This is a genomic window from Streptomyces sp. NPDC055243 (assembly GCF_044544025.1).
Classification (GTDB): Bacteria; Actinomycetota; Actinomycetes; order Streptomycetales; family Streptomycetaceae; genus Streptomyces.
The window spans coordinates 175,932-286,916 of sequence record NZ_JBITWR010000009.1 but is presented as its reverse complement, the minus strand read 5'-3'; the positions used below and the strand labels follow the sequence as shown (position 1 = coordinate 286,916).

General features: G+C 70.5%; 109 protein-coding genes, 2 tRNA genes, 1 pseudogene and 1 riboswitch (2 of these 113 running past the window's edge). Of the genes and pseudogenes, 57 read left to right on the top strand and 55 right to left on the bottom strand.

Annotated elements, in window-relative coordinates:
* A protein-coding gene (locus ACIGXX_RS26570) for a DUF4440 domain-containing protein (protein WP_351163827.1) crosses the window boundary here: on the top strand, window positions 1–99 show its 3' end. 330 nt of this gene lie to the left of the window's left edge; only the last 99 of its 429 coding nucleotides appear in the window; the start codon falls outside the window, past its left edge; its stop codon occupies window positions 97–99.
* A 92-nt stretch (window positions 100–191) separates the two neighbouring features.
* On the opposite strand, the gene ACIGXX_RS26565 is transcribed toward ACIGXX_RS26570, so the two are convergent.
* Entirely contained in the window at window positions 192–995 is an 804-nt protein-coding gene (locus ACIGXX_RS26565) for a nuclease-related domain-containing protein (protein WP_351163825.1), read from the bottom strand.
* Between the two features lie 230 nt (window positions 996–1,225).
* Here ACIGXX_RS26565 and ACIGXX_RS26560 point away from each other — a divergent pair, with 230 nt between their 5' ends.
* From ACIGXX_RS26560 to ACIGXX_RS26530, 7 genes are all read left to right on the top strand, one after another.
* Window positions 1,226–1,510, top strand: a complete 285-nt coding sequence (locus ACIGXX_RS26560; RefSeq protein ID WP_351163822.1) for a hypothetical protein — start codon at window positions 1,226–1,228, stop codon at window positions 1,508–1,510.
* 33 nt (window positions 1,511–1,543) lie between these two features.
* A complete protein-coding gene (locus tag ACIGXX_RS26555) occupies window positions 1,544–2,200 on the top strand; it encodes a class F sortase (RefSeq protein ID WP_399979315.1) in 657 nt (218 codons plus the stop codon).
* Window positions 2,201–2,281: 81 nt separating this feature from the next.
* Window positions 2,282–3,040: a hypothetical protein gene (locus tag ACIGXX_RS26550; RefSeq protein WP_351163817.1), complete on the top strand. Its 759-nt coding sequence runs from the start codon at window positions 2,282–2,284 to the stop codon at window positions 3,038–3,040.
* A complete protein-coding gene (locus ACIGXX_RS26545) occupies window positions 3,037–4,338 on the top strand; it encodes a HAMP domain-containing sensor histidine kinase (RefSeq protein ID WP_361464276.1) in 1,302 nt (433 codons plus the stop codon). Before ACIGXX_RS26550 ends, ACIGXX_RS26545 begins: the two co-directional genes overlap by 4 nt.
* Window positions 4,339–4,467: 129 nt before the next feature.
* Window positions 4,468–4,857 carry an SH3 domain-containing protein gene (locus ACIGXX_RS26540; protein WP_351163813.1) on the top strand — a complete coding sequence of 130 codons (390 nt, stop codon included), beginning with the start codon at window positions 4,468–4,470 and terminating at the stop codon, window positions 4,855–4,857.
* 63 nt (window positions 4,858–4,920) lie between these two features.
* A complete protein-coding gene (locus tag ACIGXX_RS26535) occupies window positions 4,921–6,312 on the top strand; it encodes an FtsW/RodA/SpoVE family cell cycle protein (protein WP_351163810.1) in 1,392 nt (463 codons plus the stop codon).
* The gene (locus ACIGXX_RS26530; protein WP_351163808.1) at window positions 6,309–7,769 is read left to right on the top strand and encodes a penicillin-binding transpeptidase domain-containing protein; all 1,461 of its coding nucleotides are present in this window, start codon (window positions 6,309–6,311) and stop codon (window positions 7,767–7,769) included. The genes ACIGXX_RS26535 and ACIGXX_RS26530 overlap by 4 nt, the downstream gene beginning before the upstream one ends.
* Before the next feature lie 105 nt (window positions 7,770–7,874).
* Here ACIGXX_RS26530 and ACIGXX_RS26525 read toward each other — a convergent pair whose 3' ends face one another.
* Window positions 7,875–8,987: a ferritin-like domain-containing protein gene (locus ACIGXX_RS26525; protein ID WP_366461218.1), complete on the bottom strand. Its 1,113-nt coding sequence runs from the start codon at window positions 8,985–8,987 to the stop codon at window positions 7,875–7,877.
* A 240-nt stretch (window positions 8,988–9,227) separates the two neighbouring features.
* Between ACIGXX_RS26525 and ACIGXX_RS26520 the strand changes: the two genes are divergently transcribed.
* From ACIGXX_RS26520 to ACIGXX_RS26505, 4 genes are all read left to right on the top strand, one after another.
* Window positions 9,228–10,166, top strand: a complete 939-nt coding sequence (locus tag ACIGXX_RS26520) for a diiron oxygenase (protein ID WP_351163804.1) — start codon at window positions 9,228–9,230, stop codon at window positions 10,164–10,166.
* A gap of 59 nt (window positions 10,167–10,225) precedes the next feature.
* Window positions 10,226–10,954 (top strand): TetR/AcrR family transcriptional regulator, encoded by a 729-nt coding sequence (locus ACIGXX_RS26515; RefSeq protein ID WP_249587782.1) that lies wholly within the window; start codon window positions 10,226–10,228, stop codon window positions 10,952–10,954.
* 33 nt (window positions 10,955–10,987) lie between these two features.
* Window positions 10,988–11,266 (top strand): hypothetical protein, encoded by a 279-nt coding sequence (locus ACIGXX_RS26510; protein ID WP_351163802.1) that lies wholly within the window; start codon window positions 10,988–10,990, stop codon window positions 11,264–11,266.
* A 152-nt stretch (window positions 11,267–11,418) separates the two neighbouring features.
* Complete coding sequence (locus ACIGXX_RS26505) at window positions 11,419–12,579, top strand: C40 family peptidase (RefSeq protein WP_351163800.1); 1,161 nt, start codon at window positions 11,419–11,421, stop codon at window positions 12,577–12,579.
* A gap of 28 nt (window positions 12,580–12,607) precedes the next feature.
* Here ACIGXX_RS26505 and ACIGXX_RS26500 read toward each other — a convergent pair whose 3' ends face one another.
* Entirely contained in the window at window positions 12,608–13,480 is an 873-nt protein-coding gene (locus ACIGXX_RS26500) for a hypothetical protein (RefSeq protein WP_351163797.1), read from the bottom strand.
* Between the two features lie 266 nt (window positions 13,481–13,746).
* On the opposite strand from ACIGXX_RS26500, the gene ACIGXX_RS26495 reads away from it, so the two are divergent.
* Entirely contained in the window at window positions 13,747–14,598 is an 852-nt protein-coding gene (locus ACIGXX_RS26495; protein WP_351163795.1) for a hypothetical protein, read from the top strand.
* Between the two features lie 10 nt (window positions 14,599–14,608).
* Here the strand turns inward: ACIGXX_RS26495 and ACIGXX_RS26490 are convergent, their stop codons facing one another.
* The 5 genes from ACIGXX_RS26490 to ACIGXX_RS26470 are packed head-to-tail and all read right to left on the bottom strand — an operon-like array spanning window position 14,609 to window position 20,373.
* On the bottom strand, window positions 14,609–15,844 hold the full coding sequence (locus ACIGXX_RS26490; protein WP_399979304.1) for a styrene monooxygenase/indole monooxygenase family protein: 1,236 nt from the start codon (window positions 15,842–15,844) through the stop codon (window positions 14,609–14,611).
* Window positions 15,845–15,883: 39 nt separating this feature from the next.
* A complete protein-coding gene (locus ACIGXX_RS26485; protein WP_399979302.1) occupies window positions 15,884–16,513 on the bottom strand; it encodes a GTP-binding protein in 630 nt (209 codons plus the stop codon).
* Complete coding sequence (locus tag ACIGXX_RS26480; protein ID WP_351163789.1) at window positions 16,494–16,898, bottom strand: DUF742 domain-containing protein; 405 nt, start codon at window positions 16,896–16,898, stop codon at window positions 16,494–16,496. Before ACIGXX_RS26480 ends, ACIGXX_RS26485 begins: the two co-directional genes overlap by 20 nt.
* Complete coding sequence (locus ACIGXX_RS26475; RefSeq protein ID WP_361464291.1) at window positions 16,895–17,428, bottom strand: roadblock/LC7 domain-containing protein; 534 nt, start codon at window positions 17,426–17,428, stop codon at window positions 16,895–16,897. The genes ACIGXX_RS26480 and ACIGXX_RS26475 overlap by 4 nt, the downstream gene beginning before the upstream one ends.
* An 8-nt stretch (window positions 17,429–17,436) precedes the next feature.
* Window positions 17,437–20,373 carry a nitrate- and nitrite sensing domain-containing protein gene (locus ACIGXX_RS26470; protein ID WP_399979492.1) on the bottom strand — a complete coding sequence of 979 codons (2,937 nt, stop codon included), beginning with the start codon at window positions 20,371–20,373 and terminating at the stop codon, window positions 17,437–17,439.
* Window positions 20,374–20,750: 377 nt separating this feature from the next.
* On the opposite strand from ACIGXX_RS26470, the gene ACIGXX_RS26465 reads away from it, so the two are divergent.
* Window positions 20,751–21,596, top strand: a complete 846-nt coding sequence (locus ACIGXX_RS26465; protein ID WP_399979298.1) for a protein phosphatase 2C domain-containing protein — start codon at window positions 20,751–20,753, stop codon at window positions 21,594–21,596.
* 91 nt (window positions 21,597–21,687) lie between these two features.
* On the opposite strand, the gene ACIGXX_RS26460 is transcribed toward ACIGXX_RS26465, so the two are convergent.
* On the bottom strand, window positions 21,688–22,191 hold the full coding sequence (locus ACIGXX_RS26460) for a MarR family transcriptional regulator (protein ID WP_361464296.1): 504 nt from the start codon (window positions 22,189–22,191) through the stop codon (window positions 21,688–21,690).
* 277 nt (window positions 22,192–22,468) lie between these two features.
* Here ACIGXX_RS26460 and ACIGXX_RS26455 point away from each other — a divergent pair, with 277 nt between their 5' ends.
* Entirely contained in the window at window positions 22,469–23,311 is an 843-nt protein-coding gene (locus ACIGXX_RS26455; RefSeq protein WP_351163783.1) for a lysozyme, read from the top strand.
* A 71-nt stretch (window positions 23,312–23,382) separates the two neighbouring features.
* Here the strand turns inward: ACIGXX_RS26455 and lon are convergent, their stop codons facing one another.
* Window positions 23,383–25,797, bottom strand: a complete 2,415-nt coding sequence (gene lon / locus ACIGXX_RS26450; protein ID WP_399979294.1) for an endopeptidase La — start codon at window positions 25,795–25,797, stop codon at window positions 23,383–23,385.
* A gap of 89 nt (window positions 25,798–25,886) precedes the next feature.
* The gene (locus ACIGXX_RS26445; RefSeq protein ID WP_399979291.1) at window positions 25,887–26,693 is read right to left on the bottom strand and encodes a rhomboid-like protein; all 807 of its coding nucleotides are present in this window, start codon (window positions 26,691–26,693) and stop codon (window positions 25,887–25,889) included.
* Window positions 26,694–26,862: 169 nt separating this feature from the next.
* Between ACIGXX_RS26445 and ACIGXX_RS26440 the strand changes: the two genes are divergently transcribed.
* The 5 genes from ACIGXX_RS26440 (at window position 26,863) to ACIGXX_RS26420 (ending at window position 33,839) form a co-directional block, all read left to right on the top strand.
* A complete protein-coding gene (locus ACIGXX_RS26440; protein ID WP_351163776.1) occupies window positions 26,863–27,567 on the top strand; it encodes a spermidine synthase in 705 nt (234 codons plus the stop codon).
* A 65-nt stretch (window positions 27,568–27,632) separates the two neighbouring features.
* Complete coding sequence (locus ACIGXX_RS26435; protein ID WP_135330435.1) at window positions 27,633–28,373, top strand: response regulator transcription factor; 741 nt, start codon at window positions 27,633–27,635, stop codon at window positions 28,371–28,373.
* A 13-nt stretch (window positions 28,374–28,386) separates the two neighbouring features.
* A complete protein-coding gene (locus ACIGXX_RS26430) occupies window positions 28,387–29,472 on the top strand; it encodes a HAMP domain-containing sensor histidine kinase (RefSeq protein WP_351163773.1) in 1,086 nt (361 codons plus the stop codon).
* 259 nt (window positions 29,473–29,731) lie between these two features.
* A complete protein-coding gene (locus ACIGXX_RS26425; protein WP_361464301.1) occupies window positions 29,732–33,526 on the top strand; it encodes a multifunctional oxoglutarate decarboxylase/oxoglutarate dehydrogenase thiamine pyrophosphate-binding subunit/dihydrolipoyllysine-residue succinyltransferase subunit in 3,795 nt (1,264 codons plus the stop codon).
* Window positions 33,527–33,656: 130 nt separating this feature from the next.
* Window positions 33,657–33,839: a DUF6104 family protein gene (locus ACIGXX_RS26420; protein WP_003961784.1), complete on the top strand. Its 183-nt coding sequence runs from the start codon at window positions 33,657–33,659 to the stop codon at window positions 33,837–33,839.
* Window positions 33,840–33,981: 142 nt separating this feature from the next.
* Here the strand turns inward: ACIGXX_RS26420 and ACIGXX_RS26415 are convergent, their stop codons facing one another.
* On the bottom strand, window positions 33,982–34,818 hold the full coding sequence (locus ACIGXX_RS26415; protein WP_399979285.1) for a hypothetical protein: 837 nt from the start codon (window positions 34,816–34,818) through the stop codon (window positions 33,982–33,984).
* 196 nt (window positions 34,819–35,014) lie between these two features.
* Between ACIGXX_RS26415 and ACIGXX_RS26410 the strand changes: the two genes are divergently transcribed.
* The gene (locus tag ACIGXX_RS26410) at window positions 35,015–35,968 is read left to right on the top strand and encodes a DUF4097 family beta strand repeat-containing protein (RefSeq protein ID WP_399979281.1); all 954 of its coding nucleotides are present in this window, start codon (window positions 35,015–35,017) and stop codon (window positions 35,966–35,968) included.
* 1 nt (window position 35,969) lies between these two features.
* Window positions 35,970–37,043, top strand: coding sequence for a helix-turn-helix transcriptional regulator (locus ACIGXX_RS26405; protein WP_351163762.1), 1,074 nt, complete (start codon window positions 35,970–35,972; stop codon window positions 37,041–37,043).
* A 114-nt stretch (window positions 37,044–37,157) separates the two neighbouring features.
* Here ACIGXX_RS26405 and ACIGXX_RS26400 read toward each other — a convergent pair whose 3' ends face one another.
* The 4 genes from ACIGXX_RS26400 to ACIGXX_RS26385 form a co-directional block, all read right to left on the bottom strand.
* A complete protein-coding gene (locus ACIGXX_RS26400; RefSeq protein ID WP_399979278.1) occupies window positions 37,158–37,736 on the bottom strand; it encodes a Clp protease N-terminal domain-containing protein in 579 nt (192 codons plus the stop codon).
* On the bottom strand, window positions 37,736–37,945 hold the full coding sequence (locus ACIGXX_RS26395) for a helix-turn-helix domain-containing protein (protein ID WP_190081985.1): 210 nt from the start codon (window positions 37,943–37,945) through the stop codon (window positions 37,736–37,738). The genes ACIGXX_RS26400 and ACIGXX_RS26395 overlap by 1 nt, the downstream gene beginning before the upstream one ends.
* Window positions 37,946–38,030: 85 nt before the next feature.
* A complete protein-coding gene (locus ACIGXX_RS26390; protein ID WP_351163758.1) occupies window positions 38,031–38,996 on the bottom strand; it encodes a zinc-binding dehydrogenase in 966 nt (321 codons plus the stop codon).
* 219 nt (window positions 38,997–39,215) lie between these two features.
* The gene (locus tag ACIGXX_RS26385; protein WP_351163755.1) at window positions 39,216–40,439 is read right to left on the bottom strand and encodes an NADP-dependent malic enzyme; all 1,224 of its coding nucleotides are present in this window, start codon (window positions 40,437–40,439) and stop codon (window positions 39,216–39,218) included.
* A gap of 539 nt (window positions 40,440–40,978) precedes the next feature.
* Between ACIGXX_RS26385 and ACIGXX_RS26380 the strand changes: the two genes are divergently transcribed.
* From ACIGXX_RS26380 to ACIGXX_RS26370, 3 genes are read left to right on the top strand one after another with little or no spacing between them, the layout of a single operon-like run.
* On the top strand, window positions 40,979–41,941 hold the full coding sequence (locus ACIGXX_RS26380; protein WP_351163753.1) for an ABC transporter substrate-binding protein: 963 nt from the start codon (window positions 40,979–40,981) through the stop codon (window positions 41,939–41,941).
* A gap of 35 nt (window positions 41,942–41,976) precedes the next feature.
* Window positions 41,977–42,915: an amino acid ABC transporter permease gene (locus ACIGXX_RS26375; protein ID WP_361464310.1), complete on the top strand. Its 939-nt coding sequence runs from the start codon at window positions 41,977–41,979 to the stop codon at window positions 42,913–42,915.
* Entirely contained in the window at window positions 42,912–43,673 is a 762-nt protein-coding gene (locus ACIGXX_RS26370) for an amino acid ABC transporter ATP-binding protein (RefSeq protein ID WP_351163749.1), read from the top strand. Before ACIGXX_RS26375 ends, ACIGXX_RS26370 begins: the two co-directional genes overlap by 4 nt.
* A gap of 74 nt (window positions 43,674–43,747) precedes the next feature.
* Here the strand turns inward: ACIGXX_RS26370 and ACIGXX_RS26365 are convergent, their stop codons facing one another.
* Window positions 43,748–44,509, bottom strand: a complete 762-nt coding sequence (locus ACIGXX_RS26365) for a class I SAM-dependent methyltransferase (protein ID WP_399979271.1) — start codon at window positions 44,507–44,509, stop codon at window positions 43,748–43,750.
* 104 nt (window positions 44,510–44,613) lie between these two features.
* Between ACIGXX_RS26365 and ACIGXX_RS26360 the strand changes: the two genes are divergently transcribed.
* Window positions 44,614–45,243, top strand: coding sequence for a CGNR zinc finger domain-containing protein (locus ACIGXX_RS26360; protein WP_351163744.1), 630 nt, complete (start codon window positions 44,614–44,616; stop codon window positions 45,241–45,243).
* Here ACIGXX_RS26360 and sodX read toward each other — a convergent pair.
* The gene (sodX, locus tag ACIGXX_RS26355) at window positions 45,147–45,587 is read right to left on the bottom strand and encodes a nickel-type superoxide dismutase maturation protease (protein WP_366461227.1); all 441 of its coding nucleotides are present in this window, start codon (window positions 45,585–45,587) and stop codon (window positions 45,147–45,149) included. The genes ACIGXX_RS26360 and sodX overlap by 97 nt on opposite strands.
* 144 nt (window positions 45,588–45,731) lie before the next feature.
* Here sodX and sodN point away from each other — a divergent pair, with 144 nt between their 5' ends.
* Window positions 45,732–46,127, top strand: a complete 396-nt coding sequence (gene sodN / locus ACIGXX_RS26350; RefSeq protein WP_160507177.1) for a superoxide dismutase, Ni — start codon at window positions 45,732–45,734, stop codon at window positions 46,125–46,127.
* 90 nt (window positions 46,128–46,217) lie between these two features.
* Here sodN and ACIGXX_RS26345 read toward each other — a convergent pair whose 3' ends face one another.
* Both ACIGXX_RS26345 and ACIGXX_RS26340 read right to left on the bottom strand, forming a co-directional pair.
* Window positions 46,218–46,511, bottom strand: a complete 294-nt coding sequence (locus ACIGXX_RS26345) for a DUF3303 family protein (protein ID WP_361464532.1) — start codon at window positions 46,509–46,511, stop codon at window positions 46,218–46,220.
* Window positions 46,512–46,736: 225 nt separating this feature from the next.
* Window positions 46,737–46,826: pseudogene (locus ACIGXX_RS26340) on the bottom strand (LysE family translocator); the annotation flags it as partial.
* Between the two features lie 197 nt (window positions 46,827–47,023).
* Here ACIGXX_RS26340 and ACIGXX_RS26335 point away from each other — a divergent pair.
* Entirely contained in the window at window positions 47,024–49,051 is a 2,028-nt protein-coding gene (locus ACIGXX_RS26335; RefSeq protein WP_399979265.1) for a GTP-binding protein, read from the top strand.
* Window positions 49,052–49,130: 79 nt separating this feature from the next.
* On the opposite strand, the gene ACIGXX_RS26330 is transcribed toward ACIGXX_RS26335, so the two are convergent.
* Window positions 49,131–50,069 carry a sigma-70 family RNA polymerase sigma factor gene (locus ACIGXX_RS26330; RefSeq protein WP_399979262.1) on the bottom strand — a complete coding sequence of 313 codons (939 nt, stop codon included), beginning with the start codon at window positions 50,067–50,069 and terminating at the stop codon, window positions 49,131–49,133.
* Between the two features lie 122 nt (window positions 50,070–50,191).
* Between ACIGXX_RS26330 and ACIGXX_RS26325 the strand changes: the two genes are divergently transcribed.
* Window positions 50,192–50,659: a pyridoxamine 5'-phosphate oxidase family protein gene (locus ACIGXX_RS26325; RefSeq protein WP_351163734.1), complete on the top strand. Its 468-nt coding sequence runs from the start codon at window positions 50,192–50,194 to the stop codon at window positions 50,657–50,659.
* A 32-nt stretch (window positions 50,660–50,691) separates the two neighbouring features.
* Here ACIGXX_RS26325 and ACIGXX_RS26320 read toward each other — a convergent pair whose 3' ends face one another.
* The 9 genes from ACIGXX_RS26320 to ACIGXX_RS26280 all read right to left on the bottom strand — a co-directional run bounded on the left by ACIGXX_RS26320 (window position 50,692) and on the right by ACIGXX_RS26280 (window position 58,653).
* Window positions 50,692–51,768, bottom strand: coding sequence for an HAD-IA family hydrolase (locus ACIGXX_RS26320; RefSeq protein ID WP_351163732.1), 1,077 nt, complete (start codon window positions 51,766–51,768; stop codon window positions 50,692–50,694).
* Between the two features lie 79 nt (window positions 51,769–51,847).
* Window positions 51,848–52,657: a hypothetical protein gene (locus ACIGXX_RS26315; protein ID WP_399979258.1), complete on the bottom strand. Its 810-nt coding sequence runs from the start codon at window positions 52,655–52,657 to the stop codon at window positions 51,848–51,850.
* Between the two features lie 178 nt (window positions 52,658–52,835).
* A complete protein-coding gene (locus ACIGXX_RS26310; protein WP_399979255.1) occupies window positions 52,836–53,444 on the bottom strand; it encodes a nucleotidyltransferase domain-containing protein in 609 nt (202 codons plus the stop codon).
* A 5-nt stretch (window positions 53,445–53,449) separates the two neighbouring features.
* Complete coding sequence (locus ACIGXX_RS26305; RefSeq protein ID WP_399979252.1) at window positions 53,450–53,815, bottom strand: GntR family transcriptional regulator; 366 nt, start codon at window positions 53,813–53,815, stop codon at window positions 53,450–53,452.
* Between the two features lie 85 nt (window positions 53,816–53,900).
* Window positions 53,901–54,173, bottom strand: coding sequence for a hypothetical protein (locus tag ACIGXX_RS26300; RefSeq protein WP_399979249.1), 273 nt, complete (start codon window positions 54,171–54,173; stop codon window positions 53,901–53,903).
* A gap of 156 nt (window positions 54,174–54,329) precedes the next feature.
* Window positions 54,330–55,106, bottom strand: a complete 777-nt coding sequence (locus tag ACIGXX_RS26295; RefSeq protein ID WP_399979246.1) for an ANTAR domain-containing protein — start codon at window positions 55,104–55,106, stop codon at window positions 54,330–54,332.
* A gap of 55 nt (window positions 55,107–55,161) precedes the next feature.
* Window positions 55,162–55,791: a GNAT family N-acetyltransferase gene (locus tag ACIGXX_RS26290; protein WP_366461232.1), complete on the bottom strand. Its 630-nt coding sequence runs from the start codon at window positions 55,789–55,791 to the stop codon at window positions 55,162–55,164.
* 291 nt (window positions 55,792–56,082) lie between these two features.
* Complete coding sequence (locus tag ACIGXX_RS26285; RefSeq protein ID WP_399979241.1) at window positions 56,083–57,150, bottom strand: family 2 encapsulin nanocompartment cargo protein polyprenyl transferase; 1,068 nt, start codon at window positions 57,148–57,150, stop codon at window positions 56,083–56,085.
* A gap of 96 nt (window positions 57,151–57,246) precedes the next feature.
* Complete coding sequence (locus ACIGXX_RS26280) at window positions 57,247–58,653, bottom strand: family 2B encapsulin nanocompartment shell protein (RefSeq protein ID WP_351163715.1); 1,407 nt, start codon at window positions 58,651–58,653, stop codon at window positions 57,247–57,249.
* Window positions 58,654–58,897: 244 nt separating this feature from the next.
* Here ACIGXX_RS26280 and ACIGXX_RS26275 point away from each other — a divergent pair, with 244 nt between their 5' ends.
* The 3 genes from ACIGXX_RS26275 to ACIGXX_RS26265 all read left to right on the top strand — a co-directional run bounded on the left by ACIGXX_RS26275 (window position 58,898) and on the right by ACIGXX_RS26265 (window position 60,943).
* The gene (locus ACIGXX_RS26275; protein ID WP_351163713.1) at window positions 58,898–59,146 is read left to right on the top strand and encodes a hypothetical protein; all 249 of its coding nucleotides are present in this window, start codon (window positions 58,898–58,900) and stop codon (window positions 59,144–59,146) included.
* A gap of 137 nt (window positions 59,147–59,283) precedes the next feature.
* Window positions 59,284–59,874: an N-acetylmuramoyl-L-alanine amidase gene (locus ACIGXX_RS26270; protein WP_351163711.1), complete on the top strand. Its 591-nt coding sequence runs from the start codon at window positions 59,284–59,286 to the stop codon at window positions 59,872–59,874.
* A 130-nt stretch (window positions 59,875–60,004) separates the two neighbouring features.
* Complete coding sequence (locus tag ACIGXX_RS26265; RefSeq protein WP_361464326.1) at window positions 60,005–60,943, top strand: pyridoxal-phosphate dependent enzyme; 939 nt, start codon at window positions 60,005–60,007, stop codon at window positions 60,941–60,943.
* Here ACIGXX_RS26265 and ACIGXX_RS26260 read toward each other — a convergent pair.
* Window positions 60,922–62,520, bottom strand: coding sequence for a Na+/H+ antiporter (locus ACIGXX_RS26260; RefSeq protein ID WP_361464328.1), 1,599 nt, complete (start codon window positions 62,518–62,520; stop codon window positions 60,922–60,924). The genes ACIGXX_RS26265 and ACIGXX_RS26260 overlap by 22 nt on opposite strands.
* Before the next feature lie 46 nt (window positions 62,521–62,566).
* Between ACIGXX_RS26260 and ACIGXX_RS26255 the strand changes: the two genes are divergently transcribed.
* The 3 genes from ACIGXX_RS26255 (at window position 62,567) to ACIGXX_RS26245 (ending at window position 64,549) form a co-directional block, all read left to right on the top strand.
* Window positions 62,567–62,827, top strand: a complete 261-nt coding sequence (locus ACIGXX_RS26255) for a UBP-type zinc finger domain-containing protein (RefSeq protein ID WP_351163704.1) — start codon at window positions 62,567–62,569, stop codon at window positions 62,825–62,827.
* Window positions 62,828–63,074: 247 nt separating this feature from the next.
* Window positions 63,075–63,488 carry an anti-sigma regulatory factor gene (locus ACIGXX_RS26250; RefSeq protein WP_030780840.1) on the top strand — a complete coding sequence of 138 codons (414 nt, stop codon included), beginning with the start codon at window positions 63,075–63,077 and terminating at the stop codon, window positions 63,486–63,488.
* Window positions 63,485–64,549 carry an RNA polymerase sigma factor SigF gene (locus tag ACIGXX_RS26245; protein WP_351163701.1) on the top strand — a complete coding sequence of 355 codons (1,065 nt, stop codon included), beginning with the start codon at window positions 63,485–63,487 and terminating at the stop codon, window positions 64,547–64,549. The genes ACIGXX_RS26250 and ACIGXX_RS26245 overlap by 4 nt, the downstream gene beginning before the upstream one ends.
* A 57-nt stretch (window positions 64,550–64,606) precedes the next feature.
* Here the strand turns inward: ACIGXX_RS26245 and ACIGXX_RS26240 are convergent, their stop codons facing one another.
* Window positions 64,607–65,059: a hypothetical protein gene (locus ACIGXX_RS26240; RefSeq protein ID WP_351163698.1), complete on the bottom strand. Its 453-nt coding sequence runs from the start codon at window positions 65,057–65,059 to the stop codon at window positions 64,607–64,609.
* A 92-nt stretch (window positions 65,060–65,151) separates the two neighbouring features.
* On the opposite strand from ACIGXX_RS26240, the gene ACIGXX_RS26235 reads away from it, so the two are divergent.
* Together ACIGXX_RS26235 and ACIGXX_RS26230 are read left to right on the top strand one after the other, a co-directional pair.
* Window positions 65,152–66,120 (top strand): diacylglycerol kinase family protein, encoded by a 969-nt coding sequence (locus ACIGXX_RS26235; protein ID WP_361464334.1) that lies wholly within the window; start codon window positions 65,152–65,154, stop codon window positions 66,118–66,120.
* A gap of 318 nt (window positions 66,121–66,438) precedes the next feature.
* Window positions 66,439–66,696 (top strand): WhiB family transcriptional regulator, encoded by a 258-nt coding sequence (locus ACIGXX_RS26230; protein ID WP_016639615.1) that lies wholly within the window; start codon window positions 66,439–66,441, stop codon window positions 66,694–66,696.
* Between the two features lie 193 nt (window positions 66,697–66,889).
* Here ACIGXX_RS26230 and ACIGXX_RS26225 read toward each other — a convergent pair whose 3' ends face one another.
* The gene (locus tag ACIGXX_RS26225) at window positions 66,890–68,356 is read right to left on the bottom strand and encodes a PAS domain-containing sensor histidine kinase (protein WP_361464533.1); all 1,467 of its coding nucleotides are present in this window, start codon (window positions 68,354–68,356) and stop codon (window positions 66,890–66,892) included.
* A 325-nt stretch (window positions 68,357–68,681) separates the two neighbouring features.
* Window positions 68,682–69,278, bottom strand: a complete 597-nt coding sequence (locus ACIGXX_RS26220; RefSeq protein WP_366461236.1) for a TetR/AcrR family transcriptional regulator — start codon at window positions 69,276–69,278, stop codon at window positions 68,682–68,684.
* 92 nt (window positions 69,279–69,370) lie between these two features.
* On the opposite strand from ACIGXX_RS26220, the gene ACIGXX_RS26215 reads away from it, so the two are divergent.
* The gene (locus tag ACIGXX_RS26215) at window positions 69,371–70,117 is read left to right on the top strand and encodes an SDR family oxidoreductase (protein ID WP_351163692.1); all 747 of its coding nucleotides are present in this window, start codon (window positions 69,371–69,373) and stop codon (window positions 70,115–70,117) included.
* A gap of 253 nt (window positions 70,118–70,370) precedes the next feature.
* Window positions 70,371–71,156, top strand: a complete 786-nt coding sequence (gene nagB, locus ACIGXX_RS26210; RefSeq protein WP_351163690.1) for a glucosamine-6-phosphate deaminase — start codon at window positions 70,371–70,373, stop codon at window positions 71,154–71,156.
* 160 nt (window positions 71,157–71,316) lie between these two features.
* Here nagB and ACIGXX_RS26205 read toward each other — a convergent pair whose 3' ends face one another.
* The 4 genes from ACIGXX_RS26205 to ACIGXX_RS26190 all read right to left on the bottom strand — a co-directional run bounded on the left by ACIGXX_RS26205 (window position 71,317) and on the right by ACIGXX_RS26190 (window position 76,025).
* Window positions 71,317–72,810, bottom strand: coding sequence for a glycoside hydrolase family 3 protein (locus ACIGXX_RS26205; RefSeq protein WP_399979230.1), 1,494 nt, complete (start codon window positions 72,808–72,810; stop codon window positions 71,317–71,319).
* Window positions 72,811–72,817: 7 nt separating this feature from the next.
* Complete coding sequence (locus tag ACIGXX_RS26200; RefSeq protein ID WP_351164024.1) at window positions 72,818–73,624, bottom strand: carbohydrate ABC transporter permease; 807 nt, start codon at window positions 73,622–73,624, stop codon at window positions 72,818–72,820.
* A gap of 38 nt (window positions 73,625–73,662) precedes the next feature.
* A complete protein-coding gene (locus ACIGXX_RS26195; RefSeq protein ID WP_351163686.1) occupies window positions 73,663–74,643 on the bottom strand; it encodes a sugar ABC transporter permease in 981 nt (326 codons plus the stop codon).
* Between the two features lie 107 nt (window positions 74,644–74,750).
* Window positions 74,751–76,025 (bottom strand): extracellular solute-binding protein, encoded by a 1,275-nt coding sequence (locus ACIGXX_RS26190; RefSeq protein ID WP_351163683.1) that lies wholly within the window; start codon window positions 76,023–76,025, stop codon window positions 74,751–74,753.
* Between the two features lie 286 nt (window positions 76,026–76,311).
* Here ACIGXX_RS26190 and ACIGXX_RS26185 point away from each other — a divergent pair, with 286 nt between their 5' ends.
* From ACIGXX_RS26185 to mctP, 5 genes are all read left to right on the top strand, one after another.
* A complete protein-coding gene (locus ACIGXX_RS26185) occupies window positions 76,312–77,109 on the top strand; it encodes a GntR family transcriptional regulator (protein ID WP_351163681.1) in 798 nt (265 codons plus the stop codon).
* 101 nt (window positions 77,110–77,210) lie between these two features.
* Complete coding sequence (locus ACIGXX_RS26180) at window positions 77,211–79,364, top strand: carbon starvation CstA family protein (protein WP_361464339.1); 2,154 nt, start codon at window positions 77,211–77,213, stop codon at window positions 79,362–79,364.
* Window positions 79,361–79,558 (top strand): YbdD/YjiX family protein, encoded by a 198-nt coding sequence (locus ACIGXX_RS26175; RefSeq protein WP_160507150.1) that lies wholly within the window; start codon window positions 79,361–79,363, stop codon window positions 79,556–79,558. The genes ACIGXX_RS26180 and ACIGXX_RS26175 overlap by 4 nt, the downstream gene beginning before the upstream one ends.
* A gap of 153 nt (window positions 79,559–79,711) precedes the next feature.
* Window positions 79,712–79,981 (top strand): DUF3311 domain-containing protein, encoded by a 270-nt coding sequence (locus ACIGXX_RS26170; protein WP_344530106.1) that lies wholly within the window; start codon window positions 79,712–79,714, stop codon window positions 79,979–79,981.
* Window positions 79,978–81,627 carry a monocarboxylate uptake permease MctP gene (gene mctP, locus ACIGXX_RS26165; RefSeq protein WP_361464341.1) on the top strand — a complete coding sequence of 550 codons (1,650 nt, stop codon included), beginning with the start codon at window positions 79,978–79,980 and terminating at the stop codon, window positions 81,625–81,627. Before ACIGXX_RS26170 ends, mctP begins: the two co-directional genes overlap by 4 nt.
* Before the next feature lie 84 nt (window positions 81,628–81,711).
* On the opposite strand, the gene ACIGXX_RS26160 is transcribed toward mctP, so the two are convergent.
* Complete coding sequence (locus tag ACIGXX_RS26160) at window positions 81,712–82,419, bottom strand: hypothetical protein (RefSeq protein ID WP_399979221.1); 708 nt, start codon at window positions 82,417–82,419, stop codon at window positions 81,712–81,714.
* A gap of 124 nt (window positions 82,420–82,543) precedes the next feature.
* Window positions 82,544–82,621: riboswitch (cobalamin riboswitch) on the top strand.
* 158 nt (window positions 82,622–82,779) lie between these two features.
* On the opposite strand from ACIGXX_RS26160, the gene ACIGXX_RS26155 reads away from it, so the two are divergent.
* From ACIGXX_RS26155 to ACIGXX_RS26145, 3 genes are all read left to right on the top strand, one after another.
* Window positions 82,780–85,203, top strand: coding sequence for a ribonucleoside-diphosphate reductase subunit alpha (locus ACIGXX_RS26155; protein WP_399979218.1), 2,424 nt, complete (start codon window positions 82,780–82,782; stop codon window positions 85,201–85,203).
* Window positions 85,203–86,225, top strand: coding sequence for a ribonucleotide-diphosphate reductase subunit beta (locus tag ACIGXX_RS26150; protein ID WP_351163668.1), 1,023 nt, complete (start codon window positions 85,203–85,205; stop codon window positions 86,223–86,225). Before ACIGXX_RS26155 ends, ACIGXX_RS26150 begins: the two co-directional genes overlap by 1 nt.
* Window positions 86,226–86,459: 234 nt before the next feature.
* Entirely contained in the window at window positions 86,460–87,461 is a 1,002-nt protein-coding gene (locus tag ACIGXX_RS26145) for a helix-turn-helix domain-containing protein (protein ID WP_361464347.1), read from the top strand.
* On the opposite strand, the gene ACIGXX_RS26140 is transcribed toward ACIGXX_RS26145, so the two are convergent.
* The 10 genes from ACIGXX_RS26140 to ACIGXX_RS26095 form a co-directional block, all read right to left on the bottom strand.
* Window positions 87,415–88,761 (bottom strand): cytochrome P450, encoded by a 1,347-nt coding sequence (locus ACIGXX_RS26140; protein WP_351163663.1) that lies wholly within the window; start codon window positions 88,759–88,761, stop codon window positions 87,415–87,417. The genes ACIGXX_RS26145 and ACIGXX_RS26140 overlap by 47 nt on opposite strands.
* On the bottom strand, window positions 88,758–89,879 hold the full coding sequence (gene cyc1 / locus ACIGXX_RS26135) for an epi-isozizaene synthase (protein ID WP_351163661.1): 1,122 nt from the start codon (window positions 89,877–89,879) through the stop codon (window positions 88,758–88,760). The genes ACIGXX_RS26140 and cyc1 overlap by 4 nt, the downstream gene beginning before the upstream one ends.
* 296 nt (window positions 89,880–90,175) lie before the next feature.
* Window positions 90,176–90,826 carry a peptide deformylase gene (gene def / locus ACIGXX_RS26130; RefSeq protein WP_351163659.1) on the bottom strand — a complete coding sequence of 217 codons (651 nt, stop codon included), beginning with the start codon at window positions 90,824–90,826 and terminating at the stop codon, window positions 90,176–90,178.
* Between the two features lie 64 nt (window positions 90,827–90,890).
* Window positions 90,891–91,871 carry a hypothetical protein gene (locus ACIGXX_RS26125; protein WP_351163657.1) on the bottom strand — a complete coding sequence of 327 codons (981 nt, stop codon included), beginning with the start codon at window positions 91,869–91,871 and terminating at the stop codon, window positions 90,891–90,893.
* A 102-nt stretch (window positions 91,872–91,973) separates the two neighbouring features.
* Entirely contained in the window at window positions 91,974–93,233 is a 1,260-nt protein-coding gene (locus ACIGXX_RS26120) for an HD-GYP domain-containing protein (protein WP_383820787.1), read from the bottom strand.
* Window positions 93,230–94,579, bottom strand: a complete 1,350-nt coding sequence (locus ACIGXX_RS26115) for an HD-GYP domain-containing protein (protein ID WP_399979210.1) — start codon at window positions 94,577–94,579, stop codon at window positions 93,230–93,232. The genes ACIGXX_RS26120 and ACIGXX_RS26115 overlap by 4 nt, the downstream gene beginning before the upstream one ends.
* Before the next feature lie 198 nt (window positions 94,580–94,777).
* Window positions 94,778–95,122: a mycothiol system anti-sigma-R factor gene (gene rsrA, locus ACIGXX_RS26110; RefSeq protein ID WP_351163653.1), complete on the bottom strand. Its 345-nt coding sequence runs from the start codon at window positions 95,120–95,122 to the stop codon at window positions 94,778–94,780.
* Complete coding sequence (locus tag ACIGXX_RS26105; RefSeq protein WP_351163651.1) at window positions 95,119–95,799, bottom strand: sigma-70 family RNA polymerase sigma factor; 681 nt, start codon at window positions 95,797–95,799, stop codon at window positions 95,119–95,121. The genes rsrA and ACIGXX_RS26105 overlap by 4 nt, the downstream gene beginning before the upstream one ends.
* Before the next feature lie 221 nt (window positions 95,800–96,020).
* The gene (locus tag ACIGXX_RS26100) at window positions 96,021–96,686 is read right to left on the bottom strand and encodes an alpha/beta family hydrolase (protein WP_351163648.1); all 666 of its coding nucleotides are present in this window, start codon (window positions 96,684–96,686) and stop codon (window positions 96,021–96,023) included.
* 1 nt (window position 96,687) lies between these two features.
* Window positions 96,688–97,503: an SOS response-associated peptidase gene (locus ACIGXX_RS26095; RefSeq protein ID WP_351163646.1), complete on the bottom strand. Its 816-nt coding sequence runs from the start codon at window positions 97,501–97,503 to the stop codon at window positions 96,688–96,690.
* 61 nt (window positions 97,504–97,564) lie between these two features.
* On the opposite strand from ACIGXX_RS26095, the gene ACIGXX_RS26090 reads away from it, so the two are divergent.
* The 4 genes from ACIGXX_RS26090 to ACIGXX_RS26075 all read left to right on the top strand — a co-directional run bounded on the left by ACIGXX_RS26090 (window position 97,565) and on the right by ACIGXX_RS26075 (window position 101,107).
* Window positions 97,565–98,287, top strand: coding sequence for a M50 family metallopeptidase (locus ACIGXX_RS26090; protein ID WP_361464353.1), 723 nt, complete (start codon window positions 97,565–97,567; stop codon window positions 98,285–98,287).
* Between the two features lie 43 nt (window positions 98,288–98,330).
* Window positions 98,331–99,647: a 3-phosphoshikimate 1-carboxyvinyltransferase gene (gene aroA, locus ACIGXX_RS26085; protein ID WP_366461243.1), complete on the top strand. Its 1,317-nt coding sequence runs from the start codon at window positions 98,331–98,333 to the stop codon at window positions 99,645–99,647.
* A 17-nt stretch (window positions 99,648–99,664) separates the two neighbouring features.
* Complete coding sequence (gene rsgA, locus ACIGXX_RS26080) at window positions 99,665–100,672, top strand: ribosome small subunit-dependent GTPase A (RefSeq protein ID WP_361464356.1); 1,008 nt, start codon at window positions 99,665–99,667, stop codon at window positions 100,670–100,672.
* Window positions 100,673–100,783: 111 nt separating this feature from the next.
* Window positions 100,784–101,107, top strand: coding sequence for a multidrug efflux SMR transporter (locus tag ACIGXX_RS26075; RefSeq protein WP_160507132.1), 324 nt, complete (start codon window positions 100,784–100,786; stop codon window positions 101,105–101,107).
* Between the two features lie 18 nt (window positions 101,108–101,125).
* Here the strand turns inward: ACIGXX_RS26075 and ACIGXX_RS26070 are convergent, their stop codons facing one another.
* Window positions 101,126–101,731, bottom strand: a complete 606-nt coding sequence (locus ACIGXX_RS26070) for a TetR/AcrR family transcriptional regulator (RefSeq protein WP_351163637.1) — start codon at window positions 101,729–101,731, stop codon at window positions 101,126–101,128.
* A gap of 162 nt (window positions 101,732–101,893) precedes the next feature.
* Between ACIGXX_RS26070 and hisN the strand changes: the two genes are divergently transcribed.
* Together hisN and ACIGXX_RS26060 are read left to right on the top strand one after the other, a co-directional pair.
* Window positions 101,894–102,694 (top strand): histidinol-phosphatase, encoded by an 801-nt coding sequence (gene hisN / locus ACIGXX_RS26065; protein ID WP_351163635.1) that lies wholly within the window; start codon window positions 101,894–101,896, stop codon window positions 102,692–102,694.
* Window positions 102,695–102,840: 146 nt separating this feature from the next.
* Window positions 102,841–103,242, top strand: a complete 402-nt coding sequence (locus ACIGXX_RS26060; RefSeq protein WP_351163633.1) for a CBS domain-containing protein — start codon at window positions 102,841–102,843, stop codon at window positions 103,240–103,242.
* Window positions 103,243–103,326: 84 nt separating this feature from the next.
* On the opposite strand, the gene ACIGXX_RS26055 is transcribed toward ACIGXX_RS26060, so the two are convergent.
* Window positions 103,327–104,796, bottom strand: a complete 1,470-nt coding sequence (locus ACIGXX_RS26055) for a catalase (protein WP_351163631.1) — start codon at window positions 104,794–104,796, stop codon at window positions 103,327–103,329.
* A gap of 151 nt (window positions 104,797–104,947) precedes the next feature.
* Here ACIGXX_RS26055 and ACIGXX_RS26050 point away from each other — a divergent pair, with 151 nt between their 5' ends.
* The 4 genes from ACIGXX_RS26050 (at window position 104,948) to ACIGXX_RS26035 (ending at window position 108,358) form a co-directional block, all read left to right on the top strand.
* On the top strand, window positions 104,948–105,364 hold the full coding sequence (locus ACIGXX_RS26050; protein ID WP_351163629.1) for a Fur family transcriptional regulator: 417 nt from the start codon (window positions 104,948–104,950) through the stop codon (window positions 105,362–105,364).
* Between the two features lie 170 nt (window positions 105,365–105,534).
* Entirely contained in the window at window positions 105,535–106,320 is a 786-nt protein-coding gene (locus ACIGXX_RS26045; RefSeq protein WP_399979199.1) for an ABC transporter ATP-binding protein, read from the top strand.
* Window positions 106,317–107,192 carry an ABC transporter permease gene (locus tag ACIGXX_RS26040; protein ID WP_351163624.1) on the top strand — a complete coding sequence of 292 codons (876 nt, stop codon included), beginning with the start codon at window positions 106,317–106,319 and terminating at the stop codon, window positions 107,190–107,192. The genes ACIGXX_RS26045 and ACIGXX_RS26040 overlap by 4 nt, the downstream gene beginning before the upstream one ends.
* 26 nt (window positions 107,193–107,218) lie before the next feature.
* Entirely contained in the window at window positions 107,219–108,358 is a 1,140-nt protein-coding gene (locus ACIGXX_RS26035) for an ABC transporter substrate-binding protein (protein WP_351164020.1), read from the top strand.
* Between the two features lie 60 nt (window positions 108,359–108,418).
* Here ACIGXX_RS26035 and ACIGXX_RS26030 read toward each other — a convergent pair.
* The 4 genes from ACIGXX_RS26030 to ACIGXX_RS26015 form a co-directional block, all read right to left on the bottom strand.
* Window positions 108,419–108,492 (bottom strand) — tRNA-Met (locus ACIGXX_RS26030).
* 132 nt (window positions 108,493–108,624) lie between these two features.
* Window positions 108,625–110,445, bottom strand: coding sequence for a tetratricopeptide repeat protein (locus ACIGXX_RS26025; protein ID WP_366461245.1), 1,821 nt, complete (start codon window positions 110,443–110,445; stop codon window positions 108,625–108,627).
* Between the two features lie 220 nt (window positions 110,446–110,665).
* Window positions 110,666–110,739: transfer RNA gene (locus ACIGXX_RS26020), tRNA-Met, on the bottom strand.
* 50 nt (window positions 110,740–110,789) lie between these two features.
* Window positions 110,790–110,985, bottom strand: the final stretch of a protein-coding gene (locus tag ACIGXX_RS26015; RefSeq protein WP_351164019.1) for a UPF0182 family protein. It continues 2,726 nt past the right edge of the window; 196 of the gene's 2,922 nt are visible here — the last part of the coding sequence; its start codon lies beyond the right edge, outside the window; its stop codon occupies window positions 110,790–110,792.

Here is a 110,985-nt window from a genome sequence, read left to right as displayed (position 1 = left end):
GAGACGCAGCAGCTGCGGTACGCCGACATCCTGGTGAGGCGGGGCGGGGCCTGGGCCTTCCAGACCATGATCCAGGGCGGCTGGGGCGACAACCTCTGACGGACGACAGCCCCTGACGGGCGGCGACCTCTGATGGGCGACGGCCTCTGATGGGCGGCGACCTCTGACCGGCTCAGGCCCCCGGAGGGGCACTAGACCCGCAGCCACGTGTGCCGGTCGCGCGCCATCGCGTGCAGCGCCTCCACATCGGCCGGTTTCAGTACGCCGCCGATGCCCGCCAGGGCCGACACCGCCGCGTCGCGCACGATCCGCACCTCGCGCGGCGGGGCGGTCACGTCGAGGTCCACCGCCCCGGACAGGGCGAGGACCGGGCGGATCTCGGCCGTCAGCGCGAAGGACGCCCGGTCGGCGGCGGCGCGGATCTCCCTCAGGAGTGGACGCGGGTCCGCGCGGCCGACCGCGACCATCGGGTCGGCGACGCGGACCCGCTGCTTGCGGGCGGCGAGCGTGTACACGCTGAACAGGCCGCCGGGGCCGATCAGGAGGTGGTGGATGCGGGCGCCGCCCGGCAGCGGCACCGAGTGCAGGGTGTGCCAGCCGCCGCCCTCCAGGCCGTCGAGCACATCGCCGATGGCCTGCTCGGCGGCGAGCGCCCGCTGCCGGGGGTCGGCGCGCAGCCTGCGGGCGGGCGCCGGGTCGCGGTCCAGGGCGATCAGGAGTGCCTCGCCCGGGCGGTTCGGGGCCAGGTCGTCGTCCGGGTGCAGGGCGAGGCGGGCCAGCTCGGCGGGGGTGGGGACGGATGGGGGGCCGACCGAGAAACCGCCGGTCAAGAAGGGGGCAAGGGCACGCAGGACGGCTTCTCTGTGATCCTCGCTGAGCAGGTTCACGCGGGACGCGTCCCTCTCGTACCACGCGACGTTCCTGCCGTCCGCGAGGCAGACGTACAACCGCTCTTGCCCGTGCCGCCAGGCCGGTATGACGCGCAGTCCGCTCATTGCACCATCACCCCACCGACCATGGGAGCAGCAAGGACATGCCTACGGCAAGAACCTGGGCGGCCCGGAAGGAAGTTGAGCGGGGGAAGTTGAGCCACTCGTAACAGCACCGCCCCCGCGGTTATGGCCCGCTGTTACCTGGCCGACGAATTGCCGCAATGGCGGACATATACCTTCGGTGGTGCCCTTTCGCTCTCCCCAGCGATCAGCCGCCAGCCGTAAGGACCGCCGTGAGCACCCGTCGCCGCCACTCCCTCCTCCGTGCCGCCGCCGTGACCACCGTCGCCGGCGGCGCACTCCTCATGCCGGCCGTGGCCGCCGTCGCGGACTCACCGGCGCACGCCGCGGACACGAGGACGGTCGCGCCGGCCGCGCCCGAGGGCGGCGTCAAGGCCGGCACCGAGGGGTTCCACGGCGGCGACCCAGTGTTCATCGCCGCCGGCGGGGCCATGGCGGCGGCCGGTGCGGCCGGTCTCGGGTACGCGATGCTGCGCCGCGGCCGCACCGACGCCTGAGCCCCCTCCCCCACGCACCCCGCAGGAGCCGCTGTGAGCACCCCCACCGAAGAGACCCCCGCACCCGCCCCCGCCCCCGCCAAGCACCGCCACACCGCCCGCATCGCGGCCGCCGCCACCCTGACCGCAGCCCTCGGTATCGGCCTGATCGCCTGCGGCCAGGGCTCCGGCACCCCGGCGCCCGACGTCAAGGTCGACAACGCCGTGGCCGCGCCCGCCGCCCGGACCCACGCCCCGCTGGAGAAGTCCCGCCCCACGGGCCTGCGGATACCGGCGGCCGGTGTCGACGCCACGTCGATGCTCGACCTCGGTGTGGGCGCGGACGGCGCGCTCGACGTGCCGCCGGTGGACAAGGCGGAGGAGCCCGGGTGGTGGACCGGAGGTGTCACCCCGGGCGAGAAGGGGGCGGCCGTCCTGGTGGCGCACTACGACACCGCGCGGGGGCCCGCGCTGATGAAGAACGTGGCGAAGGTGAGAATGGGGGACGAGATCGAGGTGCCGCGAGCGGACGGAAGTACCGCGACGTTCAAGGTGCGCGAGATAGAGCAGGTGGACAAAAAGAACTTCCCCACCCATAAGGTGTATGGGGCGACCGACCGGCCCGAGCTGCGCCTGCTGACCTGTGGTGGGCCCATCAAGGACGGTCACCGCACCGACAACATCATTCTCTACGCCGACCTCGCGCCGTAGCCGGACCCCGCGGCGCCGCAACCGAACCTCGCGCCGCGACCGAGCCGCCCCCGGGCCGCTCCTCCGGCAGGCAGGAGTGCCGTGCACCGCAGCCGTCTCGCGCTCGCCGCGGGCCTCGCCCTGTCCGCGGCCCTGCTGGCCGCGGGCTGCGGCGACCCCGGCGACCTGCGCGGCGCGGGAGCGACGCCCACCGCGGAGGCGCCCACCCGGCTCTGGCCGAAGCTGCCGCCTCCGTCGGCGCCCGCCGAGGACTACGGAACGATAGAGAGCGTGCAGGTCAAGGGCGTGGACGTGCCGGACGGCAATCTCCGCAAGGTCGATCCGGTCACCGTCGCCAAGGCGGACTTCGACAAGAACCCGGGGATGTACAGCCGTTCGGACGAGGTCTACAAGCAGACGGTCCAGCGGCTCGCCTCGTGCGACACGAGCCACGCGGGCGACGACGAGTGCCCCGTCCTCGACGCCTACTACCGCGATCTCACCGGCGACGGCAAGGACGACCTCATCATCGGCATCCGGCTGCCCCGGGGGCACGCCGAGAATCTGGACATCCGCGCCTACGCCGTGGAGAAGCGGAAGCTGACGCAGATCATGGAGATGGGGGACGCGGTGCTCGGCGTCGAGCTCGCCGGTCATGAGGTGATCGTCCGCGCCGTCTCCGGCATGCCGGGCTACGAGTACCGCACCGTGTGGTCCTGGGACGCCCACCAGAAGACCATGCTGCCGACGACCGACGAGATCGTGCGCTCCCCGAACGCGCCGTCGAAGAAGCCCAAGCGCAAGCCCGAGCCTGCCGCCAGCGCCCGTCCCCCGGCCGCCTCCCCCGGCGAAAGCCCATGAGCCACCGGCTGCCGCGCGGGCCGCGGCTTCCCGCCTGGACGGCGACGCTGACCTGGAAGGCAGCGGTCTTCATCACCGTCATGTGCTGCGCGCTGGCCGCGCTGCTGGGCGCGCTCGTCCACGTCTCGGTGACCAACCAGACCGTGGGCCAGGCCCGCGACCACGCGCTGACCCGGCTCGACGACGCCACCGAGGCGTTCGAGGCGGGCGACGACCTCGGTCCCGGCGCGGGGGTCGACCCGGCAGGCCTTCCCGAGCGGCTGCGGGAGCTCGCGGCGGGCGGTGAGCGCGGGACGATGGTCGCCGCGCGGGACTCCCGGCCGACGATGTGGGCCGCGGGGCCCGCCAAGGACGGGCGGGCCATCGCCGTCCAGGTCGACTACGCCCAGGGCGCCCGCACCATCGACGGACTCGACCGGGCGATCCTCGGCTCGTCCGTCCTCGCGATCGGGGCGACGCTCCTGGTCGGGGCGTTCGCCGTGACACGCGTGACGCGGCGCCTGCACCAGACGGCGACGGTGGCGCGCCGGATCAGCGCGGGCGACCTCGACGCGCGCGTGAACGACCCGCGCACCCGCGAGCCCTCGCGCCGCCAGGACGAGGTGGCGGCGGTCTCCGGCGCCCTCGACACGATGGCGTCCTCGCTGCAGGGCAAGCTCCAGAGCGAGCAGCGGTTCACCGCGGACGTGGCGCACGAGCTGCGCACACCGCTGACCGGCCTGCACGCTGCGGCCGAGCTGCTGCCGCCGGGGCGGCCCACGGAGCTGGTGCGCGACCGCGTGTCCGCGCTGCGCACCCTCACCGAGGACCTCCTGGAGATCTCCCGGCTCGACGCGAAGAGCGAGCGCGTCGACCTGGACGACCACCATCTCGCCCCACTGGCCGAGCGTGCCGCGCGGGGTTCGGGGGCCGGTGCCGAGGTGGTCGTCGTACGCGACGTCTGCGTGGTGACCGACCGGCGGCGCCTGGAGCGGGTGCTCGGGAACCTCGTCGCCAACGCGGACAAGCACGGGCGGCAGCCCATCGTGCTCACCGTCGACGGGCCCGTGGTCTCGGTGCGCGACCACGGCGACGGATACCCGGACTACCTGGTGGAACACGGGCCGCAGCGGTTCCGCACGGAGGGCACGACCCGGGGGCACGGGCTCGGCCTGACGATCGCGCTGGGCCAGACGGCGGTGCTCGGCGCGCGGCTCACGTTCACGAACGCACCGGACGGCGGGGCGGTGGCGACGCTGACGCTGCCCTACGAGGAGACCGCGGGCAGCGGTGCCAGAGGCTCCGACGGGACGCTCTGAGGGGCGGTTTGACGCCGCGTGACCTTTTGCGCGCGCAGCGTGCCGATTTTACTGTGAATCGCGGCCTATGACCCGTTTCCCAGGGGCCTACGGACCGCTTCACATCCGCCCTTCCCCAGAGGAGGCCCCATGTCCCTTCGGCCCACCGCGACCAGGACCCGGCTCGGCATACTCGCCGCCGGCGGCGCGCTCGCAGCCCTCACCGTCACCGGCCCCGCCTTCGCGGCCGACGACGCCACCGGCCACCAAAGCGTCCGCGCAGACGACGCCAACAACCACCCCCGCGTCTACAAGGGCCGCGTCACCGCCAGGCACGGACTGCTGCTGCGCACCGCCCCCCACCGGGGCAGCAAGGTGATCCGCAGCGTGCCGTACGGCAAGGTCGTCTCCATCTACTGCAAGACGACCGGCGACCACGTGAGCGGCAACAACCGCTGGTACCTGCTCACCAACGGCACCTGGGCATGGGGTGCCGCGCACTACATCGCCAACATCGGGCCCGCACCGCGCTGGTGCTGACGCACCACAAGCACACGGTGACATAAACGGACATTGGGGCCTATCGCTTGCTACGTTCCGGGCATGACCGGAACAGCAGCGGCGCCCCCGTCCGTCCCCGCTGTTCGCGTACCCCGGCGCCGTGGCACCGAAGTCGCCCTGATCGTCGTGGCCGTCCTGCTCTCGGTCTACGGCTACTGCGACGTCGGCCTCGCCAAGAACGGCACCGTCCCGCCCGGCGCCGCAGGTTACGGCGCCGGGCTCGGCGTGCTCGCGCTCCTGGCCCATCTCGCGGTCCGCTTCCGCGCGCCGTACGCCGATCCGCTGCTCCTGCCGATCGCCGTGCTCCTCAACGGCCTGGGCCTGGTCCTGATCTACCGGCTCGACCTGGAGACCCCCGGGGACGCGGCGGCGCCCACGCAACTCGTCTGGTCCACCGTCGGCGTGGCGCTCTTCATCGGCTTCGTGGTCTTCCTGCGCGACCACCGGGTCCTCCAGCGGTACGCGTACATCTGTGTCGTCTCCGCGCTCGTCCTGATGATCGTGCCGATCTTCTTCCCCGCCGTGAACGGCGCCCGGATCTGGATCAGGGTCGGCGGATTCTCCATCCAGCCCGGCGAGTTCGCGAAGATCCTGCTCGCGATCTTCTTCGCCAGCTATCTGGCCGCCAACCGCAACGCCCTCGCCTACACCGGCCGTACGGTCTGGAGGCTGACGAAGCTCCAGCTGCCGACCGGGCGCGTGCTCGGGCCGATCGTCGCGATCTGGCTCCTGAGCGTGGGGGTCCTCGTCCTCGAACGGGACCTCGGCACCTCGCTGCTCTTCTTCGGGCTCTTCGTGATCCTGCTGTACGTCGCCACGGGACGCACCGGCTGGATCGCGGTCGGCCTGGTGCTCGCCGGGTTCGGCGCGTTCGTGGTGGGCTCGCTGGAACCCCACGTGCACAGCCGCGTCGAGGACTGGCTGCACCCCTTCGCCTCGATCGACGCGGGCGAGGGACCCAACCAACTGGCGCAGTCCCTCTTCGCGTTCGCGGCAGGCGGCATGCTCGGCACGGGCCTGGGGCTCGGGCACTCCATCCTCATCGGCTTCGCCGCCAAGTCCGACTTCATCCTGGCGACGGCGGGCGAGGAGCTGGGCCTCGCGGGACTCGCCGCGATCTTCCTGCTCTACGCGCTCCTGGTGGAGCGCGGCTACCGGGCGGGGCTCGCCCTGCGGGACTCCTTCGGGCGGCTGCTCGCGGTCGGGCTCGCCTCGATCGTCGCGCTCCAGGTGTTCGTGATCGCGGGCGGGGTGAGCGGGCTCATCCCGCTGACCGGCATGGCGATGCCGTTCCTCGCGCAGGGCGGCTCGTCGGTCGTCACCAACTGGATCATCGTGGCGCTCCTGATCCGGCTCAGCGACTCGGCCCGCGACCAGCCCGTCGGCCCGGGCGGACAGGTCGGCCCGGTCGGCGCCCTGAAGGAGGACGCGTGACGCGGTACATCCGGCATGCCGCCGCGTTCTGCGCGCTGCTCCTGATCGCCCTGCTCGTGAACGCGACCCGCGTCCAGGTCGTCCAGTCCGAGCACTTCGAGGACAACCCCGCCAACCGCCGCCAGGCCATCGCCCGGTTCGGCCAGCCGCGCGGCGACATCATGGTCGACGGCCGCGCGGTCACCGGGTCCAAGGACACCGGGGAGCAGCTCCGCTATGAACGGACGTACAAGAACGGCCCGTTGTACGCCCCCGTGACCGGCTACGCCTCGCAGGTCTACGGCACGACCCTCCTGGAGAACGCCGAGGACGACATCCTCTCCGGCACCGACCCGATGCTCGCCCCGCTCCCCCTGTGGAACGACATCAGCCGCGCCCAGAACCCCGGCGGCCAGGTGCGGACCACCATCAAGGCGGCGGCGCAGCAGGCCGCGTACGCCGGGCTCGGCGGCAAGAAGGGGGCGGTCGCCGCGATCGAGCCGTCGACGGGCAAGATCCTCGCCCTGGTCAGCACGCCTTCGTACGATCCCGAGCGGCTCTCCGGCACCAGTGCGGCGGTGGCGCGGTCCTGGGCTTCCCTGAACGGCAGCTCCGACAAGCCGATGCTGAACCGGGCGATCCGCCAGACGTACCCGCCCGGCTCCACGTTCAAGGTGGTGACCGCCGCGGCGGCCCTGGACGCCGGTACGGTCACGGACCTGGACGCCGCCACCAAGTCGCCCAATCCGTACACGCTGCCCGGCACGAGCACGCAGCTGACGAACGAGGTCGAGGGCTGTACGAACGCGCCCCTGCGCTACGCCTTCGAGTGGTCCTGCAACACGGTCTTCGCCAAGCTGGGCGCGGACACCGGCCTGAGCGACATGCTGGGCACGGCACGGAACTTCGGCTTCAACGACAGCGGCCTGAAGATTCCGGCATCGGTGGCGGCGAGCAACTTCGACACCTCGATGGACGACGCGCAGCTGGCGCTCTCCGCCATCGGCCAGTACGACACGAGGGCGACGCCGCTGCAGATGGCGATGGTCTCGGCCGCGGTGGCCAACGGCGGCCAGGTCGAGTCCCCTTACCTGGTGGACGAGACCACGACGGACGACGGCGACGTGGTGGCGAACACCGGCCCCCAGACCCTCCACCAGGCGATGAACCCGGCCACGGCGATGCAGCTGCGGGAGCTGATGACCGACGTGGTCGAGGAGGGCACCGGCGGCAACGCGGCGATCCCCGGCGTGACGGTGGGCGGCAAGACGGGCACGGCCCAGCACGGCATCGACAACTCCGGCACGCCGTACGCCTGGTTCATCTCCTGGGCCCAGAAGTCCGGCGACGCGCAGCCGTCGGTGGCGGTGGCGGTGGTGGTCGAGGACGCGGCGGCGGACCGCGGGGACATCAGCGGCGGCGGGAGCGCGGCGCCGGTCGCGAAGGCGGTGATGGAGGCGGTGCTGGACGGGTCGTAGAACACTGCCTCCACCCGTGCGTCAGAGGTTCGGAGCGTCAGGGGTCCGGGGCCGTCAGGGGTCCGGGGCCGTCAGGGGTCCGGGGCCGTCAGGGGTCCGGGGCCGTCAGGGGTTCGGGGCGCCCCCGGAAGCGATCATGTCCTCGACCTCCCCGACCCGCTCGCCCTCCTCCGCCGCGAACCGCTCCGCGTCCAGCTTCTCGGCGATCTCCTCGTCCTGCGCCATCAGCTGGTCGAGGTTGGCGTTGCCCATGTCGAACACGCCCATGTCCACGTACGCCTGCTGGAGCCGCTTGCCCCACAGGCCGATGTCCTTGACGCACGGCACGATGCGGCTGAAGAGCAGCTGCCGGAAAAGGGCGAGGAACTCGGAGTTCTCGCTGCACTCCTCGGCCTCGGCCTTCGGAATGCCGAAGTTCTCCAGGACCTCGACGCCGCGCAGCCGGTCGCGCATCAAATAGCAGCCCTCGATGACGAATTCCTCGCGCTCGCGCAGTTCCGCGTCGGAGAGCTGCTTGTAGTAGTCGCGCAGGGCCATGCGGCCGAAGGCCACGTGCCGGGCCTCGTCCTGCATGACGTAGGCGAGGATCTGCTTCGGCAGGGGCTTGTCCGTCGTGTCGCGGATCATGCCGAAGGCGGCCAGGGCCAACCCCTCGATCAGGACCTGCATGCCCAGGTAGGGCATGTCCCAGCGGGAGTCGCGCAGGGTGTCGCCGAGCAGCGACCGGAGGTTGTCGTTGATCGGGTAGAGCATGCCGATCTTGTCGTGCAGGAAGCGGCCGTAGACCTCCGCGTGCCGTGCCTCGTCCATGGTCTGGGTCGCGGAGTAGAACTTCGCGTCCAGGTCGGGGACGGACTCCACGATGCGCGCCGCGCACACCATCGCGCCCTGCTCGCCGTGCAGGAACTGGCTGAACTGCCAGGAGGCGTAGTGCTTGCGCAGCTCGCCCTTGTCCCGGTCGGTCATCTTGGCCCAGTGGCGGGTGCCGTAGAGCGACATGGACTCGTCGGGGGTGCCCAGGGGGTCGTGCGGGTCGACCTCCAGGCCCCAGTCGATGCGCTTGGCACCGTCCCACTGCTTGTCCTTGCCCTTCTGGTAGAGGGCGAGGAGCCGGGCGCGGCCCTCGTCGTACTCCCAGCTGAAGCGGGCCGCGCCGGTCGCCGGTATCTGCCAGGTGGTCTCGTCCGGGGCGTGTGTGTACAGCTCGTGCGTCGACACTGACGGCTCCTAAGAAGTGGCCTCGGTCTCTCCGTAATCCCTCGTGAATCCCCCGTGCGGCTTTCGACTGCCTTCGACTGCCCTGTACCAGTTGGTGGTTGGCACGTGGTAGTTGGCAGGCTCACACGTTCGTAGACGCGGGGTCAACAAGTCGTGCGCAAGGGATTGACGCCCTTGCTGACAGGCAGTCTCATAAGTCGTGACCGCCGGTAACTCTGACGACGAGGCAGGGGCAGAGTCATGACGACCATCACGGAGGACGCGGCGATCGAAGGGCTGCGGGACGCGCTGGGACTGCTCAAGGACCGGGAACAGGTGGCCGAGCGGCTGCTCGACTCCTCCGCCAAGCACTCCTTCGACCCCGACAAGGAGCTGGACTGGGAGGCGCCCTTCGAGGCGGGCAAGTGGTTCTGGCCCCCGGAACTGGTGTCCCTGTACGGCACGCCGATGTGGCGGCGGATGAGCGAGGAGCAGCGCATCGCGCTCTCCCAGCACGAGGCGGCGGCGCTCGCATCCCTCGGGATCTGGTTCGAACTGATCCTGATGCAGCTGCTCGTGCGGCACATCTACGACAAGCCGGCCACGAGCGCCCATGTGCGGTACGCCCTGACGGAGATCGAGGACGAGTGCCGGCACTCGAAGATGTTCGCGCGCCTGATCCAGCGCGGGGACACGCCGTACTACCCGGTCAGCACCGTGCACCGGAACCTCGGCCGGCTCTTCAAGACCATCTCGACGACGCCCGGTTCGTTCACGGCGACGCTGCTCGGCGAGGAGATCCTCGACTGGATGCAGCGCCTGACGTTCCCGGACGAGCGCGTCCAGACCCTCGTGCGCGGTGTCACGCGCATCCACGTCGTGGAGGAGGCCCGCCATGTGCGGTACGCCCGTGAGGAGCTGCGCCGCCAGATGGTGACCGCGCCGCGCTGGTCCCAGGAGTTCACCCGGCTCACCTCGGGCGAGTTCGCCCGCGTCTTCTCCATCGCCTTCATCAACCCCGACGTCTACACGAACGTGGGCCTGGACAAGCGCGCGGCCATGGCCCAGGTCAAGGCGAGCCCCCACCGCCGCGAGATCATGCAGACCGGGGCCAAGCGCCTGACGGACTTCCTGGACGACATCGGGGTGCTGCGCGGCGCCGGACGGCGGCTGTGGAAGAGCTCGGGACTGCTGGCGTAGCGAAGAGGGTACGCAGGGTTCCGGGGCGCCTGTTCGAAAGGACGGTTACGCTGCGGGGCATGACCTCGCCTGCTCCCACCCGCGCGTACCGGCGCCTCAGTGTCGAAGAGCGGCAGCGGCAGCTCAAAGAGGCCGCCCTGTCCCTCTTCGCGGTGCGCGCACCCGACGAGGTCTCCCTCGACGACGTCGCGGAGGCGGCCGGAGTCTCCCGGCCGCTCGTCTACCGCTACTTCCCGGGCGGCAAGCAGCAGTTGTACGAGGCCGCGCTGCGCTCCGCGGCCGACGAGCTGGAGCAGTGCTTCGCCGAGCCGCCCGAGGGCCCGCTCACCCAGCGCCTGGCGAACGCGCTCGACCGCTACCTCGCCTTCGTCGACCAGCACGACGCGGGGTTCAGCGCGCTGCTCCAGGGCGGCAGCGTCGTGGAGACCTCGCGGACGACCGCCATCGTGGACGAGGTGCGCAGGACGGCCGCCGAGCACATACTCGCGCACCTGGAGGTCGTGGGAGCCAGGGGCCCGCGGCTGCGGATGACCGTGCGGATGTGGATCACCTCCGTCGAGGCGGCGTCCCTGATCTGGCTGGACGAGGAGAAGCAGCCGCCGCTCGACGAGCTGCGGGACTGGCTCGTCGAGCAGTTCATGGCGGTCCTCGTGGCCTCGGCGGGCCGCGACCCGCAGACCGCGGAGGCGGTTCGGGGCGCCCTTGCCCTGGAGACGGCCGACGGACCCGCGGGCTCGCTCGCCCGGCGGGTGCTGCCCGTGGTGAGCGACGCGGCGCACCTGCTGTGACGCGTGGCCCCCGCCTGCTGTGACACTGGCCGGGTGAAGAGCGAAGACACCCCCTTCGTGGGTGGCCCCCTGGACGGCCGCGTCCTGCCCATCCTGCTCGGCCCGACCGGCCACCCCCCGAAGGTCTACCGGGTCCCGGTGCCGGACGAGGCGGGCGGCCCGCCGACCGTGCTGGTGTACCGCCGGGCGGCCAGGGCGGGCGGGAAGCGGCTCGGGCTGCACCAGGGCTGGACGTACGAGTACGACGCCGAGGGCGACCAGGCCAAGCCCGGACTGAAGTGGCCGTGGTCGAAGCCGGACGCACCGGGCTGAGCGGCCGCCCGGGGCAAGCGCGCCGCGCCGTGGAGCCCTGGACGAGTGACCGCATTGCGCCAACCCGCGCACCTTCGGGAGGCGGGCGCCGCCGGGGCGGCCGATGCTCGCGGTGCGGGGCGGAGCCGCCGCCGCGCACCGGAGGTGATGGCATGTCAGGCAGGCTGCTGCGGTGGGTCGGTACGGGAGCGGCGGTCGGGGCGCTGCTGGCGACGGCTTCTCCGGCGGTCGCCGTGCCGGGCCCCGACGGCACCGGGCAGCGCCCGGTCTCCGAGCTCCTGACCGACCTTCAGGAGCTGTACCGGAAGGCCGAGGAGTCGACGGAGACGTACAACGCGACCGCCGAGAAGCTCAGGGACCAGCGCGCCGAGGTCACCCGCCTGAACGGCAGCCTGGCCCGCGCGCGGACGTCGGTGCACGACAGCCGCGGCGCGGCGGGCCGCTTCGCCCGCCAGCAGTACCAGGGCACCACGGAGATCTCCCCCTACGTACGCCTCCTGCTCGCCCGCAACCCACAGCAGGCCATCGACCAGGGGCATGTGATCGGGCGGGTGGCGGCTGAGCGGGCCGCGACGGTGGACCGCCTGGTGGGCGGCGAGAAGAAGGCATCGGCGCTGGCGGCCGACGCAAGGACCGCCCTGGAGACCCAGGTCGCGCTCGCCGCCCGGCAGAAGACGGCGCGGGACACGGTCCGGGATCAGCTGAAGGAGGTGGAGGAACTGCTCGCCTCGCTGAGCTCGGAGCAACTGGAGGAGCTGGCGCGGGCCGAGGAGGAGGGGATGGCCGCGGCGCAGAAGAAGTTCCTCGCCTCGGGCTCCCTGAGCGGCTCCCCCGGGTCGGCAGCGCCCTCCCGGCCACCCTCGCGCCGGGGGGACGAGGCGCTGGACTACGCGGTGCGGCAGATCGGGAAGCCGTACAAGTGGGGCGCGGAGGGGCCGTCCTCCTTCGACTGCTCGGGGCTCACCTCGAAGGCGTGGGCGGCGGCAGGGAAGACGATCCCGCGCACTTCGCAGGAGCAGTGGGCGCAGCTGCGGCGAGTGTCCCTGCGCAAGCTGCGGCCGGGCGACCTGATCGTGTACTTCCCCAAGGCCACGCACGTCGCGCTGTACCTGGGCGACGGCATGGTGATCCAGGCCCCGCGCCCCGGCTCCCGCGTCAAGGTCTCCCCCATCGCGGCGAACCCCCTGCTGGGAGCCGTGCGCCCCGACCCATCGGCCAAGGCGATGAAGGGCTACACCCCTCCGAAGCTGCCGCGCGGGGCGACGAAGGGCGGCGACACGGGCTACAGCAGGGCAGGCGCGCCGCCCGCGTAAGGGGTCGGCTCCCCCACTGGGCCATCGACTAGGTCATCGACGGGATGGAGCCGGCCAGCGGAGGCAGGTCGTCGTAGAGCCGCAGGTCGCTGGAGTCGTCCAGGTAGGGCAGGAAGTCGCTCTGCGGGAGAACCCTGCCCGCCGCGCCGAAGATCGCCGTGCCGCGCTCGCGCACCGCCGGATCCGCGCCCGCCCTCGCCACCCAGGTGGCCGGATCGGGGCCGAGGAGCTCCCGCAGCTCCGCGGATTCGGCGAGCAACGCGGCGAGCAGCGTGGACTGGTCGCCACCGCCGGGTCTGGGCCGCCCGTCAGGGCCCGCGAGGACCCCGTGCGCGCTGAAGTAGATGTACGCGCCTCCGAGCCGCTCCCCGGAAGGCATCGTCATGTCGAACTCGTCGCCGGGCAGTATCGCTCGCCGGTAGTCGGGGAACTCGGTGTCGTCGACAGCCTTCAGCTGGGCGGCGTCGAGCCAGGTCACCACGAGCGTGCCCCGCGCGGACCGGTCGATGTACGGGGTGGCCGCGACATAGCCGGCCGGACTGATGTGTCCCGAGCAACCGATGCCCACGCCCCGGACCCGTACCGGAACCATCGGGACCGTCGCCGGGATGCCGAGACGGGTGAGCTTGTAGCTGACCTGGCCGGGGGAGGCGTTGGAGCCCACCGCGATGACCGGGTGGCGACGCCCCGCGCTCGCCTGGCCGAGATCGAGCAGTGTCTCGTCCAGGCGCCGCCCCCGGGACACGTACCAGTCGCCGAGCCGCAGGCGCCGCACATCCAGCGACAGCAGCTCGTCGCCGGAGAGCAGGGCGGGCTCGGCGGCCGGGCGACCGGGGTACGTGAGGGGGCGCTTGGCCGGAACCTCGTCCAGGCCCAGCGCTTTGAGGCTTCGGTCCTTCACGGCCAACACCCTTCAGGATCGGATCGTGCGGCGGACACAGCCTTCCACACCGGGTCTACCCGCCCGGGGACGACGGGCCACCAGGCACCCAGGGGTTGACTGGATCGGCTACCGGGAAAGAACCCTCTCCATCACGCCAACAAGCTTTCAGGGAGCTGGAGTTGAGACCCTCGCCGCGGCTGGTCCAGCGCCCCTCGGCGCATCCCCGGCATCGGACATCGGTTCGCTGGTGGATCGCCGGGCGGACGGTCCATGCCCTGATGCTCATGGCGCTGGGTGCACTGGCCGGCCTCGCCGTAGCCATAGCGGTGGCCTGGACGCTCACCGAGGAGTCGGCACGGGGGCTCGGTGAGCGGTTCGGCGACGTGGAGGGGCTGCTCGACATCGCCCTCGCGGCGCTGCGGGCCTGCGTCGGCACGGACAGCCTCAACCCCGAGCCGGGCAGCCTCTCGCACGCGCTCCTTGCCACCTTCGCCTCGGTGACCGGGGCGCTGGTACCGGCGGTGCTCCTGGGGATCGTCCTGGTCAAGATGTTCGCGCTACGCCCGTTCGTCTGGCGTCGGCGGGCCAGCATTTCGCCGGGGCGCACCGCCGACTTCCCGGTGGCGGCGGAGCACGACCCCGAAGACGCGGTGATCGCGGTGCGCTTCTACAACCACTTCGACAACCTCTCAGTGGTCGATCTGCGAGCCCGTGCGCATCTGCGCTACCTGGAGAACTCCCCGTACGGCGACAGCCGGGTCATCTACAAGAAGTGGCTCCAGGTCCTGGACGAGAAGGGCGAGCGGGCCGACGAGCGGGCCTGGCTCGCGGTGGAGCGCGGGGCCCCCTTCACGGTCTGGATTCCCGTCGACGCCCCGCTCACCGCACTGCCTCTCGTGCAGATCCAGGGCAAGGACCTGTCGGCGGCGACCGGAGTGAAACTCCTGGTCCGGCTGACCGCCCGAACGGTGGGCCTGGGAACCGAAGTCGCCGACGAACACTGGTTCGACGTGTCCGCCGGCTCGGACGACTTCGAGCTCGGCCGCTTCGTGCCCCTGCGCGCGGACCCGGACACCGACGTCTGGACCTGGGAGGGCTGGGCCCGGTTCGATGAACTCCTGGCCGAGGGCGGCTGACGGATGACCGTCAGGCGCCGGAAAGGGAGCCCAGGTACGCGCCCGTCTTCTCGGGGTCGTAGAAGAAGTTCTCGAAGTCCGACGGGTCGTTGAAGCCGTTCGCGAAGCGGTCTGCGGCCGGCTGGAGCTGGCCTGCCGCGCCGATCAGGTTCAGGACGTGCTCCGGCGGCGGCGACAGCATCGCGTTCGTCCACTTGGTGACGTGCTGGGCCGTCTCCCAGTACCGGTCGAACGTCGTCTGCATCCAGTCCGCGTCGAACGGCTTGTCGCCGTGCTCGATGATCGAGCCGAGGTACGACGCCGCGCACTTGGAGGCCGAGTTGGAGCCCTGGCCCGTGATCGGGTCGTTCGCCACGACCACGTCGGCGACGCCCAGGACCAGGCCGCCGCCCGGCAGTTGCCCGATCGGCTTGCGCACGGTCGGTGCGTAGCGGCCCGACAGGGTGCCGCCCGCATCCGTCAGCTCGACCTTCGTCGCGCGCGCGTACTCCCACGGCGTGAACTTCTCCAGGAGTTCGAGCGTCAGCGCCAGGTGCTCCGAGGGGTCCTTGACCCCCTGGAAGACGTCCAGCGGGCCGCCGGGCACGCCCTCCCAGAACAGGATGTCGGCGCGCCCGGAGGTCGTGAGGGTCGGCATGACGAAGAGCTCGCCGACGCCCGGCACCAGGTTGCAGCGCACCGCGTCGAACTCGGGGTGCTCGGGCCGCGGGCCCATCCCGTGGACGTACGCGACGGCCAGGGCGCGCTGCGGTGCGTCGTAGGGAGAGCGCGAGGCGTCGCGCTCGAACATCGAGACGAGCTCGCCCTTGCCCGCGGAGATGAGCACCAGGTCGTACGTGCGCGAGAAGTAGTCGAGGTCCGAGACCGCCGCGCCGTGGATGACCAGCTGGCCGCCCCGCTGCGCGAACGTCTCCATCCAGCCCGCCATCTTCACGCGCTGGTCGACGGACTGGGCGAAGCCGTCCAGCTTGCCGACCCAGTCGATGGCGCGGGACGAGTCGGGCCCGGCGACCGAGACGCCCAGACCCTCGATCTTGGGGGCCTGGGACTCCCAGAAGTTCACCTTCAGGTCCCGCTCGTGCTGGAGCGCCGTGTGGAACATGCACTGCGTGGACATCACGCGGCCGGACCGGACCTCGTCCGCCGTGCGGTTGGACATCAGGGTGACCTCGTACCCCTGCGACTGGAGTCCGAGAGCGATCTGGAGCCCGGCCTGACCGGCTCCGACGACGAGTATCTTCCGCATGCGGCTGCTTCTCCTACGGGGTACTGAAAGCTGAGAAAGCTATTCGGGGGTTGCTGCGAGGGCGTGGCCGACCAGCGACAGCAGGGACTCGATCACCGAGATCCGCTGCCGCGCGTCCATGATCAGCACCGGTATGTGCGGCGGGATCGTCAGCGCGTCGCGGACGTCCGCGGGCTCGAACTCCTCGGTGCCGTCGAAGTGGTTGACGGCCACGATGTACGGCAGACCGCAGCTCTCGAAGTAGTCGAGCGCGGGGAAGCAGTCGGGGAGCCTGCGGGTGTCGGCGAGGACGACGGCGCCGATCGCGCCGCGCACCAGGTCGTCCCACATGAACCAGAAGCGCTGCTGCCCCGGCGTGCCGAAGAGGTAGAGCACGAGGTCGTCGTCGAGCGTGATCCGGCCGAAGTCCATGGCGACCGTGGTCGTGGTCTTGTCCGGGGTCGACGTGAGGTCGTCCGTGGCCTCGCTCGCCCGCGTCATCAGCGCCTCCGTCTGGAGGGGCGTGATCTCGGAGACCGCGGTGACCAGGGTCGTCTTGCCGACGCCGAAGCCGCCCGCCACCACGATCTTCGTCGCGATCGGGGCCCGGGTGCGGTCCGTCTGCCAGGCTTGGAGGTTCTCGTCCGGGTCGGGCCCCGGATGGCGGAGTTCAGAGACGGCGGAGTCCACTCAGCACCCTTTCGAGCAGTGCGCGGTCCGGCTGTCCCGGGCCGTGGCCCGTTCCGTACACGCGGATCTTTCCCTGGTCTGCGAGGTCGCTCAGCAGGACGCGGACCACACCGAGCGGCATCTTCAGGAGCGCGGAGATCTCCGCGACCGTACGCATACGGCGGCAGATCTCGACGATGGCCCGCATCTCCGGCATGACACGGGTGGAGAGGTTGCCCTGCGGCAGTTCGAGGCGCTCCTCGGGGGCCTCGAGCGCGGCCACGAACGTCTCGACGAGCAGGACGTGGCCGAAGCGGGTGCGCCCGCCGGTGAGCGAGTACGGGCGCACGCGTGCGGGTTTGCGGTCGCCACCCCGCTGGGGCAGTTTGCCGGGCTTACTGCTCATCGGACGCTCTCCATCGACTGGCGCAGTTCACTGCGGAGTTCGGGGGTGAGGACATGCCCGGCGCGTCCGACGAAGAGCGCCATGTGGTACGCGACGACGCTCATGTCGCAGTCCGGGGTCGCGTGCACGCCGAGCAGCGAGCCGTCGCTGATCGACATCACGAAGAGGCTGCCCTCCTCCATGGCCACGACGGTCTGCTTGACCGCGCCCGCGTCCATCAGCTTGCCCGCGCCGATGCAGAGGGAGCCGAGGCCGGACACGATGGTGGCGAGGTCCGCGCTGGAGCCCTTGGGGCCCGAACTGTTGTCGACCGCCTGCTCGTTGTTGCGTGCGGGGTCGGAGGAGAGCAGGAGCAGCCCGTCGGAGGAGACCACCGCGACCGAGAGCAGCCCTGGCACCTCCTCGACGAGGTTCGTCAGCAGCCAGTGCAGGTTGCGTGCTTCGCTGCTCAGTCCGAACGCGGCGGACGTGCCTCCGGCGGTGGAGCTGCCGGTGGACTTACTGCCGGCGGAAGAACTGGGCGAGCGCATGGGCGCAGTCAACTACTTGCCTCCTCGACTGTGTCCCCCATGTTTTTGGTCTCTTCGGTACGTTCGGTCAGCTCGGCCTCCACGTCGCGACGACCGCTGATGGCTCCCTGGTGGAAGCCCCCGAGCCGCTTGCGCAGCGCTTCGGCGTCCACGGAGCCGCTGCGCGCCCTGGGCACGGTGGGCTCGGGCGCGGTGATCTTGGGCGTGCGCTTGGGGAGGCCCTTGTCGGTGACGCGCTCCCACTTGGCGGCGGGGGCGGCTTCGGGCTCCGGGGCGGGCTCGGGGTCGGCTTCCGGCGCCTTCGGGGCTTCCGGGGCTGCCTGGGCTTCCGGGGCCGGCGGAGGGACGAGCTCCATGGTCGTCTCGGGCGAGGCTTCGGGCTCGGGCTCGGGCCGGGGCTCGGCGGCCTCGGGCGCAGGCTCAAGCTCGGGCTCGGCGGCCTCCGGCTCGGGCTTGGGCTCGGCCTCGGGCTCCGCCTCGCGTACGGCCTGCTCCGCGGCGGCGATCAGCGGATCCGCCCCGGCCGTCACGACGGCGTTCCCCGCCGAACGCCCCGGCAGCACGTTGGAGTTCGCCTCGGCTTCCGAGCCGGGCAGATGCACCGCGGGAGCGGCCCCGGCGACCGGGACACCCACCGGCGGCGCCCCCACCGCGGGCGCCGCGGCGAGGATCGCCTTCGGCAGGACCACGACCGCCGCGACGCCGCCCTGCTTCTGCTCGCGCAGCCGGACCCGCGCCCCGTGCCGCGCGGCGAGCCGGGCCACGACATAGAGGCCGAGCCCCAGGCCGTCGCCGCTCTCCTGGTCGTACGCGTCGTCGGGACGGAAGTCCGCGAGGCGGGAGTTGAGCTCCTCCAGGCGGTCCTCGGTCACCCCTATGCCCTCGTCCTGCACGGAGAGCATGACCTCGCCGCTCTCCAGGAGCCATCCGGAGACCTCGACGGAGGCGTCCGGCGGCGAGAACGAGGTCGCGTTCTCCAGGAGTTCGGCGAGCAGGTGGCTGATGTCGTCCGCGGCGAAGCCCGCGACGTGCGCGTGCGGCGGCAGCGTGGCGATGCGCACGCGCTCGTACCGCTCGATCTCGCTGACGGCGGCGCGCGCGACGTCGACCAGCGGGACCGGGCCCGGGTGCTGATGCCCGTGCTCGGCGCCCGCGAGGACCAGGAGGTTCTCGCTGTGGCGGCGCATGACCGTGGCGAAGTGGTCGAGCTTGAAGAGCGTGGCGAGGCGGTCCGGGTCCTGCTCGCGGTCCTCGAGGTTCTCGATGACGGCCAGCTGCCGCTCGACCAGGCCGAGGGTGCGCAGCGCCAGATTGACGAACGTGCCGTGGATGGACTGGCGCACCCGCTCCAGGTGGGCGGAGGCCTCGGCCAGTTCGGCGCGCAGGGTCTCGCGCTCGTCGGCCATGGACTGGCGCTGCCCGATGAGGTGCTTGCGGTCCGCTTCGAGCGTGGTGAGGCGCTCGGTGAGGCCGGCCGCGTGCTCGTGCAGCGCGTTGACGGACCGTACGACCTGGGCGAACTCGTCGTCGCGGCCCGTGAAGCGGATCGGCTCCTGGGGCGCGGGCTCGGTGGCCAGGCGGGCCGAGCCGATGCGCAGGACGGCGAGCGGGCGGGTCAGGCTGCGGGCCATCCCCATGGTGACGCCCACCGCGACGAGCAGGATGACGCCGACGAGCGCGACGCGGATCTCCAGGGCCGTCACGTCGTCGTCGCGCAGCGCGGCGAGGTCCTTGGTGCGCTGCACCGTGAGCGCGGACTCGGCGCCGCGCATCATCTCGATGCGGGCGGAGAGCGCGGCGTCGAGCTTCTTGCGGTCGTAGTCCAGCTCGGCGGTGGAGAGCGCGGGCTGGTCGGTGAGGCGCGTGAGGTACTTCTCGGCCGTCGTCACCTCGTGGCCCGTGACCGTCGAGTCGTACGTCGTGCGGGCGCGGTCCGTGGCCGCGTCCCGGAAGTCGGCGAGGGCCGCCTGCTCCCGGACGTGGGCCTGCTGGCCCGCGGCGCTGAGGCCGTCGCGGCGCCTGCTGTCGGCGGAGGACTCGTCGACGACCGTGGTGGGCAGGCCGGTGACGGGGTCGACGGCGGTGCTCGTCTCGGTGGAGCGCGGGACGGCGAGGCTGGCCAGGAGCAGGCCGCGGGCGCTCGCGGCCTGCTCGACGGCGTGGTCGAGGTCGGCGAGGGCGTAGCCGCCGGAGCCCGCGCGCGGCGGGGTCTTCTCGGCGAGTTCGCGGGTGAGGCCGTGCAGCTCGGTGATGACGTTCGAGTACGCCGTGTGGGCTTCCAGAGCGGTGCTCTTGCCGGTGAGCGCCGCTCTGCGCACGGCGCCGATGTCGGCGAGGTCCCCCCGCAGGCCGGCCGGCGCGTCGGCCGTGCGCAGCTCCTCGATCTGGCGGTCGACGCGGGCGCTGCGGCTCTCGGAGAGCCCCTTGCCCTGCGGGCGGCCCGCCGCGATGAACGAGGTGACCTCGTCGCGCTCGTCGGCCAGCGAGTGGCCGAGGGACACGGCGTCCTGGGTGCGCTCGGCGAGGGTCACCAGGCGCTGCGCGTCGCTCAGTTGCCCGGATGCGGCGACGACGGCGGGCGCTCCGGCCCCGGCGATCGCAGCGGCCACCACGGCGACGGCGACGATCAGCCGATTGCGCACGCGTGCGGTGGGCTTGGAGTTGACCGACTTCACGGGCTTCGAGGGATTCGAGGGGCCTGCGTCGGCGGGCTTCGCGGCAGGCTGCTCGGCGGAGTTCCCCGCAGTGCTCCCCGCGGAGTTCCCCGTGGGATTCGAGCCGTCAGGAGCCGTCACGCCGGGGGCGGTGTGCTGCTCTCCCGCCGCGTGCTGCTCCCCCGCCGCGTTCGCTCCCGCTGTGGGCTCGGGCGAGCGCTCTGTAGGGGTGGTCGCGCCCGGCGTGGCCCCTTCAGGAGCCGTCTGCTTGCCCTTGCGCCCAGGCCGCATCTTCTGCACCGGTGCTCGCATTCTTGTTTTTCGTCTGCCCATGGGCCCGGGTGACGATCCGTCAACACACGCGCCCCCCGGTACGGCTCCTGACCCTTCCAGTGCCGATGGGTGGCAGTCGTGCATCACATGCCTGGCCACCCGAAGGAGTGAACATCGGCGGGGAGTTGGCGAGCAAGTCCCGACCGGGACCGAAAGTCCCGGCCACGGTGCGCCGGTTGGACGTCGACCGCAGGCTTTGGCAGGATGCGCCGCCACACGCCGTCGGAAGCGATCATTCCGACTGAAATCCGGCTTCTGACCTGCTGGTCCGGGCCAACCCCCGGTCGCCTGCCGTCTCCGGACGACCTTGTGAAGGCCTCGTGCAGACTGACTGAATGCGTATCGAACTCGCCATCGAGCCCGGAGACCCCGCACGCCCCAACGAGGACTATGCCGCGGTGACGCTTCCCGCGGCCGGACAGGGCGGATCGCTGATCCTCCTGGACGGGGTGACTCCACCTGCCGGAGACGACGGTTGTCTGCATTCCGTCCCTTGGTTCACGGCGCGACTCGGGGGCGCGCTGGGGGAACTGTCCGTTTCACGACGGGATATGACGCTCTCAGAGATCCTCGCGGCGGCGATCGTGCGCACCGCGGAGGCCCATTGTCAAACCTGTGACCTTTCTCACCCGCGTACGCCTCAGGCCACCGTGGTTCTGGTGCGTTGGGACGACGAGCAGGTCGAGCACCTCGTCCTCTCCGACTCCGCCCTCCTGGTGGCGGGCGAGGACGGCCGGGTCACTCCGGTGCTCGACGAGCGCCTCGCACAGCTGCCGCCGAGGATCCGCGCGATGCGTGACGCGGTGCGCGCGCTGCCGCGCGGTTCGGCCGAACGCGAGGTCGCGGGCCAGGCGTACGGCGCCGCGGTCGAGGCCCTGCGCAACGCGGAGGACGGCTTCTTCACGGCGGCCGCCGATCCGTCGGCGGCGGCGCGGGCGGTCACCGGCACGTGGCCGCGCGCCGAGGTGACGGCGGTGGCGGCCCTGACGGACGGGGTCGGCCGCTGGGTCGAGACGTTCCGCGCGGGCGACTGGACGGAGTGCTTCGAGCTGCTGCGGAAGGACGGGCCGCAGCGCCTGGTGGACCGGGTGCGGGAGTTGGAGCGCGCGGACCCGGAGGGCACGGCGTTCCCGCGGGGCAAGCGGCATGACGACGCGGCTGTCGTCTACGCGGAGTTGTGACGGCCCTGAGGCGCCCTGGGGACTCCGGCTCTCAGCACTCCGGCCGTCAAGGCTCCATCCCTCAGGGCTCCGGCTCTCAGCACTCCGGCCCTCAGGACTCCGGCGACTCGTTCAGCTGGTGCAGCAGGCGGGCCAGTTCCGCCACCTCCGCCCGGTCCCAGCCGGACAGCTTCCGTACGTACTGCTCCCTGCGTCCCGTACGGACCTCGCGGAAGCGGCGCCCGCCCTCCTCCGTGAGATGGACCAGCCAGGCTCGCCCGTCGGCGGGGTCGGGCTCGCGGGCGACCAGGCCGAGCTCCTCCAGGGCGCGCAGCTGACGGCTCATCGTCGCCTTGCCGACGCCGATGTACGCGGCGAGAGCGGTGGCCCGCTGCGGGCCCGAGTCGTCGAGGCAGACGAGGAGGCCGTACGCGGCGGGCTCCAGGTCGGGGTGGACCTGGCGCGCCATCTCCCCGGACGAGGCGCGTGCCCGGCGCAGGAGCAGCGTCAACTCACGCTCCAGGGAGAGGAACTCACGGTCGACCAGCCGGTGGACGCCCTCCCCGTTCACGTCGGCCCCACCGTCGTTCCCGCCCTCGTGCACTTCAGCACCCATGGCACGCTTTCTTTCCGGATCATGAAAAGTTTCCGCCCCGCACGGCGGCAGACGTCCGCGTCGGCCCATCGCCGCAGCTCGACCAGTATTTCGCAACGCCCTGGGGGGCCATGCCGAGGACACCGCCGCAGGAGTAGACCAACGGCAGAGACCGGACCCCCTTCCCAGCCACGGGTCTACGTGCGTAGCGTCGTGAATGACATGTTCACACCACGAACCTGTCGACAGGTCCCCCCACGAGCTCCATCGAGCTCATTCGAGGCCTTCGGAGGCACGCATGCCCGTGCACAGACCCGGAACGCCCCGCCGCTCTCGCTGGTCAGCGGCCGGAATCCTGCTCTCAGTCCTCTCCGCCCTCTCCCTCCTCATCACCCTGCCCGGCGCCGCGCAGGCCGCCGACGGCGACGACATCCCGGCCCGCGGCAGCGCCCGCATGGGGCAGGGCGTCATCGAGCACGACGGGCAGGGCAGTCTGCCGCCCTCCGGCGGCGCCGTACAGACCGAAGGCGTCGACGTCAGCAGCCACCAGGGCAACGTCGCCTGGGCGACGCTCTGGAACAGCGGCGTGAAGTGGTCCTACGTGAAGGCCACCGAGGGGACGTACTACAAGAACCCCTACTTCGCCCAGCAGTACAACGGTTCGTACAACGTGGGCATGATCCGCGGCGCCTACCACTTCGCGACGCCCGACACCACGAGCGGCGCCACCCAGGCCAACTACTTCGTGGACAACGGCGGCGGCTGGTCGCGCGACGGCAAGACGCTGCCGGGCGCGCTCGACATCGAGTGGAATCCGTACGGGGCGGCCTGCTTCGGCAAGTCCCAGTCCGCGATGGTCACCTGGATCCGCGACTTCCTGAACCAGTACAAGGCGCGCACCGGACGCCACGCGGTGATCTACACGGCCACCAGCTGGTGGAAGCAGTGCACGGGCAACTACGGCGGCTTCGCCGTCAACAACCCGCTGTGGATCGCGCGTTACAACACCTCTCCGGGCGAGCTGCCGGCCGGCTGGGGCGTCCAGACGATGTGGCAGTACACCTCGACGGGCCCGACGGTCGGGGACCACAACAAGTTCAACGGCGCGCTCGACAGGGTGCAGGCGCTCGCCAACGGCTGAGTGCTCCCTGTGCGCGCGAGGGCCCGGAACCCCTTGCGGGGTCCCGGGCCCTCACTCACCGGCCACCTCCGTCACGCGGCGGCCGGAACCCTCACCTCGGCCTCGGTCAGGGCCAGTTCGAGCACCTGCCGGACGTCCGTCACCGGGTGCACGTCCAGCTTCTCCAGGATCTCCGCGGGGACGTCGTCCAGGTCGGCCTCGTTCCGCTTCGGGATGATCACCGTGGTGATCCCGGCGCGGTGCGCGGCGAGCAGCTTCTGCTTGACGCCGCCGATCGGCAGGACGCGCCCGGTCAGCGAGACCTCACCGGTCATGGCCACATCCGTACGGACGAGACGGCCGCTGAGCAGCGACGCCAGGGCGGTCGTCATGGTGACGCCCGCGCTCGGCCCGTCCTTGGGGACCGCGCCCGCCGGGAAGTGGATGTGCACGCCGCGTTCCTTGAGGTCGGCGACGGGCAGCTCCAGTTCGGCGCCGCGCGAGCGCAGGAAGGAGAGCGCGATCTGCGCGGACTCCTTCATGACGTCGCCGAGCTGACCGGTCAGGGTGAGCCCCGCGGCGCCGGTCTCCGGGTCGGCGAGCGACGCCTCGACGAACAGGACGTCGCCTCCCGCGCCGGTGACCGCGAGCCCGGTCGCCACACCCGGCACCGCCGTGCGCCGCTCGGCCGGGTCCTGCGCCGACTCGGGCACGTGGTGCGGGCGCCCGATGAGGCCGCGCAGGTCTGCCTCGCCGACGGTGAACGGCAGCTCCTGCTCGCCCAGTTCGTGCTTGGCCGCGACCTTGCGGAGCAGCCGCGCCACGGACCGCTCCAGGTTCCGTACGCCCGCCTCGCGGGTGTACTCCCCCGCGAGCTTGCGCAGCGCGCTCTCGTCCAGGGTGACCTCGTCCGTCTGCAGACCGGCCCGCTCCAGCTGGCGCGGGAGCAGGTGGTCGCGGGCGATGACGACCTTCTCGTCCTCGGTGTACCCGTCGAGCCTGACCAGCTCCATGCGGTCGAGCAGCGCCTCGGGGATGGCCTCGACGACGTTCGCCGTCGCCAGGAACACCACGTCGCTCAGGTCGAGCTCGACCTCCAGGTAGTGGTCGCGGAAGGTGTGGTTCTGCGCCGGGTCGAGTACTTCGAGCAGGGCGGCCGCCGGGTCGCCCCGGAAGTCGGAGCCCACCTTGTCGATCTCGTCGAGGAGCACGACCGGGTTCATGGACCCGGCCTCCTTGATGGCCCGCACGATCCGTCCGGGCAGCGCGCCGACGTACGTACGACGGTGTCCGCGGATCTCCGCCTCGTCGCGTACGCCGCCGAGCGCGACCCGCACGAACTTGCGCCCCATCGCGTGCGCGACGGACTCGCCCAGCGAGGTCTTGCCGACGCCGGGCGGCCCGACGAGGGCGAGCACGGCGCCGCCACGACGGCCGCCGACGACCCCGAGGCCGCGGTCGGCGCGCCGCTTGCGCACCGCGAGGTACTCGGTGATGCGCTCCTTCACGTCCTGAAGGCCCGCGTGCTCGGCGTCCAGGACGTTCTGGGCGCCCTTGATGTCGTACTCGTCCTCGGTCCGTTCGTTCCAGGGCAGTTCGAGGACGGTGTCGAGCCAGGTCCTGATCCAGGAGCCCTCGGGCGACTGGTCGCTGGAACGCTCCAGCTTGTCGACTTCCTTGAGGGCGGCCTCGCGGACGTTCTCGGGGAGGTCGGCGGCCTCGACGCGGGTGCGGTAGTCGTCGGACTCCTCCCCGTCCTGCTCGCCGTTGATCTCGCGCAGTTCCTTGCGCACGGCGTCCAGCTGGCGGCGCAGCAGGAACTCGCGCTGCTGCTTGTCGACGCCTTCCTGTACGTCCTTGGCGATGGACTCGGCGACGTCCTGCTCGGCGAGGTGCTCGCGCAGCTGCTCGGTGGCCAGCTTCAGGCGGGCGGCCGGGTCGTCGGTCTCCAGGAGCCGGACCTTCTGCTCGGTGGTGAGGAAGGGCGAGTATCCGGAGTTGTCGGCGAGCGCGGAGACGTCCTCGATCTGCTGGACGCGGTCCACGACCTGCCAGGCCCCGCGCTTCTTCAGCCAGCTGGTGGCGAGCGCCTTGTACTCCTTGACCAGCTCGGTGACGGCGCCGGGCAGCGGGTCGGGCACGGTCTCGTCGACCTTGAGTCCTTCCACCCAGAGCGCGGCACCCGGCCCGGTCGTCCCGGCGCCGATCCGCACCCGGGAACGGCCGCGGATGAGGGCGCCGGGGTCGCCGTCGGAGAGGCGCCCGACCTGCTCGACGGTGCCGAGGACGCCGGTCGCGGCGTACGTCCCGTCGATGCGCGGAACAAGAAGGACCTGCGGCTTGCTGCTGCCGCTGGAGCGGGCGGCCGCTTGGGCGGCCTCCACGGCGGCGCGCACATCCGTGTCGGACAGGTCGAACGGAACCACCATGCCGGGCAGGACAACCTCGTCGTCGAGCGGCAGCACGGGCAGGGTGAGCGGTGTGGACGCCTTGGACTCAGTAGTCATGATCTCCCCTTCGGCATTCAAGTTGAGCTATGTGGACTCAATGCTCGTGAGTCCATGAATGTTCCCCAGGGGATGTTCGCTGTGAGCGATCAGCTCGACGCGGGCCGGCGCCACCGGCGCACCAGCGGCCACGTCGCGACGCCGATCGCCAGCGCCAGGAGGTGGCCCCAGTTGGTCATCGGGTCCGTGAACGCGATCAGGTCGTCGACGAGCATGCCGCCGAACCCGGCGAGCACCAGCCACCGCAGCCACGGCCTGAACAGGCCGGCCAGCGCGCCGACGCTCGCCGCGACGCCGAAGCTGATGCCGTAGTCGAGGCGGTGCAGGGAGCTGTCGGGCAGATGGCCCGCGAGGACCGAGAAGCCGACCGGGACCTCGGTCGCGAGGGTGGCCACGACATGGCCGAGCAGGAAGACGCCCGCCGTGCGCAGCGCGCCGACGCGGCGCTCCAGGGCAGTGAGGACCAGCAGGAAGCCGATCGCGTACGGTGACGCGATGCCGCCCGCGATCCACAGCGCGCTGGCCACCAGGACGAGGAACGGTTCCTGCGACAGGTGCGCCACGTCCGTGCTGGAGTGCCGGTGGAGGTCCGCGACCAGGCTCGGGTCCGCGTACTGCGCCAGGAGCGACGTCAGGGTGAGGATCGCGGCGTAGCCGAACGTGAAGGGCGTACCCGTGGGGGTCGGCAGCAGGCGCCAGGGGCGCAGGCGACTCAGCCGGCCCGGGACGCGCAGGCGTGCGGGGGCGCCGGCAGCGGCGGATGCCGCACGCGCCTCAGGAGCTTCCGGGATGGCCGCCCCGGACCCGCCGCGCTCCCGCTGGCACGGGATGCCGTCCAGGCCGGACGGGGCGATGTCCTCGGGCGCCGCGGGGGCAGTCGACGCGCTCCGGTTCACGGTGAGGCGCTCCTTCCGTCCCGTCCACCCTCGGCCGATATTTCGGGCGGTGTCTATGACCGGCGCCACGTGAGACGCGAATCACATCAACCTCACAGGTCAAACACGCGTCCGCACGGCTCCGCGCATCTCGACCCTTCCCCGATCCCGCCCCCATACGCTGACGGCCATGCACACCCACACCACCACCCCCGTCGTCATCGACCGGCGTGAGGGGCCGTACGGCGAAGTCGTACTGCGGCGCCATGGCGCGCTTCTGCAGATCATCGCCAACGGCTGTTTCCTCATGGACACTTCGGACGGCCGCTCGGAGCGGCTGCTCGTCGACGCGGCGTACGACGCGCTGGACGGACGCCCGCGGCCCAGCCTCCTGCTCGGCGGCCTGGGCGTCGGCTTCTCCCTCGCCCACGCGGCGGCCGACCCGCGCTGGGGCCCCATCGCCGTGGTGGAGCGCGAGTTGGCCATCATCGACTGGCACCGCTCGGGGGCGGACGCCCCGCTGGCCGCGATCTCCGGCCCCGCGCTCGCCGATCCGCGCACGGAGATCCTGCACACAGATCTCGTGGCGCACCTCCGCGGCGCCGACTCCCCTCGCACCGCCCCGACCACGTACGACGCGCTCTGCCTGGACATCGACAACGGACCGGACTGGACGGTGACCGAGGACAACAACTCCCTCTATTCTCCGGCCGGTCTGGCCGCCTGCCGCGCGCGTCTGAATCCCGGTGGAGTGCTCGCCGTGTGGTCCGCCCAGCCCTCGTCCGCTTTCGACGACGCTCTACGGAATGCCGGATTCCAGTCGGTACGGACGGAAGAGATCCCCGTTGCCCGAGGCGTACCCGACGTGGTTCATCTCGGCGTAAGCGCTGCGTAGCCGAGGTGCCTTCGCGCCCCGTACCCTGCTGGTCGAACACAAGCGATCAGTGTCAGGGGCGGGCGATGGAGCAGACACACACCTCCCACAACGGTGCGACGGCGGCGATGCCAGGCGCCCAGCGCCGGGTTCTGGTGGTCGAGGACGACCCGACGATCGTCGACGCCATCGCCGCCCGGCTACGCGCCGAGGGTTTCGTAGTGCAAACGGCGGGAGACGGCCCCGCGGCGGTCGACACCGCACAGGCTTGGCAGCCCGATCTGCTGATCCTGGACATCATGCTGCCGGGCTTCGACGGGCTTGAAGTATGCCGCCGGGTGCAGGCCCAGCGGCCGGTTCCGGTCCTCATGCTGACGGCGCGCGACGACGAGACGGACATGCTGGTCGGGCTCGGCGTCGGCGCCGACGACTACATGACCAAGCCGTTCTCCATGCGGGAGCTCGCGGCCCGCGTGCACGTCCTGCTGCGCCGGGTCGAGCGGGCCGCGCTCGCCGCGACCACGCCGCGCAGCGGCATCCTGCGGCTCGGCGAGCTGGAGATCGACCACGCCCAGCGGCGGGTCAGGGTCCGCAGCGAGGACGTGCACCTGACGCCCACCGAGTTCGACCTGCTCGTCTGCCTGGCCAATACGCCGCGTGCGGTCCTCTCGCGCGAGCAGCTGCTCGCCGAGGTGTGGGACTGGGCGGACGCGTCGGGCACCCGGACCGTCGACAGCCACATCAAGGCACTGCGCCGGAAGATCGGCGCCGAGCGCATCCGTACGGTGCACGGCGTCGGGTACGCCCTGGAGACCCCGACCCCGTGAGGTGAGCCGTCCGATGACCGGTCCCTTCGGCGGGCTGCGGCCGTTCTCCATCAAGACCAAGCTCGGCACCCTGGTGGTCGTCTCGGTCTTCATCACCACGGGTCTGCTGATGGTGGCGATGAAGACGGAGACGGAGCTGCGCTTCATCACCGTCTTCTCGGTGATCGCCACGCTGCTGATCACGCAGTTCGTGGCCCACAGCCTCACCGCGCCCCTGGACGAGATGAACTCCGTGGCGCGCGCCGTGTCGCACGGCGACTACACGCGCCGGGTGCGCGGCGCCGACCGCCGCGACGAGCTGGGCGACGTGGCCACCACGATCAACCGCATGGCGGACGACCTGGAGGCCCAGGACCAGCAGCGCAAGGAACTGGTCGCCAACGTCTCGCACGAGCTGCGCACCCCCATCGCGGCCCTTCGCGCGGTCCTGGAGAACGTCGTCGACGGAGTCTCCGCCGCCGACCCGGAGACCATGCGTACGGCCCTGAAGCAGACGGAGCGGCTCGGGCGTCTGGTGGAGACCCTGCTCGACCTCTCCCGCCTGGACAACGGCGTCGTACCGCTGCGGGCGCGCCGCTTCGAGGTGTGGCCCTACCTGTCGGGCGTCCTGAAGGAGGCCAACATGGTGGCCTCGGCCCGCGCGGGCATCGCGTCGGGCTCCGGCAGCCACACGCGCACGGACGTGCATCTGCACCTGGACGTCACGCCGCCCGAGCTGACCGCGCACGCGGACGCCGAGCGGCTGCACCAGGTGGTGGCCAACCTCATCGACAACGCGGTCAAGCACAGCCCGCCGCACGGCCGCGTCACCGTGCGCGCCCGGCGCGGCCTCTACCCCGAGTCCCTTGACCTGGAGGTCCTGGACGAGGGCCCCGGCATCCCGGAGTCGGAGTGGCACCGCGTCTTCGAGCGCTTCAACCGCGGCAGCCACGCCAACGCCACCCCGCACGGACCCGGCAGCGACGGCGGCACCGGTCTCGGGCTCGCCATCGCGCGCTGGGCGGTCGACATGCACGGCGGGCACATCGGAGTGGCCGAATCCCCTCGTGGCTGCCGCATCCAGGTCACTCTTCCGGGCCTGCCCGAAGTGCGAAGTTGACGTAGGGTTCGAAACGGAAGCGATTCGCGGGCGCATCGACAGCGCGCCTGAGGGACGCCGCCGCGTCGGGACAGGCCCGCGCGGCCATCTGGCGTTGCGGAACCTCGCTTGTTTCCCGCCATTTACAGCCCCGAAACCAGCGATCCAGTGTGACTTACGCGACGGATGACGGGGCCGGTCTGCACCTGACGGCGATGGAGGCGTAGCCTTTATTTCCGCTGTCCATCACCTTGTGAAGCGGAAGAGGGCGGTTACCGCCGTGTCGTCACAGTCCCCCAGTAGCTCGAGCATCTCGACCGACCAAGACGGTCAGGGCAAGGACCCTGCTGCTGCCTTCGGTCCCAATGAGTGGCTCGTCGACGAGATCTATCAGCAGTACCTCCAGGACCCGAATTCGGTCGACCGAGCCTGGTGGGACTTCTTCGCCGACTACAAGCCGGGGGCGGGCGCATCACCTGCCGCTGCCCCGGCCAAGCCGGCGGGTGACGCAGCCGCGGGGGCTGCGGCCACCGCGTCCCCCGCAGCTCCCGCCGAGGCCGCTCCGGCGGCCCCCGCGAAGCCCGCCGCGCCCGCAGCCCCGGCTGCGAAGCCCGCGGCGGCCGCACCGGCCCCCGCCGCGAAGCCCGCTGCCGCGAAGCCCGCCGCCAAGGCGGAGCCCGCGGCAGCGTCGTCGGAGGCCCCGGCAGGACCCGAGTACGTGACGCTGCGCGGCCCCGCCGCCGCGGTCGCGAAGAACATGAACGCCTCGGTGGAGGTCCCGACGGCCACGTCGGTCCGCGCCGTTCCGGTCAAGCTGCTCTTCGACAACCGCATCGTCATCAACAACCACCTCAAGCGCGCCCGCGGCGGGAAGATCTCCTTCACGCACCTGATCGGGTACGCGATGGTGCAGGCCATCAAGGCCATGCCGTCGATGAACTACTCCTTCGTGGAGAAGGACGGCAAGCCGACCCTGGTCAAGCCGGAGCACATCAACTTCGGCCTCGCCATCGACCTGGTGAAGCCCAACGGCGACCGCCAGCTGGTCGTCGCGGGCATCAAGAAGGCCGAGACGCTGAACTTCTTCGAGTTCTGGCAGGCCTACGAGGACATCGTCCGTCGCGCTCGCGACAACAAGCTGACGATGGACGACTTCACCGGTGTCACGGTCTCGCTGACCAACCCCGGCGGCCTCGGCACGGTCCACTCGGTCCCCCGCCTGATGCCCGGACAGTCGGTCATCATGGGCGTCGGCTCGATGGACTACCCCGCGGAGTTCCAGGGCACCTCCCAGGACACCCTGAACAAGCTCGGCATCTCGAAGGTCATGACGCTCACGTCGACCTACGACCACCGGGTGATCCAGGGCGCCGCTTCCGGCGAGTTCCTGCGGATCGTCGCGAACCTGCTGCTGGGCGAGGGCGAGTTCTACGACGAGATCTTCAAGGCGCTGCGCATCCCGTACGAGCCGGTCCGCTGGCTCAAGGACATCGACGCCTCGCACGACGACGACGTCACGAAGGCCGCCCGCGTCTTCGAGCTGATCCACTCCTACCGCGTCCGCGGCCACGTCATGGCCGACACGGACCCGCTGGAGTACAAGCAGCGCAAGCACCCCGACCTGGACATCACCGAGCACGGCCTCACCTTGTGGGACCTGGAGCGGGAGTTCGCGGTCGGCGGCTTCGCCGGCAAGTCGATGATGAAGCTGCGCGACGTCCTCGGCGTCCTGCGCGACTCGTACTGCCGCACCACCGGCATCGAGTTCATGCACATCCAGGACCCGAAGCAGCGCAGGTGGCTCCAGGACCGCATCGAGCGCACGCACGCATCGAAGCCCGAGCGCGAGGAGCAGCTGCGCATCCTGCGCAGGCTGAACGCCGCCGAGGCCTTCGAGACGTTCCTCCAGACGAAGTACGTCGGCCAGAAGCGCTTCTCCCTGGAGGGCGGCGAGTCCGTCATCCCGCTGCTCGACGCCGTCATCGACAGCGCCGCGGAGTCCCGCCTTGACGAGGTCGTCATCGGCATGGCCCACCGCGGCCGCCTGAACGTCCTCGCGAACATCGTGGGCAAGTCGTACGCCCAGATCTTCCGCGAGTTCGAGGGCAACATGGACCCCAAGTCCATGCACGGCTCCGGCGACGTGAAGTACCACCTGGGCGCCGAGGGCACCTTCACCGGTCTGGACGGCGAGCAGATCAACGTCTCGCTGGCGGCGAACCCCTCCCACCTGGAGACGGTCGACCCGATCATCGAGGGCATCGTCCGCGCCAAGCAGGACATCATCAACAAGGGCGGCACGGACTTCACGGTCCTGCCGGTCGCCCTGCACGGTGACGCGGCATTCGCGGGCCAGGGTGTGGTCGCCGAGACGCTGAACATGTCGCAGCTGCGGGGTTACCGCACCGGCGGCACGGTCCACATCGTCATCAACAACCAGGTCGGCTTCACCGCCGCCCCGGAGTCGTCACGCTCCTCCATGTACGCCACGGACGTGGCCCGCATGATCGAGGCGCCGATCTTCCACGTGAACGGCGACGACCCCGAGGCCGTCGTCCGCATCGCGCGGCTGGCCTTCGAGTTCCGTCAGGCGTTCAACAAGGACGTCGTGATCGACCTCATCTGCTACCGCCGCCGCGGTCACAACGAGTCGGACAACCCGGCGTTCACGCAGCCGCTGATGTACGACCTGATCGACAAGAAGCGCTCGGTGCGCAAGCTCTACACCGAGTCCCTCATCGGTCGCGGCGACATCACCCTGGAAGAGGCCGAGCAGGCCCTCCAGGACTTCCAGGGGCAGCTGGAGAAGGTCTTCACGGAGGTCCGCGAGGCCATCTCGCAGCCCGCCGAGGCCGAGGTCCCGGCCCCCGAGGCCGAGTTCCCGGTGAACGTGGACACCTCGATCTCCCAGGAGGTCGTCAAGCGGATCGCCGAGTCCCAGGTCAACATCCCCGACCGGGTCACCGTCCACCCGCGCCTGCTGCCGCAGCTGCAGCGCCGCATGTCGATGGTCGAGGAAGGCACGATCGACTGGGGCATGGGCGAGACCCTCGCCATCGGTTCGCTGCTCCTCGAGGGCACCCCGGTCCGTCTGTCGGGCCAGGACTCGCGCCGTGGCACGTTCGGTCAGCGCCACGCGGTCCTCATCGACCGCGAGACGGGCGAGGACTTCACGCCGCTCCTGTACCTCTCCGAGGACCAGGCGCGCTACAACGTCTACGACTCGCTGCTCTCCGAGTACGCGGTGATGGGCTTCGAGTACGGCTACTCGCTGGCCCGTCCCGAGTCCCTCGTCATGTGGGAAGCGCAGTTCGGTGACTTCGTCAACGGCGCGCAGACGGTGGTGGACGAGTACATCTCGGCCGCCGAGCAGAAGTGGAACCAGCACTCCGGCGTCACGCTGCTGCTGCCCCACGGCTACGAGGGCCAGGGACCGGACCACTCGTCCGCCCGCATCGAGCGCTTCCTCCAGCTGTGCGCGCAGAACAACATGACGGTCGCGATGCCGACCCTTCCGTCGAACTACTTCCACCTCCTGCGGTGGCAGGTGCACAACCCGCACCACAAGCCGCTGGTGGTCTTCACCCCGAAGTCGATGCTGCGCCTCAAGGCGGCGGCCTCGAAGACGGAGGAGTTCACGACGGGTGGCTTCCGCCCGGTCATCGGCGACGACTCGGTCGAGGCGTCGGCGGTCCGCAAGGTCGTCTTCTGCTCCGGCAAGCTGTACTACGACCTCGAGGCCGAGCGGAAGAAGCGCGGCGTCACGGACACCGCGATCATCCGCATCGAGCGTCTGTACCCGCTGCCGGGTGCCGAGCTCCAGGCGGAGATCGCGAAGTACCCGAACGCCGAGAAGTACCTGTGGGCGCAGGAGGAGCCGGCGAACCAGGGCGCGTGGCCCTTCATCGCCCTCAACCTCATCGACCACCTGGACCTGGCGGTCGGCGCGGACATCCCGCACGGCGAGCGCCTGCGCCGCATCTCGCGGCCGCACGGCTCGTCCCCGGCGGTCGGTTCGAAGAAGCGCCACGAGCAGGAGCAGGAGCAGCTCCTGAGCGAGGTCTTCGAGGCGTAGGCCTGAGCGGTTCGTACGCAGGTGGGCCCGGTCCCGAGTGCTTGTCACCCGGGGCCGGGCCCACCGGCGTATCGGCTTATCCTGGACGTCCGTCCCGGAACACACCGGCCGTCCAATCGCGGAGCCTGTCTTGTACTTCACCGACCGTGGCATCGAGGAGCTGGAGAAGCGGCGCGGCGAGGAGGAAGTCACCTTCGAGTGGCTCGCCGAGCAGCTGCGCACCTTCGTGGACCTCAACCCGGACTTCGAGGTCCCCGTCGAGCGCCTCGCGACCTGGCTGGCCCGTCTGGACGACGAGGACGAGGACGAGTAGGACGCTTCAGGCTCCTGGTTCCATGGGGGGCACCCTTACGCGGGCTTGGGCCCCTTAGCGGGCGTGGGGGCGCCTGCCGCGAAGTGCCGTACGTGCACGGCGGTGAGGGCCCCGGGCTCCGCCCGGCTCAGCACCGCCCCGCTCAGCCCCGCCCGGGTCCGGCGTCGGCCGCCCGCACCCTGTCGTACGCGAAGCCCAGCGAGCCGTGCACCATCAGGAGCACTCCTGCCACGGCCCATCCCCCACTGCGCCGCCGCACGGCCCACGCCGCGAGCGGGAGCCCGGCGGCCATCTGCGCCACGGCCAGCGCGCGAGCGCGCGGTCCCCGCAGCCAGGGGCCCAGGCGCCCCTGCTCGACCACGTCCAGCTCCGCGCGTACCGCGTCGCGCCACCCCGACCACTCGACCTCCCGCACCCCCGGCACGACCCGCGCCACCGCGCGCAGCCGGTCCGCCGGCTCACCGGGACCGAGGCCGGTCGGCAGCTCCACCCCGGCCCGCGCGAGGACGGCGAGCAGCCCCAGCATCCGTGCGCGGGCGTCTGCCTCCGTGTCGGGGCGCCCCAGGGTCTCCAGGGACTGCATGTCCAGGACGGGGTCGAGCCCGAGCCGCGCGGCGAAGGTCCGCAGCGCCTCGTCCTCGCCCACCGGCGTCCCGTTCGCCAGCCATACGTACTCGACGGTGCGCCGGAAGCCCGCCGCGAGAGTGCAGCCGGAGCGGTCGGAGTCCCACCACAGCGCGAGCACCGGCCAGGTCGAGCCGACGGCGAGCGCGGTGGCCCATCCCGTGAGGACGCGGTCCACCGGTTCGTCACCGTGCACCCAGGGCTTGCCCTCGGGCACGAGCACGCTCCACTCGTGCCCCGCCCGGGCGAGCAGCATCCGTTCGCGCAACAGGCGGGCGGCGGGCTCGACCACGTCGGGTTCGGCCCGGCAGAGCAGCAGGGCACCGGCGGCGTGCTCGAAAGCTTCGGTCGACATGGCCCCACGCTAGGTCAAATCGCCATATTTAGCGCAGAGAAGCGGCACAGGGAGGCGGCGCGGAGAAGCGACAGTGTCTTGACTTTCCGTGACCGCGATATATCGTGTATCTCAGAGACGCGATATGGCGCGTTGTGATGCGGGCTTCCGGGCCCTCCCGCCCCCGTTGCCCAGCTCGCCAGAGGAGGTCAGCCCGATGTCAGAGTGGTCCGTCGCCGAACCCCAGAAGCTCACGTTCGACGCCCCCGTCACGACACTCCACGTGCGCGTGGTCAACGGAACGGTGAACGTCGTGGGCACCGACGAAGTTTCCGCCCGGCTCGAGGTCTCCGAGATCGAGGGGCCGCCGCTGACCGTCACGCAGACGGACGGCACCCTGTCGGTCGCGTACGACGACCTGCCCTGGAAGGGCTTCCTCAAGTGGCTCGACCGCAAGGGCTGGCGCCGCAGTGCCGTGGTCTCCCTGGCCGTCCCGGCGGGCACCCGCGTCGAGGTGGGCGTCGTCGGGGCCGGCGCCGTGGTCTCGGGGATCGAGGGGCGCACGGAGGTCAGAGGCGTCACCGGCGACACGACCCTCGTCGGCCTCTCCGGCCCGGTCCGCGCCGACACGGTCTCGGGCAGCGTGGAGGCCCAGGGCATCACCGGCGAACTGCGGTTCAACTCGGTCTCCGGCGACCTGACCGTCTTCGAGGGCGCGGGCTCCTCCGTTCGGGCAGATTCGGTGAGCGGCTCGATGATCGTGGACATCGACCCGACGGGCGCCCCGACCGACATAGGTCTGACGAGCGTCTCGGGCGAGATCGCGATCCGGCTGCCCCACCCGACGGACGCGGACGTGGAGGCGAACACCGCGAGCGGCGCGGTGTCCAACGCGTTCGAGGATCTGCGGGTCAGCGGCCAGTGGGGCGCGAAGAAGATCACCGGCCGTCTGGGGTCGGGCAGCGGAAAGCTCCGGGCGACGACGGTCTCGGGATCCATCGCGCTGCTGCGCAGGCCGCCGACGGAGGAAGATCCATACGACGAGGTCCCGCCGCCCGTGCCCCCGACGGACCCGACGGACCCGACGGATTCGACGGACCCCACAGACACTCCCCCGAGCGACGCTCCCCCGGCCGACGACGCCGACCCGACCGACAAGAAGGTGCTCTGAGATGGCCCCCGTGTTCGCCCACGGCCGACTGCGCCTGTACCTGCTCAAGCTCCTCGACGAGGCCCCGCGCCACGGCTATGAGGTGATCCGCCTCCTGGAGGAGCGCTTCCAGGGGCTGTACGCACCTTCGGCGGGGACGGTCTACCCGCGCCTGGCGAAGCTGGAGGCCGAGGGCCTGGTCACGCACACCACAGAGGGCGGCCGGAAGGTGTACGCCATCACGGACGCCGGCCGCGCCGAACTGGCCGACCGCAGCGGTGAGCTGGCCGATCTGGAGCTGGAGATCCGCGATTCCGTCGCCGAGCTCGCCGCCGAGATCCGGGACGGCGTGCGGGGCGCGGCAGGTGAGCTCCGCCGTGAGATGCGGGAGGCGGCCAAGGAGGCGCGCGCATCCGGCGGCAGGCCCGAGGACAAGAGCGGCACCGGCGCCGGTACCGGCAAGGTCTTCCCCGACCCCGCGGACTTCTTCGACGGCTCTTGGGGCGACAAGGAGGGCTGGCGCCAGGCCAAGGAGGAGTTCAAGCGCGCCAAGCAGGAGTGGAAGGAGCAGGCGCGGCGCGCGAAGGACGAGACCCGCAGAGCCCGCGAGGACGCCCAGCGCGCCCGCCGCCAGGCCCAGGACGCGCAGGAGAAGGCCCGCGTCCAGGCGCAGGAAGAGGTGCAGCGCATCGCACGGCGCGTCCAGGACCAGGTGCAGGACCACTTCACGCGGGGCGACTGGCCGACGGGGGTCCGCGAGGGGCTGACGGAACTGGCCAAGCAGTTCGGCGAGTTCGGCAAGGACGCGGGCAAGGACTTCGGCCGCAAGGGCGCGCGATCCACCGCCGAGGAGCCCAAGTTCACGGCCGCCCGCGAGGACGAGGTCCCCACGGAGTACGTCCCGGACTGGGCCCAGGAGGACAGCTCGGGCAATCCGGCACGTGACCTGGACCGCCTCCTGGACCGCTTCCGCGACGACATCCGCGACGCGGCCCGGGACCACGGCGTGACGGAGGACCAACTCCGCGATGCCCGCCGCCACCTGTCCTCGGCGGCGGCCCACATCGCCTCGACACTGCGCACGCCGAAGGGCTGACCTGGAGACGCCGAGACCACGGGGGCCACGGGCCACCAGCCGCCGGTCACCGGCCGCCGGTCACTGGTCACCGGTCACCTATGCGGCTCCGGCCACCTATGCGACTCCGGGCGCCTACGCGGCTCCGGGCCCGGCGCCCCCGCCGTACAGCACCCTCTCCACCGACTCATGGGTCACGCCATGGTCCGCGAGGACTTCGCTGACGAGTCCGGGGCGGACGGTCAGGGCGAACAGGATGTGCTCGTCGCCGATGCACCGGTCCCTGCGAGCGGTGGCCATGCGCAGGGACTGCACCAGGGTGTCCTTGGCCTCGCGGGTGAACGGCCGGTGTCCGCCCAAGGCCCGGCCGGGACGGCGCCCGGCCCTGCGGCCACCCGCCAACGCGCCCACGCCATGGGCCTCTTCGACCCGGGAGACGATCTCGGACACATCGATGCCGAGTCCGGCAAGCGCCTCCGTGTCGGCCTGCGAGAGACCCGCGCGGCGCCGCGCCTCACTCAGCGCGCCCTTGATCGACTCCCGGCGGCGCGTGGCCCCGAGCGAGGCCAGGGCGAACGATGCCCGGCTCGCCTCGCGGTCGAGCAGTGCGAGGAGCATGTGCCCGTCGTCGACGGAGGCCGAACCCTCGCCCTCGGCATGCTCGACCGCGCCTTTGACCACGGCGCGGGCGTCCTTCGTGAACCGCTCGAACATCACTGCCTCCCGTACTTCTTGTGCACGGCCTGCCTGCTCACTCCGAGCTCCGCGGCGATCCCCTGCCACGACCAGCCCTGCAGACGCGCACTGCGCACCTGCACGGCCTCCAACTGCTCCACCAGCCTCCGCAGCGCGGAGACGGCCCGCAGTCCGACTCGTGGGTCACGGTCACCCGCACGCTCGGCGAGATCCGTAGCTTCGGTCATGCATGTCAACTTACGTTGACAGGGAGCGGATGTCAATCAAAGTTGACACCCGTGAAGTGAACGCGGTCCCTCCGGCGATCCCGGGTCAGCCGACTTCGAGGACGATCTTCCCGAACAGGTCACCGGACTGCAGGCGCTCGAAGCCCTCGCGTGCCCGGTCCAGCGGAAGCACCTCGTCGATCACGGGGCGCACGCCCGTGGCCGCGCAGAAGGAGAGCAGGTCCTCCAGTTCGTCCTTGGACCCCATCGTCGAACCGACGATCTTCAGCTCCAGGAAGAAGACCCGGGTCAGCTCCGCGTGCGAGGGCCGGTCACCGCTGGTCGCACCCGAGATCACCAGAGTGCCGCCCGGCTTGAGGGACTTGACGGAGTGCGACCACGTCGCCGCCCCCACCGTCTCGATGACGGCGTCCACCCGCTGCGGAAGGCGCGCGCCGGACTCCACGGCCTCCACCGCGCCCAGTTCCAGGGCCCGCTTGCGCTTGGCCTCGTCACGGCTCGTGGCGAAGACCCGCAGGCCCGCCGCCTTGCCGAGCACGATCGCGGCCGTCGCGACCCCGCCACCGGCGCCCTGGACGAGGACCGAATCCCCGGGACGCACACCGGCGTTGGTGAAGAGCATGCGGTACGCGGTGAGCCACGCCGTCGGCAGACAGGCCGCCTCGGCGAACGACAGCTCCTTCGGCTTCGGCAGCAGGTTCCACGTGGGCACGGAGACCTGCTCGGCGAACGTCCCCTGGTACTTCTCGGTGAGGATGGAGCGGCCCTCGTCGGGCCCTACCCCGTACCCGGTCTGGCCGATGACGGAGTGCAGGACGACCTCGTTGCCGTGCTCGTCGATCCCCGCGGCGTCACAGCCGAGGATCATCGGCAGCCTCCCCTCGGGGAGGCCGACCCCGCGCAGGGACCACAGGTCGTGGTGGTTGAGGGAGGCGGCCCGGACATGCACGGTCGACCAGCCGGGCCTGGCGTCGGGGGCGGGGCGCTCCCCCAACTCAAGGCCGCTGAGCGGCTGGTCACGGTCGATGCGGGCGGCGTAGGCAGCGAACATGAGGCGACGATAGGCCGCGGGCCTACCCGGACGTAACCACGCACGACTGTGACGCGCGCCGCGCTCGCGCCCCCGTACACGCGCGCCGCGCTCGCGCCCCCGTACACGCACCCGCGCTCGCGCACCCGCACCCGCACCCACACCCACGCACCGCGCCCCCGCCCCGTACGCAACGCATGCGTACGAGACGGGGGCGCGGTCACACCGTCGGGCGCCCGCTCAGCGGCGAGCCACGCCCTCGGCCCGCGCGGCGGCGGCAACGGCCGCGGTGACCGCCGGGGCGACCCTCTCGTCGAACGGCGAGGGGATCACGTAATCGGCGGAGAGCTCGTCGCCCACCACGCCGGCCAGCGCCTCGGCCGCGGCGATCTTCATCGTCTCGGTGATCCGCGAGGCCCGCACCTGCAGCGCGCCCGCGAAGATGCCGGGGAACGCGAGCACGTTGTTGATCTGGTTCGGGTAGTCCGAACGCCCCGTCGCGACGACAGCCGCGTACTTGTGGGCGATGTCCGGGTGCACCTCGGGGTTCGGGTTGGCCATGGCGAACACGAACGAGTTCGGAGCCATGGAGGCGACCGCGGGCTCGGGGACGGTGCCGCCCGAGACGCCGATGAACACATCGGCACCCGCGAGCGCGCTCTCCAGCGAACCGCTGAGCCCGGCCTTGTTGGTGATCTCCGCGAGCTCGCGCTTGACCGGGGTGAGGTCGTCCCGGTCCCGGCTCACGACGCCCTTGCGGTCCGCGACCGCCACGTCGCCCAGGCCCGCCTCGAGCAGGAACTTGGCGATGGCGACCCCGGCCGCACCCGCGCCGGAGATCACGGCACGCAGCTCACCGAGCGTGCGCCCGGTCAGTCGCGCCGCGTTCCGCAGCGCGGCGAGCGTCACGACCGCCGTGCCGTGCTGGTCGTCGTGGAAGACAGGAATGTCGAGCCGCTCCTGGAGCTTGCGCTCGATCTCGAAGCAGCGCGGGGCCGAGATGTCCTCGAGGTTGACACCACCGAAGGACGGCGCGAGCCGCACCACGGTCTCGACGATCTCGTCCGCGTCCGTCGTCGCGAGCGCGATCGGAACCGCGTCCACGCCGCCGAACTGCTTGAACAGAATGGCCTTGCCCTCCATCACGGGGAGGGAGGCCTCGGGACCGATGTCACCGAGACCGAGCACGGCCGTGCCGTCGGTGACCACGGCCACGACGTTCGACTTCCATGTGTAGTCGTTCACCAGCTCCGGCTGCTCGGCGATCGCGGTGCACACTTTCGCGACGCCGGGCGTGTACGCCAGGGACAGGTCGTCCTTGTCCCGCACCGGCACGGTGGCCTGCACGGCCATCTTGCCGCCACGGTGCAGCGCGAAAGCCGGATCGAAGGTATCGACGAGCTCGCTGTCGCCTTCGTGACCCGTATTGCTCTCGCTGCGAGGATTGACGATCTCCGCTGCCACTTGTCTGACCCCTTAAGTCTTAAATCATCAGTTGAGGGTGTCCACTCCTGGTTGAGAAGTGGGCGGGCACCGCGTCTGTTCCCCGCCTGTCGGCGGAGGGAGGTACAGACACGCGAGCGCGCCGCACACGCGCTCTGGGCCCCGGATGAGGGGTGTAACGCACCTTTCTACCTGACGGCGCCGGGCGCGGGCGAGTGGGATTGGTTACCTGAGGTGCCCGTGGTCCTTGTAGTGGTCCAACAAGAACGGACGACGGGCCCATGCCCGATTTTCCGCGGAGCGCACGCGGCGGGTCCACATCGCGAGATTCACCCGAGATTGACGGAAGATCTCAAATGGCGGTACTTCGTTCCCTGCCGGTACGGGCCTGTTGTCCCGGGCTGTCAGGGTCCGGGCGTCACCCGTTATCCGATTTTGACATCTCTGGCACCCAGAATCGGACGGTCCGAATGGCAAGATGCCGTCATCACACGAGGTCGCGACACCCGAAGGTGTGTGCACGACCGCTCGGCAACTCCCTCATCCGCCGGAGGACCCTCATGACCGCACGCTCCATCTGTCGTACCACCGCAGGTAAGTCCGCGAAGTCCCGGATGGCCACGGTCGGCGCGATCGCGGTCGCCGGCGCGCTGCTGCTGACCGGTTGCGGCGACCAGACCAAGAGCAAGGACGAGGGCAGCGAGAAGGTGAGCAACGCACCGCTCGCCGACAAGCTGCCCAAGGACATCCGGGACGCGGGTGTCATCAAGGTCGGTTCGGACATCGCGTACCCGCCCGTCGAGTTCAAGGACAAGTCCGGCAAGACGGTCGGCATCGACCCCGACCTCGGCGACGCGCTCGGCAAGCAGCTCGGCGTGAAGTTCCAGTTCGACAACGGCACCTTCGACACCCTCCTCGGCGGTCTGCGCTCCAAGCGCTACGACCTCGCGATGTCGGCCATGACCGACACCAAGAACCGCCAGGAAGGCGTCGACGAGGAGACCGGCAAGAAGATCGGCGAGGGCGTCGACTTCGTCGACTACTTCACGGCCGGCGTCTCGATCTACACCAAGAAGGGCGACGACCAGTCCATCAAGACCTGGGCGGACCTCTGCGGCAAGAAGATCGTCGTGCAGCGCGGCACCGTCTCGCACGACCTCGCCAAGGCCGAGTCGAAGAAGTGCAAGAGCGGCAAGAAGATCACCATCGAGTCCTTCGACAACGACCAGCAGGCCCAGACCCGGCTGCGCTCCGGCGGCGCGGACGCGGGCTCCTCCGACTTCCCGGTCGCCGCGTACGCGGTGAAGACCTCGGGCGGCGGCAAGGACTTCGAGCTGGTCGGCGAGCAGGTCGAGGCCGCTCCGTACGGCATCGCGATCTCCAAGAAGAACCCCGAGCTGCGCGACGCGATCAAGGCCGCACTCGACGCGATCATCAAGAACGGCGACTACGACAAGATCATCTCGAAGTGGGGCGTCGAGGACGGCGCGGTCAAGGAAGCCCAGATCAACGGCGGCAAGTGACCGCGCAACCGTCTCGCCGCTGAAAGGCCACCCCCGTGACAACCGACATCTCCAAGAAGGGACCGGAGGACACACCCCCGTCCTCCCGCCCTGAGGCCATCAAGGCCATCCCTGTCCGGCACTACGGCAGGTATGTCTCCGCGGTCATCGCCATCGGTGCACTCGCCGCGATCGTCTACGCGTTCGCACAGGGCGACATCAACTGGGACGCGATCCCCGACAACTTCTTCGACGAGCGCATCCTCAAGGGTGTCCGCGAGACCCTGCTCCTGACCTTCCTGTCGATGCTCATCGGCGTGGTCGGCGGCATCGTCCTCTCGATCATGCGCCTGTCGAAGAACCCGGTGACCTCGTCGATCGCCTGGTTCTACATCTGGTTCTTCCGGGGTACGCCGGTCCTGGTCCAGCTCTTCATCTGGTTCAACCTCGGCTTCGTCTTCGAGTACGTGAACCTCGGCCCGTTCTACAAGGACGAGTGGTCGGACTTCATGACGCCGTTCCTGACGGCGCTGCTCGGCCTCGGCCTCAACGAGGCCGCGTACATGGCGGAGATCTGCCGTGCCGGTCTGCTCTCGGTCGACGAGGGCCAGACGGAGGCCTCCCAGGCGCTCGGCATGAGCCACGGCAAGACGCTGCGCCGGGTCGTGCTTCCGCAGGCGATGCGCGTGATCGTGCCGCCGACGGGCAACGAAGTCATCAACATGCTCAAGACGACGTCCCTGGTGGCCGCGGTCCAGTACTTCGAACTGCTGCGGTACGCCCAGGACATCGGCACCTCGTCCGGCGCCACGGTCGAGACCCTGCTCCTGGCGGCGGCCTGGTACCTGATCATGACGTCGATCCTCAGCATCGGTCAGTTCTACCTGGAGCGCTACTACGCGCGCGGTTCGTCGCGCTCGCTGCCGAACACGCCGTGGCAGAAGATCAAGGCCAACATGCTGTCCCTCAACAGCCCGCGGGGAGGCACCGCATGACCGCCATGGTGAAGTCCGAAGGCGTGCACAAGTCCTTCGGCAACGTCGAGGTCCTCAAGGGCATCGACCTGGAGGTCAAGTCGGGCGAGGTCTTCTGCCTCATCGGCCCCTCCGGCTCCGGCAAGTCGACGTTCCTGCGCTGCATCAACCACCTGGAGAAGGTCAACGCCGGGCGGCTCTACGTCGACGGCGAGCTGGTCGGCTACCGGCAGAAGGGGGACAAGCTGTACGAGCTCAAGGACAGCGAAGTCGCCCTCAAGCGCCGGGACATCGGCATGGTCTTCCAGCGCTTCAACCTCTTCCCGCACATGACGGCCCTCGAGAACGTCATGGAGGCGCCGGTCCAGGTCAAGGGCGAGTCGAAGGCGGCGGCGAAGGCGCGTGCCGGGCAGCTCCTGGAGCGGGTCGGCCTGGCCGACAAGGCGAAGAACTACCCTTCGCAGCTCTCGGGCGGCCAGCAGCAGCGCGTGGCCATCGCCCGCGCGCTCGCGATGGAGCCGAAGCTGATGCTCTTCGACGAGCCGACGTCGGCGCTCGACCCGGAGCTGGTCGGTGACGTGCTCGACGTCATGCGCGATCTCGCCGAGTCCGGCATGACGATGATCGTCGTCACGCACGAGATGGGCTTCGCGCGCGAGGTCGGCGACAGCCTCGTCTTCATGGACGAGGGCGTGGTGGTCGAGTCCGGCCACCCGCGTGACGTCCTGACGAACCCGCAGCACGAGCGGACGCAGTCGTTCCTGTCCAAGGTGCTGTAACGCGTACCCACGCGACGCGTACATGCGAAAGGGGCGGTGCGGATCCACGATCCGTACCGCCCCTTCGTGCTGCGCTACTTGAGGCCGAGCACCATCGCGTCCGATGGCGACGACCACACCGTGCGCGCCTCGCCGAAGCCCGCGTCACGCAGGGTGCGCGCGTGCCACTCGGGCGAGGGGGTGTCGCCGTCCGCGTGCTCGCCGTAGATCTCGAAGCGCTTGGCGGTGGGCTCGGCGAGGACCGGGTCCTTCGCGGCGAGCTGCCACCAGTCCTTCCAGTCCACGGCGCCCTCGGCCTTGGCCTTCTCCATGCGGGCGTGCCGCTGGGCCCGGTCGGCGTCGTTCAGACGGGGCGTCGCGGGGTCGGGCATGTGGTCGGCGTTCAGGAAGACGCCGCCGTCCCTGACGAGTCCCGCGAGCTGGCCGTAGAGCGTGGTGAGGGGCTCGCTGTGCAGCCAGTGCAGGGCCGTGGCGGTGAGGACCGCGTCGTACGTGTCGTACGGCAGCTGCGCCGCCCACTGGGGGTCCTTGAGGTCCGCGGTCACGAAGGTGACCCGGTCGTCCCCGGCGAAGGTGCCCTCGGCGATGGCAAGGAGCGCGGGGTCGAGGTCGACGCCCGTGCTGACCGCGTTCGGGAACCTCTTGAGCAGCCGGTCCGTAATACTCCCCGTACCGCACGCGAGGTCGAGGACGCGCGGTTCGGTGCCGACGACGGCCTCGACCATGTCCAGCATGACCCGGAACCGCTCCTCGCGGTCGGGCAGATACCACTCCTGCTGCCGGTCCCAGCTGTTCTGCCAGGCACGCCAGTCGGTTCCGGACACCGTTTCCGTCATCAGAAGTCCTCCCGTACGTAATACGCTCTCGTAATACCCTCGAAGCACGCGCAACCGTTACTCACGCACGTGATGAAGATAGCCCGCCCCGGTAAGGACTACAAGTGGAACTGGCCTATTACTCGGACTACGCCGTACGTCTGGTCAACAGCGAGGAGCCGGGTCGCAACAAGGACACGCTGACCTCGGTCGAGGCGATCCGCGAGCTGTTCGGAGGCGGTTCACAGGCGGCACGTCGCGCCACGGACTCCGACGTCACCCGCTTCCGCTCGGTGCGGGCCAGGCTCAGGGCGGTCTTCGAGGCGGCCGACAGCGGGGACGAGACCCTCGCGGTCGACCTCCTGAACTCCCTGCTCATGGAGTTCCCGGTCAGCCCGCAGATCTCCGGCCACGACGACCGCGACGACGCGGGCAACCCGCTGTGGCACATGCACCTGGCGGACCACCCGTCGAACGCGACGTCCGGGTACGCCGCGATCGCCGCGATGGGCCTCGCCTTCCACCTCACCGAACACGGCGTCGACCGCCTGGGCCTGTGCGAGGCAGCGCCCTGCCGCAACGCCTATCTCGACACGTCGACAAACCGTTCCCGACGCTACTGCTCGGACCGCTGTGCGACCCGCGCCAATGTCGCCGCCTACCGCGCCCGCAAGCGCCTGGAGACCGACCGGTCGGCCAGCACCGGCCGCGCGGCCGAGACGGCCCAGCGCAGCAGGCTCAACGGCGACCGCTGACCGGCCCCGGACCGGGGCGGGCGGTAGCGGAACCACACCTTCCCCAGGACGAGTTCCTCGGGCACCGTGCCGTAGTCCGTGCTGTCCCCGCCCGCGTACGCGTTGTCCCCGAGCACCCACCAGCCGCCCTCGCGCCGCTCGGCGGCGCGCTTGACGACCAACAGGTCCTGCTGGAACGGATGGCGGAGCACCACCACGTCACCCGCTCGGACCCGTGCGCCCCACTGCACCACCAGACGGTCCCCGTGGTACAGCGTCGGCACCATCGAAGGGCCGGTCACCTCGGCCGCGCCCAACGGCAAGATGGCCCTTCTCCCTTCGCTCTCCTGCGACAGCTCCGGCATCACCGCACCTCCCCGGTCCTATCCTCCACGAGTCCCAGTCTGACCCTGGACTTTTGTCCTAAGCCCAAGGGGGCACTCGCGAAAAGCCGTCTCTCACGGAGTAATGTCCCACCTGAGAAGACGATCACGAGGAAGGACCGCTGCATGCTTTCCCGCCTGTTTGCCCCCAAGGTAAAGGTCAGCGCCCACTGCGACCTCCCCTGCGGCGTGTACGACCCGGCCCAGGCCCGCATCGAGGCGGAGTCGGTCAAGGCCGTCCAGGAGAAGATGGCCGCCAACGACGACGCGCAGTTCCAGACGCGCGCCATCGGCATCAAGGAGCAGCGCGCGGAGCTCGCCAAGCACCACGTGTCCGTGCTCTGGAGCGACTACTTCAAGCCCCCGCACTTCGAGAAGTACCCGGAGCTGCACCAGCTGGTCAACGACACCCTCAAGGCCCTCTCGGCCGCCAAGGGCTCGTCGGACCCGGCCACGGGCCAGAAGGCGCTCGACTACATCGCCCAGATCGACAAGATCTTCTGGGAGACCAAGAAGGCCTGACCTCACCGGTCGTAGGCCTGACCTCACCAGGTCACACGGAAGCACCCGGCATCCGCGCGGAGCCGGGTGCTTCTGGCGTTCTCGCCCCCGTCATCCCTGCAGCGCGGAGAGCCCCTTCCGCAGATCCTCCGCGTTCATCACCGGGTAGATCTCGATCTCGGCACCGAGCTCCAGGAAGAACGGCTCCGCGATGGACGGCATCTCCGAGCTGTCCTGCATGTCGAAGACGAAGGTGGCGCACCGCCCCCCATCACTGGGACCGAAGTACGCCGCCTCGGGCTTGATCTGCTCCGTCACCGCCTGCATCAGCTTCGGCAACGTGCCGTTCTTGATCGCCTCGTTCGAGATCTGTGTGTCCAGACGCGCTCTCAACATGACCCTCATGGCACTCACTCCTCCCTTCAAGCGTCCTCCGCCCCACCCATATCCGCATCCGCGCCACCTCGCTGAGCTGTTCCAGGCGGCGGCGGAACGACGGGCGGCGGATGCGGTCGCCCAGTGCGGAGGTCCGCGCTCCCGCCGGTCCCGGCACTTCGGCCGCCCCGCCGCTTCCGCCGCGCCCTCCCGCTCCCGGTGGCGCGAGCGCCGCAGTGCCGTGCCGCACAGCCATGCCAGATAGCCGGCGCCTGCGATGCGCAGGGCGTCGTACGCGAGATGCGATGCCGTGAGCAGGGCCGTCAGGCCGATCGCCGCCGCCACGCCCCAGGCCGGGCAGCCGCTGAGGACGCCGGCTCATCGCCGCCCCTTCCGTCGCGCCGCCCCATTAATCGGTTGCCGCCCCGGGCCGCCCCTGCTGCACTTGCCGTACGCCTCGACCCGTCAAGGAGACGCAATGCGCCGTTTGTTCATGTCCAGCCAGAAGGGAATCGCCATCGACCCAGAGGACATGACACTCCGTGCATACGTCGAGCACGTCCACCACCCTGAACCTGGGAATCCTGGCGCATGTTGACGCCGGGAAGACCAGCCTGACCGAGCGGCTGCTGCACGCCGCCGGTGTCATCGACGAGATCGGTCGCGTCGATGCGGGAAGCACCCAGACCGATTCGCTGGCCCTGGAGCGGCAGCGCGGGATCACGATCAAATCCGCCGTGGTCTCCTTCGCCGTCGACGACGTCACCGTCAATCTCATCGACACCCCCGGCCACCCGGACTTCATCGCCGAGGTGGAGCGGGTGCTGAGCGTGCTCGACGGCGCCGTACTCGTCGTCTCCGCCGTCGAGGGCGTCCAGGCGCAGACCCGCGTGCTCATGCGGACGCTGCGGCGGCTGCGCATTCCCACGCTCGTCTTCGTGAACAAGATCGACCGACGCGGCGCACGCCACGAGGAGCTGCTGCGCGACATCGCTCAGCGGCTCGTGCCGGACATCGTGCCCATGGGGACGGTCCACGCTCTCGGCGGCCGCGACGCGGGCTTCGTCCCCTTCGGCGCCGACGATCCGGCCTTCACCGACCGCCTCGTCGACGCGCTCGCCGCGCACGACGACGCCCTGCTCTCCGCGTACGTCGACGACGAGGCGGGCCTCTCCTCCGAGCGGCTCCGCACGGAACTCGCCGCGCAGACCGGACGGGCCCTGGTGCACCCGGTGTTCTTCGGCTCGGCGGCCACCGGCGCGGGCGTCGCCGAACTCATGGCGGGCATCCGGGATTTGCTGCCCTCCGAGGACGGCGGCCCGCTCGCGGACGCACCCGTGTCCGGCACCGTGTTCAAGGTCGAGCGCGGGGACGCCGGTGAGAAGGTCGCGTACGTCCGGATGTTCGCGGGGACGGTCCGCACCCGGGACCGGCTGCCGTTCGGCGGCGGTCGCGAGGGCAAGGTCACCGCGGTCGGCGTCTTCGACCGCGGGTCGGCGGCCCCGCGCGAGGGGGTGTGCGCGGGACAGATCGGGAAGCTGTGGGGGCTCGGCGACATCCGGATCGGCGATGTCGTGGGCGCGGGGCCCGCGGCGGGGCGAAGGGGCGGAGGCGGTCGGCATCACTTCTCGCCGCCCACCCTGGAGACCGTCGTCGTCCCCGCCCGCCCCGGTGACAGGGGCGCCCTGCATCTCGCGCTCGCCCAGCTCGCCGAGCAGGACCCGCTGATCAATCTGCGGCAGGACGATCTCCGCCAGGAGGTGTACGTGTCGCTGTACGGCGAGGTGCAGAAGGAGGTCATCCAGGCGACCCTCCTCGACACGTACGGAATCGACGTCACGTTCCGTGAGACCACGACCGTCTGCGTGGAGCGCGTGACCGGGAGCGGGTCCGCGTACGAGATCATCGGCACGGACTCCAACCCGTTCCTGGCCACCGTCGGTCTGCGCGTCGACCCCGGACCGCCGGACTCCGGCGTGGAGTTCCGGCTGGAGATCGAGCTCGGTTCGATGCCGTACGCGTTCTTCCGCGCCGTCGAGGAGACCGTGCGCGAGACGCTGCTCCAGGGGGTTCACGGCTGGGAGGTCGGCGACTGTGTCGTCACGATGACGCACTCCGGCTACTGGCCCCGGCAGAGCCACGCGCACGGCACCTTCGACAAGAGCATGTCGAGCACGGCCGGTGACTTCCGGCAGCTGACGCCGCTGGTCCTGCTGAGCGCGCTGCGGCGGGCCGGCACCGAGGTGCGCGAGCCGCTGCACCGCTTCCGGCTCGGCGTCCCCGAGGACGTGTTCGGGCAGCTCCTGCCCGCGCTCTCACGGCTGCGGGCGGTCCCGCACACCCAGACGGCGCGCGGAGCCTCGTACGTCGTCGAGGGAGAGATCCCCGCCGCCCGCGTGCACGAGCTGGAGCAGCTGCTGCCCTCGCTGACGCGCGGCGAGGGCGAGCTCGAGTCCGCCTTCGAGCGCTACCAGCCGGTCCGGGGCGAGGTCCCGGACCGGCCGCGCACCGACCGCAATCCGCTCTGCCGCAAGGAGTACCTGCGGGAGGTGGCGGGTGTCAGGCGCTGAGCCGGCCGAGCGCGAGGAGCGCGGGTCATACGCGGAACGCGGGTCAGGCGCGGAACGCGGGTCAGGCGCGGAACGCGGGTCAGGCGCGGAACGCCGGAAGGCCGAGGGCGCGCACGCGGGCGGGGTCGACGAGGATGTTGAGCTCGACGATCCTGCCGTCCGAGAGCGTGAACTCCATGACCGAGAACACCTCGTCGCCCGGTACCCCGACCAGGCCGAGCCGGCCGTTGACCATCGCGAACTCGGTACGCGGCGCTCCCTCGGCGAACATCGCGGCCTGCCCGGCGACCACCTTCGCGCCGCGCACCAACTTCGAGAGTCCGGAGGCCAGTTCGCCGGTGTCGGCCCGCAGCACCACATCCGGGTCGAGCAGTTCGAGCAGCGCGTCGAAGTCGCCGCCCCGCGCGGCGGCGAGGAAGGCGCCGACCACCTCGCGCTGGCGCACCGGGTCGTTGTCGGGCGTGGGCGCCGAGCCCTGTACCCGGCGACGGGCACGGCTCGCCAGCTGGCGGGTCGCGGCCGGGGTGCGCTCCACGATGGGGGCGACCTCGTCGAAGGGCACGGCGAACATGTCGTGCAGCACGAAGGCGAGCCGCTCGGCGGGCGCCAGCGTCTCCAGGACGACGAGCAGCGCGAGGCCGACCGAGTCCGCGAGCAGCACCTCCTGCTCGGGGTCGACCACGTCGCCCCAACTCACCACGGGATCGGGCACATGCGTGTCCAGCGAGAGCGACAGGGACTCCTCGCGCCGCGACTGCCGCGTACGCAGCATGTCGAGGCAGATCCGGCCGACGACGGTCGTCAGCCAGCCCCCCAGGTTCGCCACCTCACCGGTGTCGGCGCGGCTGAGCCGTATCCAGGACTCCTGGACCGCGTCATCGGACTCGCTGAGCGAACCGAGCATGCGATAGGCGACGGCCTTCAGATGCGGCCGGTGCTCCTCGAAACGGGCCGCCAGCGCTTCGCTCCGGTTCACCGCTGCCTCGCCATGGTCGACCGCCGCCTCGTTATGGTCCATCTGTCACGTTCCCCCGTCGCGATCCGTCGTAGAAGTGACGCACCGATCCAGTGCACTTGGAGGAGAACAGTAATGAACGCGTACGCCATACCGGCCGCCCGCACCTCGAACCGGCGCAGCTCATGAGCACGCGGACGACCGGCCCCCGCGCGCCCGAGCAGCGCAAGCGGGACGCGCTGCACCGCCTCACCCACGACATCGACGCGTGGGTGGCGACGGCGGACGCGGAGAGCGGGACCCCGTACCTGATCCCGCTGTCCTTCCTCTGGGACGGCGAGAGCCTGCTGGTGGCCACTCCGGACGCCAGCGTCACGGGCCGCAATCTCCGGGCGTCCGGCAAGGCGCGGGTCGGCGTCGGGCCCACCCGCGACCTCGTCCTCATCGAGGGGGCCGTACGCCCGCTCGGCGAGGACGAGTTGACCGCCGAGGACCGCGCGGACTTCGCCACCAAGACGGGCTTCGACCCGAGCAGGCTCACCACCCTGTACACCTACTTCCGCATCACCCCGCAGCGGATCCAGGCCTGGCGCGAGGCCGACGAGCTGGAGGGGCGGGAGCTGATGCTGGGCGGGCGGTGGACGGTGCGGTGAGGCGGGCGGGAGACGCGGGCCGGTGCCGGCCGTCAGCTGTGGCCGAGCACCGGGGCCAGCGCCTTCCGTAGATCGTCGGGTCCGGTGTAGTGGAGCCCCACCATGCCGAGCGCGACCGCCGCGTCCACGTTCTCCTTGCGGTCGTCCACGAACAGGCAGCGCTCGGCGGGGACCCCCGCCCGCTCCACGGCGATCTCGTAGATGCGGCGGTCCGGCTTGACGATGCCGACGCCCGCGCTGCTGACCACGGTGTGCGCGAGGTCCGCGATGCCGAGCCGCGCCAGGTCCTCGTCGAGCCAGGGCGTCGCGTTCGTCACGAGGCCCACGTGCAGGTGCGCGCGGGCCCGCCTGAGCAGGTCCACGACGGCGGCGTCGGCGGAGAACCCGGCCTCGGCGACCGCGGTGCCCAGGGCGCGTCCGCGCTCGTAGGGCACCCGGTCGGCGAGGCCGCGTGCGATGGCCTCCACCCACTCCTCCTTGCCGATGTTGCCGAGCATCAGCGGCTGATCCGTCTCGGGCGCGAAGGCGACCTCGGCGGTGCTGCCCTGGGGGAGACCGGCGGCACGCTCCATCGCCTCGATCTCCGACATGTCGTAGAAGCGGATCACTCCGTCGAGGTCGGACAGCACGGCGTCGAACGGCAGCGGCGGCACCTGCCAGGCGAAGCGCAGCTTCTCCTTGGCCTCGGCGCCGATCCGGCCGTAGAAGCGGACGGCGCCCTCGTTCCAGGCGGGCGTCTGCCACTGGACCTCGGTGATGCCAAGGGAGCGGGCCTCTGCCGCCACCGCGTCCGTCAGGAGCTCGCCGAGGCCCAGGCCCCGGTGTCCGTCGCGCAGGAAGAGGCAGTCCATGTGGAGGTACTCGGCGCCGTCCCAGGTGGAGATCTCCGGCGCGCACGTGGCGTAGCCGACGACGTCGCCGCCGGGCAGCTCGGCCACCAGGCAGCGCAGGCGCGGGTCCGGCACCCCGAAGAGGAGCGTGTCGAGCCGCCGGTCCAGGCCGGGGGCGGGCGGCGCGCCCTTCTCGTAGGCGGCGTGCTCGGCGACGAGTTCCACGACGCGGGGGAGGTCGGCGGGGCGGGCGCGGCGGACGCGGGGTGCTTCCGTCATCGGAGGTCCTCGGCAAGCTCGGTCATGTCCATGCGCCCATGATGCAGATGTCCCCTGCCGCGCGTGCCGCCGAGGTGCCCTACCGGTCGCCGAGCACCCGCTCCGCATTGGCCCGCACCCGGTCCTGGTCGGCGCGCACCGCCTCGTACGCGTCCTTGTGGCGGGTCACGTCGGCGCGCTGCTTCTCCTCGCGCACCGCCCACCACACACCGGCCGTGTTGTGCTCCCGCTTGCACTCGACGTCGGCGGTCGCCGTGGCCAGCTCCTTCTTCGTACGGCCGGTGTTGCCGCCTTCGTCGTTCCCGCGGCCCCACGCCTTGTCCTGGAAGGCGTGGGCCGGGGTCTTGTAGCGCTCGACGCCCTTGCTCCCCATGCACCGGGCCCAGGTGGCGAGTGCCTTGCGCACCCGCCGGTCCTTGGCGACGGCCTTGTCCACGATCTCGCTCCGCCGGGAGACGTACGTCCACATCCGCGTCTTGTCCCGCACGCCTTCGACGAGGCGATCGGCGCCGCTGCTCCCGCAGTCCCCGCCTCCGGCGGACCCCCGGCCCCCTCCGTTCAGCGCGTCGTACTCGGCGTCCGTCATGACGCGGCCCTCGGGCCGCGCGGCATCGGCCGGTGACCGGTCCGGGTCCCAGCCGTAGCCCCAGCGGCGGGCGCTGTCGAGATCGAGCGGTCCGTACGGATACGACGCCATCGCCACCGCGATCAGCGGCGCGGCCTCTCTGTACTCCGGCGTCTTCGGATGGAGGGGGAAGTCCTCGAAGCCGAGCCTGCGCATGCAGTCCCGCGTCATGTGTGCCTGCGCCTCCGTGTGGCGCCGGGTGTCGCGCGCGCTGAACCCGTAGCGGTCGAAAGGCAGCTCAGGGAGGTCCTTCTCCGTCTTCACGGAGGGCACACCGGGTTCACCCGGGCCTCCCCCGGACGCAGCGGACCCGCATCCCGCGAGCATCACAGCCACCAGACCCGCGACGCCCCACCGGGTCGTCCCCCGCAGCCCCATCGGTCCTTCCCCTCCCCAGGCGACCCACGTACCGGAACCGTCGGACCATACCCTCCCGCCCACGTCAGGCCCGCAGCCGGGCGACCCAGGGGTGCGGTCCGTAGGCGGTCTCAACAGCCCATGCCAGCCAGGCCCGTTGGGACGGGGACAGTACGGGCAGGAGCGCGTCGAAGTCCCGCTCGTCCTTGGGGCGGGGCGACTTGCCCTTGTAGAGGAGCTGGATCTCCGGTGCCAGGCGGGGGATGCCGTCCGTGCCGACCGGGCCGATCTCCTCGACGGGCCGTCGCACCCGCCGGTCGCGGCGCGACACCCAGACGGGGCCGTCGGCCTCCTCCAGCATGAACTGAATCCGCCACGGCTCCCCGCCGCCGGGCCTGCACCAGATGTCGTGCACGCCGGCCGGCAGCATCTCCCCCGGCAGCCACCGCCGCAGCGTCCCCGGCGGATCGGCGGCCCACCACTCCCACGACGGCAACGCCTCCTGCACGGCGAGCTGATCGCGCCGCAGCAGAGCCACGTCGATGTCCGTGTGCTCCCGGAAGGCGTGGCCGACGGCCAGCTCCACCGCGTACCCGCCGGCGATCCACCACGGGACGCGCAACTCTGCCAAGCGAGCGGCGACTTCAGCGGGCGAGTCCGGTTCCCACGGCCCCCAGGGTGTCTCCGTACGCATCGCGCTCACCCCCTCAGCGCCGTGTCCACCAGGGAGCGCACCTCGTCCGCCGAGAGCCCGAGCTCCAGCGCTTCGGCGACGAACACCCGCACCCGCTCCCCCAGTTGGGCCCGCGCCCGCACCACGGCGCCGTCCACGACGGTCGCGCCGCGCCCCCGCCGGAGCTCGATCAGCCCTTCCGCGCGCAGCCGCTGGTAACCACGCAGCACCGTATGGACGTTGACCCCGAGGGAATCGGCCAGCAGCCGGGCGGCGGGCAGCCGCTCACCCGGCCGCACGGAGCCGTCGGCAACGGCACGGCGCGCGCACGCGGCGATCTGGTCGGCGAGGGGCACCGCCGAGGTCGCGTCGATCCGCACCATGGCCGTCATGAAAACCTCCATTGTTCGCATTTTAGTAGAACAATGGACGTGTGCGGGAGCGCGCCGCCTCGCTCATCGGGCCTCGGCCGTCGCCTCAGTCGTCGTCGGAGCGCGCGGGTGCGGGCTCGACCTCGGCTTCGGCCTCGACCGGTTCAGGTTCCCCGCGCTCGTGGCGCTCGTCGCGTGCGTCGCGTTCGTCGACGCACGCGGCGCACCGCGGGTTGTGGCACGGGCCGGGGCCCCACACAGGGACGAACACCCCGAGCACCTTGCGCCGCTTGATGGCCGTACCGACAGGCCGTCCGCAGCTCGCGCACACCGGCTCGCTCTGCGGGCGGGGGCCGGACCGGCTCCCATCGCTGCCCATACGTCCAGAATATGGCGGCCGGGACGGGCCGGAAAGTCCAGCTGCCGGGCCGGATGTCGGCGCTTCCTGCGGTACGTCCGAGACGGTGGCCGCCACGGCCCTGGACGATCTGGCGGGGACGGCCGCGCCGGGGGTCTCGGGGGCGGGGCCGCCGCGTCACACGCGGCGAATTCCCTCGGTGTCGAGCTCTCCCTCCACCACCTGCCGCGCGCACTCCGAGAGCCGCAGCCGGTTGGCCCGCGCATGCCGCCGCAGCGCCGCGAAGGCCTCGTCGACCGTGCACTTCCAGCGCTCGGCGAGCACGCCCTTCGCCTGCTCGATGGCGATCCTGCTGGTGAGCGCCTCCTGCAACTGGCCGCGCTCCGCCTCGCTCTGCTCCAGGGAACGCCGCTGCAGTATCGCGATGGTGGCGACGTCCGCGAGAGCCTGCGCGAGCGCGATCTCGTCGGGACCGAGGACCCTCGGCTGCACCTGGAACAGATTCAGCGCGCCGAGGACCTGCTCGCCCCGCCGCAGGGGCAGGACCTGCGTCATCTCGTAGCCGGTCTCCCGGGCGCGCCCGGCGAACTGCGGCCAGGTGGTGGTCGCTTCCAGGCCGCCGAGTGCGATGTTCGTGTACGCCGTGCCGGAGCGGAAGCAGTCCAGGCACGGGCCCTCTTCCTGCTGGAGGGCGAACAGGTCGAGCACCCAGGCGTGCTCCCCGGACGCGGCGATGAGCCGCAACTCGCCCTCGGGGTCCGCCAGCAGGACGCCGGCCGCCGAGGCGCCCAGCAGCTCCACGCAGCGCACGGCCAGGCTCTGGAGAAATGCGACGACGTCGAAATCCTCGGTCAAGGAGTTGGCCACCTCCACGAACGCTTCCGCCAGAAGTCGGTCGCGGGACGTTTCACCGGACGCTTCACGGGTCAATTCACCGGACAGTTCGCGGGACATGTGGCTCGCCCCCCTTCGGTGTGTCCACGGACAACACAACGCTGCTGCAACGACTTTATGCGAATATGCCGCTGTCGTGACCACCCACGGCGAAAGGCAGGGGCTCCCGCCACATGGGCCACAGGGACGGGCCGTCCGGCAGGTCGATGGACTTTCCAGTGAAATGGAATCCGAGCCGGGTGTACAGCTCGCGGCTGCGGCTGTTGCTCGCCTCCAGATAGGCGTGCAGGCCCTCCCGGTCGCACCGTTCGAGAACCGCGCCGATCAGGGCGGAGCCGATCCCCTCGCCCTGTCGCTCGGGGCTCACGCCGATCATGTGCAGATACTGGTGGGCCCGGTCGGTCGGGTGCGCCTCGCCGGTCAGCCTGCCGATCTCCTCCACCCGCGCGTTCTGCGGGTCGACGGCCTCGCGGAGCTGCGCGGGCCCCTCCTCCTCGCCCTCCTGCTCACCCGCGGGGACGGACCACCACAGGGCGACGGCCGCGCCGTCGTCCGCGATGTCGACGTGGCCCTGGCTCAGCGCGAGATCGAGGAAGGCGCCCATCAGAGCGCCGTGCCTGCGGCGGCGGTGCTCCTCGTCGGGGAAGACCCAGCTGCTCACCGGATCGTCCCGGAACGCCTCGTCGAGCAACCGGACCACGTCCGATCTGTCGCTCGCCCCGGCCCTCCGGATGACTACGCCCACAGCCCGCCCCTTTGCCACTCGACCACGCTCAACTGCGTGTACCGCCCCACCGGTTGCTTCCGTTGCAGCCTAGGCGATCGCGTCGTGACATACGGGCGAGCCCCGCACCCTGACCGGATCTCGGCGGGGTGCGGGGCTGGGAGACGAGGTGCGGGGCCGAGAGAGGGGGCGCGGGACCGAGAGAGGAGACCGACCCGACGGACGTACGTTCAGTCGCGTACGTTCAGTCGCGTACGTTCAGTCGCGTACGTTCAGTCGCGTACGTTCAGTGCGCACGTTCAGCGCATACCTTCAGTGCGTACGCCGCGTCACGAACTCCGCGAGCGCCAGCAGGCCGCCCGCCTCCTCCGGGACCGGCACCGCGCGGGCCAGCTGGTTGATCGCGAGGGACATCCGGTCGGCCGCGTGCAGCAGCGCCCAGTCCCTGCCGCCCGCCGCCTCGACGGCGTGCGCCATGCGCTCCAGGTCGCCGTCCCGCTCGGCGCCGTGCGAGGGCCGTCCGTACAGCTCGGCCAGCTCGGCGCCGGCCGGGGTGCCGGAGGCCAGCGCCGCGACCACCGGAAGGGACTTCTTGCGGGCCGCCAGATCGGCACGGGCCGGCTTGCCGGTGTGCCCCGGGTCGCCCCAGATGCCGATCACGTCGTCGATGAGCTGGAAGGCGAGCCCCGCCTCACGGCCGAACCCGTCCAGCGCCTCCACCACGCCGTGCCCCGCCCCCGCGTACAACGCGCCCAGCGCACAGGCGCAGCCCAGCAGTGCCCCCGTCTTGGCCTCGGCCATGGCGAGGCACTCGTCGAGCGTGACCTCGTCCGGGCCGCGCCGTTCCAGCGCGCAGTCCGCGTGCTGGCCCGCGCAGAGCTCCACCACGCAGGCGGCGAGCCGGGCGGCCGCCGCCGAGGCCCCGGGGTGCGGGTCCTCGGCGAGCAGCCGCTGCGCCAGTGCCTGGAGCGCGTCACCGGCCAGGACCGCGTCGGCTTCGCCGAACACGGTCCATGCGGTGGGCCGGTTCCTGCGGGTGGTGTCGTGGTCGATGACGTCGTCGTGCAGCAGGGTGAAGTTGTGCGTCAGCTCCACCGCTGCCGCCGCCCGGACGGCCATGGCCTGGTCCCCGCCGAGCGCCCGCACCGCGGCGAGCACGAGCGCGGGCCTGATCGCCTTGCCCGCGTGCCCGGCCGCCGGTGTGCCGTCCGCGTGTTCCCAACCGAAGTGGTAGAGCGCGATACGGCGCATCGCTCCGGGCAGCGAGTCGATCGCCCGGCGCAGCTCCGGGTCGACGCGAAGCCGCGCCGACGCCAGGATCTCCGCCGCTTCGGACGCTTCGTACCCCATCTCCGTCATGTCCGTCGTCGTGTCCGTCATGGACTCACCCCGGGGAGGATGCGGACGGTGGCGTTTCCTGGGCCTGTGGGCGCGTACGGAAGGGGTGTACCCGGGAGCGCGTCCACAGACACGGCCTCACCGCCAGCGGCCGATCTCGACGTTCTCCAGGACGCCCAGCGCGTCCGGCACGAGCACCGCCGCGGAGTAGTAGGTCGACACCAGGTACGAGATGATCGCCTGCTCGCTGATGCCCATGAAGCGCACGGACAGGCTCGGCTCGATCTCGTCCGGGATGCCGGTCTGGTGCAGGCCGACGACGCCCTGCTCCTCCTCGCCCGTACGCATGCAGATGATCGAGGTGGTGCGGGCCTCGGTGACCGGGATCTTGTTGCACGGGAAGATCGGCACCCCGCGCCAGGTGGGGATGCGGTGGCCCCCCATGTCGATGGTCTCCGGCACGAGACCGCGGCTGTTGAGCTCGCGGCCGAACGCGGAGATCGCCCGCGGGTGGGCCAGGAAGAGCTTCGATCCCCGCCTGCGGCTGAGCAGCTCGTCCATGTCGTCCGGGCTCGGCACGCCGTCGTGCGGCTGAAGCCGCTGTTCGTACTCGCAGTTGTTGAGCAGCCCGAACTCGCGGTTGTTGATCAGCTCGTGCTCCTGGCGCTCCTTGAGCGCCTCGACCGTCAGCCGCAGCTGCTGCTCGGTCTGGTTCATCGGCTGGTTGTAGAGGTCGGCCACGCGCGTGTGGATGCGCAGAACGGTCTGCGCGACGCTCAGTTCGTACTCGCGCGGCGCCGATTCGTAGTCGACGTAGGTGCCCGGCAGGACCGCTTCGCCGACGTGCCCGGAGGAGAGGTCGATGGGCGCCTCGCCGAAGTTGTTCGTCCGCTGGGCCGGGACGGACCGCAGCCGCTGAAGATGCTCGCGCAGCGAGTCCGCGCGCTCCGCGACCTGCTCCAGGTCCTGGCGGGGCAGCGTGAGCACGGTGCACGCGGTCACCGCCCGCGTCGTGTACTCCCAGATGGCCTCCGGGTCGAGCAGGGCCTGCTCGCCGAAGTAGGAGCCGTCGGCGAGCGACGCGAGCACCGTGTCGTCGCCGTACGGACCGGTGCCGATCTTCTCGACCCTGCCGTGCGCGAGCAGGAACACCTCGTCGGCCTGGCTGCCGAAGGAGGTGATGACCGAGCCCGCGGCGAACTCCCGCTGCTGGCAGCGCTGGGCCAGCTCCCCCAGGACCTCGATGTCCTCGTAGTCCCGCAGGACCGGCAGCTCGCCGAGCTCCGCCGGGATGACCTGCACCCGGTCCCCGGTCTTCACGAACGTCACCCGTCCGTCGCCGACCGAGTAACTCAACCTCCGGTTCACTCGATACGTACCCCCCTGCACCTGCACCCACGGCAGCGTCCGCAGGAGCCAGCGGGAGCTGATCTCCTGCATCTGCGGCGCGGACTTGGTGGTGGTGGCCAGATTCCGTGCGGCCGACGTACCCAAACTCTGCTGCGGCCTGGACTCTTCCGCACGGACCTCTTCGCCTACCGACATTGGCTATGCCCTCCCGATCAAGCACTGATCTGCGTCGTCAACCCTTCCAGCACGGTGAGTGCCCGCGCCATTACACAAACGAGGGGGAATGGATCACGCGAGACGGGGAACTCACCCGCGTACCAGGAACGGGGGCTCCCGCGGTGGGGAACTCCAAGATCCGTGCAGCCGTTGAACAGGACACAACGACCGGTACTCTCTGCACCGATATGCACCAATCCGCACCAATCCGTAGGAGACGGCAATGGCAGGCTTCCTGGATCGCGCCAAGGAACAGGCGCAGCGCGGACTCACGCAGGGCAAGCAGAAGATCGACGAGGTCCAGGCACAGCGCACGGGCGGCGATCTCCTGAAGAAACTGGGCGCGGCGTACTACGCGCAGCAGCACGGCACGGGAACCCCCCAGGCCACCCAGCAGGCCCTGCAGGCGCTCGAGGCGCACATCGCGACGAACGGCGACGCGTTCCTGCACAGCAGCGACCACCGCGGCTGACCAGATCGGCTCGCACGGTGCCCGAACAGCCACGGAATACATCCGAACGGCTGGTCCGGGCACCGTGGTTCGGGTAGAAGCGGGCTTACAAGACGGTTCGCGGCCGGCGGCCGTCGTGCTCCGCAAAGGAGTCGGCCATGGCCCCACCCATGTCCGCGAGCAGTTTCCTCGACGCGCTCAAGGACGAAGGGGTGACGGTCGTCGAAGTCGGCGACTGGCGTCACCACAACCGCAACCACAAGGGGCCGTGGGGGCCCGTGCACGGCGTGATGATCCACCACACGGTCACATCCGGCAGCGAGCGGACGGTGGAGCTCTGCCGCAAGGGGCATCCCTCACTGCCCGGCCCGCTCTGTCACGGCGTCATCACCAAGGACGGCCGCGTCCACCTCGTCGGGTACGGCCGCGCCAACCACGCGGGCATGGGCGACGACGACGTCCTGCGCGCGGTCATCGCCGAGAAGGCGCTCCCGCCGGACAACGAGGCGAACACCGACGGAAACCGCTACTTCTACGGCTTCGAGTGCGAGAACCTCGGCGACGGCGACGACCCCTGGCCCGACGCACAGCTGGACGCGATCGAACGGGTCTCGGCGGCCATCTGCCGCCACCACGGCTGGACCCAGCGCTCGGTCATCGGCCACCTGGAATGGCAGCCGGGCAAGGTGGATCCCCGCGGCTTCACCATGAAGACCATGCGGGAGCGCATCGAAGAACGCCTCAAGTAGACCGGTGACAGCCCCGGTCGAGCACGCCTCGGTCGAGCACGCCCTGGCCAGGCCCGCCCCGGCCAGGAGCGCCCTCGGGCCGGCAGATCGCGGCCGTGCCCGCCGGCCCGGTGCCGGGCAGAATGGCGGGGTGAGCACCACCCCGCCGACCACCCCGCGCCCCCGGCTCCCGTCCCCGCTCCAAGAGCTCCGGGACGACCGGTTCGCGCGGCACGGCGTCACCCTCACCCTCAAGCGGGACGACCTGATCCACCCGGATCTGCCGGGCAACAAGTACCGCAAGCTCTCACTGAACCTGGATGCCGCCGTCGCAGCGGGCCACGAGGCCCTGCTGACCTTCGGCGGCGCCTACTCCAACCACCTCAGGGCGACCGCCGCGGCGGGCCGCCTCCTCGGCATGGACACCATCGGCGTCGTCCGCGGCGACGAACTGGCCGAGCGCCCCCTGAACCCGTCGCTGACGCAATGCGCGGCCGACGGAATGCGCCTGCACTTCATCGACCGCTCGACGTACCGCAGGAAGACCGACCCGGAGGTCCTGGCCGCCCTCCTGCGCGCGACCGGCGCCGAAAACCCCTACGTCATCCCCGAAGGGGGCAGCAACTCCCTGGCCGTACAGGGCTGCACGGCCCTGGGCCAGGAACTGCGCGGCCGCACCCACACGGCGGCCGTGGCCTGCGGCACCGGCGGCACCCTCGCCGGAATGGCCGCGGGCCTGGCCCCGGGCCAGCACGCACTGGGCATACCCGTGCTCAAGGGCGGCTTCCTCGGCCCCGAGATACAGGCGCTGCAACAGCGGGCCTTCGGCGCCCCCACGGCCAACTGGCACCTGGACGAGCGCTTCCACTTCGGCGGCTACGCCCGCACGCCTCCTGAACTCACCGCGTTCGCAAACGACTTCGAGGACCGGCACGGCCTCCCCGTGGAGCGCGTCTACGTGGCCAAGCTCCTCTACGCGCTGACGGCCCTCTCCGAAGAGGGCGGGTTTCCCCCCGGCACCGAGGTCACGGCGGTGATCACCGCCGTGGACCCGGCGGCCCCGCCGGCTCAGTCCTCGACCTCCCGATAGGCCGCCGCCTCCTCCAGGTCCAGCTTCCGCAGCAGCGTCCGCATCATCTCGTCGTCGATGCGGCGCTCGTCCCGCATCGTCACGAACACCTCGCGCTCCGCGGCGATCGCCTCCCGGGCGAGCCTGCGGTAGGTGTCGTCCACGGATTCCCCCGTCACCGGGTTGGCCTGACCGAGCCGCTCCCACACGGAGTTGCGCCGCCGCTCCAGGACCGTGCGCAGGCGGTCCTGGAGGGGCTGCGGGAGGCGATTGCGCTCATCCTCCATGAGTTCGTCCACCCGGCGCTCCGCGGCCTGCGAGGCGGCGTTCTGCGCCTGCGCCTCCGCGAGCGTCTCCGCCTGGGTGTCACGCCCCGGCAGCTTCAGGACCCGGATCAGCCACGGCAGCGAGAGCCCTTGCACGACCAACGTGCCGATCACCGTGGTGAAGGTCAGGAACAGGACCAGGTTGCGCGCGGGGAAGGGCTCCCCGTCGTCCATGACGAGCGGGATCGAGAAGGCGATCGCCAGCGACACCACGCCGCGCATCCCGGCCCAGCTGACGATCAGCGGCCGCCGCCAGTCCATGTCGCTCTCGCGCTCCTTGATGCGCGTCGACAGGATCCGCGGCAGGTAGGTGGCCGGGTACGACCACACGAAGCGCGCGAGCACCACGAAGAAGAAGACCCCCAGGGCGTACCCGGCCGCCTGCATGCCGCTGTACTCGCCGAGCCCCTCGATCACGAGCGGCAACTGGAGGCCGATGAGCGCGAAGACCGCCGACTCCAGGATGAACGCGACCACCTTCCACACGGCGGCCTCCTGGAGCCGCGTCTCGAAGTCGACCTCCCAGGCGCGGTGCCCCAGGAAGAGAGCGACGACGACCACGGCCAGCACTCCGGAGGCACCGACCTGCTCGGCGGCCGCGTACGCGACGAAGGGGATCAGCAAGGAGAGGGTGTTCTGCAGCATCGCCTCCTTCAGGTGCCGGCGCAGCCAGTGGAGCGGCACCATGAGGATCAGTCCGACGCCGACCCCGCCGACCGCGGCCACCAGGAACTCCCAGATCCCGCCCGCCCAGCTCGCGCCCTCGCCGACCGCCGCCGCCAGGGCGACCTTGTAGGCGGTGATCGCCGTCGCGTCGTTCACCAGCGACTCGCCCTGCAGGATCGTGGTGATCCGCGGCGGCAGCCCCACCTTCCGCGCGATGGCCGTGGCCGCCACCGCGTCCGGCGGCGCGATCACCGCGCCGAGCACCAGCGCCGCGGTCAGCGGCAGATCGGGGATCAGCAGATAGGCGAGCCAGCCGACGGCGACGGTGGCGAACAGGGTGTACCCGACCGACAGCAGCGCCACGGGTCTGATGTTGGCGCGCAGATCGAGGTACGAGCTCTCCAGGGCCGCGGTGTGCAGCAGGGGCGGCAGGATCAGCGGCAGCACGATGTGCGGGTCCAGGTGGTAGTCCGGGACCCCGGGCACGTACGCGGCGACGAGCCCCACCGCGACGAGCAGCAGCGGTGCGGGCACCGGCGTCCAGCGAGCGGCTCCGGCCACCGCGGCACTCGCCGCGATCAGCGCCACCAGGGGCAATACGTCCATCGGTCAGGTCCTCCGCGCCGCGCGTTCCCGTCGTAACCTGGCAATCATGAACGAGTGCCCGCATGTCGCAGCGCTGCCTGACCCCGAGCCCGCGCCGCTGAGCGAGACCTGCACGGAGTGCCTCGCGGTCGGCAGTCACCCGGTGCAACTGCGGCTCTGCCTGGACTGCGGGCATGTGGGCTGCTGCGACTCCTCGCCCTTCCGGCACGCGACGGCCCACTTCAAGGACACCGGACACGCGGTCATGAGGACCTTCGAACCGGGCGAGAGCTGGCGTTGGTGCTTCGTGGACGGTTCGATCGTCTGAGGCCTGGGTACGTCAACCCGACGCCCGTACTCTCCAATTGGGACCGTGAGACCCCTAGCCACTCTCCGTACCCTTAGGCTTACTATGAGTGACAGCAACGGAGCGGGGTCCCCGGGACACGGAACTGGGGAGCGCGGTAGCGTCACCGCATAACTACGTGGTGCGTTACCCGTGTGACGCAGTCCGGACCGCCGCTGGACGGCGGACCTGGAGCCCCGAAAGTGCTTGTACCACCTTGGAGGTGAGGGTGTCCCAGATCGCAGGCGAGCCCGGAAATCAGGACTTCGTCGAGGTCCGCCTTCCGGCTGCGGGTGCCTACCTGTCGGTGCTGCGTACGGCCACGGCCGGCCTCGCGGCGCGTTTGGACTTCACTCTCGACGAGATCGAGGACCTCCGCATCGCGGTCGACGAGGCCTGCGCGATCCTGCTCCAGCAGGCCGTGCCCGGTTCGGTGCTCAGCTGCGTCTTCCGCCTCGTCGACGACTCCCTGGAGGTGACCGTCTCGGCGCCGACCACCGACGGCCGGGCCCCGGAGCGGGACACCTTCGCCTGGACTGTGCTGTCCGCCCTCGCGGGTCAGGTCGACTCCACCGTGGCCGAGGACAACACCGTCTCGATCAGCCTCTACAAGAAGCGCGGCGCGGGACCCGGGCCGGCGTGAGGGACGGGGAGGGGCCGGTGCGGGAGGAAGAGCGCGGCACACGAGGTCTGCCCGGTGGTCGGGGAGGTACACCGACGAGGGGGCGCGAGGCTCCGGTGGAGCCGGCCCTCACGGGCATCCCCGAGCAGCAGGCCAGGCCGCACCCGGAGGACTCGGAGCAGCCGGGTCCGTCGACTGTGGCTGATGCGTCGGAGCAGGCAGAGCCGACCGCCCAGGAGGAGCGCGCCAAGCCCTCCGCCCGGGGCGGCGCGCAACGGGCGGGATACATGAGCGAACACGGTGAGCAGCAGCACACCCGGCACAATCCGCAGGACCGCAGCGGTGCACGCGCGATGTTCATCGAGCTGCGCGAGCTGGAGGGCGGCAGCCCCGAGTACGCGGAGCTGCGCAACAAGCTGGTCCGCATGCACCTGCCGCTCGTCGAGCACCTGGCCCGCCGCTTCCGCAACCGCGGCGAGCCCCTTGACGACCTGACGCAGGTCGCCACCATCGGCCTGATCAAGTCGGTTGACCGCTTCGACCCGGAGCGCGGCGTGGAGTTCTCCACGTACGCGACACCCACGGTCGTCGGCGAGATCAAGCGCCACTTCCGCGACAAGGGCTGGGCCGTCCGCGTCCCGCGGCGCCTCCAGGAGCTCAGGCTCGCCCTGACCACGGCGACCGCCGAGCTGTCCCAGTTGCACGGCCGCTCGCCCACGGTGCACGAGCTCGCCCAGAAGCTGGCCATCTCCGAAGAGGAGGTCCTGGAGGGCCTGGAGTCGGCCAACGCGTACTCCACGCTGTCCCTGGACGTCCCGGACACGGACGACGAGTCCCCGGCGGTCGCGGACACCCTGGGCTCGGAGGACGAGGCCCTGGAGGGCGTCGAGTACAGGGAGTCGCTCAAGCCGCTCCTGGAAGACCTCCCACCGCGCGAGAAGCGCATCCTGCTGCTGCGGTTCTTCGGCAACATGACGCAGTCGCAGATCGCACAGGAAGTCGGCATCTCCCAGATGCACGTCTCCCGGCTCCTCGCCCGCACACTCGCGCAGCTGCGCGAGAAGCTCCTCGTCGAGGAGTGACGAAGGAGCAGGCCGCCCCTCCGGGTCTGCTCCTTCGGGACGTCTCGTACGGGACGGCTACTTCACGTCGTCCTGTACGTTCCCCGGGCCCCTGATGCCGAGGGCCTCGGTCGTGGCGGGATTGACCAGCAGGACGAGCGCGGCCACCGCGACCACCGCGAGCGCGATGCCCGCCGGGATGGCCATGCTGTCGGCCTGCAGCAGCTGCCAGGCCACCGGAAGCGCCATGATCTGCGTGATGATGGCGGGCCCCCGGCTCCAGCCGCGGCGCAGCAGCAGACCGCGGGCGGCGAGCAGGGGCAGGAGCGCGAGGACGATCAGCGTGACGCCGCCCGTCGTGGCCTGTTCCGGGTTGTCGGGGTCACCCGCGAGGCCCATCACGAGCATGTAGACACCGGCGGCGATGAGTGCGACGCCCTCCAGCGCGGCAAGGGCCGCGGCGGCCGTCAGACGTCCGGGACGCGGGCCTGGTTCCGGGGCTTCGGGGGTGGGTTTCCGCTCAGTACTCACCCTTGCAGGGTAGCTGTGCGTGTCCGCGCTCCGGGCCCCGGTCCGCACCCTCGGTCTAGGCCGGGTAAAGACCGCTAGGTACTCTGCTTCGCATGCGTGCACTCCTTGTGGTCAACCCAGCGGCAACCACCACCAGCGCGCGCACGCGTGACGTACTGATCCACGCGCTGGCGAGCGAGATGAAACTCGAGGCGGTCACCACCGAGTACCGTGGCCACGCCCGCGACCTCGGCAGACAGGCCGCGGAGAGCAAGGACATCGAGCTGGTCGTCGCCCTCGGCGGGGACGGCACGGTCAACGAGGTCGTCAACGGCCTGCTGCACAACGGACCCGCCCCCGAGCGGCTGCCCCGCCTCGCGGTCGTGCCCGGCGGCTCCACCAATGTCTTCGCGCGCGCCCTCGGTCTGCCCAACGACGCCGTGGAGGCGACCGGCGCGCTGCTCGACGCGCTGCGTGAGGGAAGCGAACGCACAGTGAGCCTCGGACAGGTGTCCGGCACCCCCGGCACCGAGGACGAAGCCGTCCCCGCCCGCTGGTTCACGTTCGCCGCCGGATTCGGTTTCGACGCCGGAGTGGTGGGCCGGGTCGAACAGCAGAGGGAGCGCGGGAAGCGGTCCACCCATGCGCTGTATTTGCGCCAGGTGTTCCGTCAGTTCCTCGACGAGCCGCACCGCAGGCACGGAATGATCACGCTGGAACGGGCCGGCGAGGACCCGGTGACCGACCTCGTGCTCTCCATAGTCTGCAACACCTCTCCCTACACCTACCTGGGCAATCGCCCGATGTACGCGTCACCGCAGGCCTCCTTCGACACGGGCCTGGACGTGCTCGGACTGAAGAAGCTCTCCACCACCGCGGTGGCCCGTTACGGGACTCAGCTCCTGACGTCGACGCCCGATCGCGGACCCCACGGCAAGCACGCGGTTACGCTCCATGACCTCACCGACTTCACCTTGCATTCGAAGGTGCCGCTCCCCCTTCAGATGGACGGTGACCACTTGGGGCTGCGGACGAGCGTGACGTTCACAGGCGTACGCCGTGCACTGCGTGTGATTGTGTGAGTAGAAGGGCCCAAAGTCCTTTCACTCGAACGTTTAGGCCAGGGTCCACCCCATGGAAGTACGGCTGTGACCCAGCCGACACTGAGGAATCAAAAAAAACTTGCCGGAAGGGGTTGTATCCGCCGCCGAGGTTTGCGAATCTCTACATGGCGATCGGGACGGCCCGCAACATCGGCCCCACAGAAAGCCAGAACCCCCTCCTCAACGCATAGGACATCGTCGCGTTTGTGACGAAAGTCCCTTCCGTCGTCGAGGGATTCGTGAAAGCGTTCACATTCACAAGCAACCTGCATGTAATACCAAGGAGAGGTAGCAGCCATGGACTGGCGTCACAACGCCGTTTGCCGCGAGGAAGACCCCGAGCTCTTCTTCCCCATCGGCAACACCGGTCCTGCGCTGCTGCAGATCGAGGAAGCCAAGGCCGTCTGCCGCCGCTGCCCCGTCATGGAGCAGTGCCTGCAGTGGGCGCTCGAGTCCGGCCAGGACTCCGGCGTCTGGGGTGGCCTCAGCGAGGACGAGCGCCGCGCAATGAAGCGCCGCGCCGCTCGCAACCGTGCACGCCAGGCCAGCGCCTGACGGTCACGCCCCCTACGAGCCTGAGCCCGGCGGCGCGTACAGCGAGTACGCATCTCCCGCCCCCGAGCCGCAGCCGCGCAGTACCCCCGATGCGCAACGCAACGTGAGCAGTGAGCCCCGGACCACTTCGGTCCGGGGCTCACTGCTTTCCGTATGCGTATGCCGCGCGGCTCCGATTGCCGTACGGCGCGCCCTACTTGTCGCCGCGCACCGGGATGTCGAGGACGACCTGCGTGCCGCGCTCCGGTGCCCGCACCATGTCGAACGTGCCGCCCATCTCGCCCTCCACCAGGGTGCGGACGATCTGCAGGCCGAGATTGCCCGAGCGGTGCGGGTCGAAGCCGTCGGGCAGACCGACGCCGTCGTCCTGGACGGTGATGAGGAGACGGCCGTCCTTGCTGGTGCCGCCGCGTACGGCCGAGACCTCGACCGTGCCGGTGTCGCCTTCCTGGAAGCCGTGTTCCAGGGCGTTCTGCAGAACTTCCGTGAGGACCATCGAGAGCGGGGTCGCGACCTCGGCGTCCAGGATGCCGAAGCGTCCGGTGCGCCGGCCGGTGACCTTGCCGGGCGAGATCTCCGCCACCATCGCGAGGACGCGGTCGGCGATCTCGTCGAACTCCACGCGCTCGTCCAGGTTCTGGGAGAGCGTCTCGTGCACGATGGCGATGGAGCCCACGCGGCGTACGGCCTCTTCGAGTGCCTCGCGGCCGGTGGCGGAGTCGATGCGGCGCGCCTGGAGACGGAGGAGCGCGGCGACCGTCTGCAGGTTGTTCTTCACCCGGTGGTGGATCTCCCGGATGGTCGCGTCCTTGGTGATCAACTCCCGCTCTCGACGGCGCAGTTCGGTGACGTCGCGCAGGAGTACGAGCGAGCCGATGCGCGGGCCCTTCGGCTTGAGCGGGATCGCGCGGAGCTGGATCACCCCGTCGCCGCCCTCGATCTCGAACTCGCGGGGCGCCCAGCCGCTGGCGACCTTGCTGAGCGCCTCGTCCACCGGACCGCGGGACGGGGCGAGTTCGGCGGTCGCCGTGCCGAGGTGGTGACCGACCAGGTCGGCGGCGAGGCCGAGGCGGTGGTAGGCGGAGAGTGCGTTCGGTGACGCGTACTGGACGATGCCGTCGGCGTCGAGGCGGAGCAGACCGTCGCCCACGCGCGGGGAGGCATCCATGTCGACCTGCTGGCCGGGGAACGGGAAGGACCCGGCGGCGATCATCTGGGCCAGGTCGGACGCCGACTGGAGGTAGGTCAGCTCCAGGCGCGAGGGAGTACGCACCGTGAGCAGGTTCGTGTTGCGCGCGATGACACCCAGGACGCGCCCTTCCCTGCGTACGGGGATGGACTCGACCCGCACCGGCACCTCTTCGCGCCACTCGGGGTCGCCCTCGCGCACGATGCGGCCCTCGTCCAGGGCGGCGTCGAGCAGCGGGCGGCGGCCTCGTGGGACGAGGTGGCCGACCATGTCGTCCTGGTAGGAGGTGGGGCCGGTGTTGGGCCGCATCTGCGCCACGGAGACGTAGCGGGTGCCGTCGCGGGTGGGAACCCACAGCACGAGGTCGGCGAAGGAGAGGTCGGAGAGCAGTTGCCACTCCGAGACCAGCAGATGGAGCCACTCGAGATCGGAGTCACCGAGAGCGGTGTGCTGGCGTACGAGGTCGTTCATGGAGGGCACGTGTGCGAGCGTACCTGGCACGTCCGGCGGGTCCGCTCCGGGAGATTCCCGACGAGCCGCGGCGCCAGGGCGGGACCCTCAACCCACCCACGGCACCGCAGCCCTTCAGGAACACGACCACCGGAATGTGCGGTACCGGACAGCCGATCGGAGGATCCGACACGGTCAGGGCAGAGAGTGCCGGTTCCTCGGTCCGCTCTCCTGTGCGGGAAGAGCGGATGCTTTACCAACGCATTGTGGACTAGACCATTAACCTGTGTCTACGCGTCGGCAGATGTTTGTTGTTGTCTCTTCTCTCATTTGTCGCCCAGCGGACTTATACCCCGGGCCACGCCCGCATGGCCAGCTCGGCGACCGATTCCAGCTCCTGACGGGTCGCGCCGTCGCGGGACTGCTGGGACATGCCCTGGAGCACGGCGCCGGTGTAGCGCGCCAGGGCGGGGGCGTCCGTCTCCGGGGGGAGCTCGCCCGTGGCGACGGCCGCCCTGATGCGGCTCTCGATGTCCTTGATGTTGGCGTTGCGCCGGTCGCGCAGGCCGGCCTCGACCTCCGGCGTCGCGCAGTTCGTCGCGGCGTAGATGACGAGGCAGCCGCGGGGGTGCCCGGCTTCCGTGTACTTGACCGCGGCTTCGTGCAGCATCCGCGCGACTCCGTCACGGACGGTCGACGCCTGCGCGAAGGCGCGCTCGCCGATGGAGCCGTGCGTCTGCCCGTACAGGACCACGACCTCCTCGAACAGTGACTGCTTGTCACCGAAGGCCGCGTACATGCTGGGGGCACCGATGCCCATGGCCCGGGTGAGGTCCGTGACCGAGGTCGCCTCGTATCCCTGCTCCCAGAAGGTGCTCAGGGCCTTCTCCAGTGCGGTCTCCCGGTCGAAGGAGCGGGGACGCCCGCGCTGTTTCGTCGCCATGGAGTGAATTGTATAGCGGACGCTAGAAAAACGTCCCGGGGTCGGCTACGGTTCTTTCTGTAGCGACCACTAGAGAAATAGGGGGCGGCTCCATGAGCACGCTTGCGGGGAAGACGGCACTGGTCACGGGCGGCAGCCGCGGCATCGGGCGGGGTATCGCCGAGCGACTCGGGCGGGACGGCGCGCGGGTCGCCGTGCATTACGGCAGCAATGAGACGGCGGCGAAGGAGACGGTCGCGACGATCGAGGCCGAGGGAGGCTCCGCCTTCGCCTTCGGCACGGAGCTGGGCGTCCCCGGCGACGCCGACGCCCTGTGGACCGAGTTCGACCGGCACGCCGACGGCCTGGACATCCTCGTCAACAACGCGGGGATCGGGCTCTACAGCCAGGTGGGAGAGGTTCAGGAAGCGGATTACGACCGGGTGTTCGCGGTCAATGTGAAGGCACCGTTCTTCATCATCCAGAAGGGCCTGGACCGGCTGCGCGACGGCGGCCGGATCATCAACATCTCCTCGGGCGTCACCCGCATCGCCTTCCCCATCACGATCGGGTACTCGATGACGAAGGGCGCGCTGAACGTCCTGACGCACACCCTGGCGCAGGACCTGGGCCCGCGCGGAATCACGGTCAACGCGGTGGCGCCGGGGATCATCGAGACGGAGATGATGGACGGGATTCCCGAGCAGCAGCGCGCCGGCATGGCCGGTTACTCGACCTTCGACCGCATAGGCCGGCCCGCGGACGTGGCGGACATCGTCACCTTCGTCGCCTCGGACGATGCCCGATGGATCACCGGTCAGTACATCGACGCGACGGGAGGGTCGGCGCTGGGGGTGTGAGGGCGTGCGGGGGCGTGCGGGGGCGAAGCCGCCGCGCGGGGGCTTGCTCGACGGGCGGGGGCGGACTGGAGAGCCCAGCATGGAATGCGGGCGGGTGACGCGGGCCGGCATCCCGGGCGCGGAACGCGGGAACCGAAGCCCGGGAACCTGGGCTCTGACGGGCCAGCTCTGCTAGATTGGTCTATACCACATAGTCCCCCGTGGGTCCTCTCTCCAGACCCGTGAGTCCCCTCTCCAGATCGGCAGGCCCAGCGTGGAAGTTGTCATCGTCCCGGACGCCAAGGCAGGCGGCGAGCTCATCGCGGAGGCCATGGCCGCCTTGGTGCGCCGTAAGCCTGACGCCCTGCTCGGTGTCGCCACCGGATCCACCCCGCTGCCCATCTACGAAGCCCTGGCCGCCAAGGTCGGCTCCGGCGAAGTGGATGCGTCGCGGGCGCGGATCTGCCAGCTCGACGAGTACGTGGGGCTGCCCGCCGGGCACCCCGAGTCCTACCGCTCCGTGGTGCTGCGTGAGGTCGTCGAGCCGCTGGGGCTCAGCGAGAAGTCCTTCATGGGGCCCGACGGCAGCGCGCAGGACGTGCAGGCGGCCTGCGAGGCGTACGACCAGGAGCTCGCGGCGGCCGGCGGCGTGGACCTCCAGCTGCTCGGCATCGGCACGGACGGGCACATCGGGTTCAACGAACCGTGTTCCTCGCTCGCCTCGCGCACGCGGATCAAGACGCTGACGGAGCAGACCCGGGTGGACAACGCGCGGTTCTTCGACGGAGACATCGAGCAGGTGCCGCATCACGTGATCACGCAGGGCATCGGGACGATCCTGGAGGCCCGGCACCTGGTGCTGCTCGCCACGGGTGAGGGCAAGGCCGATGCGGTGGCCGCGACGGTGGAGGGGCCGGTGGCCGCGGTGGTTCCGGCCTCGGCCCTGCAGTTGCACCGGCATGCGACGGTCGTCGTGGACGAGGCCGCCGCGTCCAAGCTGAAGCTCGGGGAGTACTTCCGGGCCACGTTCGCGGCGAAGCCGGCCTGGCAAGGGCTTTGAGCTGGCCCCTGGGCCTTGGGTGTGAAGGTGCCGGGGCGCCCCCTTCTGGGGGCGCCCCGGCACCTTTTGTCGCGGCCAGATTTGCTTGCGGTCTCACCTGCGGGTGCGTGGGGGGCTTGGCGCGCAGTTGCCCGCGCCCCTGACGGGGCTCGCCGCGCCCCTACGCGCCCGTCATCACCTCTGCCGCCGCCAGGCCGCAGACCCTTGCCGCTCCGTGGGTGGCGATGTGCAGGGCGCCCGTCGGGGGTGACTGGGGGACGCCCATCTCGATCACGATCGTGTCGGGGCGGGCGGTCAGGAGCGTGTTCAGGGACTCCGTCATCCACGCGTGGCGGTGGGCGTCGCGGACGACGGCCACGATCCGCCGCTCCCCCGCCTCGGCCAGCGCCAGCGCACCCGCGTCCGCTCCCGTGAAGCTGCCCGTCTCCGTGCCGGGGAGCAGGCGTTCCAGCTCCGCGGCCACGCCCCACGGGGTCTCGTCGCCCACCGCGATGTTGGCCATCGGCGTGAGGGCGGCGACGTACGGAGCCTCGGTGAGCGGGGCGGCGTACGACTCGCCCCGGGTGACCGTCAGGGCGCGGCGGGCCGCGACCAGGCCGATCTCGGTGCCGGGCGCGCCCCCCGAACGGTCGGCCGCGCCCGGCATCGAGGTCCAGTGGGCCAGCGCCCGCACGCGCGTGGCCGCGTCGGCGAGCCGCTCCTCGGAGAGCTCGCCCGTGCGGACGGCACCGACCAGCGCGTCGCGCAGCCGCAGCACCGTCTCGTCGTCCGCGAGGCCGCCGCCCACGCAGATCGCGTCGGCGCCCGCGGCGATGGCGAGCACGCTGCCGCGCTCGATGCCGTACGTGGCGGAGATGGCCTGCATCTCCATGCCGTCCGTGACGATGAGGCCGTCGAAGCCGAGTTCCTCGCGCAGGATGCCCGTCAGGATGCGGCGCGAGAGCGTCGCCGGGTACTCCGCGTCCAGGGACGGCACCAGGATGTGCGCGCTCATCACCGCACGCGTGCCCGCGGCGATCGCGGCACGGAACGGCGCGAGGTCACGCGCCCGCAGCACCTCGGGGTCCACCCCGATGCGCGGCACGTCATGGTGCGAGTCGACCGCGGTGTCGCCGTGCCCCGGGAAGTGCTTGGTGCAGGCGGCGACGCCCGCGGACTGCAGCCCCTCGACGTACGCGGCGGTGTGCCGGGCCACCAGGAGCGGGTCCGCGCCGAAGGACCGTACGCCGATGACGGGGTTGTCCGGGTTGGAGTTGACGTCGGCGGACGGCGCCCAGTTGAGGTTGACGCCGCACGCGGCGAGCCGGCGGCCCAGCTCGGCCGCCACGTCACGGGTCAGGGCCGTGTCGTCGACCGCGCCGAGGGCGTGGTTGCCCGGGAAGGAGGAGCCGGAGCGGACCTCCAGGCGGGTCACGTCACCGCCCTCCTCGTCGATGGCGACCAGGACGTCGTCGCGCTCGGCACGCAACTGTGCCGTCAGCGCGGCCAGTTGTTCGGGCGATGCGATGTTGCGGCCGAACAGGCCGACCGATGCGAGGCCCTCACCGATCCTGCGGAGCAGCCAGTCCGGCGCGCTGGTCCCGACGAAGCCGGGCTGCAGGACGGTCAGGGCGTCGCGGGTCAGGGTGTCGGTGGGGCGGGTGAGTGTCGTCATATGGCAGTTATCCCTTCACGGCACCGTCGGTCAGACCGCTGACGGCCCTGCGCTGCAGGAAGACGAAGAGGACCAGGATCGGGATGGCGAAGAGCGAGGCGGCGGCCATGGTGGCGCCCCAGTCGTCGCCGAAGGCGGTCTGGAAGCCGGAGAGCCACACCGGCAGCGTCTTGGCCTCCGCCTCCTTGTTGAGGACAAGGACGAGCGGGAATTCGTTCCAGGCGGTGATGAATCCGAAGAGCGAGGTTGACATCAGACCCGGCGCGAGCAGCGGAAGGATGACTCGGCGGAACGCCTGCATCCGCGAACAGCCGTCCACCATCGCCGACTCCTCCAGCTCACGCGGCACCGCGGCGACGAAGCCGCGCAGCGTCAGGAGCGTGAAGGGCAGGATCATCACCATGTAGAAGAGCGTGAGCGGAACCAGGCTGTTCAGCATGTCGGCGTCGCGCACGATGATGTAGATCGCGATGACCATGACTTCCCAGGGCGCCATCTGGGCCAGCATGAAGCCGATGACGAAACCCTTGCGGCCCTTGAACCGCATCCGGGCGAGCGCGAACGCCGACGCGAGGCCGATGATCAGCGAGAAGAGCACGGCGAGCACCGTGACGGTGAGGGAGTTGCCCACCATCGTCCAGAAGTGGTCGGCGTTCACGGCCGTCTTGAAGTGCTCGAACGTCGCCTCGGTCGGGAACCACACCGGGTCCTCGCTGATGATGTCGCCGGTCGGCTTGAAGGCCGTGGCGAACATCCAGTACACCGGGAATACGAAGCCGATGAAGAGTACGACCGCGACCGCGTTGGGCCAGATGCGGCGGACCTTGGACGACCACGACGATGCGGTGCCGTTCACAGCTCGTCCTCCCCTTGCTTGAGCACGATCCGCAGGTAGAAGGAGGTCAGGACCAGCAGGATGACGATGGTGAGCAGCGCGATCGCCGCACCCATGCCGAAGTGCTGGTTGCCCATGCCCTCGATGTAGGCGTAGACGGGCAGGATCTCGGTGAGCCGGTCGGGGCCGCCCTCGTTGAGCGCGAAGACCTGCGCGAACGCCTTGAAGACCCAGATGATCTCCAGGAACGTCGTCGCGAGGAGGAAGGGCTTCAGGTACGGCATCGTGACGTTCGTGAACCGCTTCCACGCGCCGGCGCCGTCCAGTGACGCGGCTTCGTAGAGCTCCTTGGGGATCGTCGTCGTCGCGGCGTACAGGTTGATCGCCACGAACGGGATCGACTGCCAGACGATCAGGACGATGACCACGAAGAAGGTGGAGTACTGGCTGCCCATCCAGTCGTACTCGGCCATCGAGTGCCAGCCGGCCTTGTCCAGGACCCAGTTGACGACGCCGAAGCGCGTCGCGAACAGCCACTGGTAGACGGTCGTCGACGCGATGATCGGCATCGCCCAGGCGAGCACGAGCCCGACCAGGAGCAGTACGCGCATCCGCTTGCCGAGCCGTGCGAGCAGCAGGCCCACCAGGGTGCCGAGCAGCATGATCAGTACGACGTTGACCGCGGTGAACGCGATCGAGCGGCCGGTGACCCGCCAGAAGTCCTCGCCGGTGAGGACCTCCTTGAAGTTGTCGATCCCGTTCCACTCCGTGAGGTGCAGGATGAACTGCCTCATGTTGAGGTTCTGGAACGACAGCATCCCGTTGTTGACCAGCGGCCAGCCGAGGAACACCAGGGTGGCCGCGACCGCGGGGAGCAGTAGCAGGTAGGGGGCGAGCGACCGGGCCCGCTCGCGGGGCTTGCCGGGATCAGCCGGCCGTCCGTCCGTTTTCACGACGTCCGTCGGGCCGGAGGGCGGCCGTTCGGTCTGCACGGTCATGCTCGCCATCTCTTTCGTGGGCATCGCGGAACGCAGCGCTGTGCCGGGGCAGCGGGCCCGGGGGCGAAAGTCACCCCGGGCCCGAAGTCCCCGGCAGGAGCGCGTCCTTACTGCTTCTGCGACAGGCGCTTGTTGAACTCGCCCTCGACCTGCTTGGCGGCGTCGGCGTTCGACTTACCGTTCAGCACCGCGGTCATGTAGTTCTTGATCGGGTTCGGCGGGTTCTCCACCGCGGCCCACTCCGGGATCAGCGGCGTGGTGCCACCGCCGGCGGTGGCGGGGGCCATGGCCTCGGCGGCCGGGTTGCCCTTGAGCTGGGCCTCCAGGGCCTGCTTGTTCGGGATGACGCCGCCTTCCTTGGCGAGCGAGCCCTCGAACTTGTCGTTCAGCGCGATCTTCAGGAACTCCTTGGCGAGCTCCTGCTTCTTGCTGGTCGCGGCGACGGCGAGGTTCGAGCCGCCGAGGAAGACGCCCTCGGGCTTGGCCGCGGTGGCGCCGGGGATCGTGAAGTAGCCGATGTCCTTCTCGATCTTCGGGTTGGCCTTGATCGCGGTCGCGGCCTCCCAGCTCATGCCGATGAAGGCGCCGGTCTTGCCCTTGGCGAAGACCTCGGCCTGCTGCGGGGTGGCCTCGTCCTTGTTCTTGGGGGCCTTGGAGAGGTCCGCGAACTCCTTGTACGTCTTCATGGCCTTGGCGACCTTGGGGTCGTTCAGGTTGGAGACGTACTTGTCGCCGTCCTTCTTGACCAGCTCGGCGCCCTCACCGATGGTCAGGCCGACGAAGTGGTACCAGTTCTGGCCCGGCAGGTAGATCGGCTCGGCGTCCGTCTTGGACTCGATCGCCTTGAGGTTCTTGAGGAACTCGGCGCGGGTCTTGGGCGTCTCCTTGATCCCGGCGTCGGCCCAGACCTTCTTGTTGTAGATCACGACGCGGTTCAGGACGAACCACGGGGCGGCGTACTGCTTGCCGTCCACGACCGAGGACTTATTGATCGACTCGGTCCAGTCGGCGCCGAGCCCTTCCTTGAGGTCGCCGAGCTCGGCGAGGCCGCCGGTCTTGGCGTACGCGGCCGTCTGGGTGTTGCCGATCTCGAAGACGTCCGGCGGGTTCTCCTCGGAGAGGGCCGTGGTCAGCTTCTGCTGGATGCCGTTCCACTGCTGGACCTCGAGGTTCAGCTTGGCGCCGGTCTTCTTCTCGAAGGCCGCCTTGACGTCCTTGGTCCAGCCGTCGGGCGTGGAACCGTCCATCGCCCAGAGCGTCAGGGTCTCCCCCTTGAAGCCGTCCGCCCCGGCGTTCTTGTCGTCCTTGTCGTCGCTGCCACAGGCCGCGATCGAGACCAACATGCCCGCGACACCGATGGCCGCTATGAGCTTGCGCTTCACGTCACCCTCCTCAAGGGATGCCAGTCAACCCCCCACCCGCAGCGACCAAATGGACCGAGATCTGCCCGTGGGACTGGAACCTGGTCTTTAATGGTGTAGACCAGTACGGGGAGCTTGGCCTAGACCTTTAGGGGTGTCAAGGGTGTATAAGAAGGGCTGTCAGGTCCGTTATCGGACCGACACCTGAGCGGGCAGAGTATGCCCGGCCCGGTACGTGCCACGATGTGAGCCGCGACAGACGGAGGAGCCGGTGACGGCAGCAGCACAGGAGCCGGGAAGGCAGAGCATGGGCACAGACGCGGGCAGTACGGGAACCGACGCGGGCGCGTCCTCGGCCACGGAGGCCACCGGCGCGGCGACGGTCGGCCGCACCGCGCGCGTGCCCAAGTACTACCGCCTGAAGCGGCACTTGCTCGACATGACGGAGACGCTGCCGCCCGGCACACCGGTCCCCCCGGAGCGCACCCTGGCCGCCGAGTTCGACACCTCGCGCACGACGGTGCGCCAGGCCCTTCAGGAGCTGGTCGTAGAGGGCCGCCTGGAGCGCATCCAGGGCAAGGGCACCTTCGTGGCCAAGCCCAAGGTCTCCCAGGCCCTCCAACTCACCTCGTACACGGAGGACATGCGGGCCCAGGGCCTCGAGCCCACCTCGCAGCTCCTGGACATCGGGTACATCACCGCCGACGACACCCTCGCCGGGCTGCTCGACATCAGCACGGGCGGCCGGGTGCTCAGGATCGAGCGGCTCCGCCTCGCCAACGGCGAGGCGATGGCCATCGAGACGACGCACCTGTCGGCCAAGCGCTTCCCGGCCCTGCGCCGCTCCCTGGTGAAGTACACCTCGCTCTACACCGCACTCGCCGAGGTGTACGACGTCCACCTCGCGGAGGCCGAGGAGACCATCGAGACCTCGCTCGCGACGCCGCGCGAGGCCGGACTGCTCGGCACGGACGTGGGCCTGCCCATGCTGCTGCTGTCGCGGCACTCCCTGGACGGCGGCGGCCAGCCGGTCGAATGGGTCCGCTCGGTCTACCGCGGCGACCGCTACAAATTCGTGGCCCGCCTCAAGCGCCCCACTGAGTGAACCGCAGCTCAGCGGCGTGACCCTCTTCCGGGGTCTGGCGCAGATCACCGCGCTGCTCTACGTTCCTCCCGTCATCGCATGATGAACGGGAGGACGACCCGGTGCGCACAGCAAATCCCCGAACCATCGTCATCTGGACCCTCGTCGCGCTGGTGGGCGCCGCGGGCTGGGCCGTGCTGGCGCTCTCGCGCGACGAGGAGGTGTCGGCCGCCTGGATGGTGGCCGCGGCCCTCGGCTCGTACGCCATCGCCTATCGCTTCTACTCCAAGTTCATCGTCAACCGTGTCCTGAAGGTCGACAAGAACCGGGCCACCCCGGCGGAGCGCCTGGACAACGGCATCGACTTCCACCCGACCGACCGCCGGGTCCTGCTCGGCCACCACTTCGCGGCGATCGCGGGCGCGGGTCCCCTGGTGGGGCCCGTACTGGCCGCGCAGATGGGGTACTTGCCGGGCACGATCTGGATCATCGTCGGCGTGATCTTCGCGGGCGCCGTGCAGGACATGGTCGTCCTCTTCTTCTCCACCCGGCGCGACGGCAAGTCGCTCGGCCAGATGGCGCGCGAGGAGATCGGTCCGTTCGGCGGGGCCGCCGCGCTGCTCGCCGCGTTCGCCATCATGATCATCCTGCTCGGGGTGCTCGCGCTCGTCATCGTCAACGCGCTCGCGGACTCGCCCTGGGGCACCTTCTCCATCGCGATGACCATTCCGATCGCGCTGTTCATGGGCTTCTACCTGCGCATCCTGCGGCCGGGGCGGGTCAGCGAGGTCTCCCTCATCGGGATCACGCTGCTCCTGATCGCGCTCGTCGCCGGGCGCTGGGTCGCCGAGTCGTCCCTCGCTGAGACGTTCACGCTCGCGCCTTCGACGCTGGTCATCTGGCTGGTGGCGTACGGATTCATCGCCTCGATCCTGCCGGTGTGGATGCTGCTCGCGCCGCGCGACTACCTCTCCACGTTCATGAAGATCGGCACGATCCTGCTGCTCGCGATCGGCGTCGTCGTCACGCTGCCGACGCTGAAGATGGACCCGGTGACCGACTTCGCCTCGCGCGGCGACGGGCCCGTCTTCGCCGGGTCGCTCTTCCCCTTCGTCTTCATCACCATCGCGTGCGGTGCCCTGTCCGGCTTCCACGCGCTGATCTCCTCGGGCACGACGCCGAAGATGGTCCAGAAGGAGACGCAGATCCGGATGATCGGCTACGGCTCCATGCTGATGGAGTCGTCGGTCGCGGTCATGGCCCTCGTCGCGGCGAGCATCATCGACCCGGGGCTGTACTTCGCGATGAACGCGCCCGCGGGCGTCATCGGGGACAACGTCCAGGCCGCGTCCCAGGCGGTCGCGGGATTCGGGTACTCCATCTCGCCCGAGGACCTCGCGCAGGCCGCCAAGAACGTCGAGGAGTCGTCGCTGCTCTCGCGCACCGGCGGCGCGCCCACGCTCGCGGTCGGTGTCTCCGAGATCTTCTCGAAGGTCACCGGCGACTCCATGAAGGCCTTCTGGTACCACTTCGCGATCATGTTTGAGGCGCTGTTCATCCTGACCGCGCTCGACGCGGGCACGCGCGTGGGCCGCTTCATGCTCCAGGACATGCTCGGGAACGTCTACAAGCCCTTCAAGAAGGTCAGTTGGAAACCCGGACTCATCATCACGAGCGCGGTCGTCACCGGCCTGTGGGGCTACTTCCTGTGGGTCGGCGTGCACGAGCCGCTCGGCGGGATCAACCAGCTCTTCCCGATCTTCGGCATCTCCAACCAGCTCCTCGCCGCGGTCGCGCTCGCCGTCTGCACCACGCTCCTGGTGAAGTCCGGACGCCTCAAGTGGGCCTGGATCACCGGCATCCCGCTCGCCTGGGACGCCACGGTGACCCTGACCGCCAGCTGGCAGAAGGTCTTCTCCAGCGACCCGCGCGTGGGCTTCTTCAAGCAGCGCTCGATCTACCAGGACGCCATCGACGACGGCAAGATCCTGCCGCCCGCCAAGTCCATGGACGACATGCACACCGTCGTCACCAACTCCACGGTGGACGGCGTCCTCTCGGCCGCGCTCGCCCTGCTCATCGTCGTCGTGATCGCGGACGCGGCCCGCATCTGCGTGAAGCACATCCGCAACCCGCGGTCCTCGAAGCTGAGCGAGGCGGAGTACGTGGAGTCGAAGCTGACCGCGCCGGCCGGGCTCATCGCGACACAGGAGGAGAAGGCGGAACTGGCGGCGGCCGAGGCCAGGGCTTCCGACGACGCGCAGGTCCCGTCATGACGTGGGTGCTGCGCGGGCTGCGCTGGGTGCGGTGGTACGCACGGGAGTTGACCGACGAGTCCGCGTACGACCGCTATGTCGCCCACACGCGCAAGACGCATCCCGGGGCATCCGTCCCCTCCCGGAGGGAGTTCGAGCGAATGCGGACGGATCAGCAGGAGTCCGACCCCAGGCAGGGGTTCCGCTGCTGCTGACCCGTGCGGATTCCGTGCCGATCCCGCGCTGAGCAGGCACATCGACGCGTCCGATACCCGTCCGGTATCCGGACGGGGGTTCCATAGATCAATACTCTCGCTTAGATTTCCCGCACGTTAAAGGTGGGATAAGCGAGGGAGCGGAGCCGCGAAGTGTCAGATGCGCCTGAAGTGAGCAGACCGGTGGTCACGCCGGTCCGCGTGGTCATTGCCCTCTGTCTCGTCGCGCCGTTCGTGGCGATGCTCTGGGTGAGCTCCTACGCGAAGGTCGAACCGACCTTCATCGGCATCCCGTTCTTCTACTGGTACCAGATGCTGTGGGTCCTCATATCCACCCTTCTCACCATGATCGCCTACAAGTTGTGGCAGCGTGACCAGCGCGCCCGCAAGGCCGAGCAGGCCCAGGGGGGTGCGACCCGATGAACGAGCTCGCAGCTGACACGGGCGGCGTGAACGGCATCGCCCTCGCCGTCTTCATCTTCTTCTTCGCCGCCGTCACGGCGATGGGCTTCCTGGCCGCGCGCTGGCGCAAGGCCGAGACCGAGAGCCTGGACGAATGGGGCCTGGGAGGCCGCTCGTTCGGCACCTGGGTCACGTGGTTCCTGCTCGGCGGCGACCTCTACACCGCGTACACCTTCGTCGCCGTCCCGGCGGCGATCTACGCGGCGGGCGCGGCCGGCTTCTTCGCCGTGCCGTACACGATCCTCGTCTACCCGCTGATCTTCACCTTCCTGCCGCGCCTGTGGTCCGTCTCGCACAAGCACGGATACGTGACCACCTCCGACTTCGTGCGCGGGCGCTTCGGCTCCAAGGGGCTCTCGCTGGCCGTCGCGGTCACCGGCATCCTCGCCACGATGCCGTACATCGCGCTCCAGCTGGTCGGCATCCAGGCCGTGCTCGACGTCATGGGCGTCGGCGGCGGTCCCGACACCAACTGGTTCATCAAGGACCTGCCGCTCCTGATCGCGTTCGCGGTGCTCGCCGCGTACACGTACTCGTCGGGTCTGCGCGCGCCCGCGCTGATCGCGTTCGTGAAGGACGGTCTGATCTACCTCGTCATCGCCGTCGCGATCATCTACATCCCGATCAAGCTCGGCGGCTTCGACGAGATCTTCCAGGCGGCGAACGAGAAGTTCTCGGCGACCAACGAGGCGGCGGGCAAGCCCGTCGCGGGCCTGGCACCCGGCGCCGGCGGACAGTGGACCTACGCCACGCTCGCGCTCGGCTCCGCGCTCGCGCTGTTCATGTACCCGCACTCGATCACGGCGACGCTCTCCTCCAAGAGCCGCAACGTGATCCGCCGCAACACCACGATCCTGCCCCTCTACTCGCTGATGCTGGGCCTGCTCGCGCTGCTCGGCTTCATGGCGATCGCGGCCGGGGTCAAGGTGGAGAACGGGCAGCTGGCGATCCCGCAGCTGTTCGAGACGATGTTCCCCGACTGGTTCACCGGCGTCGCGTTCGCGGCCATCGGCATCGGCGCCCTGGTGCCCGCCGCCATCATGTCCATCGCGGCCGCGAATCTCTTCACCAGGAACATCTACAAGGACTTCATCAAGCCGGACGCGACACCGGCGCAGGAGACCAAGGTCTCCAAGCTGGTCTCGCTGCTCGTGAAGGTCGGCGCGCTCGCCTTCGTCCTCACCATGGACAAGACGGTCGCGATCAACTTCCAGCTCCTGGGCGGCATCTGGATCCTGCAGACCATGCCCGCGCTGGTCGGCGGCCTGTTCACGCGGTGGTTCCACCGCTGGGCGCTGCTCGCGGGCTGGGCGGTCGGCATGGTCTACGGAACGGTCGCCGCGTACGGCGTCGCGTCGCCGACGCAGAAGCACTTCGGCGGCTCGTCCGACGAGATCCCCGGCATCGGCGAGATCGGCTACATCGGACTCACGGCGTTCGTCCTGAACGTGGTGGTCACGGTGGTCATGACGTTCGTCCTGCGCGCCATGAAGGCCCCTGACGGCATCGACGAGACCTCTCCCGGGGACTACACCGCGGACGCGGGCGACCCCGGCGTCGTGGAGGAGCTGCCGCCGGCCACGGTGGGGGCGCCGGGCGGGCACTGAGCCTGTTCTCGTACGGGCCTCTCTTGTACGTACGTGACGCGGGCCGCCGGAGAAATCCGGCGGCCCGCTGTCGTACGTACCGCCCTACGAGGCCTTGTAGAGCTCCGTCCGGACCCGCGCCGCCGCCTTGGTCGCCAAGGAGATCGCCCGGTCCTTGTGCGGGCCCGCGTCCACCAGGACGAGCACGCCGCCGACCCGTACCTCGACCTTGTAGTACCGAGTCTCCGCGTCGTGGTCGTCGCCCCCCTCGCACCGCTTGCTCTCAAGGATCGCCTCGTCGCCGAGGTCCGGCAGATCATCGACCGCGTGGTGCTCCACCACCGGGGCCGCATCCGTGTCGACGGTGACACTGGGGCACGCCTTGTGGAGTTGCCGGCGCAGTTCGACATGGCGCCCGGCCCGCGCGTCCGGCATCGAGACCAGGGTCTGGGAGAGCACGGGGTCCCCTTCGTCGGCGATCGCGCCGGGGAAGGGAAGAATCGTCTGGCCGGCGCTGGTCCCCCGCATGCCGGACAGCTCCGCACTCGCCTCGTCGCCGGGGTCGCAGGCGCCCCAGTCACCGCCCCCGTAGCCCCGGTTGAAGCCGCCCGTGCCGACGTCGGTCGCCTTGGCCCGCGGGCCGGTGGCCTTCGCCGGGAGCAGCGCCGACTTCAGCTCGGCGCCCGTGAAGCGCCTGCCGGGATCGACGTCGCCGTCGACACCCGCCGCCGAGGGCACCTGTTCCTCACCCTCGCCGCACCCGGCGAGCACCATCAGGAGTACCGCCGCGCAGCCCGCGCCCCGTCCTCGCACGCCGTCTCCCCCTGTTCGACGATCAGTTCGGCGCCACCCTAGGGGATACGCGCGCCGACACAAGATGTGGGGCTGCCGCTCAGAGCCAGCACAAGATGTATGCTCGTGCTCGCTGTCGCCGCAGGGGAATCCGGTGCAAGTCCGGAACTGTCCCGCAACGGTGTATGAGTACGCATTTGTCGTGCTCGCAAGTCCGATGACCTGTCGACAGCGCACCCGTTCCGACCGGTCCGGGTGCCAACGACGTCCGGGCCTCGTGGAATGGGCTGGTGGACGCGGAGCGCGGCCCTGCCCTGGGCGGCCGCCCCGTGTGTCACTCCTGCCCTCCTCAAGGCTCCGAGCCGAGCGAGGGAGTGCTCCGTGACCATCGCGCCAGCCGAACCTGCGTCAGCGCAGACCACCGGCGGTCAGCAGACCACCGACGGCCCAGGAACCGCGCTGCTGCGTACCCTGACCGACCTCACCGCCGACCTCCCCGACGCCGAGCCCGGCAGAGTCGCCGCCGCCGCGCTGCGCGGCCGCTCGGCCAGGGGGGACGCAGAGAGCACAGCGGAGCTGCGGGAGCTGGCGACCGAGGCCGCCGCGGGGCTCATCTCCGAGGACCCGACGTACTCGCAGCTGGCGGCCAGGCTCCTCAGCCTCAGCATCCGTGACGAGGCCGCGTCGCAGGGAGTGCGCTCCTTCTCCGACTCGGTCGCCGTGGGGCACCGCGAGGGACTGATCGCGGACCGCACCGCCGCGTTCGTCACCGACCACGCCGAGCACCTGGACGGTCTCGTGGAGGCCGCCCTGGAGGACGGCGCCGACTTCCGCTTCGGCTACTTCGGCCTGCGCACCCTGCACAGCCGCTATCTCCTTCGCCACCCCATCACCCGGCACGTCATCGAGACCCCGCAGCACTTCATGCTGCGCGTCGCGAGCGGCCTCGCCGAGGACGACAGCCTGCGCTCGGTGAACGAAGTCGCCGCGCTGTACCGCCTGATGAGCCGCCTGGACTACCTGCCGTCCTCGCCGACGCTCTTCAACTCCGGCACCCGGCACCCGCAGATGTCCTCCTGCTACCTCCTCGACTCCCCGCTGGACGAGCTGGACTCCATCTACGACCGCTACCACCAGGTCGCGCGCCTCTCCAAGCACGCGGGCGGCATCGGCCTCTCGTTCTCCCGCATCCGCGCCCGCGGCTCGCTGATCCGCGGCACGAACGGCCACTCCAACGGCATCGTGCCGTTCCTCAAGACCCTGGACGCCTCCGTCGCCGCCGTGAACCAGGGCGGCCGCCGCAAGGGCGCCGCCGCGGTCTACCTGGAGACCTGGCACTCCGACATCGAGGAGTTCCTGGAGCTGCGCGACAACACGGGCGAGGACCAGCGGCGCACGCACAACCTCAACCTCGCGCACTGGATCCCGGACGAGTTCATGCGCCGGGTCGCCGCGAGCCAGGACTGGTCGCTGTTCTCGCCCGCCGACGTGCCCGAGCTCGTCGACCTGTGGGGCGAGGAGTTCGACGCCGCCTACCGCAAGGCCGAGGCCGCCGGGCTCGCCCGCAAGACCATCCCCGCCCGTGACCTCTACGGCCGGATGATGCGCACCCTGGCGCAGACCGGCAACGGCTGGATGACGTTCAAGGACGCCGCCAACCGCACCGCCAACCAGACGGCGGAGCCCGGCCACACGGTCCACTCCTCCAACCTCTGCACGGAGATCCTTGAGGTGACGGACGACGGCGAGACGGCCGTCTGCAACCTGGGTTCGGTGAACCTCGGCGCCTTCGTGGACACCGCCGCCGGCGACATCGACTGGGAGCGGCTCGACGAGACCGTCCGCACCGCCGTCACGTTCCTCGACCGCGTCGTCGACATCAACTTCTACCCGACCGAGCAGGCCGGCAGGTCGAACGCCCGGTGGCGTCCGGTGGGCCTGGGCGCGATGGGTCTGCAGGACGTCTTCTTCCAGCTGAAGCTGCCCTTCGACTCCCCCGCCGCGCGCGCCCTCTCCACGCGCATCGCCGAGCGGATCATGCTCGCCGCGTACGAGGCGTCCGCGACCCTCGCCGAGCGCAACGGACCGGTGCCCGCCTGGGAGAAGACCCGCACCGCGCGCGGCGTCCTGCACCCCGACCACTACGGCGTCGAGCTGACCTGGCCGGAGCGCTGGGCCGCGCTGCGCGAGCGCATCGCCGTGACCGGCATGCGCAACTCGCTGCTCCTCGCCATCGCGCCGACCGCCACGATCGCGTCCATCGCGGGCGTGTACGAGTGCATCGAGCCGCAGGTCTCCAACCTCTTCAAGCGCGAGACGCTGTCCGGCGAGTTCCTCCAGGTCAACGCCTACCTGGTGCAGGAGCTCAAACGGCTCGGCGTCTGGGACGCGCAGACCCGCGAGGCGCTGCGCGAGGCCAACGGCTCGGTGCAGGGCTTCAGCTGGATCCCCGCCGAGGTCCGCGACCTCTACCGCACCGCGTGGGAGATCCCGCAGCGCGGCCTGATCGACATGGCCGCCGCGCGCACGCCGTTCCTGGACCAGGCGCAGTCCCTGAACCTGTTCCTGGAGACGCCGACCATCGGCAAGCTCTCCTCCATGTACGCGTACGCCTGGCAGCAGGGCCTGAAGACCACGTACTACCTGCGCTCGCGCCCGGCGACCCGCATCGCCCGCGCGGCGGCCGGCCAGACCGCCGCCGCCGAGCCCACGCCCGCGAGCGCCCCCGTCCCCGCCCAGGTCACGGCCGAAGAGGCCGTCGCCTGCTCCCTGGAAAACCCCGAGTCCTGCGAGGCCTGCCAGTAATGAGCTCCACCACCAACGCCGAGAAGAACCTCCTCGACCCGGGCTTCGAGCTGACCCTGCGCCCCATGCGCTACCCCGACTTCTACGAGCGCTACCGGGACGCGATCAAGAACACCTGGACCGTCGAGGAGGTCGACCTCCACTCGGACGTCGCCGACCTCGCCAAGCTCTCGCCCGGCGAGCAGCACATGATCGGCCGCCTGGTCGCGTTCTTCGCGACCGGCGACTCGATCGTCTCCAACAACCTCGTGCTCACGCTCTACAAGCACATCAACTCCCCCGAGGCGCGGCTCTACTTGAGCCGTCAGCTCTTCGAGGAGGCCGTGCACGTCCAGTTCTATCTGACGCTGCTCGACACCTATCTGCCCGACCCGGAGGACCGCGCGGCAGCCTTCGACGCGGTCGAGGAGATCCCCTCCATCCGCGAGAAGGCCGAGTTCTGCTTCCGCTGGATGGACTCCGTCGAGAAGATGGACCGCCTGGAGAGCAAGGCGGACCGCCGCCGCTTCCTGCTGAACCTGATCTGCTTCGCCGCGTGCATCGAGGGGCTCTTCTTCTACGGTGCCTTCGCCTACGTCTACTGGTTCCGCTCGCGCGGTCTGCTGCACGGCCTGGCGACCGGCACGAACTGGGTCTTCCGCGACGAGACGATGCACATGAGCTTCGCCTTCGACGTCGTCGACACCGTCCGCAAGGAGGAGCCGGAGCTCTTCGACGACGCGCTGGAGCAGCAGGTCACCGACATGCTCAAGGAGGCCGTCGAGGCCGAGCTGCAGTTCGCGCGCGACCTGTGCGGTGAGGGCCTGCCCGGCATGAACACCGACTCCATGCGCGAGTACCTGCAGTGCGTCGCCGACCAGCGCCTCCAGCGGCTCGGGTTCGCGCCGGTCTACGGCTCGTCAAACCCGTTCTCGTTCATGGAGCTCCAGGGTGTCCAGGAGCTGACCAACTTCTTCGAGCGGCGCCCTTCGGCCTACCAGGTCGCGGTCGAGGGTTCGGTCTCCTTCGACGACGACTTCTAGTCCGTCCTGGCTGCGCGGGGCGCGTTCCGCCTCGCGCAGCTCGCGGTCGATCCGGCGGTCGTGGAGGTACCCGACGAGCGAGGGTGCGGCCAGCAGGAGGAGGACGGTCAGGACGGTCGCGTATCCGAGGAATGCGTTCATGTCCTCACTGTCCTGCGCGCCGGACGGCGACGGCAGTGGCAGCACTGCCACACACCATCGACTTACTGCCACTCCTGCGGCAGACTGGCGGACATGCTGAAGAACGTGGCCGTGGCGCTGCTGGACGGCGTGAACCCCTTCGAACTCGGCGTCGTCTGCGAGGTGTTCGGCCTCGACCGGAGCGACGAGGGCCTTCCCCTGTACGACTTCGCGGTGGTCGCCGCCGAGGACGGGCCGCTGAGCAACCACGCGGGGTTCTCGATCACCACTCCGCACGGCCTCGACCGGCTCGAGGAGGCCGATCTCATCGCGGTCCCCGCGGGCCAGTCGTTCGTGGACCGCGATTACCCCGAGGATCTGCTCGCCGCCCTGCGCCGCGCGGTGGACCGCGGGGCCCGCGTCCTCTCGGTCTGCTCCGGCGTCTTCGTGCTCGGCGCGGCGGGGCTGCTCGAAGGCCGCCGCTGCGCCGTGCACTGGCGGCACGCCGCGGAGCTCGCGGTGCGCCATCCGCGCGCCAAGGTCGAGCCCGACGTCCTGTACGTGGACGAGGGTCCCGTGATCACCTCGGCGGGCACCGCGGCCGGGATCGACGCCTGCCTGCACATCGTGCGCCAGGAGCACGGCACCGAGGTCGCCAACGCCATCGCCCGGCGCATGGTCGTACCGCCCCATCGCGACGGCGGCCAGGCCCAGTTCGTGGAGCGTCCGCTGCCGCGCACGGCGTGCGACACCGTGGGCGGGGTGCTCGCCTGGATGGAGCGCCATCTGGATTCGGACATCACCGTCGAGCGGCTCGCCGAGCGGGCGCACATGTCGCCGCGCACCTTCGCGCGCCGCTTCCAGCAGGAGACCGGCACCACGCCCTACCGCTGGCTCCTGCGTCAACGGGTACTCCTGGCGCAGGAGTTGCTGGAGGGCTCGGACGAGACGGTGGACGCCATCGCCGGGCGTGCCGGTTTCGGCAACGCCGCGGCGATGCGCCACCAGTTCCTGCGGGCGCTCGGCACCACGCCGAACGCCTACCGCCGCACCTTCCGCGGCCCGGCGGTCAGCGCCTCTCGGCCCGCAGAAGGAGCTTCTTCGGCTGCAGCGTGATGCCGATCTTCGCCTCGGCGTCGGTCTCCGCGACCGGCGCCAGGTGCCACTTCGGGGCCACCGTCCCCAGGATGATGGCGAGTTCGGCCAGACTGAAATGGTCGCCCGGGCACTTGCGGTTGCCGGTCCCGAACGGCATCATCGCGAACTCCGGTACGTCCGAAGCCCGTTCCGGATTCCACCGGTCCGGGTCGAACCGGAGATGCTGCTCGAAGGAACGCGGATCGCGCTGCATCGCGTACACGCTGTAGACGATGTCGGCGTTGGCCGGAATGCGATAGCCACCCAGGGTGGTTTCTCCCACCGACCTGCGGGTGAATATCCAGGCGGCCGGTTGTATACGCATGGCCTCGGTGACGACATTCCGCGTGTGCGGAAGGTCCTTGAGGTCGGCGAATGTGATCTCGCGGTCCGGCGCGACGGAATTTACCTCTTCAACCAGTCGCCTTTCCTGCTCGGGGTGTTCGGCCAGCAGATGGAACGTCCACGCCAGGGTCGAGGCGATATTCTCGGCCCCCGCCACGACGAGAGAGATCACGTGGTCGTGGATCTCCTGATCGCCGAGCGGCCGGCCCGACTCGTCGTGCGCCCGCAGCATTTCGGCCAACAGATCACCCTGGGCGGCCCCCGCCGCCCTGCCCTCGGCGACGATCTCGTCGACCACCGCGTGCAGATCGGCGAGCGCGCTCTGGAAGCGTCGGTTGCCCTGGGTGGGCACGCGGTACAGCGGCCCGACCGAGAGGACCATCCTGCGGTAGAGCCCCTCGAAGACGGTGTGCAGCGACTCGGCGATGCGGTCCGCCTTCTCGTCGATCGAGTCGACCTCCAGGAGCGAGCGGGACACGATGCGCACGGCCGCGCGGAACATCTCCGCGCCGGTGTCGACCGTGTCGCCCGGCCGCCAGCGCGCCGCCATGGCGCGGGCCTCCTCCTCCATCACCTTGGCGTAGTCGGCGATCCGCTCGGGCCTGAACGCGGGCTGCATCATGCGCCGCTGGCGCCGGTGCACCTTGCCGTTGCTGGTCGCCACGCCCTTGCCGAGGAGCACCTCCAGGGTGTCCCAGAGCGGCCCTCCGACGATGTAGTCGGGGCTCCGCAGCAGCTGCCCGACCAGCTCCGGGTCGCAGACCGCGTACGCCGTCTTGGGTCCCAGCCTGATGCGTACGAGATCACCGTGGTCCCGTAGCGCGGCGAGGAAGCCGAGGGGGTCACGCACCAGGTTCCAGGCGTGCCCGATGAGCGGGGCGCCACCGCTGACGAGCGGTGGAATTGTCGCGGGTATCGCGGATTCGACGCTCATTCCTCACCTACCAATTCGTTTCCGGCCAAGTCGTTCGTCGCTGCGTCGCTCACATACGGGGGAATGGACCTGTCGTCCCAGCTGTCCACCCGGTAGCGACCGGATTCGTGGTGGAACCAGTACACGGAAGAGAACCAATTCCGCATGTTGAAGACGCAGGATTCCACCGCGTCCGAGAGTTCCGCTCCGTGCGCGCTTCCGTCGGCCAGTCGCCCGGCAAGCCGCAGCACTTCTTTCTCTGCCGCCAGGAAATCCGATATGCAGCCGGTCACCCGGCGGTGGACCTCCCGCACGGCCTCTTCGAGGGAAAGCCCCTCGTGCTGGATCAGACTGATTCCGAGATTGTGCAGTTCATCTCCCGCGAGTTCCTTGGGAAGTGAGCACAGGTCGTTGTACCAGGCGGAGAAATCCTGCGTGGCGAGCGCGGCCCGCCGATACGCCGGATGCTTCCGCACGTCCCGCGGCAGCTCGTGGCGCGCCGTGGGTTCGAGCAGGTCGATCCACGTCCAGTGCGCGAACGTCAGCCTGCGCAGCTCGATGTAGGCCTCGACCGTCGGGACCGTGCCGGTCCTGCGGTTCCTGAACTCCAGGTCGTACGCCTCGATCACGCTGTGGAAGTGCCGCGCGAACCGGGCGTTCCAGCTGGCCCCGAGGTGCGAGTACAGCCTCAGGACGCAGTCCGCGAACCCCGCGACCAGGGGGTCGCGGTGGTGCAGTTGCTGCCGGGGCGCACGGAGCGTCTCGTGGAGTCCGCGGCACAGGCGGCGCCACTGCGCCGCCCTGCCGTGCACCGAGTCGCGGTCGTGCCGGTCGTCCCACGCGAAGAACCAACTGCTGAGGTCGGCTATCGCGCTGAGCAACTCGTCGGGCGCGCCAATGTAGTAGCCCGCCACCAGGTCGGTGTAGCACAGGCTGTCGGCGTACCTCTCGACCTTGTCCGCGGGCATGAGGCGCATTTCGCGCAGCCATGTCCTGGACTTCTCCTGAAGTGTCGGCCAATACGGATGCAGTCGTCGTGGAAAATCTGCCTCGATCACCGGGAGTGCCAGCGCCGGTGGCACGGATACCACCGGTGTCTGCGGCTGTGTCGGTGAAGTGCCATATGAATATGCAGGCACGAACAAGCCCCTCTCAGCAGCCTGATGACGCGCGCCCCTCCCGCCGTACCGGGCGCGCGCCGTTGCGTATCCCCGCGCTTTCCATTCAGCACCACAACTGACCGTTCAGGGAACAGATTTGCGCCATTCACTACCCCCCAGTGCCGAGAAAATCCCTGTACGTGACTGATTCTGGATCACCAGAAGCCTGTTTTGCTCGCACAGCTGACCGGTTCATGCGAACGGCCCCTGGCCGGGAAGGAGTTCCCGGCCAGGGGCCGCAGGTGGCTCGCGGTGCGCGCGTGCCTGGAGTCGACTCAGTCGTTCGGCACCACGGGGTAGCGCGGAGTGCCCTCTTCCATCTGCCGCAGCGCGTCCTTGCGGTCACGCTTGGACAGGCGGTCGATGTAGAGGTAGCCGTACAGGTGGTCCGTCTCGTGCTGGAGGCAGCGCGAGAAGTAGCCGGTGCCCCGCACCTTGATGGGGTTGCCCTTCTCGTCCTGCCCGCTCACCTCGGCGAAGTCCGGGCGGGCCAGCTCGGCGTAGGCCGTGGGCACGGAGAGGCAGCCCTCGTTCGAGTCGTCGAGGCGGCGCTGGTCCGCGGGGAGCTCGCGCACCACGGGGTTGCAGACCACGCCCACGTGCCGCCGGCCCTCGTCGTCCATGCAGTCGTAGACGAAGACCTTCAGGTCGACGCCGATCTGGTTGGCGGCCAGGCCCACGCCCTCGGCGGTCCGCTGGCTTGCGAACATGTCGGCGACGAGCTGGTCGAGCTCGGCGTCGAAGGCGGTGACGTCCTTGCACTCCTTGTGCAGCACAGGGTTGCCGACGACCGTGATGGGCCGGGACGTGCCGCGCTCGCGGTAGGCCGTCTCCCGCTCGTCGCAGTCCTCCGTGTCGATGACGAAGCCCTCGTCGTCTACGGGGAGGACCCCGCCCGAGGCCTGCTGCTCAGTGTCCTGCGCCATTGTCCGACGTACGCCTTCCTGGGAACCCACAAGAGATAGTGCCGGTACAGCCTACGGCCAGGAGTCAGCAGACCTCTTCCAGATCCCGCCAGTCACGGGAGTCCGGGCTGTCCGCGACCCAGCCGTCGAGCAGCCCGCGCACCAGGGCGGCGGGCGCCGCGATGCCGCACTCGCGCTCGGGCACCCACAGGGCGCCGGGGCTGCGGTGACCGAGCGGCCCGGGGTGGCCCGGTTCGCTGTGGTCGTGCGGGTCCAGGTGCTCGCCGTCGCCCTCGTCGCTCGGCATCCGGCTCTCGGAGCACATGCGACAGAGCAGCCGAACGGACGAGGACCAGTCCTCGGCGGCGAAGCCCGCGTCCGCGGCGAGCTTCTCCAGGGCGTCCCTGTCGTCCTCGGTGGCGGCCTCCAGGAGGACCACCCAGGTGGGGACGGGTGAGGGCGCCCACAGCTCGATCTCGTCGAAGACGGGGTACGAGTCCCCGGCCCCCGTCGTCCGCTCGCCGTGCGGGACGCCGTCGTGCAGCACGACCTCGCCCCAGCGGCGCCCGGAGGAGGGCAGCGGGATGGAGAGCACCTCGATGCGGGCGGGGTCGAGCCTGCGCCCCCACACGACCTCGGCCTCGCCCTCGGGCGAGAGCCGCACGGCGGCGCTGCCCAGGTCCATGCCGGTGGGCTCGCCGGAGGCGGCCACACCACCGGGCACCTTCAGGCCGTACGCCTGCCAGGCGCGCCGGGCCAGCGGCCAGTCCTGGAGGGCGGTGGCGGCGATCCCCACGTTCCACCAGTCGGGGGCGCCCGCCGACCGGTCGAGCAGCGCGACGGCCCGCAGGCCCGCGGCCCGCGCCTGCTCCCAGTCGTGCCGGAACTTGTGGAGCAGCGCGAGATTGAACCAGGACTCCGAGAGCCACGGCTCCAGATCCGCCGCGCGGGTAAGGAGCGCGCCCGCGTCCTCGTACCGCCCGTCGCCGATCAGCGTGAAGGCGCGGTCGGTGGCCTGCCGCCATGAGGCGGAGGGCCGGTGCCGTCCCTTGCCGAAGATCCTCACGATTCCCGCCTGCCGGTCCTTGAGTCCTGCGTTCCGATGTGCCCTGAGGGCCCTCTTGGCATCCAACCACGTACGGTCGGACGGCCGCTCATTACCCATGGGTTACCCAACCGACGGCAAGCTATGACCGCCCCGTGCGAGCACGCGGGCCAGGGCTTCCACGACTTCGGGCTGGTAGTCGCGGCCGGTGCCCAGGCGCAGCCGCTCCAGGGCGTTGAGAGGGCCTCCGGGGCCTTCTCCCCGCGCCATCTCGTCGTACGCGTTGGCGGCCCGCACAATACGGGCGGTGAGCGGCTGATCGCGGTACGGGTCCGCCTGCCGCTCCACGACCACGGCGACGTCGCCGTTCACCCCCGTCTGCCGCACGACGGCGCCGCCGAGCAGGGCGATCCGGCGCTGTTCCGCGTCCGGCAGGGCGGCGGTGGCGCCCGCGGGCACCGGGTCGAGGAGGGAGAGCTGCCCGATGTCGTGCATCAGCGCCGCGTACTCCAGGACGGCGAGGTCGGGCTCGGAGAGCCCCAGCTCACGCCCCACGGCCCTGCTGAGCACGGCCACGCGGCGGGCGTGGCCCTGCGGGGTGTACCCGGCGATCTCGGTGGACCGGGCCAGCGAGGTGATGGTCTGCCGGTAGGTGGTCCGCACCGCCGCGTACCGCCCGAAGGACAGCTGGGTCAGGAGCAGCGGCAGGCTGAACACCGGCAGCGCCCAGAGGCCCGCCACGGCCACCGCGAGCGCCATGACGGCCCCCGTGGCGCACACGGCGGACCCGATGCCGAGCATGGCCCGCAGCTCGTCGCGCAGGAGCGGTCCGAAGGGCCAGCGGGTACGGGCGTGCGCCATGGCCGCGGCGAGCACGGCGTCGCACAGGGCGGTCAGGACGAGCAGCGCGACGATGACGGCGGCGAAGGCGGGACCCTGCCCCACCCACTCCGCCAACTTCCCCGCGTTGTAGAGCGGTTGGAAGCACGCGGCGGCGAATCCCACGGTCAGCACGCGCCGCGCCACGTGGTCCAGGGCGGGCCCCTTGCCGAGCGCCACATGCGGCACGGCCCCGACGAGCGCGGCCGCGACGACGACGGCGATCACCTGGAATACGCCGTGGTGCGTGGCCCGCCCCCCGACCTCCCCGAGCAGGGCGTACGCGAGCGCGCCCGCCGCCCCCAGCGGCGCGGGCTCCCGGTCGCTCCCACCGGCGCCCCACCGAGCCAGCTCCCCCACCGCCACGAGCCCCCCGAAGGCCAGCGCGATCCCCCCTTCGGCGACGCCGTGCCAGAGGGTCCAGCCGAGCCCGAGGAGGGTGAGGATGCCCGCGGAGCCGTAGATCAGCACGGACACCGTCGTGGGCAGGCGGGGGGCGCTCACCGCGCTCCCGCCTGGGGGGCCGCGGGAACACCGGAGGTTTCCTGCCGGGGCGACGGCACCGCGGCGGTGTCCGAGGTCACCGCGGGATGCCACCCGTGCCGCTCCAGCGCCCGCCGCAGCGCGGCCACCATGTCGGGGTCGAACTGCGCCCCCGCGCACCGGGACAGCTCGGCGACCGCGGCGGCCACCGGTCTGCCCCTCCGGTAGGACCTCGTGGACGTCATGGCGTCGAAGGCGTCCGCGACCGCCACCACCCGCGCGAACTCCGGAATCTGCCGCCCCACAAGGCCGTAGGGATACCCGCTGCCGTCGATCCGCTCGTGGTGGTGCAGGATCGCCGCCCGCGCCTCCCCGAGGAAGCCGATCCCCCGCACCATCTCGTGCCCGTACTCGGGGTGCAGCTCGATGACCCGCCGCTCCTCGGGGGTCAGCGGCCCGTCCTTGCGCAGCAGCCTGGTCGGTACGCCCAGCTTGCCGACGTCGTGCAGGATTCCCGCGAACCGCAGGCTCTCCACCCGCTCGTCCGCCATTCCCAGCTCCCGCGCGATCATCACGGAGGCCCGTCCGACGCGCTCGCTGTGCCCGCGGGTGTAGCGGTCCTTGATGTCGACGGCCTGCACGAGCGCGCGGATGGTGGCCTGGTGGGCGGCGCGCTCGCGGTGGTACTGCGCGAAGACCCAGCAGGAGACCCCCATCGGCAGCAGCACGAGGAGCGCGGCGAGCGGCCCGTAGGGACTGCGCCACAGCACCGCCATCATCAGGCCGGCGAGGCCGTGCACCACGACCGGCGCGAACGACCGCAGGAAGAGCCCGCGCCACGCCGTCCGCACCGGCACCCGCTCCGCGGTGGCCAGGATGCCGCCGTCCAGGACGGTCAGCACGAGGGCGAAGGCGAGGACGGCGGCTCCGGCGGGCGCCAGCGCGTAGGGAAAATCGGGCGCGGCCACCGCGTCGCGCCCGCCGAGCGCCCCGTGCACCCACGCCGACGCCCAGGCGGCGATGGCCAGTTGGGCCGCGCGCCAGAGCCTGCGCACCCACCGGGGCCGTCGCTCGACGCGGGCGAGCAGCGCCCCCGGCACCGCGACGAGCGCGGCGGCGGCGGGCGGCAGCAGGAAGACGGCGGCGAGCAGCACGGGGAAGAAGGTGCCGAGGCCGCTGAGAGGCCCCCCGGCGCGGCGGCCGACGACCCGGCACCGCGTGGCCTGTTCGCACCCGGCGTAGAGCGCGGCGAGCAGTGCGACGGCGCCCCACGGCGTGCGTGAGGTCAGCGCGGGCGCGGCGCAGGCGGCGCCCGCCAGGGCGACGCACAGGATGTAGGCGCGCGCCCACGGAGCGATGGACCGCATGGCAACTGTCTCCTCCCCCGTGACCGTCCCCAGGGACCACGTTCCAAGGTCCGGAGAGTAGAACGGCTACCCCTCGGTCCGAGCCCCTCGCGCGGAAATTGGCACGTACGAGTGATGGAGAACATGATGGAGAACAGCGAAAAAAGCAGGCCGTGACGGAGTCCGTCACGGCCTGCTCTCAGTCAACTGCCCGAAGGCTCAGGCTTCCTTGGCCCGCAGGCCCTTGGCCGGCACACCGCCCTCGGCGGTCACCGTCTCCACCGTCACGTCGTGCTCGGGCACGGCCTCGCCGGAGCGGATCAGATCGATGCGTCCCATGACCTTGGCGCGCAGGTCGGTGGGCACGTCGTCCTGGCCGCAGCAGCGCTTCACCAGCTTCTTGACCGCCTGCTCGAGGCCGTACTTCTCCAGGCAGGGAGAGCACTCCTCGAAGTGCGTCTCGAACTTGGTGCAGTCGCTGTCCGGCATTTCGTGGTCCAGGAACTCATACAGATGGTCCAGGACTTCACTGCAATCCGTCTCGTGCGGCTCTCCGCAGCTCATGAGCCTGAGCCTTTCGCTTCGTTCGACGACTCTGACGCGACGCCGGCGGGGACGAGGCCGCGGTCACGGGCGTAGTCCTCGAGCATGCCGCGCAGTTGGCGACGGCCGCGGTGCAACCGGGACATCACCGTACCGATGGGTGTCCCCATAATGTCCGCGATCTCCTTGTACGCAAAGCCCTCTACGTCGGCCAGATAGACGGCGATGCGGAATTCCTCGGGGATCGCCTGAAGTGCGGACTTCACGTCCGAATCCGGCAGGTGGTCGAGCGCCTGCGACTCGGCGGAGCGCAGACCGGTGGACATGTGCGACTCGGCACGCGCGAGCTGCCAGTCCTCGATCTCCTCGGCGGCGCTGCGCTGGGGCTCGCGCTGCTTCTTGCGGTACGAGTTGATGAACGTGTTGGTGAGGATGCGGTACAGCCACGCCTTGAGGTTGGTGCCCTCACGGAACTGGTGGAACGACGCGTACGCCTTGGCGTAGGTCTCCTGCACCAGGTCCTCCGCGTCCGCCGGGTTGCGCGTCATGCGCAGCGCCGCCGAGTACATCTGGTCGAGGAAGCCCAGAGCGTCCCGCTCGAAGCGGGCCGTGCGCTCCGCCGACGTCTCAGCACTTCCGTCGGGTCGCTCCGCCTGGCCGTTCTCGGCCCCTGCGTCGGTCCCAGTGACCGGACCCACCTCCTCCAAAGACGTGGCGAGACCAAAAGCAGTCCCACTCGAATCGGAGGATAGACGACGATCCGGTCCCGCCGCCGCCCGAATAGGAGCGGTCTTGGGCGCGCTCAGCACCGTCCATTCCAGGTCAGAGGCGCTGGAGCGGGCCGGGCAGATGGTCGAACCCATGCGGCGGACTTCCTCTCGTACTAACAGCGTTTAACGTCTGTTCCGCACAACAGAGGTCATGCACCCAACATTCCCGTCCATCGGATGACTCCATCCGTGATGAGCGTCATGGCCTCGGCCTCGCCGATGTCCGCGCGTTTCGGGACGGCGAAGCCGTGATCGCCGTGGGGCACCTCCACGAGTTCGTACGCCCCCTCGGGGAACTCGGCGGGCTTCCCGAAGGGGTCGTTCCCGCCCTGCACGACCAGCGTGGGCACCCCGGCGCCGAGCAGTTCCCGCGCCCGGGACTTCTCCGGCTTGCCCGGCGGGTGCAGCGGGAAGCTCAGGGCGAGCACACCGGCCGCGCCGAGCTCGGCGGCCGTGCGGCACGCGACGCGGGCCCCGGCGCTGCGGCCGCCCGCGATCACCGGCAGGCCGGGTTCGGCGAGCGCGGGCCACAGGCCGCGCCATCCCACGTCCAGGGTCTTGGGCGCGGGCGCCAGCTTCTTGCCCGCCACCCGCCAGGGCTGCTCCACCAGGGCGACGGTGACGCCGTGCGCGGGCAGGGCGGCGGCGACGGCCCGCAGGTCGCGCGCCTCGATGCCGCCGCCGGCTCCGTGGCTGAGGGCCAGGATCAGGCGGGCCTCGGCCTTCGGCGCGGGATGCCAGGTGATGCGCGCGTCACCCGCGTCGGTCGAAACGATCTCGCTCTTGGTCACGTCGTCGGTCACGTCGTCGGTCACATCAGAAGAGTGTGCCTTCTTCGGGGCCCTCCAGCTCCTTCAGCAGCTCCGGGCCGTTGTTGCGTACGTTGCTGACCGCCGTCGACACCGGGTAGGCCCGCATCAGGCCGTGCGGCGGCGGCTCCAGGAGCGGCCGCAGGTCCTCGACGTCCGTGCGCGAGGGGTCGAGCCAGGCGTCCCAGCGGTCCGGCGTCAGCATCAGGGGCATCCGGGGGTGGATGTCGGCCAGCGAGCGCGGGCCTTCCTGCGGACCGACCGCCAGCGGCGAGCTCTCCGCCTCGGTGGTGATCACCGTGCACGTCACCCACCAGGCGAGGGGGTGCTCGTCGGGGAGCGTCTTGTCGCGCCAGAACTCGTAGAGCCCCGCCATCGCGAAGACGGAGCCGTCGGCGGGCGTCACGAAGTACGGCTGCTTGCGGGGGCGCTTCTTCTTGCCCTCGACCTCAAGATCCCGCTCGCCGGTGCCGGTGACCCACTCGTAGTAGCCGTCGGCGGGGATGACGCAGCGGCGGGAGGTGAAGGCGCGGCGGTACGAGGGCTTCTCGTGCACGGTCTCCGCGCGGGCGTTGATCATCCGGGCGCCGCCCTCGGGCGTCTTGGACCAGGACGGGACCAGGCCCCACTTGAGCGTGCGCAGCTGGCGAACCGGACGCGGGTCCTCGGCGTCTTTCACCGGACGGTCCAGGACCGCGTAGACCTCCTTCGTGGGAGCCACGTTGAAGTCGGGGGCGAGCGCCTCCTCCGGCTCCCACTTCTCGATCTCAAAGATTCCTGCGAGATCCTCGGGCCTACGACTCGATGCATACCGTCCGCACATACGTGCCAGACTGCCAGACCCCGTACACCCAGAGGAGCCGGTCCCGACAATGGCCCAAGCAATGGAAAGCACCGCGAACGCCAGCCTGACCGACCTCTGGGACCGGGTCTTCGGCACGCAGGCCGCCCCCGACGAGTGGCTCGTCATCGCCACCGGCGTTCTCGCGCTCGCCGTCGTCGTCCCGCACGGCGTCTGGCGCCTCGCCCGCAACGCCATCACCATCGCGCACGAGGGCGGCCACGGCCTGGTGGCCCTGCTGACCGGGCGCCGCCTCGACGGCATCCGGCTGCACTCCGACACCAGCGGCCTGACCGTCTCGCGCGGCAAGCCCACCGGCATCGGCATGATCCTCACCGCGGCCTCCGGCTACACCGCGCCGCCGCTGCTCGGCCTCGGCGGCGCCGCGCTGCTCGCCGCCGACCGCATCACCGCGTTCCTGTGGATCGCGACGGCGCTGCTCATCGTGATGCTCGTCATGATCAGGAACGCGTACGGCGCCCTCACCGTGATCATCACCGGCGGCACCTTCCTGCTCGTCTCCTGGCTGACCAGCTCGCAGGTGCAGGCGGCGTTCGCGTACGCGGTGGTGTGGTTCCTGCTCCTGGGAGGCGTACGTCCCGCCTTCGAGCTCCAGTCCAAGCGCAGGCGCGGCGGCGCGGGCGACTCGGACGCGGACCAGCTCTCCCGGCTCACGCACGTCCCCGCGGGCCTGTGGCTCTTCCTCTTCCACGCCGTCTCACTGTGCTCACTGATAGGCGGGGGACGCTGGCTGCTCGGCCTCTGAGCAGCGACGACTGCCCCCAGCCCGCTGCCACTAAAGTGGGGGCATGACCGTTAACCCAGCGCACAGCACCCTCTGGCCAGCCCCGCACGCGAGCGGAGCCGTCGCCGCGACGGTCCATGTGCCCGGTTCCAAATCGGTCACCAACCGCGGCCTCGTCCTCGCCGCCCTCGCCGCCGAGCCCGGCTGGCTGCGCCGGCCGCTGCGCTCGCGCGACACCTTGCTGATGGCGGGCGCCCTGCGCGCCCTCGGCGTCGGCATCGAGGAAGGCGTGGGCCCGGACGGCTCCGGTGAGGCCTGGCGGATCATCCCCTCCGGTCTGCAGGGCCCCGCCACGGTCGACGTCGGCAACGCGGGCACGGTCATGCGCTTCCTGCCCCCGGTCGCCGCCCTGGCCGACGGCTCGATCCGCTTCGACGGCGACCCCCGTTCGTACGAACGTCCGCTGGACGGCGTGATCGACGCCCTGCGCGCGCTGGGCGCCCGCATCGACGACGACAGCCGCGGCGCGCTGCCGCTGACCGTGCACGGCAGCGGCGCCCTGGACGGCGGCCCCGTCGAGATCGACGCCTCCTCGTCCTCCCAGTTCGTCAGCGCCCTGCTGCTGTCGGCCCCGCGCTTCAACCAGGGTGTCGAGGTGCGCCACACCGGCTCCGCGCTGCCCTCCATGCCGCACATCCGGATGACCGTCGACATGCTCCGCGCGGTCGGCGCCCAGGTGGACACCCCGGAGTCGGGCGGCGAGCCGAACGTGTGGCGGGTCGCCCCCGGCGCGCTGCTCGGCCGCGACCTGACCGTCGAGCCCGACCTCTCCAACGCCCAGCCGTTCCTGGCCGCCGCGCTGGTCACCGGCGGTCAGGTGACCGTCCCGGACTGGCCCGCGCACACCACGCAGCCCGGCGACAGGCTGCGGGAGATCTTCACCGCGATGGGCGGTTCCTGCGAACTGACCGAGCAGGGCCTCGTGTTCACCGGCTCCGGCTCGGTCCACGGCATCGACGTGGACCTGAGCGAGGTCGGCGAGCTCACCCCCGGCATCGCGGCCGTCGCGGCCCTCGCCGACTCCCCCTCGACCCTGCGGGGCGTCGCCCACCTGCGGCTGCACGAGACGGACCGCCTGGCGGCCCTCACCAAGGAGATCAACGAACTCGGCGGCGACGTCACCGAGACCGCCGACGGACTGCACATCCGCCCGCGCCGCCTGCACGGCGGGATCTTCCACACGTACGACGACCACCGCATGGCCACCGCGGGCGCCATCATCGGCCTGGCGGTGGAGGGCGTGCAGATCGAGAATGTCGCGACGACGGCGAAGACGCTGCCCGACTTCCCCGACCTCTGGACCGGAATGCTCGGGAACTGACGGGCGGATCCAGGAACATGCGCCGCTACGGAAAGAACCCCGACGAGGACGACATCCGCGTCCGCCCCAACCGCAAGGGCAACCGCCCGCGCACGCACATCAGGCCCAAGCACGAGGACGCGTCCGACGGCATGGTCCTCACCGTCGACCGGGGCCGCCTCACCGTCCTGGTCGACGACCGGGTCGTGATGGCCATGAAGGCCCGCGAACTGGGCCGCAAGGCCGCCGTGGTGGGCGACCGGGTCTCGCTCGTCGGTGATCTCTCCGGCAAGAAGGACACCCTCGCGCGCATCGTGCGGATCTCGCCGCGCACGTCGGTCCTGCGGCGCACGGCCGACGACGACGACCCGTACGAGCGCGTGGTCGTCGCCAACGCCGACCAGCTGGCCATCGTCACCGCCCTCGCCGATCCGGAGCCGCGCACGCGCCTGATCGACCGTTGCATCGTGGCGGCGTACGACGGCGGTCTCACGCCGCTGCTCGTCCTGACCAAGTCCGACCTGGCGTCCGCCGACAAGATCCTGGAGACGTACTCCACGCTCGACATGCCCTATGTCGTCACCAGCCGCGAGGAGTTCACCGACGGCGCGGAGCTCGCCCGGGTGCACGAGGTGCTCGACGGCAAGGTCACCGCGTTCGTCGGCCACTCCGGGGTGGGCAAGACGACGCTGGTCAACGCCCTGGTCCCGGAGGACCGCCGGCGCAGCACCGGGCACGTCAACGCCGTCACGGGCCGCGGCCGCCACACGACCACGTCGGCGCTCGCGCTCCCCCTGGCGGGCTCCGGTTGGGTGATCGACACGCCCGGCGTGCGGTCCTTCGGCCTGCATCACGTCGACCCGTCCCGCGTCATCCTCGCCTTCCCCGACCTGGTGCCCGGGACGGAGGGCTGTCCGCGCGCGTGCAGCCACGACGAGGCGGACTGCGCGCTCGACGCGTGGGTGGAGGAGGGGCACGCGGACCCGGCGCGCCTCTACTCGCTGCGCAGGCTGCTCGCGACCCGTGAGCGACGCGAGGACGACTGACCTCGCCGTTGTTTGCGCCAGGGGCCCAGCGGCAAGTGCATAATCGCACCAAGCCTGGTCCAAGCCAGGGCGAAGCGGTCACCGAACGTGAAGTTGCGGGGAGGCAGATACATGGCGTGGCTGCTGGTCATCGTCGCGGGGTTCCTGGAGACCGGTTTCGCGGTCTGCCTCAAGCTCTCGCACGGCTTCACCCGGCTCTGGCCCACGATCACCTTCGCCGCCTTCGCCCTGGGCAGCTTCGGTCTGCTCACGCTCGCGCTGCGCAAGCTCGACGTCGGTCCCGCGTACGCGGTCTGGACGGGCATCGGCGCCGCGGGCACCGCGATCTACGGAATGATCTTCCTCGGCGACGTGGTCTCCACGCTCAAGCTCGTGTCGATCTCGCTGGTCATCGTCGGCGTCATCGGCCTGCAGCTCTCGGGCTCCGCCCACTGAGCCACCGGGCACGGCTCCTCAGACGCTGATCCAGCGCCCGAGCACCCCGCGCACCAGCTCCGCGGGGTCCTCCCCCGCGGGCGAGGGCGCGACGACGTACGAGAGCGCCATCCGCACGGCGCTCTCGCAGGCCATGGCCAGCTCCTCCATGTCCTTCGGCCGGGCCCTGCCGTCCAGCGCGTTCACCGCCTTGTCCCGGACCAGGGCGAGCAGTTCGGCGGGCGAGGGGACGCCCGCGTCCGCGCGCCGCTGGGCGGGCACGGGCGAGGCGGAGACCCCGGGCCTGCTCGGCGCGGGCAGGCGTTCGCTCCAGCAGCCGGTGAGCATGGCCCGGGTCAGTTCGTTGCCGCGCGCGGCGGCGATCGTCCACGCGCTCACGGCGGCAAGCCGGTCCACCGGGCCGCCCTCCACGGCCAGCGCGCGCTCCACGCCGTGCAGGTACGCGTCGGTCTCGCGCCGGAGCAGGGCGCGCGCGAGGCCGTCCTTGCTGCCGAACTCGTTGTAGAGGGTCTGCCGGGAAACTCCGGCGGTGGCCGCGACATCGACCATGCGGACACCTGGCCACGGTCGGCGGGCGAGCGCCGTGCCGGCCGCGTCCAATAGGGATTCCCGTGCTGCAGGCATCGTCGCCTCCCGGGGCCGCAGCGGCTCTGCGGTCAGAGTTGACGTGCTCGGAAGCGGTGTCAATAGCCCCGGCGCGACCTCACGCGGTATACGTCATGTCCCGGAATGGCCCAGACATACGGCGCTGTGGCTCAGGCAGAACGAGATCGATACTGTTCACTCATGCCCGACTACCACGATGATCTGCGTCTTGCCCATGTCCTCGCGGACACCGCCGACGCCGCGACGATGGACCGGTTCAAGGCCCTCGACCTCAAGGTCGAGACCAAGCCGGACATGACCCCGGTGAGCGAGGCGGACAAAACGGCCGAGGAGCTGATCCGGTCGAACCTGAAGCGGGGCCGGCCGCGCGACGCGATCCTCGGCGAGGAGTTCGGCGTCGAGGGCACGGGACCGCGCCGCTGGGTGATCGACCCGATCGACGGCACCAAGAACTACGTACGCGGAGTGCCGGTCTGGGCCACGCTGATCTCCCTGATGGAGGCGGGCGAGGGCGGCTTCCAGCCGGTGGTGGGTGTCGTGTCGGCGCCCGCGCTCGGCCGGCGCTGGTGGGCGGCGAAGGGCGGCGGCGCCTACACCGGGCGCAGCCTGACCTCCGCGACCCGGCTCACGACCTCCAACGTCTCGCGGCTCCAGGACGCGTCCTTCGCGTACGCCTCGCTCACGGGCTGGGAGGAGCAGGGCCGCCTCGACGGGTTCATGGACCTCACGCGCGCGGTCTGGCGCACGCGCGGGTACGGCGACTTCTGGCCGTACATGATGGTCGCCGAGGGCTCCGTCGACATCTGCGCCGAGCCCGAGCTCTCGCTCTGGGACATGGCGGCGCCCGCGATCATCGTGACCGAGGCGGGTGGCACCTTCACCGGCCTCGACGGCGCTCCGGGCCCGCACAGCGGCAACGCGGCGGCGTCGAACGGCCTGCTCCACGACGAGCTGCTCGGCTACCTCAACCAGCGCTACTGAGGCGCACGTCCCTTGGGTGCACGCCCTGAACTGGCAGCACGCGCCCCCTTGTTGACGACCCGCATGGCTGCGACTCTGAGAGTCCCCCCACTTGTGAACTTGTGAATCGCTTCTCTTGCGGTCCACTCAGGAGGTGGCTCAAGCCCATGCTCGTCCGCGACGCCATGAGCACGGTGGTCCTCACCATCGGCCCCGCCCACACGCTGCGCCAGGCGGCCCGGCTGATGTCGACGCGCCGCGTCGGCGCGGCCGTCGTCCTCGACGCCGACAACTCCGGTCTGGGAATCCTGACCGAGCGCGACGTTCTCATCTCACTGGGACTCGGCCAGAACCCCGACACCGAGACCGCCGGCACGCACACCACGACCGACGTCGTCTTCGCGGCACCGTCCTGGACCCTGGAGGAGGCGGCCGACGCGATGTCCCACGGCGGCTTCCGGCACCTGATCGTGATGGACGGGAACGAACCGATCGGCATCGTCTCCGTCCGCGACATCATCCGCTGCTGGGCCCCGAGCAGGCGCCGCGCGGCGTCACTGACGGTCTGAGCACACCCCGGAAACGGAAGCGGGCCGGCCCCCGAAGGGAACCGGCCCGCCTCTCCTCCCCGAAGGGAGCCACGACAAACGATCTCAGCCGCGAAGGGCCTGGACCGCGGCTTCGAGGCGCTTGCCGAAGTCACCGTCCGCCTGGCGGAAGTTGTTGATCGCGCGCTCGGCGATGTCGTCGCGCGAGACGCCCGCGATGTTGCCCGCGAGGTTCTCGATCAGACGGCCCTTCTCGTCCTCGGACATCTTGCGGTAGAGGTTCCCCGCCTGCACGAAGTCGTTGTCCTCGGCGTGCGAGGGGGCCTCGTGGTTGCCCGTGCCGCCGGAGACGGGGGTGGTCACCCACAGCGGCCTGTCCGTCTGGAAGGGGCCGCCGAAGGAGTTCGGCTCGTAGTTCTTCGCGCCCTTGTGGCGGCCGTCGTACAGGAAGCCGTCACGGGAGTTGGTGCGCGCCTCGGTGGCGTGCGGACGGTTCACCGGCAGGTGGTCGGCGTTGATGCCGACGCGGTAGCGGTGGGCGTCGCCGTACGCGAAGAGGCGGCCCTGGAGCATCTTGTCCGGGGACGGGCCGATGCCGGGAACGAAGTGCGCGGGCGAGAAGATGCTCTGCTCGACCTCGGCGAAGATGTTCTCCGGGTTGCGGTTGAGCTCCAGCTTGCCGATCTCGATCGGCGGGTAGTCCTCGTGCGGCCACACCTTGGTGAGGTCGAACGGGTTGAAGCGGTAGTCCGCCGCTTCGGCCGCCGGCATGATCTGCACCTGCACGGTCCAGGACGGGAACTCGCCGCGCTCGATGGCCTCGCGCAGGTCGCGCTGGTGGCTGTCGGGGTCCATGCCGGAGAGCTGGTTGGCCTCGTCCGTCGTGAGGTTCTTGATGCCCTGGTCGGTCTTGAAGTGGTACTTGACCCAGAAGACCTCGCCGGCCTCGTTGTTCCACTGGTACGTGTGCGAGCCGTACCCGTTCATGTGGCGCAGCGTCGCCGGGATGCCGCGGTCACCGAAGAGCCAGGTGACCTGGTGGGTCGACTCGGGGCTAAGGCCCCAGAAGTCCCACACGTTGTCGGCCTCCTGCGAGCCCGTGTACGGGTCGCGCTTCTGCGTGTGGATGAAGTCGGGGAACTTGATGGCGTCCTTGATGAAGAAGACGGGGGTGTTGTTCCCGACCAGGTCGTAGTTCCCCTCCTCCGTGTAGAACTTCAGCGCGAAGCCACGGGGGTCGCGCACGGCGTCGGCGGAGCCGAGGTTGCCGGCGACCGTGGAGAACCGGAGGAAGGTCTCCGTCTGCTTGCCGACCTCGGAGAGGAACTTCGCCCGCGTCCACTGCGAGACGTCGCGGGTCAGCGTGAAGGTGCCGTACGCACCGGCGCCACGTGCGTGGACGATGCGCTCCGGGATGCGCTCGCGGTTGAAGTGCGCGAGCTTCTCCAGGAGTGCCTGGTCCTGGACCAGAACCGGACCGCCGACACCAGCGGTCTCACTGTTCTGGTTGTCGGCGACCGGCGCTCCGGCCTCCGTGGTGAGCGGTCCCTGCGTCACGTGCGCCTCCTGCGTCATTTCCTGCAAGTCCTGTCCTACGGCGTCGCCCTTGGCCTTGCCCTTGGCTTCTGCCGATCTCGATCCTACGATGGACTTTGTCTAAGTCAAGTAAACATCCAAAGTCACACCTCGTCGGGACTTAGGCCCCTCACCTGTTAGGCTGGTTCTCATGAGCGACCTGTTGGAACGACTGCGCGGACGCGGTTGGCGCATGACCGCACAGCGGCGCGTCGTGGCCGAGGTCCTCGACGGAGACCACGTGCACCTGACCGCGGACGAGGTGCACTCCCGCGCCGTGGACAAGCTGCCGGAGATCTCCCGGGCGACCGTCTACAACACCCTGGGCGAGCTGGTGACCCTCGGCGAGGTCCTCGAGGTCTCGACGGACCGCAGGGCCAAGCGGTACGACCCGAACGCCCACCGCCCCCACCAGCACCTGGTGTGCGCGCAGTGCGGCACGATCCGCGACGTCCACCCCACGGGCAACCCGCTGGCCAGCCTCCCCGACTCGGAGCGCTTCGGCTTCACGATCGAGGGCGCGGACGTCACATACAGAGGCACCTGCCCGAGCTGCGCAACGGCGTAGCACTTCTTCTTCGTACGTTCACGAAGCCCCCGGCACCTGATGGCGCCGGGGGCTTCGTGCGGTTTGTGGTCGGCGACGAATCCCAGCCACAGCAGACCTCTTCCGGAATCTGACGGTGCGTCATATCGTCGGCGGGCCCCTATCCGCCTGCCCTCCGCAAGGAGACCCCCGTGGGAGACCCGCACCCCAAACTAGAAGCCCACGCAGTGACAAGAACCTTCGGCCGCGGACCCAGGGCCGTGCACGCCCTGGGCCCCGTGGACCTGAAGATGGCCCCAGGCGAATTCACCTGCATAGTCGGCCCCTCAGGCTGCGGAAAATCGACCCTGCTCCGCATAGCCGCAGGCCTCCTGCGCCCCAGCAGGGGCGAGCTCACCATCCGCACGGCCGCGCAGCGACCCGCCGCGATGATCTTCCAGGACTACGGCATCTACGACTGGAAGACCGTCCAGGCCAACGTCCGCTTCGGCCTGGACATCCAGAAGGTCCCCCGCCGCGAGGCGGACGCCCGCGCCACCGACTGGCTCACCCGCCTCGGCCTGGCGGACTTCGCCGACGCCTACCCCGCCACCCTCTCCGGCGGCATGCGCCAGCGCGTGGCCATCGCCCGCGCCCTGGCCGTGGAGCCCGAGATCCTCCTCATGGACGAGCCGTTCGCGGCCCTGGACGCCCAGCTCCGCACGATCCTCCAGGACGAGCTCCTCGACCTCACCCAGACCACCCGCACCACCACCCTCTTCATCACCCACAGCCTCGAAGAGGCGATCGTGCTCGGCGACCGCGTCCTGGTCATGTCCGCACGACCGGGCCGCATCATCGCCGAACACCGCCCGCCGTTCCCCAGGCCCCGCACCGGCGACGTACGCGCGACCCCCGAGTTCACCGCCCTCAAGGGCGAGTTGTGGGACCTGCTGCGCGGCGAGGTGGTCCGCGAGGACGAGGCGGCCGTGGCATGACGACGACCAGCCCGCACAAGGCGGCGGACCCCGAGGACGGCGTGCTCGTCCGCAGACCCGGCCCCCAGGAGCTCCACCCCGCCCGCACCCACCGCAGGCGCCGCACCCTGGAGATCGGCCTCGCCGTCGCCGTCCCCCTCGCCCTGGTCCTCCTGTGGCAACTGGCCGCCACCCAGGCCTGGATCGACGACCGCGTCTACCCCGCTCCCCAGACCATCCTGGAGGACGGCTGGGAGCGCGCGGCGGACGGCGACCTGTGGCCCGACGTGTGGGCCACGCTCAAGCGCGTGCTCGCGGGCTACGCGATCGGCACGGTCACCGGCTACGCGCTGGGCCTCCTCATGGGCTCGCTCTCCCTCGTGCGCGCCGCGCTCGAACCGCTCCTGGACGCGCTGTACGTCGTACCGAAGCTGGCCCTGCTGCCCGTCTTCCTGAACATGTTCGGCCTCGGGGAGGGCCCGCAGATCGCGCTCGTGGCGGCCACCGTCTTCTTCTTCGTGTGGATCTCGACGATGGCGGCGGTGCTCGCCGTGCCGTCCGGCCACCGCGACGCGGGCCAGGTCTTCGGCGCGTCGCCCTGGCAGATGTTCCGCCACGTCCTGCTGCCCGCGTCGCTGCCCGCCGTACTGGTGGGCGCGCGGATCGCCGCGGGCGTCGCGGTCCTGGTGATCGTCGCCTCGGAGCAGATCGCGGCGTCGAACGGCCTGGGGCATCTGATCTTCGACTCCCGTGCGCTGTTCCAGAACGACGTGATGTTCGTCGGCATCGTCTGCGTCGCCGTGCTCGGAGTCGTCTTCTCCGAACTGGTGCGGATCGCGGGCCGGTTGCTCACCCCGTGGGCCCCGCGCGACCGCGGCAGAAGCCAGTCATGAACCATTCGTCCGCGTACGGAGGCTCCATGCACACCCGCATCCCCGCCCTCGCGCTGCTCCTGGCGGGCTCGCTGCTCGCCGCGGCGGGCTGCGCCAAGGAGGACGACACCACGGACCCGGCGGCGCCCGCGAAGCCCCGCACCATCAAGGCGGTCGCGGGCTGCGGCAAGGGCAGCTGGACGGACCCCGCCGACCTCGCAAAGGACCGCGCGCCCGCCCGCTGCGACAAGGGCGCCCCGGCCCCGCGCCCGCTCTCCAAGGAGCGCGGCATCACCATCGCGACCGGCACGCTGAGCGCCGAGTACGTGGCGCCCCTCCAAATGGCCGTGGAGAAGGGCGAGTTCAAGAAGGAGGGTCTGGACGTCCACCTCAAGGTGCTGCCGACCCCCGACGCGCTGCCGCTGCTGGCCAAGGGAGACATCGACGCCCAGTGGGCCGCCCCCGAGGCCGCCGTCATGAACGGCATCACCAGCGGCTTCACCATCAAATGGGCGGCCGGGAACTTCTCCCCCGGCCCCGGGTCCAAGAGCGGCCTGTGGGTGAAACTGAGGAAGGGCGAGAGCGCGGCGCACGTCCCGATGGCGGGCCGCAAGCTCGGCACCATGATCGGCAAGGGCTCGGTCATCTCGTACCCCATGGGCAGGACCCTGAAGAAGCACGGCGGCGGCCTCGACAAGATCCAGTTCCAGCAGCTGGGCTCCGCGGACGTCCTGACCGCCCTCCAGAACGGCGGCACCGACTCCGCCTGGCTCCTGGACCCGGTCTGGCGCAAGGTCGACGGCGACGAGCGGTACGCGTTCCTCGGCGGCCAGCCCCAGGGCGAGCCGCTGGGCGGCCTGCTGTTCGGCCCCAACCTCCTCACGGAGGACCCGGACGCGGGCGTCGCGCTGCTGCGCGCGTACATCAGGACCGTGAACACGTACTTCGCCGGTGACTACAAGGCGGACAAGGCCTTCGTGACCGAGCTCGCGAATCTCCTGAAGACCGACGAGGCGGTCCTGAGGTCGACTCCGTCGCTGCGCATGGACTGGGAGATCCGGTCCGGCACGACGGACCGGCTCCAGGCCGCGTACGAGGCGGCGGGCGTCGCCGAGGGCGACAAGGTCCCGGAGAGGAAGGCGGTGGACCGCAGGCTGTACGAGGAGGCCGTGGGCCACAGACGCTAGGGCGGACCCAGAAAACACCAGAGGCCGGGAAGCTGATGCTTCCCGGCCTCTGGCCTTGAGTAGCGGGGACAGGATTTGAACCTGCGACCTCTGGGTTATGAGCCCAGCGAGCTACCGAGCTGCTCCACCCCGCGCCGTTGTGTTGTAACCGTACGTCAACGGCGACGACCAGCGCAAATCAGTTCCGGCGCCCGCTGTGGGCAGGCGTTCCGCAGGGCGGAACGGGTGGGCAGGGCGAGCATGGCCCACCCACGCCCTGCACCCGCTCAGGCGGTCAGCTCCTGCTGAAGCGCCTCGCGCAAGCGAGCCGCCCGCTCGGAAACCTCGGCCGGCCCGAGCTCCACGGCACGCGACGCCCACCGCTGCCCCTCGACCAGCTGCCCGCGCCGAGCGTAGAGCAGCGCAAGGCGCAAGGCGGCCCGCCCGTGCCCCGCGTCAGCGGCCCGGGTCCACCACAGCGCCGCCTCCGGCTCGCTGCCCTCGCGGGCCAGCAGCAGCCCCAAGTTGAACGCGCCGTTCCGGCTCCCCGCGTCCGCCGCGAGCCGGTACCAGCGCGCCGCCTCGACGACGTCACCGCGCCCCGCTGCCAGCATCCCGACCCGGACCTGCGCACGCCGGTGCCCCTGCTGGGCAGCACGCTCGTACCACTCCTCGCACTCCGTCTTCTCCATGGCGGGCTCCCCGAGCGCGGGCGGACCCGCGGGGGGCCGCCGCGCGTCGAGCACGGTGCCCAGGCGGTACGCCGCCTCCGCGCTGCCGCCGCCCGCCGCGCACCGCAGATGCCGCTCGGCTTCCTGCTCGTCGCCCTCCCGCAGCCGCGCGGTGCCGACCTGGAGCGCGGCCTCGGTGTGCCCGGCGGCCGCCGCACGCTCGTACCAGGGCAGGGCGGAGCTCTCGTCGTCACGGGACGCGTACAGAATCCCGAGGTTGAAGGCCGCGTCCACGCTGCCCGCCTCCGCGGCCTTGGAGAACCACGGCTCGGCACCCGCCGCGTCGCCGCCCTGGAGCAGCAGCACGGCGAGCGCGTTGGCCGCCTCGCGGTGACCGGCGTACGCGGCACGCCTGTACCACTGGTCGGCCTGCGCGGTCCGTCCCTGCTCGGCGCAGAGCAGACCGAGGTTGTACGCGCCGTTCACGTCCCCCGCGTCCATGGCCGCGCGGTACCACCGCTCGGCGGTCTGGGTCTCGCCCCGCTCGGCGTGCAGCGCGCCCAGGGCGTTCGCGGCGTTCCCGTCGCCGTCCTGGGCCGCTTTCAGCCACCAGACGGCGGCGCTCTCCTCGTCGCCCGCGTCACGCAGCAGGAAGCCGAGGGCGCAGGCGGCACGCGCCTCCCCGTCCTTCGCGGAGTTCAGGTACCAGCGCCCCGCCTCCTTCAGCTCGCCGCGCTGCTCCAGGATCGCGCCGAGGTGCAGCGCGGCCCGCCGGTGCCCGCGCGCGGCGGCCTGGCGGTACCACTGCTCGGCCTCGGCGGCGGCGGAACGCGCCCCTTTGGCGACGGCCTTGGCGGGAACCTTCGCCTCGCCGCGCTCGGCCGTGGCCCGCCGGTCCAGGGCGCGGGCGATCCGGTACGCGGCCTCGCGGTGGCCGCGCTCGGCCGACGCCCTCATCCAGCGCTCGGCGCCGACGTCACCTCGGTGTTCGAGAAGATCGGCGAGGGCGTACGCGCCCAGGGCGTGGCCCTGCTCTGCGGACTGCCGCAGCCAGTACTCCGCGGCCGGCTCGTCGCCGCGCTCGCGGTGGTGGCGCCCGAGCGCGTGCGCGGCCGCGGCGGAACCCGCGACGGCGGCGACCCGCCACCATCCGGCGGCTTCGTCGGCGTACCCGCGCTGGTGGAGGAGGACTCCGAGGTTGTTGGCTGCGGCGCGGTCGCCCTCGGCGGTCGCAGCGCGCAGCAGGGATTCGGCCCCGTCGAGATCACCGCGGCGCAGCAGAAGGCTTCCGAGGACGCTCATCGCGTCGACGTCTCCGGCCTCGGCGGCCAGCCGATGGCGCATCTCCTCGGCGGCCGCCCCGGGATCCTCCCGGTCGGCCGGCTGCACAAACCGCCCTGTCTCCAACAGAGTTGCCTTGTCCCCCATAACGTCCATCGTCGCACCACCTGCAACCTGGGTACACCTGGTATACCGCAGCCAGTGAGGTCACTTCAGCGTTTTGTCGACATGCCCACAGAGAGATAAGTCAAACACAGATTTCCCAACTCCCCTCGGGCGGCGCACCGTTCGCACAGACCAGCGCACCCCGCCACGGACCCCACGCACACACGGCGAAGGCCCGGATCCGATAAGGATCCGGGCCTTCGCCTACTAGTAGCGGGGACAGGATTTGAACCTGCGACCTCTGGGTTATGAGCCCAGCGAGCTACCGAGCTGCTCCACCCCGCGCCGTTGTGTTGCAACCGTACCACGGCGCGGGAGGGGTGTTTCGCAGCTGGTCAGCCGCCGTTCTCGTCCCCGTTCTTGTCGCTGTTCTTGTCTCCGCTCTTGTCGCCCTTCTTGTCCGCCGCGGCCTGCGCGTCCTCGGCTCGCTGGAGGGCTTCCTCAAGCTTCTCCTGGGCTTCGCCGTACGCCTTCCAGTCGCCGTCCTTCAGGGCCGTCTGCCCGTCCTCGAACGCCGTCTGGGCGTCGTCG

Excerpts from the sequence above, each read along its gene's own strand:
- ACIGXX_RS26565 (WP_351163825.1), bottom strand. The coding sequence starts at position 995 with ATGAGCGGACTGCGCGTCATACCGGCCTGGCGGCACGGGCAAGAGCGG.
- ACIGXX_RS26545 (WP_361464276.1), top strand. The coding sequence starts at position 3,037 with ATGAGCCACCGGCTGCCGCGCGGGCCGCGGCTTCCCGCCTGGACGGCG.
- ACIGXX_RS26540 (WP_351163813.1), top strand. The coding sequence starts at position 4,468 with ATGTCCCTTCGGCCCACCGCGACCAGGACCCGGCTCGGCATACTCGCC.
- ACIGXX_RS26535 (WP_351163810.1), top strand. The coding sequence starts at position 4,921 with ATGACCGGAACAGCAGCGGCGCCCCCGTCCGTCCCCGCTGTTCGCGTA.
- ACIGXX_RS26520 (WP_351163804.1), top strand. The coding sequence starts at position 9,228 with ATGACGACCATCACGGAGGACGCGGCGATCGAAGGGCTGCGGGACGCG.
- ACIGXX_RS26515 (WP_249587782.1), top strand. The coding sequence starts at position 10,226 with ATGACCTCGCCTGCTCCCACCCGCGCGTACCGGCGCCTCAGTGTCGAA.
- ACIGXX_RS26505 (WP_351163800.1), top strand. The coding sequence starts at position 11,419 with ATGTCAGGCAGGCTGCTGCGGTGGGTCGGTACGGGAGCGGCGGTCGGG.
- ACIGXX_RS26495 (WP_351163795.1), top strand. The coding sequence starts at position 13,747 with ATGGCGCTGGGTGCACTGGCCGGCCTCGCCGTAGCCATAGCGGTGGCC.
- ACIGXX_RS26490 (WP_399979304.1), bottom strand. The coding sequence starts at position 15,844 with ATGCGGAAGATACTCGTCGTCGGAGCCGGTCAGGCCGGGCTCCAGATC.
- ACIGXX_RS26480 (WP_351163789.1), bottom strand. The coding sequence starts at position 16,898 with ATGAGCAGTAAGCCCGGCAAACTGCCCCAGCGGGGTGGCGACCGCAAA.
- ACIGXX_RS26475 (WP_361464291.1), bottom strand. The coding sequence starts at position 17,428 with ATGCGCTCGCCCAGTTCTTCCGCCGGCAGTAAGTCCACCGGCAGCTCC.
- ACIGXX_RS26470 (WP_399979492.1), bottom strand. The coding sequence starts at position 20,373 with ATGCGGCCTGGGCGCAAGGGCAAGCAGACGGCTCCTGAAGGGGCCACG.
- ACIGXX_RS26465 (WP_399979298.1), top strand. The coding sequence starts at position 20,751 with ATGCGTATCGAACTCGCCATCGAGCCCGGAGACCCCGCACGCCCCAAC.
- ACIGXX_RS26460 (WP_361464296.1), bottom strand. The coding sequence starts at position 22,191 with ATGGGTGCTGAAGTGCACGAGGGCGGGAACGACGGTGGGGCCGACGTG.
- ACIGXX_RS26455 (WP_351163783.1), top strand. The coding sequence starts at position 22,469 with ATGCCCGTGCACAGACCCGGAACGCCCCGCCGCTCTCGCTGGTCAGCG.
- lon (WP_399979294.1), bottom strand. The coding sequence starts at position 25,797 with ATGACTACTGAGTCCAAGGCGTCCACACCGCTCACCCTGCCCGTGCTG.
- ACIGXX_RS26440 (WP_351163776.1), top strand. The coding sequence starts at position 26,863 with ATGCACACCCACACCACCACCCCCGTCGTCATCGACCGGCGTGAGGGG.
- ACIGXX_RS26435 (WP_135330435.1), top strand. The coding sequence starts at position 27,633 with ATGGAGCAGACACACACCTCCCACAACGGTGCGACGGCGGCGATGCCA.
- ACIGXX_RS26430 (WP_351163773.1), top strand. The coding sequence starts at position 28,387 with ATGACCGGTCCCTTCGGCGGGCTGCGGCCGTTCTCCATCAAGACCAAG.
- ACIGXX_RS26415 (WP_399979285.1), bottom strand. The coding sequence starts at position 34,818 with ATGTCGACCGAAGCTTTCGAGCACGCCGCCGGTGCCCTGCTGCTCTGC.
- ACIGXX_RS26410 (WP_399979281.1), top strand. The coding sequence starts at position 35,015 with ATGTCAGAGTGGTCCGTCGCCGAACCCCAGAAGCTCACGTTCGACGCC.
- ACIGXX_RS26405 (WP_351163762.1), top strand. The coding sequence starts at position 35,970 with ATGGCCCCCGTGTTCGCCCACGGCCGACTGCGCCTGTACCTGCTCAAG.
- ACIGXX_RS26400 (WP_399979278.1), bottom strand. The coding sequence starts at position 37,736 with ATGTTCGAGCGGTTCACGAAGGACGCCCGCGCCGTGGTCAAAGGCGCG.
- ACIGXX_RS26395 (WP_190081985.1), bottom strand. The coding sequence starts at position 37,945 with ATGACCGAAGCTACGGATCTCGCCGAGCGTGCGGGTGACCGTGACCCA.
- ACIGXX_RS26390 (WP_351163758.1), bottom strand. The coding sequence starts at position 38,996 with ATGTTCGCTGCCTACGCCGCCCGCATCGACCGTGACCAGCCGCTCAGC.
- ACIGXX_RS26380 (WP_351163753.1), top strand. The coding sequence starts at position 40,979 with ATGACCGCACGCTCCATCTGTCGTACCACCGCAGGTAAGTCCGCGAAG.
- ACIGXX_RS26370 (WP_351163749.1), top strand. The coding sequence starts at position 42,912 with ATGACCGCCATGGTGAAGTCCGAAGGCGTGCACAAGTCCTTCGGCAAC.
- ACIGXX_RS26365 (WP_399979271.1), bottom strand. The coding sequence starts at position 44,509 with ATGACGGAAACGGTGTCCGGAACCGACTGGCGTGCCTGGCAGAACAGC.
- sodX (WP_366461227.1), bottom strand. The coding sequence starts at position 45,587 with ATGCCGGAGCTGTCGCAGGAGAGCGAAGGGAGAAGGGCCATCTTGCCG.
- sodN (WP_160507177.1), top strand. The coding sequence starts at position 45,732 with ATGCTTTCCCGCCTGTTTGCCCCCAAGGTAAAGGTCAGCGCCCACTGC.
- ACIGXX_RS26345 (WP_361464532.1), bottom strand. The coding sequence starts at position 46,511 with ATGAGGGTCATGTTGAGAGCGCGTCTGGACACACAGATCTCGAACGAG.
- ACIGXX_RS26330 (WP_399979262.1), bottom strand. The coding sequence starts at position 50,069 with ATGGACCATAACGAGGCGGCGGTCGACCATGGCGAGGCAGCGGTGAAC.
- ACIGXX_RS26325 (WP_351163734.1), top strand. The coding sequence starts at position 50,192 with ATGAGCACGCGGACGACCGGCCCCCGCGCGCCCGAGCAGCGCAAGCGG.
- ACIGXX_RS26320 (WP_351163732.1), bottom strand. The coding sequence starts at position 51,768 with ATGACGGAAGCACCCCGCGTCCGCCGCGCCCGCCCCGCCGACCTCCCC.
- ACIGXX_RS26310 (WP_399979255.1), bottom strand. The coding sequence starts at position 53,444 with ATGCGTACGGAGACACCCTGGGGGCCGTGGGAACCGGACTCGCCCGCT.
- ACIGXX_RS26305 (WP_399979252.1), bottom strand. The coding sequence starts at position 53,815 with ATGACGGCCATGGTGCGGATCGACGCGACCTCGGCGGTGCCCCTCGCC.
- ACIGXX_RS26300 (WP_399979249.1), bottom strand. The coding sequence starts at position 54,173 with ATGGGCAGCGATGGGAGCCGGTCCGGCCCCCGCCCGCAGAGCGAGCCG.
- ACIGXX_RS26295 (WP_399979246.1), bottom strand. The coding sequence starts at position 55,106 with ATGTCCCGCGAACTGTCCGGTGAATTGACCCGTGAAGCGTCCGGTGAA.
- ACIGXX_RS26285 (WP_399979241.1), bottom strand. The coding sequence starts at position 57,150 with ATGACGGACACGACGACGGACATGACGGAGATGGGGTACGAAGCGTCC.
- ACIGXX_RS26280 (WP_351163715.1), bottom strand. The coding sequence starts at position 58,653 with ATGTCGGTAGGCGAAGAGGTCCGTGCGGAAGAGTCCAGGCCGCAGCAG.
- ACIGXX_RS26275 (WP_351163713.1), top strand. The coding sequence starts at position 58,898 with ATGGCAGGCTTCCTGGATCGCGCCAAGGAACAGGCGCAGCGCGGACTC.
- ACIGXX_RS26270 (WP_351163711.1), top strand. The coding sequence starts at position 59,284 with ATGGCCCCACCCATGTCCGCGAGCAGTTTCCTCGACGCGCTCAAGGAC.
- ACIGXX_RS26260 (WP_361464328.1), bottom strand. The coding sequence starts at position 62,520 with ATGGACGTATTGCCCCTGGTGGCGCTGATCGCGGCGAGTGCCGCGGTG.
- ACIGXX_RS26255 (WP_351163704.1), top strand. The coding sequence starts at position 62,567 with ATGAACGAGTGCCCGCATGTCGCAGCGCTGCCTGACCCCGAGCCCGCG.
- ACIGXX_RS26235 (WP_361464334.1), top strand. The coding sequence starts at position 65,152 with ATGCGTGCACTCCTTGTGGTCAACCCAGCGGCAACCACCACCAGCGCG.
- ACIGXX_RS26230 (WP_016639615.1), top strand. The coding sequence starts at position 66,439 with ATGGACTGGCGTCACAACGCCGTTTGCCGCGAGGAAGACCCCGAGCTC.
- ACIGXX_RS26225 (WP_361464533.1), bottom strand. The coding sequence starts at position 68,356 with ATGAACGACCTCGTACGCCAGCACACCGCTCTCGGTGACTCCGATCTC.
- ACIGXX_RS26220 (WP_366461236.1), bottom strand. The coding sequence starts at position 69,278 with ATGGCGACGAAACAGCGCGGGCGTCCCCGCTCCTTCGACCGGGAGACC.
- ACIGXX_RS26215 (WP_351163692.1), top strand. The coding sequence starts at position 69,371 with ATGAGCACGCTTGCGGGGAAGACGGCACTGGTCACGGGCGGCAGCCGC.
- ACIGXX_RS26205 (WP_399979230.1), bottom strand. The coding sequence starts at position 72,810 with ATGACGACACTCACCCGCCCCACCGACACCCTGACCCGCGACGCCCTG.
- ACIGXX_RS26195 (WP_351163686.1), bottom strand. The coding sequence starts at position 74,643 with ATGACCGTGCAGACCGAACGGCCGCCCTCCGGCCCGACGGACGTCGTG.
- ACIGXX_RS26185 (WP_351163681.1), top strand. The coding sequence starts at position 76,312 with ATGGGCACAGACGCGGGCAGTACGGGAACCGACGCGGGCGCGTCCTCG.
- ACIGXX_RS26175 (WP_160507150.1), top strand. The coding sequence starts at position 79,361 with ATGACGTGGGTGCTGCGCGGGCTGCGCTGGGTGCGGTGGTACGCACGG.
- mctP (WP_361464341.1), top strand. The coding sequence starts at position 79,978 with ATGAACGAGCTCGCAGCTGACACGGGCGGCGTGAACGGCATCGCCCTC.
- ACIGXX_RS26150 (WP_351163668.1), top strand. The coding sequence starts at position 85,203 with ATGAGCTCCACCACCAACGCCGAGAAGAACCTCCTCGACCCGGGCTTC.
- ACIGXX_RS26145 (WP_361464347.1), top strand. The coding sequence starts at position 86,460 with ATGCTGAAGAACGTGGCCGTGGCGCTGCTGGACGGCGTGAACCCCTTC.
- ACIGXX_RS26140 (WP_351163663.1), bottom strand. The coding sequence starts at position 88,761 with ATGAGCGTCGAATCCGCGATACCCGCGACAATTCCACCGCTCGTCAGC.
- def (WP_351163659.1), bottom strand. The coding sequence starts at position 90,826 with ATGGCGCAGGACACTGAGCAGCAGGCCTCGGGCGGGGTCCTCCCCGTA.
- ACIGXX_RS26115 (WP_399979210.1), bottom strand. The coding sequence starts at position 94,579 with ATGCGGTCCATCGCTCCGTGGGCGCGCGCCTACATCCTGTGCGTCGCC.
- rsrA (WP_351163653.1), bottom strand. The coding sequence starts at position 95,122 with ATGAGCTGCGGAGAGCCGCACGAGACGGATTGCAGTGAAGTCCTGGAC.
- ACIGXX_RS26095 (WP_351163646.1), bottom strand. The coding sequence starts at position 97,503 with ATGTGCGGACGGTATGCATCGAGTCGTAGGCCCGAGGATCTCGCAGGA.
- ACIGXX_RS26090 (WP_361464353.1), top strand. The coding sequence starts at position 97,565 with ATGGAAAGCACCGCGAACGCCAGCCTGACCGACCTCTGGGACCGGGTC.
- aroA (WP_366461243.1), top strand. The coding sequence starts at position 98,331 with ATGACCGTTAACCCAGCGCACAGCACCCTCTGGCCAGCCCCGCACGCG.
- rsgA (WP_361464356.1), top strand. The coding sequence starts at position 99,665 with ATGCGCCGCTACGGAAAGAACCCCGACGAGGACGACATCCGCGTCCGC.
- ACIGXX_RS26075 (WP_160507132.1), top strand. The coding sequence starts at position 100,784 with ATGGCGTGGCTGCTGGTCATCGTCGCGGGGTTCCTGGAGACCGGTTTC.
- ACIGXX_RS26070 (WP_351163637.1), bottom strand. The coding sequence starts at position 101,731 with ATGCCTGCAGCACGGGAATCCCTATTGGACGCGGCCGGCACGGCGCTC.
- hisN (WP_351163635.1), top strand. The coding sequence starts at position 101,894 with ATGCCCGACTACCACGATGATCTGCGTCTTGCCCATGTCCTCGCGGAC.
- ACIGXX_RS26060 (WP_351163633.1), top strand. The coding sequence starts at position 102,841 with ATGCTCGTCCGCGACGCCATGAGCACGGTGGTCCTCACCATCGGCCCC.
- ACIGXX_RS26055 (WP_351163631.1), bottom strand. The coding sequence starts at position 104,796 with ATGACGCAGGAGGCGCACGTGACGCAGGGACCGCTCACCACGGAGGCC.
- ACIGXX_RS26050 (WP_351163629.1), top strand. The coding sequence starts at position 104,948 with ATGAGCGACCTGTTGGAACGACTGCGCGGACGCGGTTGGCGCATGACC.
- ACIGXX_RS26040 (WP_351163624.1), top strand. The coding sequence starts at position 106,317 with ATGACGACGACCAGCCCGCACAAGGCGGCGGACCCCGAGGACGGCGTG.
- ACIGXX_RS26035 (WP_351164020.1), top strand. The coding sequence starts at position 107,219 with ATGCACACCCGCATCCCCGCCCTCGCGCTGCTCCTGGCGGGCTCGCTG.
- ACIGXX_RS26025 (WP_366461245.1), bottom strand. The coding sequence starts at position 110,445 with ATGGACGTTATGGGGGACAAGGCAACTCTGTTGGAGACAGGGCGGTTT.